80 protein-coding genes are annotated in these 107316 nt (G+C 42.7%); 39 read left to right on the top strand and 41 right to left on the bottom strand.

Annotated elements, in window-relative coordinates; genetic code table 11:
- Positions 1-82 precede the first annotated feature (82 nt).
- The gene (locus WHS63_RS02730) at positions 83-1234 is read left to right on the top strand and encodes a serine hydrolase domain-containing protein (RefSeq protein ID WP_445203787.1); all 1152 of its coding nucleotides are present in this window, start codon (positions 83-85) and stop codon (positions 1232-1234) included.
- A gap of 200 nt (positions 1235-1434) precedes the next feature.
- On the top strand, positions 1435-2541 hold the full coding sequence (locus WHS63_RS02725) for a TlpA family protein disulfide reductase (protein ID WP_445203785.1): 1107 nt from the start codon (positions 1435-1437) through the stop codon (positions 2539-2541).
- Between the two features lie 242 nt (positions 2542-2783).
- On the opposite strand, the gene WHS63_RS02720 is transcribed toward WHS63_RS02725, so the two are convergent.
- From WHS63_RS02720 to nuoE (WHS63_RS02710), 3 genes are read right to left on the bottom strand one after another with little or no spacing between them, the layout of a single operon-like run.
- Entirely contained in the window at positions 2784-4577 is a 1794-nt protein-coding gene (locus tag WHS63_RS02720; protein ID WP_445203786.1) for an NADH-dependent [FeFe] hydrogenase, group A6, read from the bottom strand.
- Between the two features lie 17 nt (positions 4578-4594).
- A complete protein-coding gene (locus WHS63_RS02715; protein ID WP_369490090.1) occupies positions 4595-5758 on the bottom strand; it encodes an NADH-ubiquinone oxidoreductase-F iron-sulfur binding region domain-containing protein in 1164 nt (387 codons plus the stop codon).
- A 17-nt stretch (positions 5759-5775) separates the two neighbouring features.
- On the bottom strand, positions 5776-6240 hold the full coding sequence (gene nuoE, locus WHS63_RS02710) for an NADH-quinone oxidoreductase subunit NuoE (RefSeq protein WP_369490089.1): 465 nt from the start codon (positions 6238-6240) through the stop codon (positions 5776-5778).
- A gap of 475 nt (positions 6241-6715) precedes the next feature.
- Here nuoE (WHS63_RS02710) and WHS63_RS02705 point away from each other — a divergent pair, with 475 nt between their 5' ends.
- Positions 6716-7612 carry an SH3 domain-containing protein gene (locus tag WHS63_RS02705; protein WP_445203784.1) on the top strand — a complete coding sequence of 299 codons (897 nt, stop codon included), beginning with the start codon at positions 6716-6718 and terminating at the stop codon, positions 7610-7612.
- 9 nt (positions 7613-7621) lie between these two features.
- Here WHS63_RS02705 and WHS63_RS02700 read toward each other — a convergent pair whose 3' ends face one another.
- The 5 genes from WHS63_RS02700 to ppnP form a co-directional block, all read right to left on the bottom strand.
- Entirely contained in the window at positions 7622-8683 is a 1062-nt protein-coding gene (locus WHS63_RS02700) for an ABC transporter ATP-binding protein (RefSeq protein ID WP_445203783.1), read from the bottom strand.
- A 4-nt stretch (positions 8684-8687) separates the two neighbouring features.
- Positions 8688-9476 (bottom strand): ABC transporter permease, encoded by a 789-nt coding sequence (locus WHS63_RS02695; protein ID WP_445203782.1) that lies wholly within the window; start codon positions 9474-9476, stop codon positions 8688-8690.
- Positions 9477-9486: 10 nt separating this feature from the next.
- Positions 9487-10431, bottom strand: coding sequence for an extracellular solute-binding protein (locus tag WHS63_RS02690; RefSeq protein WP_445203781.1), 945 nt, complete (start codon positions 10429-10431; stop codon positions 9487-9489).
- A 4-nt stretch (positions 10432-10435) separates the two neighbouring features.
- Positions 10436-10816, bottom strand: coding sequence for a winged helix-turn-helix domain-containing protein (locus WHS63_RS02685; protein ID WP_445203780.1), 381 nt, complete (start codon positions 10814-10816; stop codon positions 10436-10438).
- Between the two features lie 72 nt (positions 10817-10888).
- Positions 10889-11170 carry a pyrimidine/purine nucleoside phosphorylase gene (gene ppnP, locus WHS63_RS02680; RefSeq protein ID WP_369490083.1) on the bottom strand — a complete coding sequence of 94 codons (282 nt, stop codon included), beginning with the start codon at positions 11168-11170 and terminating at the stop codon, positions 10889-10891.
- A 150-nt stretch (positions 11171-11320) separates the two neighbouring features.
- On the opposite strand from ppnP, the gene pruA reads away from it, so the two are divergent.
- Both pruA and WHS63_RS02670 read left to right on the top strand, forming a co-directional pair.
- On the top strand, positions 11321-12964 hold the full coding sequence (gene pruA, locus WHS63_RS02675) for an L-glutamate gamma-semialdehyde dehydrogenase (RefSeq protein ID WP_445203779.1): 1644 nt from the start codon (positions 11321-11323) through the stop codon (positions 12962-12964).
- A 104-nt stretch (positions 12965-13068) separates the two neighbouring features.
- Positions 13069-15213, top strand: a complete 2145-nt coding sequence (locus tag WHS63_RS02670) for a Tex family protein (RefSeq protein ID WP_445203778.1) — start codon at positions 13069-13071, stop codon at positions 15211-15213.
- Positions 15214-15497: 284 nt separating this feature from the next.
- Here WHS63_RS02670 and WHS63_RS02665 read toward each other — a convergent pair whose 3' ends face one another.
- Together WHS63_RS02665 and WHS63_RS02660 are read right to left on the bottom strand one after the other, a co-directional pair.
- Entirely contained in the window at positions 15498-16628 is a 1131-nt protein-coding gene (locus tag WHS63_RS02665; protein WP_445203777.1) for a methyl-accepting chemotaxis protein, read from the bottom strand.
- Between the two features lie 848 nt (positions 16629-17476).
- Entirely contained in the window at positions 17477-17683 is a 207-nt protein-coding gene (locus tag WHS63_RS02660; protein WP_445203776.1) for a hypothetical protein, read from the bottom strand.
- A gap of 435 nt (positions 17684-18118) precedes the next feature.
- On the opposite strand from WHS63_RS02660, the gene WHS63_RS02655 reads away from it, so the two are divergent.
- From WHS63_RS02655 to WHS63_RS02640, 4 genes are read left to right on the top strand one after another with little or no spacing between them, the layout of a single operon-like run.
- The gene (locus WHS63_RS02655; RefSeq protein ID WP_445203775.1) at positions 18119-20596 is read left to right on the top strand and encodes an endonuclease MutS2; all 2478 of its coding nucleotides are present in this window, start codon (positions 18119-18121) and stop codon (positions 20594-20596) included.
- 59 nt (positions 20597-20655) lie between these two features.
- Positions 20656-21975, top strand: a complete 1320-nt coding sequence (locus WHS63_RS02650) for a DUF7033 domain-containing protein (protein ID WP_445203774.1) — start codon at positions 20656-20658, stop codon at positions 21973-21975.
- Positions 21959-22900, top strand: a complete 942-nt coding sequence (locus tag WHS63_RS02645) for a hypothetical protein (RefSeq protein ID WP_445203773.1) — start codon at positions 21959-21961, stop codon at positions 22898-22900. Before WHS63_RS02650 ends, WHS63_RS02645 begins: the two co-directional genes overlap by 17 nt.
- A gap of 4 nt (positions 22901-22904) precedes the next feature.
- Positions 22905-23993 (top strand): GNAT family N-acetyltransferase, encoded by a 1089-nt coding sequence (locus WHS63_RS02640; RefSeq protein ID WP_445203772.1) that lies wholly within the window; start codon positions 22905-22907, stop codon positions 23991-23993.
- A 5-nt stretch (positions 23994-23998) separates the two neighbouring features.
- On the opposite strand, the gene WHS63_RS02635 is transcribed toward WHS63_RS02640, so the two are convergent.
- The 7 genes from WHS63_RS02635 to WHS63_RS02605 form a co-directional block, all read right to left on the bottom strand.
- Entirely contained in the window at positions 23999-24706 is a 708-nt protein-coding gene (locus WHS63_RS02635; protein ID WP_445203771.1) for a cell division ATP-binding protein FtsE, read from the bottom strand.
- A gap of 48 nt (positions 24707-24754) precedes the next feature.
- Positions 24755-25684, bottom strand: a complete 930-nt coding sequence (locus tag WHS63_RS02630) for a TIGR01777 family oxidoreductase (protein WP_445203770.1) — start codon at positions 25682-25684, stop codon at positions 24755-24757.
- Positions 25684-26409 carry a hypothetical protein gene (locus tag WHS63_RS02625; protein WP_445203769.1) on the bottom strand — a complete coding sequence of 242 codons (726 nt, stop codon included), beginning with the start codon at positions 26407-26409 and terminating at the stop codon, positions 25684-25686. The genes WHS63_RS02630 and WHS63_RS02625 overlap by 1 nt, the downstream gene beginning before the upstream one ends.
- Before the next feature lie 12 nt (positions 26410-26421).
- Positions 26422-28827 carry a TonB-dependent receptor gene (locus WHS63_RS02620; protein WP_445203768.1) on the bottom strand — a complete coding sequence of 802 codons (2406 nt, stop codon included), beginning with the start codon at positions 28825-28827 and terminating at the stop codon, positions 26422-26424.
- A 106-nt stretch (positions 28828-28933) separates the two neighbouring features.
- Positions 28934-30976, bottom strand: coding sequence for an LTA synthase family protein (locus tag WHS63_RS02615; protein ID WP_445203767.1), 2043 nt, complete (start codon positions 30974-30976; stop codon positions 28934-28936).
- A gap of 1 nt (position 30977) precedes the next feature.
- Entirely contained in the window at positions 30978-31769 is a 792-nt protein-coding gene (locus WHS63_RS02610) for a TlyA family RNA methyltransferase (RefSeq protein ID WP_445203766.1), read from the bottom strand.
- Complete coding sequence (locus WHS63_RS02605; RefSeq protein WP_445203765.1) at positions 31756-32325, bottom strand: hypothetical protein; 570 nt, start codon at positions 32323-32325, stop codon at positions 31756-31758. Before WHS63_RS02605 ends, WHS63_RS02610 begins: the two co-directional genes overlap by 14 nt.
- Before the next feature lie 32 nt (positions 32326-32357).
- Here WHS63_RS02605 and WHS63_RS02600 point away from each other — a divergent pair, with 32 nt between their 5' ends.
- Positions 32358-33065: a Rossmann-like domain-containing protein gene (locus WHS63_RS02600; RefSeq protein WP_445203764.1), complete on the top strand. Its 708-nt coding sequence runs from the start codon at positions 32358-32360 to the stop codon at positions 33063-33065.
- Between the two features lie 69 nt (positions 33066-33134).
- On the opposite strand, the gene WHS63_RS02595 is transcribed toward WHS63_RS02600, so the two are convergent.
- The 7 genes from WHS63_RS02595 to rbr form a co-directional block, all read right to left on the bottom strand.
- Positions 33135-35294, bottom strand: coding sequence for a S46 family peptidase (locus WHS63_RS02595; protein ID WP_445203763.1), 2160 nt, complete (start codon positions 35292-35294; stop codon positions 33135-33137).
- A gap of 16 nt (positions 35295-35310) precedes the next feature.
- Positions 35311-35919 carry a Maf family nucleotide pyrophosphatase gene (locus WHS63_RS02590; protein ID WP_445203762.1) on the bottom strand — a complete coding sequence of 203 codons (609 nt, stop codon included), beginning with the start codon at positions 35917-35919 and terminating at the stop codon, positions 35311-35313.
- A 13-nt stretch (positions 35920-35932) separates the two neighbouring features.
- Positions 35933-36895, bottom strand: coding sequence for a geranylgeranylglycerol-phosphate geranylgeranyltransferase (locus tag WHS63_RS02585; protein ID WP_445203761.1), 963 nt, complete (start codon positions 36893-36895; stop codon positions 35933-35935).
- Between the two features lie 14 nt (positions 36896-36909).
- On the bottom strand, positions 36910-37440 hold the full coding sequence (locus tag WHS63_RS02580) for a KdsC family phosphatase (protein WP_445203760.1): 531 nt from the start codon (positions 37438-37440) through the stop codon (positions 36910-36912).
- A 15-nt stretch (positions 37441-37455) separates the two neighbouring features.
- Positions 37456-38532 carry a Rossmann-like and DUF2520 domain-containing protein gene (locus tag WHS63_RS02575; RefSeq protein WP_445203759.1) on the bottom strand — a complete coding sequence of 359 codons (1077 nt, stop codon included), beginning with the start codon at positions 38530-38532 and terminating at the stop codon, positions 37456-37458.
- Between the two features lie 56 nt (positions 38533-38588).
- Positions 38589-38966 (bottom strand): response regulator, encoded by a 378-nt coding sequence (locus WHS63_RS02570; protein WP_445203758.1) that lies wholly within the window; start codon positions 38964-38966, stop codon positions 38589-38591.
- A gap of 127 nt (positions 38967-39093) precedes the next feature.
- Positions 39094-39672, bottom strand: a complete 579-nt coding sequence (gene rbr / locus WHS63_RS02565) for a rubrerythrin (RefSeq protein ID WP_445201930.1) — start codon at positions 39670-39672, stop codon at positions 39094-39096.
- 115 nt (positions 39673-39787) lie between these two features.
- Between rbr and WHS63_RS02560 the strand changes: the two genes are divergently transcribed.
- Together WHS63_RS02560 and WHS63_RS02555 are read left to right on the top strand one after the other, a co-directional pair.
- A complete protein-coding gene (locus WHS63_RS02560) occupies positions 39788-40135 on the top strand; it encodes a hypothetical protein (protein ID WP_445203757.1) in 348 nt (115 codons plus the stop codon).
- A 39-nt stretch (positions 40136-40174) separates the two neighbouring features.
- A complete protein-coding gene (locus WHS63_RS02555) occupies positions 40175-42658 on the top strand; it encodes a TonB-dependent receptor (RefSeq protein ID WP_445203756.1) in 2484 nt (827 codons plus the stop codon).
- 34 nt (positions 42659-42692) lie between these two features.
- Here the strand turns inward: WHS63_RS02555 and WHS63_RS02550 are convergent, their stop codons facing one another.
- Together WHS63_RS02550 and WHS63_RS02545 are read right to left on the bottom strand one after the other, a co-directional pair.
- On the bottom strand, positions 42693-44123 hold the full coding sequence (locus tag WHS63_RS02550; RefSeq protein WP_445203755.1) for a S8 family peptidase: 1431 nt from the start codon (positions 44121-44123) through the stop codon (positions 42693-42695).
- 210 nt (positions 44124-44333) lie between these two features.
- Positions 44334-47777, bottom strand: a complete 3444-nt coding sequence (locus WHS63_RS02545) for a PEP/pyruvate-binding domain-containing protein (RefSeq protein ID WP_445203754.1) — start codon at positions 47775-47777, stop codon at positions 44334-44336.
- Positions 47778-48168: 391 nt separating this feature from the next.
- Between WHS63_RS02545 and gdhA the strand changes: the two genes are divergently transcribed.
- The 7 genes from gdhA to WHS63_RS02510 all read left to right on the top strand — a co-directional run bounded on the left by gdhA (position 48169) and on the right by WHS63_RS02510 (position 59622).
- Entirely contained in the window at positions 48169-49524 is a 1356-nt protein-coding gene (gene gdhA / locus WHS63_RS02540) for an NADP-specific glutamate dehydrogenase (RefSeq protein ID WP_445203753.1), read from the top strand.
- Between the two features lie 216 nt (positions 49525-49740).
- On the top strand, positions 49741-50274 hold the full coding sequence (nuoE, locus tag WHS63_RS02535) for an NADH-quinone oxidoreductase subunit NuoE (protein ID WP_445203752.1): 534 nt from the start codon (positions 49741-49743) through the stop codon (positions 50272-50274).
- Positions 50275-50321: 47 nt separating this feature from the next.
- A complete protein-coding gene (locus WHS63_RS02530; RefSeq protein ID WP_445203751.1) occupies positions 50322-52100 on the top strand; it encodes an NADH-ubiquinone oxidoreductase-F iron-sulfur binding region domain-containing protein in 1779 nt (592 codons plus the stop codon).
- 38 nt (positions 52101-52138) lie between these two features.
- Complete coding sequence (locus WHS63_RS02525) at positions 52139-55852, top strand: FAD-dependent oxidoreductase (RefSeq protein WP_445203750.1); 3714 nt, start codon at positions 52139-52141, stop codon at positions 55850-55852.
- Entirely contained in the window at positions 55830-56285 is a 456-nt protein-coding gene (locus tag WHS63_RS02520) for a ferritin family protein (protein WP_445203749.1), read from the top strand. The genes WHS63_RS02525 and WHS63_RS02520 overlap by 23 nt, the downstream gene beginning before the upstream one ends.
- Positions 56286-56831: 546 nt before the next feature.
- The gene (locus WHS63_RS02515) at positions 56832-57245 is read left to right on the top strand and encodes a DUF2200 domain-containing protein (protein WP_445203748.1); all 414 of its coding nucleotides are present in this window, start codon (positions 56832-56834) and stop codon (positions 57243-57245) included.
- Between the two features lie 25 nt (positions 57246-57270).
- Positions 57271-59622, top strand: coding sequence for an ATP-binding protein (locus tag WHS63_RS02510; RefSeq protein ID WP_445203747.1), 2352 nt, complete (start codon positions 57271-57273; stop codon positions 59620-59622).
- 538 nt (positions 59623-60160) lie between these two features.
- Here WHS63_RS02510 and WHS63_RS02505 read toward each other — a convergent pair.
- The 4 genes from WHS63_RS02505 to WHS63_RS02490 all read right to left on the bottom strand — a co-directional run bounded on the left by WHS63_RS02505 (position 60161) and on the right by WHS63_RS02490 (position 61215).
- The gene (locus WHS63_RS02505; protein WP_445203746.1) at positions 60161-60304 is read right to left on the bottom strand and encodes a HepT-like ribonuclease domain-containing protein; all 144 of its coding nucleotides are present in this window, start codon (positions 60302-60304) and stop codon (positions 60161-60163) included.
- A gap of 39 nt (positions 60305-60343) precedes the next feature.
- Positions 60344-60499: a hypothetical protein gene (locus WHS63_RS02500; protein ID WP_445203745.1), complete on the bottom strand. Its 156-nt coding sequence runs from the start codon at positions 60497-60499 to the stop codon at positions 60344-60346.
- Positions 60492-60791: a nucleotidyltransferase family protein gene (locus WHS63_RS02495; protein WP_445203744.1), complete on the bottom strand. Its 300-nt coding sequence runs from the start codon at positions 60789-60791 to the stop codon at positions 60492-60494. Before WHS63_RS02495 ends, WHS63_RS02500 begins: the two co-directional genes overlap by 8 nt.
- Before the next feature lie 67 nt (positions 60792-60858).
- Entirely contained in the window at positions 60859-61215 is a 357-nt protein-coding gene (locus tag WHS63_RS02490) for a hypothetical protein (protein WP_445203743.1), read from the bottom strand.
- A gap of 553 nt (positions 61216-61768) precedes the next feature.
- Here WHS63_RS02490 and WHS63_RS02485 point away from each other — a divergent pair.
- Positions 61769-61951 carry a hypothetical protein gene (locus WHS63_RS02485; protein WP_445203742.1) on the top strand — a complete coding sequence of 61 codons (183 nt, stop codon included), beginning with the start codon at positions 61769-61771 and terminating at the stop codon, positions 61949-61951.
- Positions 61952-63678: 1727 nt separating this feature from the next.
- Here WHS63_RS02485 and WHS63_RS02480 read toward each other — a convergent pair.
- The 5 genes from WHS63_RS02480 to WHS63_RS02460 all read right to left on the bottom strand — a co-directional run bounded on the left by WHS63_RS02480 (position 63679) and on the right by WHS63_RS02460 (position 69509).
- Positions 63679-65457, bottom strand: a complete 1779-nt coding sequence (locus WHS63_RS02480; RefSeq protein ID WP_445203741.1) for an acyl-CoA dehydrogenase family protein — start codon at positions 65455-65457, stop codon at positions 63679-63681.
- A gap of 24 nt (positions 65458-65481) precedes the next feature.
- Positions 65482-66276, bottom strand: coding sequence for a (Fe-S)-binding protein (locus WHS63_RS02475; protein WP_445199215.1), 795 nt, complete (start codon positions 66274-66276; stop codon positions 65482-65484).
- 44 nt (positions 66277-66320) lie between these two features.
- Positions 66321-67640, bottom strand: a complete 1320-nt coding sequence (locus tag WHS63_RS02470) for a 4Fe-4S dicluster domain-containing protein (RefSeq protein ID WP_445203740.1) — start codon at positions 67638-67640, stop codon at positions 66321-66323.
- A gap of 128 nt (positions 67641-67768) precedes the next feature.
- Entirely contained in the window at positions 67769-68734 is a 966-nt protein-coding gene (locus WHS63_RS02465) for an electron transfer flavoprotein subunit alpha/FixB family protein (protein ID WP_445203739.1), read from the bottom strand.
- A 25-nt stretch (positions 68735-68759) separates the two neighbouring features.
- Positions 68760-69509 carry an electron transfer flavoprotein subunit beta/FixA family protein gene (locus tag WHS63_RS02460; protein ID WP_445203738.1) on the bottom strand — a complete coding sequence of 250 codons (750 nt, stop codon included), beginning with the start codon at positions 69507-69509 and terminating at the stop codon, positions 68760-68762.
- Between the two features lie 402 nt (positions 69510-69911).
- On the opposite strand from WHS63_RS02460, the gene WHS63_RS02455 reads away from it, so the two are divergent.
- The 10 genes from WHS63_RS02455 (at position 69912) to WHS63_RS02410 (ending at position 81336) form a co-directional block, all read left to right on the top strand.
- Positions 69912-70391 (top strand): hypothetical protein, encoded by a 480-nt coding sequence (locus WHS63_RS02455; RefSeq protein ID WP_445203737.1) that lies wholly within the window; start codon positions 69912-69914, stop codon positions 70389-70391.
- A 354-nt stretch (positions 70392-70745) separates the two neighbouring features.
- Positions 70746-72656 (top strand): RecQ family ATP-dependent DNA helicase, encoded by a 1911-nt coding sequence (locus WHS63_RS02450; protein WP_445203736.1) that lies wholly within the window; start codon positions 70746-70748, stop codon positions 72654-72656.
- A 328-nt stretch (positions 72657-72984) separates the two neighbouring features.
- A complete protein-coding gene (locus WHS63_RS02445) occupies positions 72985-73815 on the top strand; it encodes a helix-turn-helix domain-containing protein (RefSeq protein ID WP_445203735.1) in 831 nt (276 codons plus the stop codon).
- 82 nt (positions 73816-73897) lie between these two features.
- The gene (locus WHS63_RS02440; protein ID WP_445203734.1) at positions 73898-74671 is read left to right on the top strand and encodes a TSUP family transporter; all 774 of its coding nucleotides are present in this window, start codon (positions 73898-73900) and stop codon (positions 74669-74671) included.
- Between the two features lie 112 nt (positions 74672-74783).
- Complete coding sequence (locus WHS63_RS02435; protein WP_445203733.1) at positions 74784-76091, top strand: 4Fe-4S binding protein; 1308 nt, start codon at positions 74784-74786, stop codon at positions 76089-76091.
- 174 nt (positions 76092-76265) lie between these two features.
- Positions 76266-76499 carry a hypothetical protein gene (locus WHS63_RS02430; protein ID WP_445203732.1) on the top strand — a complete coding sequence of 78 codons (234 nt, stop codon included), beginning with the start codon at positions 76266-76268 and terminating at the stop codon, positions 76497-76499.
- Between the two features lie 80 nt (positions 76500-76579).
- Positions 76580-78688, top strand: coding sequence for an ATP-dependent DNA helicase RecG (gene recG / locus WHS63_RS02425; RefSeq protein WP_445203731.1), 2109 nt, complete (start codon positions 76580-76582; stop codon positions 78686-78688).
- Positions 78689-78848: 160 nt separating this feature from the next.
- Positions 78849-79667, top strand: coding sequence for a DUF3108 domain-containing protein (locus WHS63_RS02420; protein ID WP_445203730.1), 819 nt, complete (start codon positions 78849-78851; stop codon positions 79665-79667).
- A 1072-nt stretch (positions 79668-80739) separates the two neighbouring features.
- Positions 80740-81150, top strand: coding sequence for a hypothetical protein (locus tag WHS63_RS02415; protein ID WP_445203729.1), 411 nt, complete (start codon positions 80740-80742; stop codon positions 81148-81150).
- 54 nt (positions 81151-81204) lie between these two features.
- Positions 81205-81336: a hypothetical protein gene (locus tag WHS63_RS02410; RefSeq protein ID WP_445200079.1), complete on the top strand. Its 132-nt coding sequence runs from the start codon at positions 81205-81207 to the stop codon at positions 81334-81336.
- Positions 81337-81340: 4 nt separating this feature from the next.
- Here WHS63_RS02410 and WHS63_RS02405 read toward each other — a convergent pair whose 3' ends face one another.
- Positions 81341-82216: a ChaN family lipoprotein gene (locus WHS63_RS02405; RefSeq protein ID WP_445203728.1), complete on the bottom strand. Its 876-nt coding sequence runs from the start codon at positions 82214-82216 to the stop codon at positions 81341-81343.
- A gap of 87 nt (positions 82217-82303) precedes the next feature.
- Here WHS63_RS02405 and WHS63_RS02400 point away from each other — a divergent pair, with 87 nt between their 5' ends.
- The gene (locus tag WHS63_RS02400) at positions 82304-84112 is read left to right on the top strand and encodes an AMP-dependent synthetase/ligase (RefSeq protein ID WP_445203727.1); all 1809 of its coding nucleotides are present in this window, start codon (positions 82304-82306) and stop codon (positions 84110-84112) included.
- 66 nt (positions 84113-84178) lie between these two features.
- Here WHS63_RS02400 and WHS63_RS02395 read toward each other — a convergent pair whose 3' ends face one another.
- The 3 genes from WHS63_RS02395 to WHS63_RS02385 form a co-directional block, all read right to left on the bottom strand.
- Positions 84179-84853, bottom strand: a complete 675-nt coding sequence (locus WHS63_RS02395) for a hypothetical protein (protein ID WP_445203726.1) — start codon at positions 84851-84853, stop codon at positions 84179-84181.
- A 41-nt stretch (positions 84854-84894) separates the two neighbouring features.
- Positions 84895-85428 (bottom strand): hypothetical protein, encoded by a 534-nt coding sequence (locus tag WHS63_RS02390; protein WP_445203725.1) that lies wholly within the window; start codon positions 85426-85428, stop codon positions 84895-84897.
- 441 nt (positions 85429-85869) lie between these two features.
- Positions 85870-87333 carry a sodium:solute symporter gene (locus tag WHS63_RS02385; protein WP_445203724.1) on the bottom strand — a complete coding sequence of 488 codons (1464 nt, stop codon included), beginning with the start codon at positions 87331-87333 and terminating at the stop codon, positions 85870-85872.
- A 153-nt stretch (positions 87334-87486) separates the two neighbouring features.
- Between WHS63_RS02385 and recR the strand changes: the two genes are divergently transcribed.
- From recR to WHS63_RS02350, 7 genes are all read left to right on the top strand, one after another.
- Positions 87487-88116, top strand: a complete 630-nt coding sequence (gene recR / locus WHS63_RS02380; protein ID WP_445203723.1) for a recombination mediator RecR — start codon at positions 87487-87489, stop codon at positions 88114-88116.
- Between the two features lie 56 nt (positions 88117-88172).
- Positions 88173-88901 carry a tetratricopeptide repeat protein gene (locus WHS63_RS02375; RefSeq protein WP_445203722.1) on the top strand — a complete coding sequence of 243 codons (729 nt, stop codon included), beginning with the start codon at positions 88173-88175 and terminating at the stop codon, positions 88899-88901.
- A 588-nt stretch (positions 88902-89489) separates the two neighbouring features.
- The gene (locus WHS63_RS02370; RefSeq protein WP_445203721.1) at positions 89490-90701 is read left to right on the top strand and encodes an aminotransferase-like domain-containing protein; all 1212 of its coding nucleotides are present in this window, start codon (positions 89490-89492) and stop codon (positions 90699-90701) included.
- A 240-nt stretch (positions 90702-90941) separates the two neighbouring features.
- Entirely contained in the window at positions 90942-92876 is a 1935-nt protein-coding gene (locus tag WHS63_RS02365) for a glycosyltransferase family 2 protein (RefSeq protein WP_445203720.1), read from the top strand.
- 105 nt (positions 92877-92981) lie between these two features.
- Positions 92982-94295, top strand: a complete 1314-nt coding sequence (locus tag WHS63_RS02360) for a dihydrolipoamide acetyltransferase family protein (protein WP_445203719.1) — start codon at positions 92982-92984, stop codon at positions 94293-94295.
- 299 nt (positions 94296-94594) lie between these two features.
- Positions 94595-95896 carry a hypothetical protein gene (locus WHS63_RS02355; protein WP_445203718.1) on the top strand — a complete coding sequence of 434 codons (1302 nt, stop codon included), beginning with the start codon at positions 94595-94597 and terminating at the stop codon, positions 95894-95896.
- Between the two features lie 3 nt (positions 95897-95899).
- Complete coding sequence (locus tag WHS63_RS02350) at positions 95900-98248, top strand: hypothetical protein (protein ID WP_445203717.1); 2349 nt, start codon at positions 95900-95902, stop codon at positions 98246-98248.
- Here the strand turns inward: WHS63_RS02350 and WHS63_RS02345 are convergent.
- Positions 98245-99231 carry a PorP/SprF family type IX secretion system membrane protein gene (locus tag WHS63_RS02345; RefSeq protein WP_445203716.1) on the bottom strand — a complete coding sequence of 329 codons (987 nt, stop codon included), beginning with the start codon at positions 99229-99231 and terminating at the stop codon, positions 98245-98247. The genes WHS63_RS02350 and WHS63_RS02345 overlap by 4 nt on opposite strands.
- 12 nt (positions 99232-99243) lie before the next feature.
- Entirely contained in the window at positions 99244-106377 is a 7134-nt protein-coding gene (locus tag WHS63_RS02340; RefSeq protein WP_445203715.1) for a PKD domain-containing protein, read from the bottom strand.
- A 235-nt stretch (positions 106378-106612) separates the two neighbouring features.
- Between WHS63_RS02340 and WHS63_RS02335 the strand changes: the two genes are divergently transcribed.
- The coding region (locus WHS63_RS02335) for a hypothetical protein (protein ID WP_445203714.1) at positions 106613-107316 on the top strand (704 nt) is incomplete at its 3' end.

The raw sequence follows: 107316 nt of genomic DNA, 5'->3' as shown, positions 1-107316 counted from the left end.
TCGCAAAAACAAACTTACAACTTGGGGTGAATCCTTCGGGAAATAGCCCCTATTTTTTTTAGTCGTTCAGTAGTGAAAAAAAATATTTAAAATCGCATTTGTAGTTTTTATTTCAAATGCACTTATTTCCTGCCATTTATGGCGGAATATACGCTATGGAGAAGCGGATTTAAATGACTATAAAATATTTCCTAGTAGAGAGCTCATTGCAAAAAATGATACGATATTCAAATTCAGCTATCAAGATAATAACAATTTTAATCTTGAACTGGCGCATTTAATTCAAAAATATAATTGGTTAATTGAAACCAGAGGCATTGGCGAGTACCCATTAGCCGAAACACAGGAATCGTTTGAGTCTTATATAAAATCAAAAGAAACGGTAGCATTCTTAATTATAAGAAGAGATACGATCCTCTACGAGAAGTACTTTGGTAATTATACGCAGGCTTCAGTTATACCTTCCTTCTCAATGGCAAAATCCTTTACTTCAATGCTAATAGGGTGTGCAATACAAGATGGATTAATTAAATCGGTTGAAGAACCAGTTACAAATTATGTCCCAGAATTAAAGAAACAAGGATTCGATAAACTGACCATAAAGAATTTACTACAGATGACTTCGGGAATTGATTTTAAGGAAAATTACTATAATCCGTTTGGGGATGTAGCAAAACTATACTATGGAACAAACCTGAGAAAGCAAGTTTGCAGTTTCGAACTTAAATCAGAACCTGGAAAAAAGTTCAACTACAATAGCGGAGACTCGCAATTACTCGGTTTGGTTTTGGAAAGAGCTTTGAAAAATCAAAATATAACCCATTATATGCAAGAAAAAATATGGACTCCGCTTGGCATGGAGTACAACGGAAGCTGGAGCATCGACAGGAAAAAAAATGGAATGGAGAAAACTTTTTGTTGCTTAAATGCTACTGCAATAGATTTTGCCAAAATTGGGCGTTTATATTTAAATAAAGGCAATTGGAATGGGCATCAAATTATTTCAGAACAATGGGTAAATGAATCCACCAAAATTGAAACCTCTAATGGTAGTTTAGATTACTATCAATACAATTGGTATGTCTCAAAAGAAAGTTTTGAAGCAATAGGGCTTCTTGGGCAAATGCTTTATGTGAACCCTGTCAAAAAGCTAATTATTGTTCGATTGGGAAAGGATAGAGCGAACGTAAGATGGGATTTAATAAGCGAAGCAATTGCACTGTCCTTAGAATAAAAAACTGGTGCTTACAGCGTGTTTATCTTATTTGGGCTGAAATGGGTTTAATTGGTTTGCTACTTTTTTGTAACTTCATATCGGGTGGGTAAGGCAGTAATTTCAATCTCCCAAGCAATATAAACACTCAAACCGTTGGAAGCCATATTAAAGAATTCACAATTCAAATATTATCATAGGACAAACTTAAAATTATAACCATGAAAAAATACATTTTGCTTTCAATCACTTTTTTTATCTTTTTGATAAGTTGTAACAATAGAAATGACAGCTCAAAAATTGTCTTAATAACTACTAACTTTCCTGACAGTACATTAATATACCTTACTAATATTGAAAATGAAACAATGGATTCAGGATATATTGTTAATAATTTGCTTGAATTCACTATAGAAGATATAAATGAGCCAACTCTTTTTTATATTACACCAATTATCAAATCAAGAGCCGATATTGACTATTGCTATTTTTGGAAAGAAAACAGCAAATTAACTATTCAAGCAGAAAAAGGGAAGCTTAAACAGGCTAAAATTGAAGGTTCTAAAATACAAAAACAGGCAGAATTTGTCAGGGATGCTAAAGCAATTTTAGAAAATAAGTTGGACAGTCTAATTGCTATCTATATAGCCCTGCCAGCTGTCAATGTTGATGAAAAGTTGGCCTTAAGGAAAGAATGCGAAGAGATTGAAAATGCTATAATGAATGTAGAAGTTGACTACATTAGGAATAACCCTGATGAATTGTATAGTATTATCACTCTGAGAAACATAACCTATAATTCTATACCGAAAGAGTTAGCAAAAGAACTCTATACTAGTCTTAGTCCTAAGTTACAAATAACTAAATACGGTCTAGTAGTAAAAAAATTTATTGAAGCTAATAAAGAAGTAAAAGTTGGCGATACTGCAATCAATTTCCAATTAAATGATATTTATGGCAACCTTGTAGAACTGAAAAATTTCGAAGGAAAGTATATTCTTTTAGATTTTTGGGCATCAAACTGTGGCCCCTGCCGAATGGAGAACCCTGTTTTGTTAGGAAATTATAAAGCATATCGAAACAAGGGTTTTGAAATTCTCGGAGTATCACTTGATAAAAACAAGAACAATTGGGAAAATGCTGTAAAGTCAGATAGTATGATTTGGACTACTGTTTCCGACTTGAAAGGTTTTGATGGCGATGTTCCAATCATATACAATATTAACATGGTTCCTACATACTTTTTGATTAATCCAGAAGGTATTATCTTAGAAAAAATTGAGGGGAGAGGACAATTAGACGATATACTTAAAAAAATATTTGAATGAGAGAGGCTTACAGCATTGCGTATAAAACATTTGACAATCAATGTTTTATCAAGCGTATTAACTCGTATCAAAAGTAGTTGTAACTTGATAGGAAAGTGCTTCGAAATTGGCAACTAACCATAGAGCCAACGTTGGCAGCAAGCATTAATGAAGACACTAAAACAATAGAACGATCGACTTAAACGAAAAAAAAGGCAGGGAAAATGTTATCCCTGCCTTTCATATTCATGGTTTTAAAAACTCTAGTAGCGTTGACGTGCTTTATAGTGTGTATGAAGCAGCTCGTGCGACTTATGGCTATTGGGTTCATGGAGGAACTCCTTGTAAATTGCAATAACCTCAGGGTTCTCGTGCGATTTACGTATAGGCATTCCGGCGTCCTCGCGATAAATAGCCTCGGCACGTTTCTTACGGATTTCCTCGTTGGTAGGTATTGGCTGACCACCGCCACCAATACAACCACCGGGGCAGGCCATAATCTCAATGAAGTGCCAGCTACCCTTGCCATCGCGAACGGCATCCATCACTTTCTTGGCATTGGTAAGACCGTGAGCAACAACGGTTTTTAGCTCAGCGCCTTCCAGGAACTTCCACTCGGGTTTTGTGCCCTCAATCTTAATGGCTGCCTCACGAACACCATCCATACCACGAACCGGGGTGATGTTTAACCCGTTAAATGGAACCTCGCGACCGGTAACTACCTCGTATGCGGTACGCAATGCAGCTTCCATTACGCCACCGGTGGCGCCAAAAATTACAGCCGCACCGGTTGAAGCACCCATTACGCTATCGTAGTGTGATTCGGGAAGCGTGCTAAACTCAATACCTGCCTGCTTAATCATAATGGCAAGCTCGCGGGTGGTGAGTACATAGTCAACATCCTTGAAGCCGCTTGAGCGCATCTCAGGCCTATCGGCCTCAAATTTCTTGGCCGTACAAGGCATTATTGAAACTGATACAATCTTAGCCGGGTCAATATTCCTTTTTTGAGCGTAGTAGGTCTTAGCCAAAGCGCCAAACATCTGCTGTGGCGACTTGCAGGTTGAAAGATTATCGAGATACTCGGGGTAAGTATGCTCAATGAACTTTATCCAACCGGGCGAGCAGCTGGTAGCCATTGGGAGCTTAACTGAGGGATCTTTGTCAACCAAAGCCTTCTTCAGCCTACCAAGCAATTCAAAGCCCTCCTCCATGATGGTTAGGTCAGCAGTGAAATCGGTGTCGAGAACTGAATCGAAACCAAGGCGTTTGAGGGCCGTAACCATTTTGCCGGTAACTATCTCGCCAGGCTCTAAACCCAGAGCTTCGCCAAGGGCAACCCTAACTGCAGGAGCAGTTTGAACAACCACATGCTTATCGGGGTCAAAAATGGCTTGCCATACCTCATCAACGTAGTTACGTTCAATAAGCGCACCGGTTGGGCAACGGTTAACGCACTGTCCGCAGTTGGTACAAACCACCTCGAACATTGGATTCTCATAGAAGGTTGAAATCTTCATCTTGTCGCCCTTGTAAGCTACACCTAAGGCGCTAACGTGCTGCAACTCCTCGCATGTACGAACGCAGCGCTGGCAGCGGATACACTTGCTGTCGTCCTTAATAATTGAAGGAGAGTAAGCATCCATCTGGTAGTTCTTGTGGGGAACAAGATCGATAAACATTGGCTCGGAAATCTTGTACTCTGCTGCTAGTTCCTGCAGCTCACAGTTCCCGTTTTTATAACAGGTGGTACATTTAGCATTATGCTCTGATAGCAGTAAATCAATAATATGCTTACGAGCAGTACGAACTTTAATAGTGTTGGTGTTGATCTCCATACCCTCAGCAACAGGCATTGCACATGAAGCAGGAAGGGTACGCGATCCTTTCATTTCAACAACGCACACACGGCAGTTACCAGCAACGCAAAGGTCGTCGTGGTAGCAGAGTGTTGGGATATGGATATTCAACTTTTTGGCAGCCTGCAGTATAGTTGTTCCCTCATCCACGGTAACGGGCATGCCATCAATTATAAGGTTTATCTGTTTTGCCATAATTGGTTCAATTTTGATCATTAGTAAATCATTTCTTCCCTAAAGTTCTCAACAATTGAGAAGAAGGAGTTAGCCACGCTTTGGCCTAAACCGCACTTTGCGGTTATTTTCATGGTTTGAGCAAGTTTCTGAAGCTGTTCCAGGTAGTTAGCATGCTTTTCGCCCTTCTTAACCGCCTCGATACCCAGTTTAAGCTGCTGGCAACCCACGCGGCAGGGTGTACACTGCCCACATGATTCCTCCTCAAAGAACTCGAGGTAGTTATGTAGTACGTTGTACATGGAACGTGAGCTATTGAAAAGCATCATTGAACCGCCAGTGGGAACTCCTTCGAAACCAATAATGGTATCCTTGAACTTTTTGCGGGGAACGCAAAAACCTGAAGCTCCCCCAACCTGAACTGCCTTGGTGTCGCCATCGCCAAACTCCTGAACAAACTGGTCAACTGTCATACCAAGTTCCAGCTCATAAATACCGGGTTTTGGGGTATCGCCTGAAACGGAGAACACCTTTGAACCGCGAGAATCGGCAGTACCAAGTTCTTTAAACTTGCGAGCACCGTAGCGGAATATCATGAAGGAGTAAACCAACGTTTCAACGTTGTTGATAACGGTAGGTTTCTTGCGGAAACCGGAAACGGTTGGGTAGGGAGGCTTATTGCGGGGTTCGCCGCGGTCGCCTTCCATTGACTCGAACAAAGCGCTTTCCTCGCCACAGATGTAAGCGCCGCTTCCCATAACAATTTTAATGCGGAAGGGGATTTTAAGATCATTGAGTATGGAGTGGAAAATCTCAAGCTGATTCTCAAGTTCCTTTAGCAAGAAACGGTACTCACCACGGAGGTAGATAAAACCTTCCTTGGCGCCAATTACCTTGGCGCAAATGGCCATACCGCCAAAAACCTTAAGGGGAACCTGGAATAGTATTTCGCGATCCTTAAAGGTACCGGGTTCGCCTTCGTCGGCATTACAAACCACATATTTTTCAGGGTCGGGTTGTTCACTGGTGAATTTCCACTTCAGGGCTGTAGGGAAACCAGCACCACCCCTACCCTTGAGTCCTGACTCAAGGAGTTCGTTGATTATTTCATCGTTGTTGCGCTTATAGGCCGACTGTAACACCTGTTTGAAGTCGCAATCCTTATCGAAAATCAGGTCGACACGACGTAAGAAGTTATTTGACATAATCGAATCTCCTATTATTACTTTTTCATGTATTCATTAATAATCTCACGAACCTTCTCTGGGGTAAGTTCAGTGTATGCCTCGTCGTTAATGAGCATAGCGGGTCCCTTATGGCACCAACCCAAGCAGTTTGTTTCGAGTAACGAGAACTTACGGTTCGAAGTTGTTTCCCCCACCTTAATCTTGAGCATATCCTCGAGCTCCTGGATGATAAGGTTTTTGCCTTTCATGGCGCACGAAATGGTTCTGCATACCCTAATTACAAACTTTCCCCGGGGCTGAGTATCGAGGAAGGAGTAGAAAGTTGCCGTTCCATATACTTTGGCGGCTGACATGTCGAGTTCACGGGCAATTTCAGTCATTGCCTCACTTGAAATGTAGCGCTCCTCCTGAACCACACCCTGAAGAATGGGTATCAAGCTCTCCCTTGACCGACCGTACTTGTCGGCAAGATTTTTCACTAATTCCTTGGTATCCGTCATAACCTTAAAATTTAAAAAATTGCTTTTTGTTATTCTGTTAACACTGTTAATTTAATAACATCAATATTATTTCTAAAACATTGATTTACTTGCCTAAATATATATAGTTAAATGAATCACAAACCTGATTTTTGTCATTTTTTTCACTGAAACGACTGAAAAAGTTAAAATTTAGAACCATTCAAAGTAAGAAAGTTACGGATTGAAACTTTGGGTTGTATGACACTGGGTTACTGAAGGATAAAGGATAAAGGATGAAGGATAAAGGATAAAGGATAAAGGATAAAGGATAAAAGATAAAGGTTAAAGGTTAAAGGTTAAAGGATTGCAGAAAGGCTGAAAACCAATTTTGCCATAAATGGTGAAAATTTGGATATCTGAAACAAAAAAGCAGTTTAAGCCCTTTACCAAAAAGGGTTTGACGAGAGAAAAAAAACAATTCTTACCTTTTTATTATTAAAAAGTGCTATATACAATGGCCTATTTGTTGCAAAGTGATACATTTGCATTGGAAATGGTTTGGGACATAATGAGCTACAAGTCAACTTGGTATTTTTTACTCCTATTTTGCCTATTCGCCTTAACGGCATGTGTTAAACCAGGAAATTATGGCATGCGCGACAGGTATGTAGTAACTACCCGTTCGCTTTACGTACGCACTGCACCATCAACCGTATCGGAGATAATTGGCACCCTTAGGCAGGGCGATACCGTAGTTGCAGTGGTATCGGATAAATACTGGATTATGGTGCGGAATGGGTATGCAACAGGTTACGTTTCAACCGATTACCTAAGTAAAATTGAGTATCCCAGCACACCTAAATTTTTAAAGCTGATTGAGCGTTTAGCGAACTGGCAAAATTGGTACTTCTGGGTTATAGCCATTGCACTACTGTTTATCTGGGTTATAGCCGAAGAACTTGTAATAGAAGCAAAACAGTTTTTAAAGAAACGACACGATTTTAATATCAAGGAGGTTATAGTATCGTACGTAACTTTTTTTGTGGTTGGCTTACTATCGGGCATCATATACATTTACTGGAAGGATTATTTCATTGAGAGTATAACAAAAGGCATTTCGGCTAACAGCTTTGGAACTGACATCGTTACCATCTCCATATGGATTCAATTATCGCTTTTGGCTATCAGCATACTTTATGATTACCTAGGATCCATTTTCAAAACCGGCTTAAGGTTTGGAACGTTACTATCATTTATGGACTTTCTATTTGGGTTATTCATTTTTTCAACCACATTTTTCCTTGTTATAGCCTTAAGCTACTACGCAATTGTGTTTATGATAGTATTTTTTACTTCGCGATACATACATGTGGTTTACCAGAATGGTATTAAACACAGGTTACGGAAATAGCATTTGGAACTAAATTTCAGGGATGAACCTCACTGCATTAGCCTTTACTGCTGCATAAAGCTTAATACCAGGAGATATTTTTAGCTTTTCCAGTGATTCTTTAGTTATTAGTGCAAATACCTTAAAACCGCAGTCAATCACTACCTCGTAGCCAAAACGCTGGGCAAAAATATCGATAACCCTTCCGCTAAAAACATTTATTGCACTTTGATTCTCGGCCTGTGTTGATAGCACTACGCTTTCCTCAGGAAAACAGATAAAGCCATTAGAGTAAACTGGGTTAGCATAAAATGCAATGATTTCGCCTAAAGGTAACTCGGCATAAATAAGACCATCGGGAGTAGCACGAACTCCCTTTACCCTATAGAAGTTTTTAGCCCCTGTAAAGTTAGCCACAAACTCGGAACGAGGGTTTTGGAATACCTCAACGGGTTCGCCAACCTGAACCAACTGTCCGTTGTGCAAGACTCCCACCTTGCTTGCAAGCGAAATGGCCTCCTGGTAGTTATGGGTAACGTGAATAATGGTTGTTCCTGCACGGTTGATTGACCTTAACAGAACACCTAAATCCAGATGGAGCTGAGAATCTATGGCAGATAGAGGCTCATCGAGTAAAAGTATTGGCGGATTAAATGCGAGTGTTCGGGCAAGAGCAACCCTCTGCTTTTCACCACCTGAGAGACTTGTTACACCCTGGTTAAGGATATGGGAAATAGAAAACTGTTCCGCAAGTTCAACTACCCTTTGCTTAACTGCAAAAGAACTATGTTTTCGGAGCTTTAAAGGGTAAGCAATGTTATCGAAAACACTTAGATGAGGGAAAAGGGCTAAATCCTGAAAGAGAATCCCTACATTACGTTTACCTGCAGGACTCTTGGTTATATCGATACCATTAAAAAGGATTCTACCGCTATCGGGCTTCACAAGGCCAGCAATTATTTGCAGTAAAAGCGACTTCCCAGAACCAGACGGGCCTAATAACATAAAGTAATCGCCTTGCGACACCTTAAAGGTTATCTCCCTAAGTGAAAATAATTTAAAATGCTTTGATATTTGATCTACAACCAGCATAACCCTACCGTTTACGGGATATAAAACGCAGGAAAATGAAAACTTCAAGGCTTACCACAAGAAAAATTATAGCGGCAGGCTGTGCATATTTGAGTCCAAAAGCTGTAAACCTATCGTAAATCATAACCGAGGCAACCATAGGATGATATGCAATAATAATTACGGCACCAAACTCACTCATGCCACGGGCAAACATCATTACCAGCCCGCTTAGGATGTTACGCCAAGCAAGCGGCAATGAGATGGTAAAAAATACCTGAAAGGGGGTTGCGCCCAGGGATAATGCTGCCTGCTCCAACCTCACAGGAACCTGTATGAAACCATCGCGAGCTGAATTAATAAGAAATGGCAAGCTGACAAAGGCCATTGCCAATGCAATGGCAAATGGAGTTCCAATCAACCTTACCCCAAAGGCATCAAGAGACTTACCAACCAAGCCATCGCCTGCAATTAATCCGAGCAGAGCAATACCAGCTACGGAGTGTGGAATAACGATTGGCAAATCAATTATTCCGTTTATTACACTTTTAAACGGGAAATCGTAACGGGCAAGTATATACGCTAAAGGAATAGCGGGAAATGCAAATAGAATGGAGGTTAACATGGCTACCCAAATGGATAACCATATGGAACTTAGCACCTGACTGTCGGTAGTGGTTTCGGCAACATCCTTAAATGGAGTGTTGATTATCATCCCCAGCAAGGGGGCAACTATGAAAAGTAACACAAAGGCGCCCAAAAGGGTTAGAACAAGACGAAATGTTGAATAGCTATTTACTCCGCTTTTACTCATCAACAATAATTTAGCGAATAAATTCTTTAAAATCGTCGGGGACCGTACCACAACTGGTGCAGCTAAACGGAATAAGCGACTGCTGCCCCATTTTGGTTATTAGCGTCATTCCTCCGGTATCGGACAAAAAGTAGGTTGCAAACTTGCGTGCCAACTGGGGATTAGGTGCGTTTTTGGGAATAGTAAACGCATATACTATAGGTTCGCCTGCAATGGTTATTGAATCGTTGGGGGAATTCCCCCTTATCTTCACCTGAACAGAGCCATAGTGCTGTGCTAGTGAAAAGCTTCCAAGATTTATACTGTCAGGCAAAGGAATGTAATTTAACTTATGCTGCTTAACCACCGACTCATATATAAAAAGGTAATCAATGGCAGATGTTTCGAGCAAAGCCAACAGGTCCATCTCTTTAGGGCGAATGAATTGCATATCCTTCCCCTCGAGTGATTCAGCTAAACTATCCAAACGGTAGTGTTTTTCAGCAAGCTGAAAAAGAATTAAGGTTCTATAACCGCAAGGATCGGAATTGGGATCGCTGCGGCCATAAGCCACATCGGTACGTAAAAGAATGGTAGGCCAATTTAACGAATCGATTATATCGGCATACTTTGATTTAGATGAATAGGCTATAACCATGCGATTGGTTGCAAAGGGAATAAAAAAATCGGCATGCTCAGTAACCAGTAAGCTGTTAATCACCTTATAGTCGGCCGAGAAAAACAGGTCGCAGGGTCGGTTAAGATCAGTGATTTTACGGGCACACTCTACGCTTCCAGCCGCCTCGAGGTTGATGGTTGCCTCAGGGTTAAACTTCATAAAGCTATCCACCGCAGCTTTCAGGGGCATGGAGAGACTGCCGGCATGGAATACTGTGAGCGTTTTTCTGCTATTGTGTGAATTGGAACAACCAGTCAATAAATAGATTACAGCAAATAGGGCTATCCAACTTCGCATTATATCACTTGTTTATGGTTTGGAAGAATTTTTTAACCACGCGCTTAACGGATTCGTCAAACTCGTTGCGGAGCTGGCGGTATGCATCAACCAGTTGTTTGCCATCGGGAGTAAGCTCCGATTTTCCGCCATCGCTGCCACCCCGCGACTTGCTCACAAGGGGAAAACCAAGTTCCTCCTCGGCTCTACGAACCAACTCCCATGCCTTACGGTAGCTGATATCCATTTTCTTTGCAGATGCTGCAATTGATTCCAGCTCATCGATGTTCAACAGTAAACAAAGCTGCTCCTGGGTAAGAATCGATTGGTTAGTGTTACGTTCGCGCAACACTATTGAATAGTCCAGAAAAACATCGTAGTATTTTGAGCCCTTAGGTCCTGCCATAACCCCAACTGATATGCAATTGTTTTCCTATCGGCAAATATACAAAAGGGGGATTATTCCCCCTAATTTTTTTTACTTGTAAAGGCAACGGTAAGCGGTATCGCCATTTACGCGAACCTTGAACTTAACATCCTTGGGAACAATGTAGGTTTCAAACTCCTTATAGGTTTTCCAGGTTGACTCACCGGGAAGCATAACGTCCATTTGACCTGAAATAACGGTCATATACTCCACGGTTGATGTACCAAATTCGTATTCACCCTGAGCCATAACCCCTACAGTTGCCCTGCCTTCGGCAGTTTCAAAGGCTATAGACTTAACCTTGCCATCAAAGTATTCATTAGTCTTGAACATAGCAATTGATTTTTTTCAAAAATAAGGGAAAATCTTCATTTATGAATATGATTTTAATCAGAAAAACAGTTTTTCGATAAAAGTTTAGCTAAAACATTTCCATTAGTGTACTGTTATCTATTTAAAATCATTTTAAATAACGTAAAAAATATGAATAACGCAATTTTCAAGTACGATTTACCAAAAAACGAACCGGTGCTCAGCTACCTGCCTTGCTCACCAGAGCGCGAAGCACTGGAAAAAGAAATAAAACGGCTATCATCCAGTGTAATGGATATACCGCTTATTATAGGTGGCAAGGAGGTTCGAACAGGGAAGTTAGGCAAAGTGGTTATGCCTCACAATCACAGCCACGTACTAGCCCAGTACCATATTGCAGGCGAGGAAGAAACCCAAATGGCCATTGAGGCTGCGCTCAAGGCGCATGAGTACTGGTCGCAGGTATCGTGGGTTGAGCGCTTGAGCATCACATTAAAGGTGGCCGAACTGATATCAAAAAAATATCGAGCCACGTTAAATGCAGCAACCATGCTTGGACAGGGCAAAAACGTTTACCAGGCTGAGATTGATGCCGCATGCGAAACAATCGATTTTTTGAGATTCAATGCTCACTATATCTCCGAAATTTACAACCAGCAGCCCATTTCAGAAACCGGAACAATAAACAGGTTGGAATACAGGCCGCTGGAGGGATTTATTTTTACAGTAAGCCCATTCAACTTTACGGCTATAGCATCGAACCTGAATATGGCACCTGTGCTGATGGGCAACACAGTGGTTTGGAAACCAGCTTCAACCGCATTACTTTCGAACTACATACTAATGCAAATTTACAAGGAGGCCGGAGTTCCCGATGGTGTAATCAACTTTATACCGGGGAAAGGCTCTGCCATTGGCAATGCGGTGTTCAATCATCCAATGCTTGCAGGAATCCACTTTACCGGTTCAACAGCAACCTTCAACACATTTTGGAAAGCGGTTAGCAACAACATAGCCAAATACCGTTCGTACCCCAAACTTGTTGGAGAAACGGGCGGTAAGGATTTCATTTTTATACATCCAAGCGCCAATATCAACCAGGCAGTAATTGCTGCCGTTCGGGGTGCTTTTGAGTACCAGGGACAAAAATGCTCAGCAGCATCGAGGGCGTACATTCCAGAGTCACTTTGGCCGGAATTTAAGAGAAACATTCTAGGTATTATGCATGAGATTAACATGGGTGACCCTACCGACTACGAAACATTTGTAAACGCAGTTATTGACGAGGCATCGTTCGATAATATTATGAGCTACATTGAAAAAGCAAAGCAATCCGATGCCGCTGAAATAATTGCCGGAGGCAAGGGCGATAAAAGCAAGGGTTACTTTGTGGAACCAACAATCATAGTAACAACCGACCCACACTTTGTAACCATGGAAGAGGAAATATTTGGCCCGGTGCTGACCATATACGTTTACCCCGATGAGAAGTTTGATGAAACGCTTGAGCTTTGCGATAAAACTTCGCCGTATGCGCTTACAGGTGCAATATTCTCGTCCGATAGGCAGGCATTGAATAAGGCATGTAGGGTACTGCGTTACTCGGCTGGTAATTTCTACTTTAACGATAAACCCACAGGGGCTGTGGTAGGACAACAACCTTTTGGTGGCGCTCGTGCAAGTGGAACCAACGATAAGGCCGGTGGCCCTTTCAACCTGATTCGCTGGACAAGCCCCCGAACCATCAAGGAAAACCTAAACCCACCAACCGATTACAAATACCCCTACATGACTAATGCCCGCTGTGGAGAATAGCATAAATTCATAAAATTAAGAACGGCTACTTTAATTTAGGTGGCCGTTTTTTTGTTTGCAAGCCAAAATATAATTTCGTTTTTTTGCGATGAAAATTGAAATTTATGGAGATAGCAAGTAAAACCAAGCACGTAGAACTGATAGCAGCTGAACTTAACATTAACAGCCGAGGAGTTGCGAACACCATTAAGCTACTTGATGAGGGTGCTACAATCCCTTTCATAAGCCGCTACCGTAAGGAAATGACCGGTAACCTTGATGAAACACAAATTACTGCTATCCGCGACCTATCCGTTAAGTATGTAGAACTTGACAAACGCAAGGAAACTATACTTTCCACCATTGAAGAGCAAGGAAAACTAACCGATGAACTTAGAGCAAGAATTATTGCCTGCTATAATCCTACCGAACTGGAAGATATCTACCTGCCATTCAAACCCAAGCGAAGAACTAAGGCAACCATTGCCAAGGAGAAAGGATTAGAACCCTTAGCCTTACTGATTTTTAAACAGCAGGAAAGGAACATACTTGCCAAGGCAGAAGCCTTTATAAACGATAAAGTTACCGATGCTGACGAAGCGCTTGCCGGAGCACGCGATATTATTGCGGAATGGATTAGCGAAGATGAGAAAGCGCGAAACGTGGCCCGAAAGCATTTCCGAAAATCGGCCATCATAAAGTCGAAGGTGGTAAAAGGCAAGGAAACGGAGGGCATTAAGTACTCCGACTACTTTAGCTGGGAGGAGGAGGTGAAGCGATGTGCATCGCACAGGTTCTTGGCCATGCAACGCGGGCAGGACGAAGGATACCTGCGGGTTAGCATAACTCCGCCAACTGAGCCTGTTATTGAAGATCTGGAGCGTGTATTTATCCGTTCAAACGGCGAAGCCGCCGAACAGCTCAAGCTAGCAATAGCCGACAGCTATAAACGACTTATTGAACCATCGATTGAAAACGAATTTACCGCCGCACTAAAGGAAAAAGCTGACGATGAAGCCATAAGGGTTTTTGCCGAAAACCTGAGGCAACTCTTGCTCTCGCCACCCCTGGGGCAAAAAAGCGTGCTTGCCATTGACCCAGGCTACCGAACGGGATGCAAGGTGGTTTGCCTTGACCCACAGGGAAACCTACTGCATAACGAAACCGTTTTTCCACACCCACCCCAAAGCGAGCAAGGGAAGGCCATGAGTAAGATATCGGCATTGGTTGATACCTATAAGATTGAAGCTATTGCAATTGGTAACGGAACAGCGAGTCGTGAGACCGAGGCATTGATTAAACGCATTAGGTTTAACCGCGATGTAAAGGTTTTTGTTGTTAGCGAGGATGGAGCATCGGTATACTCGGCTTCGCCGGTGGCTCGCGAGGAATTCCCGGAATACGATGTAACCGTTCGGGGAGCGGTTTCAATTGGCCGTCGCCTAATGGACCCGTTGGCTGAGCTGGTTAAGATAGACCCCAAGTCGATTGGCGTAGGCCAATACCAGCACGATGTTGACCAAGCCAAGCTGAAAGGTAGCCTTGACCAGGTTGTGGAAAGCTGTGTAAACCACGTTGGGGTTCACCTGAACACCGCCAGCAAGCACCTACTAACGTACGTTTCCGGACTTGGACCCCAGCTGGCAAAAAACATTGTTGAATACCGAGCCCAAAATGGCGCATTTAGAAGCAGAGATGAGCTAAAAAGGGTTCCACGCCTGGGTGAAAAGGCGTTTGAACAATGTGCGGGATTCCTTAGAATTGCCGAGGCTGAAAACCCACTCGACAACACAGCTGTTCATCCGGAAAGCTACCATATTGTTGAAAAAATGGCAGCCGATTTGGGCTGCTCAGTAGTGGACCTAATCAGGAATGAGGAGCTAAGGGCAAAAATCAAGCTTGAAAAATATGTAACCGACAAAGTAGGCCTGCCCACGCTAAACGACATAATGCAGGAACTCTCAAAGCCCGGTCGTGACCCACGTAAAGCTATCAAGGTATTTGAATTTGCCGAAGGTATTTTTAGCATTGATGACCTTAAGCCCGGGATGGTACTGCCCGGAATAGTTACCAATATCACCAATTTTGGAGTATTTGTTGATATAGGTGTTAAGCAGGATGGGCTGGTACATATATCGCAAATGGCCAACCGATTTGTATCAAACCCGCTTGATGTTGTTAATTTACATCAACACGTAAAGGTGAAAGTGCTTGAGGTTGATATTCCCAGAAAAAGGATTCAACTCTCAATGAAGGATGTAGAGCAGTAAAAATTACATTTATCCCAAGTGCCATGAATTTTAAGGAATGAGTCGGAATGAATCGGAATGAGTCGGAATGAGTCGGAATAGATAGAATGTGAGGGAGTTAGAGGAAGCTAGAGGAAGTTTGAGTCAGTTAAACGTGAACCGTTAAACGTGAGCCGTGAAAAGCTAAAGTTAAAAGTGAAATGAAGAATTGAGAATAGGAGGAAGTTAGAGGAATTGTAAAAAGTTAACAGTTAAACCAAAATTCTTTAATTGAAAAATACTGCTGATGAATCAACTAACAAAATCTATTTCTTCCGAATCTTAAAATACGATACCAAGTCCACAAATTGGTTTGCAAACTCTGAGAGTTTATTACTGGTTGTAACAACCTCCTCGCTGATAGCAACATTTTGCTGTGCAACAACATTTTGCTGTTGAATGGCATTATTAACCTGCTCAACACCTACGTGCTGCTCAATACTTGCAGATGTAATCTCCTCAACCAGGTCGGTGGTTCGTGTAATATCAGGAATAAGCTCGTTAAGCATGACCTGAGTATGCAGGGCAACATTCACACTCTTACCTGCTAGCTGAACTATTTCATCGGCGGCCAGTTTGCTTGTTTCAGCAAGTTTACGCACCTCAGCAGCAACCACGGCAAAGCCCTTGCCATGTGCACCTGCACGGGCTGCCTCAACGGCTGCATTAAGTGCAAGTATGTTGGTTTGAAAGGCTATATCGGTTATAACATTGATTTTTTGAGCAATGTGGTTGATGGCCTCCAAATTCTCCTCAGCCGATTTGTTCAGATTTTTAACGCCATCAAGAACCTTGCGCGAGTAAACCTCGGTTTGCTTAGAGTTATCGGCATTCCTTTCAATATGGGCAGCAATTTGCTCCATGGACGATGATATCTCCTCAATTGACGATGATTCCTCAGCAGCCCCTTCGGCCAACTGGCTTGAAATAGAGTTTAACTCATCGCTTATGTCGCGTAATTTGCTCACGTTATTTTGGATTTGCAAAACTACCCGGCCAAAGTTATCCTTTATCATACTGGTAGCCTGAATAAGTTGACCTAAATCGGTTTTTGGGTTTACATTTGTATCGTCATCGGGAACGTTAAAATCGCCCTCGGCTAGCTTGTAAAGCTTATCAATTGCCCTTGATAGCGGACGAACCACTTTTATGGTTGCGTAATAAAAGCAAAGCACGCTGAAAAGCACGTTAACGGCAAGCATCACGTAACGAACCAATGTGTTGCCATCGTAAAATTTCACCCTGATGCTCACCGTTGTCATGATGAACAGCAGGTTTATTAGCCAAACAATGCCAACTTTTACAAATATGCTATTCTTATAAACCCTGCTTAGGAGAATTGCAGCGGCCACTCCCGAAACTAGAGTGCTGATAAGTAAACTAATTATGAAGTCCATAGATAGTTTTTTAAAAATGTTGGCTACTGATTTGAACTAATTGATGTGTAAGATATAAAAAAAATCAACATCAAATTACAGCATTGACATAATGGTGTCCGAAACATGAATAACATAGAATTACAATCGCAATTGCATTCTAAACCTAATGATTCAGGTTTTGACAACCGAAACCTATAGCCTTTCAATACATTAACCTTAAATAGAATGCAATATTGTATAGTTAAGGTTATTTGTCATGTTGCGCAAAAGCGAAATATTACGCTGTCGTGCTGAGTCCCGATTTATAGGGATAGACTTCGCTGAAGCATCTCATTGCTCATTTTCTTCAATCCTTTGAATAGATCCCTCGACTTTGCTAGGGATGACAAAAACCCTATCTTCCTTTCTGCTCCCTTGTCATGCTGAGCCTAGTCGAAGCATCTCTTTACCTTAAACCCTTTAATACTTGTTGATTTTTTTGGAAACTGCATTTTGCAGTGCTTTTCTGTTGCGATGCAACGTTTCACCCTTGCTCTTTGGAAAAAGTATTGCGTGCATCGCTATACATGTAGTAGTAATCATGGTGTTACAAATATTACGCCCCTACGAGGCTGGAAGCGTTTTTCGTGAAACTATTGTCATGTTGAGCGCAAGCGAAACATCTCATGGGGTCGATTAGAGATCCTTCGCTATGCTCAGGATGACAAATGAAGTCATTCGTGTAAGTTACTCGTTGTTCGTTGTTCGTTGTTCGTGAAAAACGACCTCACCCCCTCCACTCTCCTGACAGGAGAGGGGTGAAGCAATTAGGAGACCAAATTGCAGGGCTAAAGTCTCCCCTCTCAGGGGAGATTTTGAGGGGTCATCTAGGTTGAATATGTGATACGACCTCTCCCCAGCCCTTTTCCTTGAGAGGGGATGGATCGGAAGAAGCAAGCAGAGGCATAAAAGCCTGACCCGGCAATGGGTCGGGGGTGGAACATGGCGGTGGGCTTTGTAAGCGATACTATATGAGCCACGCTGCAGGCGTGGCGAATAGTATCGCGTGGCAGTTCCACCCGCGGGGTACCCATCGGGTTGGGCTTTTCAGCCTTGATTTTCTTTGGTTCTTTCTTGTATCAAGACAAGAAAGAACATGTAAGCTGCCATTTACCATACTTTTCTGATGCTATACAAAGCTTCACCTTTGCTCTTTGCAAAAAGTATTGCGTGCATCGCTATTCATGTAGGAATAATCATGGTGTTACAAATATTTCGCCCCTACGGGGCGGGAAGCGTTGTTAGTTGCTCGTTGTTCGTGAAACTATTGTCATGTTGAGCGCAAGCGAAACGTCTCATGGGGTCGATTAGAGATCATTCGCTGCGTGCAAAATGACAGACATGTATATTTTTGTTAACTAAACAACATTGAAATAGAATGAGTTATTTTCTATACTACAAGCAACAAATTTTCATCCACATCGGCATCAAATCGCTAACTTTGCACAAACTAACATTTTGCATTTACAATGATTTACCCCGATACCTTTGAGCAAAAGGTTGGATTTGATAAGGTTCGCGAGTTAACGCTTGCTCGCTGCCTATGCGAACTTGGCGAACAGCGAGTAAGGGATGCCGGATTCAACACCAATCCTGACATTGTTTTTGAATGGATTGAGCAAACCCATGAAATGAAGACTATCTGCCAGATGGAGGATGGCTTCCCCACCGATGGCTATATTGATGTTACTCCAGCCCTACGTAAACTTAATGTGGAAGGGCAATGGCTCGATGAGAATGAGCTACAACAGCTAAGGCGCTCGCTGGATACCATAAAGCAACTTCTTGCATTTGTGAAAAGGGTATCGGATAAATACCCAGCAATTGCGAAGCTTGCAACAGGAATAAACTACTACCCTTATGTTATTGAACGTATTGACAGTATTCTGGACAGATACGGTCGAATAAAGGATAATGCATCGGCAAAGCTGGCCGAAATTAGAGCAAGCATAAGAGCAAAGGAAGCATCGGTAAACAAGCTAGTGCAAGGAATAATGCGCAGCGCTCGCGAACAAGGAGTTGTTGAAGCCGACACACAGCCAACAGTCCGCGAAGGACGGGTGGTTATTCCCGTTGCGGCTGCAAACAAAAGGAAACTAAAGGGGATTGTTCATGACGAGTCAGCTACCGGCAAAACCGTTTTCATTGAGCCCGTTGAAGTGGTTGAACTTAACAATGAAATTCGGGAACTTGAGTACGAGGAGAGGCGCGAAATAGTTAGAATACTGATTGAACTAGCCGATAGTATAAGACCGTACCTGCCGGAGCTGCTTACTGCCTACGATTTCATGGGCGATATTGATTTCATCAGGGCAAAAGCGCTACTAGCCATTGAGTTTGATGGGGTTAAGCCCATGCTAAACAAAAACTCAACGGTAATATACCTTCGTCAAGCCCGACATCCAATTCTACAGCTGAGCCTTAAAAGAGAGGGGAAAAGGATTGTTCCGCTCGATATTGAGCTGAACCTAAACGATAGGATTCTACTGATATCGGGCCCTAATGCCGGGGGCAAATCGGTTTGTTTAAAAACGGTTGGGTTACTGCAGTACATGCTACAATGCGGTTTCCTTCCGTGTGTTTTGGAAAATTCCGAAATGGGAATATTTTCAAAAATTTTCATCGACATTGGCGATGAGCAGTCGTTGGAGAATGACCTAAGCACCTACAGCTCGCACCTAATCAACATGAAACAAATGCTTAGGCATGCCGATGGCCAAAGCCTTGTGCTAATTGATGAGTTTGGGGCTGGAACTGAACCTACCGCTGGAGGAGCAATAGCCGAGGCAATCCTTCAAGAGCTATGCAACAAAGGAACTTTTGGGGTTATTACAACTCACTACTCCAACCTTAAACATTTTGCCGCCAATACACCCAGCATTGTAAACGGAGCCATGCTTTTTGACAACGAACGTATTGAGCCCCTGTTTAAGCTTGAAATTGGCAAGCCCGGCAGCAGCTTTGCATTTGAAATTGCGAGAAAGATTGGACTTCCGGAAAAGGTTTTAGATGTGGCATCACAAAAGGTGGGCTCCGATTATATCACCTTTGAAAAGCATCTGCGTGAGATATCGCGCGACAAACGATACTGGGAAAAGAAACGCGAAAGCATAAGGCTTGCCAATAAACGAGCCGAAGAGGCTGAGGAAAAACTCCAAAAGGAACTGGAAGAGCTTGAGAAAAAACGTAAGGAGATTATTGCTACTGCAAAAAAGGAAGCGCAGGAATTACTGGCCAACGTGAATAAACAAATTGAAAACACCATAAGAACCATTAAGGAAACCAACGCCGATAAGGAACGAACGCGCGAGGCCAGAAAAGAATTAGAAAATTTAAAAATCGAAATAGAAAATCCAGAAACCGCTAACGCTCTAATTGAGCGTAAAATGGAACTTATTAAGCAACGGCAGGAAAGAAAAGCACGAAAGAATCAGCAAAAAGAGATCATAACAAGCAAACCTGTAAAGGAGGATGAAGTAAAAGCAATAGAACCTGGCGATAAGGTGAAAGTGGAAGGAAGCGATATGGTTGGCGAGGTGATTAGCATTAGCGATAAAAGCGCATCGGTTGCCATAGGTGGAATGATTACCGTAGTTAAGGCAAGTAAACTCAAGAGAATATCGACGGGCGAATACCGTGAAGCGGCAAAGCAAAAACCAACTTTAAACACTGGATTCGACGTTTATAAGCGGAGGTTAAACTTCAAGTCCGATATTGATGTGCGTGGATACAGGGCCGAAGAGGCCCTTGAAGCAGTTCAGGATTTAATAGATGATGCCCTGATGCTCGGGTTCAACCGGGTGCGAATTCTGCATGGGAAAGGAAATGGAATTCTCAAACAGGTAATTCGTGACTTTTTAAAGGCTACGCCGGGCGTAAAAAACTTTAGCGACGAACACGTGGAGTTTGGCGGGGCAGGAATTACGGTGGTTGACCTTGACGTTTAGCGCCTTAGCCTATGAAAATTGAAAGGCATTTTGTATATTGCCAATCAAAATAATAGGTTGTGGAATTACTTATTTACAGCCGTCAAACAAGTACGAGGCTAGAATATATTTGCCGATTTATTTTCAAGGACATACTCCGTATGCCCTACCGATTATCGAGTTCCTACACCGAAGCATCGGAATACAAAGGGCCAATACTAAGCTACGATAAACAGCCGATACCCGGCTCAATAAGCATTATACCAACAACACTACTGTTTGAAACAGGAATCAACCAAATTCCAATGGAAATAGGTGAATGGTATGGCACGCCTGCATTCCCCATGACCTGGAACCATAAAGCCGATATTCCTTTTGACCTGCTTGCAGGCGCATTCTACCTGGTTACCCGCTACGAAGAGTACTTACCCCACAAGCCCGATAAACACGGACGTTTCAGGTTTACTAATAGCATTGCATACAAAAATGGTTTTCTGGAAATACCTGTTGTTGATGTTTGGGCACACAAGCTAGGAGCAGCTATAAAGGAAAGGTTTGGCAACTCACACTCAAAACACCGTAGCTTTACCAGCCAAATAACTTTTGACCTGGACAGCGCATTTGCTTTCAAGGGCAAAGGAATAATCAGGAGCGCTCTGGGCTTTACCAAATCAGCCATTACATTCGATTTTAAAAGGGCTAAAACTCGATTCAGGGTGCTTGCAAACAAAGAACAAGACCCCTTTGATATTTACGACCATTTATTTGCTAAACTACCAGCAGGCGAAGCCACCAAATGGTTTATACATGTTGGCAGCTGGAGCAAATACGATAAGCAGATAAAAACCAGTAACCCTTCGTTCTTAAATCTGGTCAACAAACTGTCGACACGCTATCCAATTGGTATACACCCATCATATAGAACCTTTCTGAGCGATACAATTTTCCGACAGGAACTGTCGAAACTAGTAGATATTCTAGGACAAGCTGTATCGGCATCGAGGTTTCATTACCTACGACAAAGCATACCTTACTCATACTACCCGCTAATGCGAGCAGGAATCACCCAGGAGTACTCAATGGGGTATGCCGATAAGCCAGGATTTAGGGCAGGAACCTGTACCCCCTACCCCTTTTTCGACCTATTTGATAACACAACCAAGAACCTAAAAATCTTCCCCTTTGCCATAATGGATAAATCGCTGCTTAACATTGTCCGCTACGACCCGAATCAAGCCTTTGAGCTAGTTAAGCGCCTGGTACAGGTTGTTAAAAATGTAAACGGGAACTTTGTCAGCGTATGGCACATCGATCACTTAGCTCAAAATAACCCAGGTATTTCGCTCATGGATATTCTGGAAAAAACCATTGAAATGTGCAGGAATGAAGAAAAATCTTGAAATAGGGTTTTTACATCGCGAGGAGATTGACTGTAAGCGTTGGAATGCAACAATTGACAATGCCTTTAATGGAAGTATTTATGCATACTCATGGTATCTGGATGTGGTTTCTCCAAACTGGGGGGCGCTGGCAACAAATGATTACAGCTACCTTTTTCCGCTTCCAATAAAACGAAAATATGGCATAAACTACATAGTTCAACCCTTACACTGCCAGCAGCTGGGACTATTCTCAACAAACCACATTTCGGCAGATATTGTAGATTTGTTCATTGACCAAATACCCGCAAAGTTCAAGTATGTTGATTTAAATCTTAACATCCATAATAAAACCAACAAGCACACAGGTCATATCAACAGACGAAAAACATACATGCTCGATTTATTAAACTATAACGAGCAAGTATTCAGAAACTACAACCAAAACACCAAAAGGAATATTTTTAAAGCCATTGCCAACGAGTTTACACTTACCACCACATTATATCCGGGAGATTTTATGAAATTTTACAGGCAATACGGCTTTATGGTTAATCGGAAAAAGGATGTCATTGTTATTGAGAAACTCATTGAGAGCCTTTTAACCCATAACAAAGCAACCATTGCCGGAGTAACTGATAGGAATAACAAACTTTGTGCAGTGGCATTGTTTGCTGAAAGTCACAACACCTTACACTACCTGCTTGGCTCAGCCGAACCCGAGAATAAGAAAAAAGGCGCAATGTTTTACTTAATGGATGGAGTAATAAGGAACCACTGCAGAATGGATAAAGTACTTGACTTTGAAGGCTCAATGATTTTATCAATTGCACGATTTTTTAGTGGTTTTGGGGCAAAACCGTGTACTTATTTTAATTACCATCGTAACTCCTTACCGGCAGGTGAGGCATTGGTTAGCATTAAGCAAAAACTTAAACTCATATAGGGATATGCTGTCGATATCAAAAATCTCGTTAAGGGAGCTGAAACTATTCAATGATGATACGGGTTTAAGCGAGAAAGATTTTTTGCCCATTAGCAAGGTTAGAGCAATGTCGTTAATGGCAAATCCCCGCGCCAATTCAAACGACAATGTGCTTTACCAAGCCCACTGGAACGAAAAACTGATTGCATACCTAACGGTATTGCCCGACATTGCTTATGTCAACAACCAATCGATACCATTTGCATGGATTAGTGGGGCATGGGTTCATCCCAATTTCCGAAGGCAAGGAATAGCCACAAAACTAATTGATGCAGTGGTATTGGACTGGAAGGGTATGTTAATGGCCACAAACTTCTCTAAAATTACCGAATCTGTATTTGAAAAGACCAAAACATTTAAAACTGTCAAAAAGATTGAAGGGCAAAGGTTTTTCCTGCGCAAAACCCTTCTAAGTTCCTACAACTGCTGCAACCATAGCAATCCTTTTTCCTATACAGCCGAAAAGTTCATAAACTTGTTGAACTACTCAAACCTTACGCGCAAACTCCTTAAAATTCCAAAAAATATCGAGATTGAATACTTTACAAGACCCGACGACGAAATACTAAACAAGCTTACCCTGGCAACAGCCAACACGCTTACAAAACGAAGCACTGAAGAGATAAATTGGATTATCCGATATCCGTGGTTGATTAACGGCCTGCTGCCCGACAGAGCAGCTCAAAAGTTCTTTTTTGCCTCTGTAATACCTGCCTTTGCATATTACATGGTAAAAGTATTTAAAGACGATGAACTTATTGGAGTTTTACTCATGCAGCATAGCAATACCCGTTTTACAGTTCCTTACTACTGGTTTGAAAACGGCACCGAAGAAGTTATGGCCAAGGTGATACTGCTGCATGCTTCAAAGGCCAAAGCATCATTTATCAACATTTACAATCAAAAAATTGTGAACTCCATGCTTAATCTACGACCATACTACTTTTACAGCAAAAAACGAACCCGTAAATATTTAGTGGCCGACAGTATGGCTGATTTAATAGGAGACAGTTTTGAGCTAATGGATGGCGATGGTGACTGTGCATTTATCTAGTAGCGCTAATCCATCAAACTTTCGAAATCAATTTCGGTCATTTGCTCGGTCTCAACAACCCTACCCTTTTCACACTTAATGGTGCGGGCTGGAAATTTCTTTATGATTTGATTGTTGTGTGTTGCCATTATTATGGAGATTCCTGAAGCTGAGAGGTTATGGAGTATTTGCATGATTCCCTCCGAGGTCTCCATATCTAGGTTACCGGTTGGCTCATCAGCAAGTATAAGTTCAGGATTATTCAATAGTGCCCTTGCAATCACAACACGCTGTTGCTCACCACCCGATAGCTGATGGGGCATCTTATAATCCTTAAACTTTAGCTCTACCATATCCAGAACCTCAGCTATACGCTGCTTTATTGCTGACTTGTCTTTCCAACCAGTTGCTTTTAAAACAAAAAGCAGGTTATCGTATACACTTCTGTCAGTAAGCAGCTGAAAATCCTGAAATACTACACCAATTTTTCGGCGTAACTTAGGAACATGCTTGCGTTTAAGCTTCTTCAAGTTGAAACCACACACAAACCCATCGCCCTCTTTGAGAGGTATTTCGGCAGTAATGGTTTTAATTAGGCTTGTTTTTCCGCTACCAACCCTACCCACCAGGTAAACAAACTCACCCTTACCTAGCGAAAAGTTAACATCGGACAGAACAAGATTATCCTCCTGAAATATGTTGGCTGAGCGAATATCAACTGTAAAATTATCCATATAATGCCGAAATGTTTCAAAACGCTAAGGTAAGAAAAAAAATAGAATCTACTTTGCCAACAAATCGGCAATGGCATTTTCAAGGACAGGGAAGTTCCAGCTAAAGCCTAATTGGGTTAAACGTTCTGGGTAAACAGGCTGGTTTGCCAAAAGCACCTCGTTAGCCATATTTCCCGGCAAAAGGTGTAGGATAATAGATGGTATGCGGAATAAGATTGGACGGCGGTAGTAATGGGCAACCTGGAAAGCTATATCGGCATTGGAATTGGTAGTGGGTGCGGTAAGATTGAATGCTCCCGAGGCAGCTGAATTATCGATAAGAAACTTTATTGCCCTAACATGGTCGGCAATATGAATCCACGGGACAATATTTTTACCATCGCCCAGTATTGCGCCTGCAAAGTAACGGATTGGTTTTGCAATTTTAGGTAAATAACCACCATCGCTAGCCAGCACTATACCCGTGCGGAGTAAAATCACCCGGGTAACATTAGCGCAAGCCAAAGCCTCATTTTCCCAATCGCTTACAAGGGCAGGTAAAAAACCATTACCTACTGCCGATTTTTCAGTTAAAACTGAACTACTATTACATGGATATACACCAACAGCTGAAGCTTGGATAAACACTTTGGGTGGTTTACGGCATGATATCATAGCCTGCGCCAGAGCCCTTGTTGGAAGTATTCGGCTATCAACAATCCTCTTTCTATTTCGTTTTGTCCAAAGCGTTGCAATATTGTAGCCCGAAAGGTTAATAACAACATCAACATCCTCAAGCAAGGCAGTTAATTCGCTATCGGGTTTACCGCTCCATTCTAAAATATCAACATTGATACCAGATTTTTGAACCTTTTTGGGGTTACGGGTAAGCAATTTTACCCGATACCCTTCATTTAGGAGCATGGAAACCAGACTCCTTCCTATAAGACCAGTTCCCCCTGCAATTACTGCAATTTTGTTGTCAATACCTTTCTCCATTATTTGTACAGTTCAATCCAGGCTCTTTCTACTATTTTTAACGCAGATGTAAAGGTAGCTATATCGGGAATAATTTCGCCATTAGCCCCCGATGGGTTGCTATGGCCAATGGGTTTGAAATAGAATAAGCTATCGCCCGTTTTTCTGGAAACCAAAGCCTCATAAATGATTGCTGGCTGCCCCGATGTGGCATACTCCTCATCGCCCGGGAACCGATTGTTGTGCCAGTAGTTGTTAAAGTCCCACGGTTTATTGACCTCCATATACACCTTAAACTCATCAATACCAGCAGGCAGCGTGGTCTTTATAGTAAATGAGCCTGAAGGGGTTGCACCACTAAACGCATCGACCCCCTGATTAACGCGAGGAGCGTTTGACGCGGTTAAATTTTTCCAGCGCGGCAATGCTGCCGGCCTATTTCGCTCACCCGGCAACCATTTCCCTTTATCGTAAACGCCATAGCGGAAAATTCCTGTTGAAATGGATTGCGATGCATAAACTGTGCCTAAAAAGTTTCCACTTAAATCTTCAACCCAAATGGCAATAATGGGATACTTGTATTCCTGTCCGCCAATTACTACAACCTGGGCTGGCACGCCATTGCTGAATGGCGAAGTTGTAAGCTCTTGAGTAATTGTTTCGGACTGTGACTGCTGAGTTGGTTTGCACCCCTGCAAAACCAACAAACCCAAAATCACGGATACCAGGATAGTATATATTTTCATCGTTATCATTTTTTAGAATTCAACAATTACGCCAATGGTAGGCAATACAGTTCCCCCACCAGTTCCCTCAATCTTCTTTAGCAGGTATCGCGTAGCGTCGTTTGGGTCAACCACAGGATTACCATTGGTATCGGAAACTGTAGTGTAAAGCGGGGGCCTATCGCCCTGGAAGTTGTAAACATTCTGAATATCAACGTAGAAGTTCAGCATCCACGACTGAAAGTAGTAAGACTTATCGACACGGATGTCGAGCTGGTGGAACGACTGCAGTCGAAGACTGTTGAAACGGGAGTAATCGAGCGATGGCTGGCGCTGAACATTCCATACATCTATCAACGATGAGGTTGCTAAATCGTAAGGGGTGTACGGCGGGCCACCTACAAATCGCCACTTGAAGCCAAAATCCCATCCTTTTTTAAAGGAACGAGTGGCTGTAAGTGTAACCAAATGGCGATTATCCCATGATGTTGGAATCCATTTACCAGAGGGTTTTAGGTTACTATTCATTAAGCTAGTTTCGCTTCTAACCAAGGTGTATGAGAAGAGAGTATTGAAACCCATAAGCTTTTTATTTCGGTAAAGTAACTCAACCCCAAAGGTTCGCCCTTTCCCTGTGGACACTAAAGGCTCATCGCCAAAGGTTCCATAGTCGGCACTTTTGCTTGATATTGACACCGAGTCGTTTATGGAAACCGGGTACTTATCGTAGAATTTCAGGAAACCTTCAACAGTAATCTGACTTTGCTCATTGGGTTGCCATTCAAAACCAGCCATCAGATGGTCCGATTGGATATATGACAAACCATTTGTTTTATTCACTAAAGAGCCAGTGGCGTTGGCGAACCCCAAGGCTGTGTATGGAGGCAGTTGGTAGTATCTTCCAACATTTGCATTCAAAAATAAATTGGGTTTAAGCATATACGACGCTGAAAACCTAGGGCTAAGCTGCTTAAAGAGGTTATTCATCTCGGCTGAATAGTTACTTGCATCGGCCCGAACCCCTAACGAAACCGTTAACTTTGTGAAAAAGGTTCTGTTCACCTGGCCAAAAATATTCCACTTAAACAAATCCATGTTGGTTTCATAAGTATCGGGAGTAAAGGTTTCACCAACAAACTTTGCTCTATAAGTGGAGTTAAAATATCGGGCATACTCCAAACCCGCTCCAAAATTTATACTAAAATTTTTCAACCCTAAATCGCGCTCATAGCGTAGCTTATTTTCGGCCTCCCACGATGTATAGTCGAGAATTTTGGGGAGGTTATCATCGTTATTCGTAAACTTGTACTGCCTGTTGTTTAGCATATTTCGGCTAACCACAAGGGTATGGTAGCCATTGCTAGCATAGTGCTTGTAAACTGTTCCCAGGGTATAATTCCATTGTGTATTTACAGGTAAGTAACCGAGGATGTAACTTTGATACTCATCGGGGTTTTTTAAGCCCAGGTTCAGCTCAAACTCATCAATGGCACCGAGTCCAATTACGGTAATCTCATTTTTTGCATCGATACGGGTTTTAGTCTTGAACTGAAAGTCGTTATAGTTGGGCAAAAACGGAAGCCCCAAAGCGTTGAAAAGGAATTGCAGGTAAGAGCGGCGAGCCGAGAAAATCATGGTAGTATTATTGCTTAATGGCCCATCGAGGGTCAGCGCTAAATCCGATGCTCCTAGTGCTCCCTTAACCTTTAACCGCTCACCGTTTCCATCAACCTGACGGAAATCGAGTACTGAACTAAGCGCGTTGCCCTTTGAGGCGGGGAAAGCGCCAGAATAGAAGTTTACCTCACGCACAAAATCAACATTAATGATTCCTACTGGGCCTCCGGAAGCCCCCTGTGTGGCAAAGTGATTCAGGTTTGGGATTTCAACACCATCGAGATAGAACCTGTTCTCATTTGGCCCTCCACCCCTAACAATAACGTCGTTACGGTAAGCAAGCGAGGGAGCAACGCCCGGCAACGACTGAATAACGCGGCTAATGTCGCGGTTTCCTCCCGGATTACGCTCAATCTCATCGATACCGATACGGCGTAAAGAAAGGGGGGCTTCCTCGCTTCGCCTAAAAGGCGATGCTTTTACCACCACACTCTCAATCTCATAGGGCATTTCCTCCAGTGGAATATCGATAAAAATATTTTTTGAGCGGGTTACCATTACTGCTTCGGAAATGTAGGGTTTAAAACCTATGGCAGTAACCTGTAGCTCAACCCACCCCGGTTCCAGACCGGCAATAATAAAATTGCCATCAAAGTCAGAGGTGGTGCCAATAATTTTTCCAAAAACAATTACTGTAGCAAATGGAATTGGTTCGTTGGTTTTACTATCAAAAACTCTCCCCTTTATCATACCCTTATCCTGGGCACTGAGTGGGTTTAATAGTATAATCGATATAAAAAGCAATAATGTTTTACGTAACATAGCATAAAGAATTTTGCATAAGAAACGTATCGCAGCATGTTTTGTTTAACATTTGCGATATTGCCCTATATAAAAATAGCTAAATTTTCAATTCCCCTAAACAAACCTACCTGTTTTTCTCAATGTTTTTAATAAGCAGGTAGTTCATACATGCGGTAAGCGCCTTAGCTCTCAACATAAGCGAGTCGAGATGTTTATCGGGTGAATAGTTGCTTGGCTCAAGCTTACGATGTTCCCTATCGCTCCACCGGTAAAACAAAGGGGTTGAGCTAAAATCGACCAGACCGAGGCTATCGGCAGCAATGCTGTAGCAGTAAAGTCCAAAATCGTTTGCACAATAGGTGTTACACAGGTTGTTTCCAAAGTTTGGATATCGCGCACCTGAAAGCGAAAGGTTGTAAAGGGTAGGAAAAATGTCCTTGTGCGATGCAAAACGCCTGGTATTGATTGGATTTTTAGGACGATATTTAGGTGGGATATAGATGAGTAATGGAACAGAGTACTGCATAAACAAATCGGCCTGCGGATACTCAAAGTTCTGTCGGATATTGTGGTCGCCGGTGGCTACAATTATAGTTTTTTCGCCAAGGGGGGAAGCAATAATACGTTTGATAAAATCGCCCAAACAGCTATTGGCGTACTGGTATGCCCTAAGCCCTTTCAACACTATTGCCTCGTCGAACTTCATGCGTTTGCGCGCCCATTCTGGAATTGAAATGGGATAACCCTGGTAGCTGGCAGGAATGTCGTATGGAGTATGGTGTGAGATGGTCATACCGAATATCAGGCAAGGTTTGCCATTAGAATTTGCAAGCACATCGAAAGCCCTTTGGAAAAGCACCTCATCGTGCATGCCCCACTCCCCTTCCTTGCCATCGGGGTATAGCTTCCTGAGGGTTGGTTCAGCTTCAATGGCATTAAAATACTGGCGTGGTATAAACTTATCCATGTTCCTCCAACCCATTTTACCTCCGGTTAAAAATATATTTGTAAAACCCTTTTCATAAAAAGGCTTTGCTGCCGAAGCATCAAATGAAAAGCTCTGATAAGGCGACTGAGATAGCGGACTTTTAGGAGTGTTTACAAGTATACTTTCTAAGGAGTAGATTGTTCCTGAGTACGATGGTAAAAAGTTACGGAATAGGTAGCAGCTATCCAAAACATCGGCAAGGGAACCCAACATGTTGCAGCTATCGGAATGCATATCGATATAAAAGTTGCTCATGCTTTCCATTAGGATAAAAACCACATGTGGCGGATTATTTTCAAGAAAATGGTTTTGAGGAGTGGTGGTGTAAAAGGTTTCAGCTGTTACACTATCGACCTTTAAACCATAAAAAGCACTTGCAGCATCCTCTATTGATTTGAATTTTAAGGACTTGAGCATCTTAGGGATATTGATGTCAATCCGGCTCCTTTGCCTATCAGTCCACGCAATTTTTGTGCTGAAAAGACCATTAACAGGCAAAGTGTTTACAAAAATATTTTTCGATATGATTGTATGCTGCCCATCAATCGAAGTAACGCCTATGTGTCCACGCATCCCCAGAAAGTATAAGCCCGAAATTGCAATCACAATTAATACTCGCAGCCAAATAGGCCTTAACTTTTTACTGAAGCTGTAACTTATGGGCTTATAAAGATGCACGAACAGCTTATTAAAAGCCCAAATCAACACTATAAACAACGCCAGGATTGGAATAACGGGATATTCTTTCCAAATGGAAACCAGAACAGCCCAGGTATCATCCTCAAAAAAACCAAAAATTATTACGCTAATCTTTGTGTAGTAGAACTTATAAAAGTAAAAGTTGATTACCTCAAACATCACCACTAAAATCAAAAGTGCAGTAGAGTAATACCTGAAAAACTTTGAAAAGTTCCCCACCCTATCGCTAAAAATCAATCTAACAAAAGCCAGTAACAAACATGGTAGCAGGGCAATAGTAAGCACTTTTAGATCGTACATTAAGCCCACGGTGAAAGCCCTAACAATATCGCCCGACAATCCACTAAGGTCGTTCCAATTAGCAAACGAAAACAGAAATATTAACCTCGAAATAAAAAGAATTAGTGCTCCAACCGCTAAGTTTTTTACTATCCAAAGAATAGCCTCAATAAAGCTATCGAAACCCGTTTTATTTGCCATACTAATCAAGCCTGTTATTTTCAAAAGCGGTATCAACTATAGCCTTAACGTTGGGCATGTCTTTAACGGAATTGCTAAAAAGGGCAAGGTATTCAATATTATAGCCCTTACCCCTGAGCGGTGCAAAGGTAATACTATTCAGGTAGATGTTATGCTGAGCAAAGCACTTTACCACGTTCTCAATTACAATCTCGTGAACCTTTTTATCCTTTACCACCCCATTTTTACCAATATTTTCCTTTCCCGCTTCAAACTGTGGCTTGATGAGCAAAACCATAAACCCATCGGGTTTAAGAAATTTCACTAACGATTGGGCTACCTGCGTAAGCGAAATGAACGAAAGGTCGGCGGTAATTACATCAACCCTAGTACCCAATGCCGATATATCCAAGGTTCGAATGTCAGTTTTTTCCAAAGAGCAGACCCGTGAATTGCTAATCAATTCTGGGTCTAACTGGTTGGTTCCAACATCAACAGCCCAAACAAACCTTGCACCATGCTTTAGGGCGCAATAGGTAAAGCCACCGGTTGAAGCCCCCACATCGAGCACCAGTTTATCTTGGAAGTTGAGCCCAAAATCGTCAATAGCCTTTTGAAGTTTAAGTTCCCCGCGGCTAAAAAAATCGTTGGGGTTAATGGAAAGCTGAATAGAGTCGGTTTCGGCTACCGCAAACGATGGTTTAGTAACCTTTTTCCCGTTCACCAGAACCTCGCCTGCGGTAATATGCGCTTTTGCGCGCTCGCGCGAGCGGCATAATCCTTTCTCCACCAAATATATGTCAAGCCTTACCATTCCCTGCCCTTGTCTTTTTTATTCGCCGAACCATAGCTTTAACCCCCGGAGTTGAATCGATTTGAATAAGCCTAAGGGTATTAGGCATCTCCTCGGCAATCCAAGCATAGTGATTTGATAGAATCCACAGAATTTCAAGGCAATGAACCCTAACTGCTACGGGAACATCGGTACTAAGCAACCAGCTATAGCAAGCCTCAATCAATCCCTCAACCTCGCTATTGCGCGCTTCAATCCATTCAGTAAGTTTATTTTGATTACCCTCCAACCATGTTTTGAACAGCTTGCAGAAATGGCGACGAACCGAGTTGTTTTGCAAACTGGGAATAACAGCCAGTAACCTATCGGCATGGGCATCTAAAAGCGAGGTATTATCCAATAAGCAGTTCTCCAGAACCCACGCTGCGTGGAAAGCCAACTGGCTATTTTTGGACATGCTTAGCTCAAGGAGTGTATCAGTTCCATTGGGTATGGCAGAAAAAAAAGATGCCAGCTGTTGCACTTCGCTTTTACGAAGTGCGTATTTTAGCCGTTCAGTTAGGTTATCGATTTCCATCAGCAAAAATTGCGAAACCACAAATTTAGTGTATGGCCAACAATTACGATATACTTGAACAGCTTTTTGATAAGGCAAAGAGCATAAACCCCTTTAGCGATGCGCATTTTACCTTTGGTGAAAAGTACGTGGCAGTTCAGAACGGACTGGGACAAATAGGTGTATGCGCCACATTAGGTAAAAAGGTAGACCACACAAACCTTGAAAATTTTGACATTGATAAAGCAGAATGCCGGGTTGCTGCTAACGCATTTGCCAACGCAACTCTAAACTACCTTGTAGAACCCGACGGGGTTAGTGATATTTTTGACACGGTTGATTTTAGCAAGCACACAAACCTGGTGATGATAGGCTACTTTGGCTCACTGGTTCAGAAGCTGCAAACAAAGGGTATCAAACCCCTGGTTTTCGACATCGACCAGCACGAAGCGCCAGTTCTCCCAATGGATAAACAGCACGAATACCTCACGGTTGCCGACTGTGTTATTCTCACCTCAACCAGCCTAAGCAATGGAACATTCAATGGGATAGTAAAAACCGTAAACCCCCAATGCTCCATATACATGCTTGGCCCCTCCACCCCGCTGGACGACCTGATGTTTACCATTCCACAGGTGAAGGGACTATTTGGCTCAATTTTCCCGCTCCATAGCACCGAAACCCTCAACCTCATAGCCCAGGGTTACGGTACCAGGGGCTTTATGCACACCATGCGGAAGGTTTACAGGGCAAGAAAATAACTATTACGAAAAAAACGCTTAGCTTTATATAGAAGCTAAGCGTTTAAGTTTATACTTGATATTTACCTATTACTGCAAAATCACCATCTCGTTAATCAAATTTTTAGCACCGGCATACTTATCGATAACAAAAAGCGCGTAGCGGATATCGAGCGAGATGTTACGGCAGTAGTTGGGGTCGAACATTACGTCGCTCATGGTGCTTTCCCAGCAGCGGTCAAAGTTTACACCGATAAGATTGCCTTCGGCATCGAGCACGGGACTACCGGAATTACCGCCAGTTGTATGGTTTGAGGCGATAAATGCAACCGGAACAGTTCCATTAACGGCATAGGGGCCAAAATCCTTTGCCTGGTAAAGCTCCATCAACCGTTTTGGCGGAACGTAATCGGGAACATCGCGCTGCTGCGATTTTTCGTAAATACCATCGATAGTGGTATAGTAGTCGTAAACCACACCATCGCGCGGGGCAAAACCGCCCACCTTGCCGTATGCAATACGGAGGGTAGAGTTGGCATCGGGGAAGAATCGCTTATCGGGTTGCATACGCATTAACCCTTCCACGTAGGTTCTATAGAGGATATCCAGGCTATCGGTAATTTCAAAGTAGCGTTTTTGCACATTCTTACGGTAAAGGTCTTCGAACTCAAAGTAGATGCTAAAGATTGGGTCGTTCAGGAACTCACGGGCATTGGTGCTATCAATGTCATTCAAAAGGGTTAAAACCCTTACGCTATCGGCAAAAGCTGTTTGGGAATAGATTTGCCTGGCCAACTCCCGCCAATTACCCGACTGCAGGATGAACTTACCCAAAAATTCAGGTTGAAGCTGTTGGGGAATACGCTCGTAGTAGGCCTGCATCATAGCAGCAAAAACCTCCCTGTCAACACTGAGCTCAAAGTCCTTGAAGAAATCGCGAACATAGTCCACTAGCTTATTACGCTGTTCAGCCAATTTCCCCTTATCAACACCGGGGTCAAGAGCCATGCTCAACAATCGTTCAAAACGCGATGCAAAGCTGAGCATTTCAACCCCATAAACCGCCTCGTTGCGGTAATCCACAACCAGTGACAGAGGAGCTAACTCAGCGTAAAGCCTATCAAAGGTTGGAAGTAACCAACCGTAACGCTCCTTAAGTTCAGGGTTTGTAGCCGCCCAAGCAGCAAACATACTCTCCTGCTCCTGCTTTTTGGAAACAGCATCTAACCTGCGCAACCCCATTGTTTCACCAATCCACTTTTTCCAGGCATTGGCCACTCGGGCATGCTTAGCCGCATACTTAATGGCAATAGTATCGTTTGACTCGGTAAACTTATTGAAAATTGAAAGGCGGATATCGCGCAGATTAATTTTATGGGGGTTGCTTTGGTCAATAAGCAACCTAACAGCATGGGAGGTAATAAACTGCTGAGTGCGGCCAGGAAAGCCGTAAACAAGGGTAAAATCGCCTTCGTTAACGCCTTTCATCGATATTTTGAAGAATTTTTTGGGTTTGTAGGGAACATTGCTTGGTGAGTATGGTGCTGGATTATTGTTCTTATCGGCGTAGATACGAAATAGCGAGAAATCGCCAGTATGGCGAGGCCAAACCCAGTTGTCGGTATCGCCACCAAACTTACCTATTGACTCAGGGGGTGTACCCACCAGGCGCACATCTTCAAACACCTGGTAAACAAACATGTAATACTGATTGCCATAGTAAAAAGGACGAATGCTAGCTTCGTAACCAATGCCTTCCTTTTCAGCTTTTGCAATTAGGCTATCGGCCACCTGCTGAATGCTCTTTGCCCTTTCCTGCTCGGTCATAGATGGGGCTATGTTTTTCAGGACTAAATTGGTTACATCGTCCATTCGCACAAGGAACCTCACCTTGAGACCCGGATTTGGCAATTCTTCGGCTTTACTCCTAGCCCAAAAGCCGTTGGCTAAAAGGTTGTTCTCAACCGTTGAGTGCGATTGTATTTCAGGGTATCCACAATGATGATTTGTAATCAGAAGTCCCTCAGCCGAGATAAGTTCACCGGTGCAGCCCCCGCCAAACTGAACTATGGCATCCTTAAGGCTTGCCTTATTTACGCTATAAAGGTCCTCAGCAGTAAGCTTAAAGCCCATTCGTTGCATCTCGGCAATATTTTTACCAATAAGCATTGGTATCCACATGCCCTCATCGGCCATTCCCCTGAAAGTAAGGGACAAAGCAAGCAGTATTAACAAAAATGATTTTCTCATAGCTATTCGGATTTTTCTACTTTGACAGTGAATTGATAAAAGAGATTAATTGCGAGTGCAGCGTATGAATGGGTAACCCCATTACGTTAAAGTATGAACCATCGATGCGTTCAACCCCCACGTATCCAATCCACTCCTGCACCCCATAAGCTCCAGCCTTATCGTATGGTTTATACCTATTGATGTAATAATCTATCTCCTCCATACTTAAGCGTTTGAAATGAACCTCGGTAGCAGCATCAAAAACCCTCTCAGAATTTTTAGATTTAAGGCACACGCCGGTAATAACCGTATGCGACTTATTGGACAAAGCGCTTAGTATTCGACGGGCATCGGATTCATCCTTTGGCTTGCCAAGGATTTGGTTGCAGCAAATAACAATTGTATCGCAGGTGATAAGGATTGTGCTATCATCGAGCCTATCGGCTAAGTGGGCAGCTTTTTGCTTTGCGAGGTAAACCGGCACATCGGCCAAAGGCAGGTTGGCAGGGAATGGCTCCTCATCGTCGTGATTTGTATCCCAAATCTCAAATTCCACATCAAGCCCTTTAAGCAGTTCACGCCTCCTAGGCGATTTAGATGCCAGAACTAGTCGTTTCCCCTGGAGCAATTCATGTAGCAACATCAATAAAAAAGCTTTACAGGTTTACTATAAAACGGAAAATGAGTGTGTAAATCAGCCCTAATAGCATAATAATCTTGCATAGCGAACTTGCCCTATGGTAATCCTTTTTGGACGATGCAAGCAATACGCTAAAAATCAAAATAAAAATGGGGATTACTATGAATATCACCAGGTAAACTAACGAAACATAATCGAAAGGCTTAACTGAAAGTTTAAAAAGATATGCCGAAAAGGCAACTAACAGGGCAATCAGGGTTAACGACAACACTGTAGCAATAATCAATTTTGAAGTTTTGACCCCAAAGTGAACGGGTATTGTGTTTCGCCCAAGCGATGTATCGCCTTCAAAATCTTCAATATCCTTAATAATTTCACGAGCAAGAGTAAGCATAAAGGCAAAAAAGGCATACCCCCCAACCCAGTAAACAATCACCTTCATGTTAAGCTGGTAAATGAAAATGATATCGCTGAAGGTTCCAAGCAAGGGGAACTCAAAAATCAGGGGGATGAGCGGAACCATTGCGGTTAAAAACGCAACCACCAGGTTGCCCACAAACAGCTGACGCTTATAGGTAGTTGAGTAAAACCAAAGTACACCGGCAGTAAGGAAGAATAGTAACGAAAACACTGGTCTTCCCACACGAAACGAAACTACCGTGCCCAGAAAAATCCCGAGAATGGTAAGCACTAAATGGAAAGCAATTGCTCCCCGGCGGGTTACCTGTTTTCCAACAACCACCGTTTCGGGGCGATTAATCAGATCGGCTTTAGTATCAAAGTAATCGTTTATAACGTATCCACCGGCTGTAACCAGCATGGTTGCCAGGACTAAGGCTACAAAATACCAAATTGGCATCTGTAATTCTAATCCGTAACCTGAAAGTATGGTTTGTATAATCATATATCTAACCAGCACCATGGTTGCTGCAATAATCAGCAAGTTCTTGAACCGGACTAATCGAAAGTATTTAAGCATATCACAAATGTTTTTTACTGTAACCCGCTTGCGGATGGGCCCCATTTTCCATTGACCCTTAACACCTGCTCAATTACATCGCGCACACAGCCCTTGCCTCCTGCAAAACTCGAAATGTAGGCTGAAATTTGCTGTATTTCAGGTGCTGCATCCCTTGGGCAGGTTGGTATTCCTACTCGTTTCAGAGCCTCAAAATCGGGTAAATCGTCGCCCATGTAAAGTATATCGGAGAGTTCAAGCCCATACTTAAACCGAAAATCCTCAAGGGCTTCAATTTTATCGGTAGTACCAAGGTAGATATCGGTTACACCTAATCCCTGAAAGCGTTGGCGAACCGCCTCGGACTTGCCTCCGGAAATGATAGCCACCGGAAAACCACGTTCTATAGCAACATGAACAGCATAGCCATCGCGTGTGTTGGATGTTCTAAGTAGTTCACCCGATGGGTGAATGATAATTGTACCATCGGTAAACACCCCATCAACATCAAAGGCAAATGCCTTGACATGACTAAGTAATTCCTTAAAATTCTTTTTACCCACCATAAAGAAAGATTAAGCCTATGTACGGTTTTTTAACCCTTTGTCACTTTCTGACAATTTTTGAATGCTCAAAGATAGCTCATTGTACAAATCGGCCAAGCCAAATGCTTTCAACATCTGAGCATGGCGCTCCATGGTTTGAATATCGTTACGTACAGCGGGTCCGGTTTGGTAAAGTGCCGGATTCCCCTCAAAAGCCTTGCGAATGGTTTCCTCCACAAGAGGTTTAACAACCTCAAAACTAATCTGATGCTCCGTGGTTAATTGGTATGCCAAAGCCAACATGTGGTTGGTAAAATTACATGCAAAAACACCTGAAAGGTGTAGCCACCTTCGCTGCTCTGAACTCATGGGAACAATAGTTCCCGATAGTTTTGAGGCAAACTGCTCCAGGGTAGCGTAGCATTCATCGTTACTTGCCTCAAGGCAAATAGGAATATTACTGAAGGGAACTATCCTACTCCGCGAAAAGGTTTGAAAAGGGTAAAAAACGCCAACCCCCTTAGCCCTCAACCCCTCAAAAACCGACATGGGAGTACTACCGCTAGTATGAACAACACAACCCTTTAGCTCTGGCAAAACAGATACAATACTGGCAGTAACATCATCGGGAAGAGCAACAATATAGATACTCGCACTGGTTTTCAAACGCTCAAGTTTGCAAATTGGCTCAGTCCCAACAAGGTTTGCTAATTTACTTGCACTCTCCATGGTTCTGGAGTAAACCTGAAGGATAGGAAACCCTGCATTGTTTACCGCAACAGCCAGCGAGGTTGCCAAATTGCCCGCACCAAGCAGTACCACATCGTGTATCATGGCGTAGATGTAATTTGAGGCATAAAGGTAAGAAAGAAAAATGAAAAGAAGTCCGCGAAACGTGAAAAGAAGAATTGAGAATATGATGGAGTTAGAGGAAGTTAGAGGAAAAGTGAAAAGTGAAAAGTGAAAAGTGAAAAGTGAATAGTAAACCCAACGAGGATGGGGTGGAATGAGTCGGAATGAGTCGGAATGCTCTGAATCCTCGGAATGCTCGGAATGCTCGGAATGCTCGGAATGATTGGGAATGATTGGGAATGGATACTCTTTAACTATCAACCATCAACTATCAACTACCAACTATCAACCAACAACTATCAACTACCAACTAAACCTTAAACTCCCAGCATGCTCTTTACCATAGTCACCAACCTTTCGCCATTTATTGGCTTAGTGATGTAGGCATCACAGCCTACCTCTACGGCCTTTTTCTCATCGTCAACCATGGCAAAGGCTGTTTCGGCAATAATTTTTGTGTGTGGATTTTTAGATTTTATCTGCTTTGTGACCTCAAACCCGTTCAGCTTGGGCATTTTAATATCCATAAGGATAAGGTCAACATCGGTGTTTTGCTCAAAAAGGGTAAGGGCTTCCTCACCATCGCGGGCAATAATGAAATCCGCTTCAATGTTTTTTAGGTAATTAGTAAGCAGTATTACCGAAATATTATCGTCGTCAGCTATCAGTATCTTAAACCTTCTGGAGTTTTCCATCCCCCTAATTTTACTCAGACGTTCATTCTAAAGCGCAAAGTTAAAACGCTTTAAATTAATACACAACTAATTGTTCTTAAACATAAAAAAACCGCAGCAAGGCTGCGGCTAAATAATCAATGGCATACTAGTAATTATCGGCTTTTTCCTCAAAGTATGCCTGAGGATGATTACAAACAGGGCAATTCTTTAGAGCCTTTTTCCCTTTATGAACATAACCGCATTTACGACAAACCCATTCAATTTCCTCCTCGCGCTCAAAAACAGTTCCGCTCTCAACCCGTTCAAGCAGTTTGCGGTAACGCTCCTCATGTTCTTTTTCAACCTTTGCAATCAATTTAAAAGCCGTAGCGATCTTTGGGAAACCCTCTTCCTCGGCTATCTTGGCAAATTCAGGGTATAGGCTTGACCACTCCTCGTTTTCACCCATGGCTGCAGCTTTTAAGTTCTCGGCAGTAGTGCCAATAACACCTGCAGGGTAACTAGCAGTTATTTCAACCATGCCACCCTCAAGGAATTTGAAAAACTGTTTGGCATGTTGCTCTTCCTGCATGGCGGTTATCATGAACAACTCGGCTATTTGTTCATAGCCTTCCTCCTTGGCAACCTTTGAGAAAAAGGTGTACCGGTTCTTTGCTTGCGATTCACCGGCAAAAGCCTTTAGTAGGTTCTGTTCGGTTTTTGTTCCCTTTATGCTCTTTTCCATTGCTATTACTGGTTTAAGTTTATAGTTTTGCTAAAATACGCAAAAAACACCAATAAACCATTGTTTAGAATAATTCTAAAGTTACCTTTGTAGTGTTATTCCGTTAACAATTGTGATGGTGAAAATTACTAGAAGACTGCTTGTATCGATATTCCTGGCGATTATAGCCCTGGGGAATATTCTTATTTACAGCAGCTACAGCCACGTTCACCGAATTAACGGGCAATTGGTAGTCCACTCACACCCATACGATACACAATCCGATAAGCAGCCCGTTAAAAACCATAAGCATACCTTATCGGAAATTGTATTGCTTGCCCAGGCAAAACAATTCGAGGAAAGCTCACAAAGCCTGGTTTCTAATCCCGAAATTGCTGTTACCCGAATACACCTAAAAACAGCAGTACACCACCTTCAAGTAGCATTACAGTTTAAGCCTAATAGGGCACCCCCGTTTGTATAAATAACCACAATGTAAAACCATCAGTAAACCTGAAACCATATGGGTTTCTATGCTGATGCTAGCAATGCATCGGCTTGCATGGTTATAGAGATCAAATCAGCATTAACTTCGTTAATTTTTTTCAGCATGAAAAAGTATTTACCAATACTATTGGTATTCATATACATCAATCATATCGCACTAAGGGCAAATGAACTATCGGAAGTTTGCAAGTTAAACGGAACAGTTATAAGCAATGGTAAAGCCCTACCCTTTGCAAATGTCATTGTTAAAGGCACTACAATAGGGACTGTAACCGACGAAGCGGGTAGCTTCGCACTTTGCGACCTGAAAAAGGGAACTTATACCATTACTGTTAGCGCAGTGGGGTTTAAAACCGCCGAAATCAAGATTGATATTGATGAAACCGACAGGAAAACCGTGGAAATTGAATTGCAGGAGGACCTCTTACACCTTGATGAGGTTGTAGTTTCGGCCGACAGAGGTATGCTTAAGCGTACCCAAGCCCCAGTAATGGTAAACACCATTGCACCTGCACTTTTCGCTTCAACACAATCGGTTGTGGTTGGTGAGGCCCTAAACTTTATGCCAGGCCTAAGGCTTGAGAACGATTGCCAGAACTGCGGGTTCAACCAGGTGCGCATGAATGGCATGGAGGGCCCCTACAGCCAAATACTCATCAATAGTCGGCCAATTTTTAGCGGGCTGGCAGGCGTTTACGGGCTGGAACTGCTCCCTGCAAACATGATTGATCGTGTTGAGGTTGTGCGTGGGGGTGGATCGGTGCTTTACGGAAGCAATGCTATAGCCGGAACAATAAACATCATTTTAAAAGATGCCAGCATAAACTCCTATGAGGTTGGGGCATCGGGTTCGCTGATTGGAACTGGGATGGCACGTTCAAACGGGCCTATAAGCGACTATACCGTTAACTTTAACAACACATTTGTTGCTACAAACAACCGTACAGGCATAACCATTTACGGGTTTACTCGCGACAGGAACATGTTCGATGCCAATGGCGATGGTTACTCGGAACTTGCTCCCATGAGCAACGTAAGCCTTGGCACCCGATTCTGGCAACGCATTGGCGAGAGAGGTAAAATTAGCGCCGACATTTTCACTATTCGGGAGAAACGCGATGGTGGAAACAAGCAGGATTACCCGTTGCACGAACGCGATGTAGCCGAAGCTGTTAAGCACGACATGCGTGCAGGTTCGCTAATCTTTGAGCGTTACTTCAGGCAATTCGACTTACTCTCGATCTTTGCCTCGGCACAGTACCTGAACCGCGACTCATACTATGGGGCAAACCAGTCGCTGAGCAGCTACGGTAACTCATTCGATTTTACCTATAACACCGGGGCACAGTACAAGGCCATTATTGGGCTATCGACCCTGACCGCTGGAGTTGAACTTACCGGCAGCAACCTTAACGACACCAAGCTGGCTTACCGCGATTTAAACAGCCCCATCTTTGATATTGACCCAATAACGGGCGATACGTTAGGAGTAAGTTTCCCGCAGGTTAAAAACACAACCGTTTCGGACCAATCACTTTTGACATCGGGAATTTTTGCCCAGCACGACATGGGGATTGGGAAATGGAAAACTTCGGTTGGTTTGAGGGCTGAACAGTACCGCATTGAAGATTTTGCCCATCCGGAAAATGGAATAAAAAAAGGATTGGTGCTTGTGCCACGGCTGAGCATTATGTACAATGCGCTTCCGTGGATACAGACCAGAGTATCCTACTCACAGGGCTACCGTGCTCCACAGATCTTTGATGAAGACTTGCATGTGGAAACCTCCGGTGCCCGTCAGGTAATCAACAGGAACGACCCAAACCTACGGCAGGAAACCAGCCACAGCTTTATGTTCTCAGCTGATGCAAACCGGGAAATGGGGAACTTTTTTATCGGTTTTTTGGCTGAGATATTTTATACACGACTACAAAATCCATTCTATAACGAGATAGGCGCACCCGACGAAAACGGAACGGTAATTTACACCCGTCGCAATGCCACCGATGGTGCAGCGGTTAAGGGGATAAACCTTGAAACCAAAATCAAATCGTTTAAGGACTTTTCACTTACCGCGGGTTTTACCCTACAGGAATCGCTTTACGATACCCCCCAGGAGTTTAACACGCGTGAGTTCTTTCGTACTCCCAGGCAATATGGCTACCTAATGCTCGACTGGGACTTTGTAAGGGATTTATGCCTATCGGTATCGGGCACATATACAGGCCCAATGCTTGCTCCCTACTTTGGGCCAAACACCAATCCCGATGTAGGGGAACTCCGCTCAACTCCTGACTTTTATGATGTAGGGGTAAAGCTAACCTATAACATCAAGCTCGAGGGTAAAACGCTTCAGCTATTCGGTGGGGTAAAGAATATTTTCAACTCCTACCAAAAGGATTTTGATGTGGGTATTGATAGGGATCCATCGTACATTTACGGCCCCACATCGCCACGAACAGTTTACTTTGGAATAAAGTTTGGAAACATTATACGGTAAAGCAAAAACCCCTGCATTTGCAGGGGTTTGGTTTTTACTGAACAGCCACAAGCGCGTTAATTGAACCCCAACCAAAGTCGGGATGTCGATTAGGGTAAAACGAAGCTGACTGCTTCATTTTATTTAATACTTGATCACGCGACCAGGTAGGATTCCTTGCCCATATAAGGGCTGCAATTCCAGCAGTAGTAGCAGTTGAAACAGAAGAACCACCAACATATGACCGAGTACCTTCATAATAACCTAAGCAAACCGAGGTTCTATTACTATCATTGGAACGCTGCATAATTACAGTAAAATCAATCTTACTACCTTTATGGCAAACCTCGCATTCAGTGTAACCAACACCATCGGTAATACCTGTAACAGCGACAGTTTCATCCATATTCGCTGGAAAAATCACACCTGCCCAATTAGTGAATGAGGTTGATGTACCACCGGCTGCAATAATTAGTTTCCCTTTAGAATACGCATATTTTACCGCATCACTTACATTGCCAATAGTGAAAATATGACCTATAGACATCGAAATTATCTTAACATCAGATCGATTAGCCAATTCCGTAAGAGCTTGAGATACACCACGTTTTTCGTGATAACCATCAATTATTACATCTCCTGTACCTCTGTAGGATACCAAGTTGCAATTATAAGCCACACCAACTGGCATCCCTATGTTATTTCGTGGAGCAGCAATTGTAGCAGCCATAGATGTACCGTGGCTACATTTATCGTCGGGGCCATCGGTTTTGGTTTCCCAAGGCCAGATAGAGTTTACGAAAGTACCATACTTCTGTATAAAACGCCCTGATGAGTACCCTTGGTTAAAACTACTTCCCAGTAAAGGCTGGTCAGGCGAAACGCCTGTATCAATTAGCCCAACCGTAATTCCCTTGCCAGTGCTATAACTCCATGCCTGAGGGATATTATGCTTATAGAATGTCCAAGAAACCTGAGTGTTTGGTTCTACGACTAGGTAATCGGCACTGTTAATTGTCGATGGTGTCTTATCGCATCCCGAAGAACTCTTTGCCCCCTCGTTATCGTAAAAATAACGATAGCCCGAAGGCTCAAGGTAGCGTACATTTGGATTGTACTTTAAAGCCAATACGGTTTCCATTTTATTAACCCTTAGGTCGATATAATTTAATATTTTGGGGTCATGAATCACAAACGTGTCGGCATCCGACTTGGCATTAAGCATGCCATCGCTTTCAATGCTTTCTGCAATATTAATAATCTCGTTTTTAGCTTCAATTACCTTAGCATCCTTTGTTTCGGAATAAGGCGTATCAGCATACCCTACAGTCAAAATACCTTGCCCATGCTGTAGAGCACTCCAAAGTACAAAAGCATCAACCTGACTCCAATTAAAAGAACCTTTTTCCATCAATTCCTTGTCAATTATGGCATTGATTTGTTGCTGTGAAAGTGGTTCAAGAGCAATGTTGTCGTCTTGTACCATGTTTTCATTTTCTTTGGTGCATGCAAATTGTGTAAACACCAACAATAGAATCAGATAAAATTTTGTTTTTCTCATGGTTTTGTTTATGTTTAGGTTGTTTAGTTGCTTGAATTTATGCAATTTAACAAAATAACTATTAAGTCAATATCGTCGATTCATTTATGACGACATACAACCAATTTAAACCGAAAAACAGCAGGAAAGTAACGACTAACTCCCTGTTGTCACTACTATTAACCGTTGAGTTCCATCCATCTTCACATCTAACGGCTTGGAGAATCGCACATGGCGGAAAAATGTTGTTTCATTAACCGCAGGTAGGCTATCGAGCAGTTCCCAATCGATACGGGAGAACGAGTCGCCATTGGGGACAGAGCAGTAGCCCACATTCATTGAGATAACGTTGTGAAAGAAGTGTGAGCCGTACGAGGCATCGAGAGGGAAATCCTCAAAGCTGGTCTCCACAATGACCTTGGCATTGCAAATTTGCGACCAGGCAACCGGAATACCTATCCACCTGTCGCGAGTTCCCCATCGACCTGGCCCTATAAGGATATACTTACGCCCTTCGTCCTCAAGTGTATTGTTGAGCCATTCCACCTCACTAGCCATTTCCAAAGTCATTGCCTTATTGAATGCCTCGCGGCGGATATATACAATATCCTCAATATTTGTCAGGTGTCCATTCCCCATTGCATTATTGGAGAGCAAAATGGCTTCAGCGCGATCAATAGTGTTAATATCGAGCCTATATTCCTGAGCGCTTGCCATTAGCGGCTTAATCTGAAGCAGGAAGAACGATGACCTAAAGTTAGCGTCGCGGTTAAGGTCAACAGCAAACTCAATCTCGCAGGGAGCCCCAAGAGCTTCCTCAACAATATCGAGTATAACATCTATAGTTTGGGAAAGGGGTACGTAGTTATACTTTAGGATATTGGCAAAGTTTACCACCCTTGGCCCCGATTGCCCTATACCCGGAATGAGCGAAGAGTTTTCGGAGCTGTAAACCGAAGCGCAATGCTTAAGCGTACCATGCCGCTCGGCATCGTATAGGTCGAGGCGGGCAAGTCCTGCTTCATCGCCGGTTAGCAAGTCGTAATCGCACTTACTGAGGTCAACTGCCAGAAAATCGACCTGTGAATTTTTTATCAGGTCCTCCATGGTATAGTTGACCAACGTTGGGTATTTTGGGCAAAACCGGTATGAGCGGCCTCCCTCCACCACGTGTTTCCCCAAACCTATGGCAATGTTGGCAAATCCATCGTCGGGGTTGATATGCCCAAACGGGTAGTAGTTATGCGATTGGGCTACCCCACTGATGTGTGGATAGTAGTAGTTCTCAAACTTATTGCCCACAACCTCCTGAATGATAACGGCCATTTTCTCATCCTCTACCCTAAGGTTCATGGCTTTAATATAAGCCCTTGCCGTTGGGGAAAATACCGATGCGTAAACCAGCTTAATGGCATTCATCAGGCGCTGTAGCCTGACGCTCCTGTCAGGATGAGCATTTGGGATAAGGTAGGTTTCAAATACCCCGGCAAAGGGCTGCATGATTGAATCCTCAAGCATACCCGATGAACGCACAGCCAGCGGCCTGTAGTAAATCTGCAAGAGCCTGTCGAGCCTAAGCTTTAGCTGATCCGATAGCTCGGCCTTTATAAAATGCCTTTGCAGCTCCTCAAAGCTTTTGCATGCAAACACCTTATCGTATAGCCCATTGCGTGCCATGAAGCACTCAAACTCGTTGGTGCCAATTATTGAAGTTCGGGGTGTAAGCAGGTTGATATTGGGCGTATACTGCGAAATATCGAAGGTGTAGAGCAGGGTATTGATAAAAGCAAGCCCTCGACCTTTGCCCCCAACCGAACCATCGGCAAGGCTAACAATATTGCTGGAATCAACCTCCCAGTTGGTATCAAAACCTACAATCTTTCCCCGTCGCTTCTCCTGGCGGTATTTTTTCAGGGTGCTAAGCAGGTACTCCCGGATCTCGGCTGGGCCGGAAAAATCGTCAATCTTTGACGGGTGGATGATACGGGCCACCTGTATCTCGCCTCGTGCCGAGAGCCACATGGAGAAGTGGTTTTTTTGGGCATGGTAAAGTAAGCTATCATCGGGTATGATACGCAGCGCGCGTTCAAACTCCTCCATGGTTGTTGCAATGGCAATGGGATTCCCAGCCTCGTCCTTAAAAACAAAATCGCCAAAACCAAGATAGTTGCTCAAAAAACTTTTAATATCGTTGAGCAAACTCTCCGAGTTTTTGTCCAGAAAAGCAACTTTTAGCTTATGGGCAATGGCCTCGTTCGATTTTTCGAACGATTGAAGGATTATTGGCAAATCGGGGAGCATCTTACGGGCATGCTCAACCAACCGGACACCGGCATTTTCGTCGAGTCTTCCATCGCGGAAAAACTTTACATCGGAAATCATGCAAAGCATGTAATCCTTGTAACGGGTGAAAAGGTCAATGGCCTCCTCGTATGTGCCAGCCAAAAGAATTTTTGGACGAATTCGGATACGCAGCACCTTGTAAAGATCATCGGTGCTTACGTCCTCAATAACCCGCTTGGTTTGGTCTAACACCGAGCCATACAGTAGTGGCAGGTATCGCGAGTAGTATTTTGGGGAATCCTCAACCAGCAAAATAACGCGCGTTAAGGCTATTCGGGTATCGTTTTCAATATTGGCGCGGTCCTCAAGCAGCTTTATCATTGAGAAAAATATCTTGGGCTCGCCATTCCATACAAAAATTCTATCGACCCCCTCAATGGTGTTGGGGTTTTTCTCAATCTCATTAACAATAATGCTGTTGTTAACAAGCAGGTATAGGGGAATGTGCTTGTACTCGCCCTTAATACGTGAAGCCATACGTAAGGGGGTAACCGTATCGGCCCCCATCATGATAATGATAAGGTTAAAGTATCGCTCCTCGAGCTTCTCCAGGGCTTCGTCGAGTGTTGATACCCCTGTAATACGAGGCACGCTTGAGAGGCTCAACTTGGAATACTCGCCAAGTATGTTATCGGTTAGCCTATCCTCACGCTCAATGCTGTATGCATCGTAAAGGGTGGAGATAAGCAATATTTCGTGAACCTTAAAGGGCATCAGGTCGTGGTAAATATCCCTATCGGCATTATGCTGGTTTATAAACCGTTGCAGCAGCCTTTTGCTTTGGGGTTCAGCAAACTCGGGCTTACGTTTGGCCTGTGTTTTTTCCTTTAAAACATCGCGACCCTTTATACTGTTGATGTAACCTTCAATAATGTTGGCAATATTATTAAGCAGGTCGCGTTCTTCCTTCAGGAAAGGCCCTTCAAACTCATCGGGGAACTGTTTGGTATAAAAAATCTCAATTGCCCCAAAAACACCGTCGATGCTTTCAAAACCCTGACGTTGGCACCATGGGGTTTCCTTAAATCCAAAGGTTTGGAACTCATATTGCCCGTATTTTATTCGGGCAACAGTGTGTTCCGGATACTGCCAGGCATCGGGTAAAACAAAACAAACCCTGTGGAGGGTCTCAGGAATTGGCCTGTTTTCCTTGGTAATATTGATAACGCTATTGATGGCATTCAACTCCTTTAACCGTTCCTTGCTTTGAGCAAGAAGGCGGTAAAACTCCTCGGGATTTGGCTTGCTGTTATTCATCGTATCCAACTTTTATTTTTATCCTTTACCCTTTACACTTTATCCTTTATTCTTTATCCTTTATCCTTGAACTTTTAACCTCGAACCTCGAACCTTTATCCTTCGTAAAAACAGGTGGTATTGCATATCGTTCTATCCCGTTTAACGGTTCACGGTTCACGATTCACGTTTTAGCCTTTATCCTTCAAATTCAACCTGTAATTTAGGTATACCAGGCAATAAAGTCAAATTATTTAGGCAAAATAAGAAATACTCGTAATCGGCCTCCGTGTTTCACGTAGAAGACACTTCCGTAATTCGCTGTTTTTTAATCACATCTATTTACATCGCTTAAAAAAGGTCTTAATTTTCCGTTCAGATTTTCATGTTTAACCAACCAAACTAATACAATATGAAAAACGTTGCTTTACAGGAAAAAGTGAACAACTTTATGGCAGGCTTAATTGCCCGCAACCCTAATGAGCCCGAGTTCCATCAGGCTGCCCGCGAGGTAATTGAGAGCATAATGCCCTACATTGATGAGAATCCAATTTACCAGGATGAAAAAATCCTTGAGCGCATCACCGAACCAGAGCGAATAGTAATTTTTAGGGTTCCCTGGATTGACGACAAGGGCAACATTCAGGTTAACCGGGGTTACCGTATTGAGATGAACAGCGCCATTGGCCCCTACAAGGGCGGATTGCGTTTCCACCCCACGGTAAATTTGAGTATTCTGAAGTTTTTAGCATTTGAGCAGGTTTTCAAGAATAGCCTAACATCGTTACCAATGGGTGGCGGCAAGGGTGGCTCCGATTTCGACCCCAAGGGGAAGAGCGACAAGGAAGTAATGCGTTTCTGCCAAAGCTTTATGACCGAGCTATACCGCCACATTGGCCCCGACACCGACGTACCTGCAGGTGATATCGGCGTAGGTGGACGTGAGATTGGCTACCTGTTTGGCCAGTACAAGCGCATAGTGAATGAGTTTACCGGTGTGCTCACAGGCAAGGGTTTAAAGTGGGGCGGTTCACTCATTCGCCCTGAGGCTACCGGTTACGGCAACGTTTACTTTGCACAGGAAATGCTTAAAACCCGCGGCGAAAGCTTTAAGGATAAAATTGTTGCTGTTTCGGGTTCAGGCAATGTTGCCCAGTATACCGTTGAAAAGGTTAACGAACTTGGAGGCAAGGTTGTTACCCTTTCCGATTCCGATGGATTTATCTACGATCCTAAGGGAATTGACAATGAGAAACTAAAATTTGTGATGTGGCTGAAGAACGAGAAACGCGGCCGTATTAAGGAGTATGCCGAAAAGTATGGCTGCGACTACTTCCCAGCAGAACGCCCATGGGGTATTAAATGCGATATTGCATTGCCATCGGCCACTCAGAACGAAATTAACGGCGAGGAGGCAAGAACGCTTGTTCGTAACGGTTGCTTCTGTGTATCGGAAGGAGCCAACATGCCTTCAACCCCCGAGGCTGTGGATGTTTTCCTAAACGCCAAAATTCTTTACGGCCCGGGTAAAGCCGCCAATGCTGGTGGTGTAGCCACCTCGGGGCTTGAGATGTCGCAAAACTCGCTTCGCATGTCATGGACACGCGAGGAGGTTGATCAACGCCTGCACCAAATCATGATAAACATCCATGAAACATGCCGTAAATACGGAACCAAGGAGGATGGATTTATCAACTACGTTGATGGCGCTAACATCGGTGGTTTTGTTAAAGTTGCCGATGCCATGATTGCTCAGGGTGTAGTTTAATTGATTTGAGATGAAAACTATTTGCGCTAACTTATAGTTTTGTAACAAACGGAGCATGAGGCCCATTGCCTTGTGCTCCGTTTTTCGCTTTGAAAAACATCCCCTTTTATTGCCCATGAATATAACAATCAAACCAAAAAAGTCTTTTTTTTGTATTGAGTAATCAATATGTTTTCATATCAACCTAAAACATTGAATTTCTAATCATTCTTAACCATGCGAGTTCAACGTATACTCACAAAACCAGCAAGTAGCATTCCTGCCGATGAAGTCGATTTAGCGCTGATTGAGCCACTTATCAAAAAGTATAAGGGGAAAAAAGGAAATTTAATCCCATTGCTACAAGGGGTGCAGTCCATTTACGGCTATATTCCCCGCTCTGCCTTTGAACTAATTGCCCATGAAACCGGCTTAACCCTGAGCGATATGTATGGTGTGGCTACATTCTACGCACAATTTCGCCTATCGCCGGTTGGTAAGCATATCATTAAGGTTTGCCATGGCACTGCATGCCACGTTCAGGGCGCCGATGCCATTTCAACAGCCCTGAAAGAGGCCCTTAAGGTAAACGACGGTGAAACCACACCCGATAAGCTATTTACGCTCGAAACAGTAGCCTGCTTAGGATGCTGTTCGCTTGCACCGGTAATGATGATTGATGAAGAAACCTACGGAAAGCTTACCGGTAGCTCAGCTGTGAAAATAGTTAAGGACATTAAGATAAAGGAAACTCAAGATAAAGGTGAGTAACCTACAAGTTACATCAACCTTTAAAAACAATATAACGCATAATAAAAATGGCTGAAACAAAAGTTATTGTTGGCTTAGGTAGTTGCGGAATTGCAGCCGGAGCCAACAAGGTTTACAATAGGTTAAAAGCTCTAAAGGAAGCCGATAATTTGGACTTTGAGCTGGCAAAAACCAGCTGTATTGGCATGTGTTTTCGCGAACCACTTGTTGAGGTGGTAGATGAGAATGGATCAATGATTTATGGAGATGTTGATGAGGACAAGGCCATTGAAATTATACAGCAACACGTTTTGGGACACAATCCCATTAAGGAGTATGTGGTAAAAACCGATTTATTCCCCACTCCTGATCAATCGTATTTTGACGGCCAGGTCAAGATTGCGCTGAGGAATTGTGGTTATATTGACCCCGAGAATATCCACGAATACGAGGCACGAGGTGGTTATCAGGCATTAAGAAAGATTGCAAACGAAGCCCTTTCGCCTGAGCAAATCATTCAAACCATTATTGACTCAGGCCTACGTGGCCGTGGTGGTGGAGGTTTTCCAACCGGCATGAAATGGCGCTTTGCCCGCGCCAATCAATCGGAAGAGAAGTACATCATTTGCAACGCCGATGAGGGCGACCCAGGCGCATTCATGGATCGTTCACTGCTCGAAGGCGACCCCCATGCAGTGCTTGAAGGGATGATAATTGGCGCATACGCTATAGGCGCCACCGAGGGGGTAATTTACTGCCGTGCAGAGTATCCATTGGCCATTAAAAGGCTAAATATTGCTTTGGCTCAGGCTCGTGAGCATGGCTACCTGGGTAAAAACATCATGGGAATCAAAGGTTTCAATTTCGATATCTACATTAAGGAGGGTGCCGGAGCTTTTGTTTGCGGCGAGGAAACAGCCCTTATGGCTTCCATTGAAGGGAAAAGGGGTATGCCATCAAAACGTCCTCCTTTCCCTGCTGAGAAAGGTCTTTGGCAAAAACCATCGAATATAAACAACGTGGAGACCTACGCCAATGTACCTTACATTGTTGCAAACGGAGCCGAGTCGTATAATAAGTATGGCACCGAAAAGAGCAAGGGAACTAAGGTATTTGCCCTAACAGGCAAAATAAAACACGGCGGACTTGTTGAAGTACCCATGGGAACGCCGCTGCGCGATATTATCTACAAGCTTGGCGGTGGCATACAAAACGATAAAAAGTTCAAGGCTGTTCAGCTTGGAGGCCCTTCGGGCGGTTGTATTCCCGAGCATCTTATCGACATTCAGGTCGATTATGAACAGGTTACCGCAACCGGAGCCATCATGGGTTCTGGCGGCATGGTAGTGATGGACGAAACCACCTGCATGGTTGATGTGGCAAGGTTTTTCCTTGATTTCACCCAAAAGGAGTCGTGCGGCAAGTGTACCTTCTGCCGCATTGGCACCAAACGAATGCTGGAGATTCTCACCCGCATCACCGAGGGCGAAGGCCAGGAAGGCGATATTGAAAAACTTGAGGAATTAGCCCTGCAGGTAAGGGAGAGTTCTCTGTGCGGCTTGGGTCAAACAGCACCTAACCCTGTACTTACCACAATCAAGTATTTCCGGCACGAGTATGAGGCTCACATCCGCGATAAGAAATGCCCAGCCCACAGCTGCAAGAAACTACTTACCTATGAGATTGACCCCAACAAGTGTACCGGATGTACCGTTTGTGCCGTAAAATGCCCGGTTAAAGCCATTGATGGCGAACGGAAAAAAGTTCACCACATTAATCAGGATATTTGCATTAAATGCGGCGATTGCTACAACAGCTGCCGTTTCGATGCTATTACCAAAAGTTAACCAAACGTTGATGATTAAACGCATTAAATTGATTTGAAATGAGCGAATTGGTCAATATAGTTCTAAACGGTAAAAATATAACCGCAAGCAAAGGCGAGTATATTCTTGATGTTGCCCGCCGTCATGGCATCGAAATTCCTACCCTTTGCAACGACCCAAGGCTTGAGCCCTACTCTTCGTGCTATGTTTGCGTGGTTGAAATTGAGGGTCAACGGAATCTCCAGCCCTCATGCTCCACCAGGGTTGCCGAAGGCATGAAAATAAACACTGACAACGAGAGGGTTTATAAGGCGCGAAAGACAGCGCTCGACCTAATAATGAGCAACCACTACGCCGACTGTGTTGCGCCCTGTCGCGAACGCTGCCCGGCTGGTGTTGATGTTCAGGGCTATATCTCGCTGATTGAGAAAGGACTTTACAGTGAGGCCATTGGTTTAATCAAACAGGTTAACCCCCTACCTGCAATCTGCGGTAGAGTATGCGTTCGGCCTTGTGAGGCTGCATGTCGTAGGAATTACATGGATGAGGGCAACGGGGTTGGTATCGATTACCTAAAACGCTTTGCGGCCGACCGCGATATGGAATCGGAGCACCACTACAAACCAACCATTGCCCCCTCCACAGGAAAAAAGGTGGCAATTATTGGGGCTGGTCCCGGTGGGCTGTCGGCAGCATACTTCCTTCAGCAGAAAGGTCATCAGTGCGACATATATGAAGCCCAACCCCACGCAGGGGGATGGCTCCGGTATGGAATACCGGAGTATCGTTTACCCAACGATATACTGGACAAAGAGGTGTCAACCATTACCGAGCTTGGTGTAAAAATCTTTTACAACCAGCGCCTTGGCAAGAATTTAAGCTACAAAACAATAGCCAAGAACTATGATGCAACCATACTAACCATTGGCTCCCAAAGGGGCCAACTACTTGGCGCTGAAGGCGATGATGCCGATGGAGTTTTTTCCGGTATCGATTTCCTACGCAACATGGAGGTTACCGGTCAGCGTTACGACTTCAAAGGTAAACGCATTGCCGTTGTTGGCGGTGGTAACACAGCAATGGACTGTTGCAGAACCTCAATCCGATGCGGTAGCACCGATGTAACCGTTATCTATCGCCGAACTGAGGCCGAAATGCCTGCCAACCCAATAGAAATACACGAGTCAAAACTCGAGGGTGTAAAGTACATGTTCCTAACCGCACCGGTTAGGGTAAACAAAACCGCCGATGGCAAGGTAAAATCGATGACTCTTATCCGCATGGAGCTTGGCGAACCCGATGCATCAGGGCGTCGACGCCCTGTTCCGGTTGAGGGCTCAGAGTTTGAAATGGAGTTCGACTATATCCTGGCGGCCATTGGCCAAAAAACCGAGGTTGATTTCCTCGATGATATCAACAAACACTCCCGGCATGGTGAACTGAAGGTTACCAAATGGGGCGATATTGAGGCTGATAGGCAAACCCTCCAAACAGGCATACCATCGGTTTTTGCTGCAGGCGATGGCGTAACCGGCCCTGCAACCATTATCGAGGCAATAGCGCAGGCTAAACTTGCCTCGCATAGCTGCCACTTGTACCTTACTGGACAGCCCGTTGTTCCACCCCGCAAGGAATTCCTTAGCAAGAAGGATAATTTCCGCAAGCTGTCCAGCAACGATTTTGTAACCCGTTACCAAAAACAGTTACGCGAGGAAATGCCCGTAATGGAAGCAAACCAGCGTGTCAACTTCAAGGAAGTTGAGCTTGGCTATACCCATGAACAAGCCATGCACGAAACTACTCGCTGCTTAGAATGTGGATGCGTTGAATACTTTGAGTGCGACCTAAAACGCCACGCCGATACCTATCAGGCCGACCAACTCCGATTCATGGGCGACCATAAGGAGTTTGATGTTAACTTCACCCACCCTTTCATCGAAATTGATAATAACAAGTGTATACTTTGCTCAAGGTGCGTCCGCGTTTGCAAGGAAATTGTTGGAGCCAACGCCCTTACGCTTGTTAAGCGTGGATTCGACACATTTGTAGCACCCGCCTTTGGCGATAACCTGGCCGACACCACTTGCGAATCGTGCGGGTTGTGTATTTCTGCTTGCCCTACAGGAGCTATCACTGAGAATGTACCTTTTAAGCCCGGACCCGTTAAAACCGATAAGTTCGAAACCATTTGTGGATACTGCTCTGTGGGCTGTACGCTTACCTTCCACCATAAGAGCGGATACCTAATGCGTGTAACAGGTGCTAATGGGCAAGTGAACACCGATGCAAACCTATGTATGTACGGTAAGTTTGGATACAGGGAGTTCAATAGCATCAACCGTTTAACCAAGCCACTAAAAAAAGAGGGTGACAAATTTGTTGAAATCAGCTACCAAGAGGCATTCGATATTATCACCCAGAAGATTAAATCCGTAGCCCCCGATGCGAACGCCTTTTTTGCTGGTGCAATTTTAACCAACGAGGAGCAATACCTAGTCCAGAAACTTGCTCGGGCTGGCGCAAAAACCAATAATGTTGGTAGTTTCCATTACCTTGGCACAGGTAACGGATTTACTTATGACAGTACCCAGAATTCAATGTTTGGCGATATAAGCAAAGCCAACCATATCTACCTATTTGCAACTCGAATAAACCGATACAACGCCGTGGCTGGTTACATGGTAAACGCATCGAAAAAACCGGTGACCGTAATTGCCAAGGAAGAATCGAACCTGTCCAATAGGTCAAAAGAGTTCATAAAGGTAGACTCATACTACCATTTCATTAAAGCGGTTAACCATTACCTACTAAGTGGTAACAAGCAAAATATGGTGTTTATTGGCGACCACTGTGAAGGTTTTGGCGCTTACAGCGCAAATTTACTACTGGAAGATTACGCAAACCTTTGCGAACAGGCTGGTTGCGAACGGAGTGTTATTGAGCGTTTTGCCAATGAATTCAATAACGATTATGGCGCACTTTTGATTTTTGCCGAAGCCGAGGTTTCCGATAATACCGCTGCTGAAATTATGAACTTAATGCTGATTACAGGCAAATTGGGCAAAACAGCTGGCGGCTTGATAGCTTTGAAACCCAAGAATAATTCACATGGGCTATCGGACATGGGTTTAAACCCCAATTGGGGATTAGGCTTACAGGATATTACTAACCAGGAATTTGCCGACAAACTCAAGAGAAAATGGGGAGTTGAAAGTCTACCGAGCAAAAAATACAACCTGGTTGAACTTTTGGAAAAAGGAAGTTTATCAAATATTCTCATTGTTGGCGAAGACCCAATTGGAACTGCCAAGCATAAAGCAGCCGTGAAGGATTACTTACAAAAAGTAAGATTTAAGGTGGTAATCGATGCGTTTTTAACTGAAACAGCCCAAATTGCCGATATAGTCCTTCCTGCTTCGCTTTGGTTTGAGAGTGGAGGTTCGTTCACCAACACCAACCATACCATCCAACAGTTTGAGGTAGGTGTAAAACCTAAGGTTGAGTTAACAACTGCCGATTTACTTACCAAGCTGCTGAATGGGTTTGGGGTGAATAGCCCAACCGATATTTACGATATCCAAACCGAAATACTATCGCTTCTGCCGCAGACTGAATCCGGCAAACATCTACAGTTTACACAAACCTCCAGCGAGGGGCAACACCTTCAATTCCATGCAGGTTGCAGCTATTTGATGCACAACTTTGATGTTGAATTTGAAAACAAATTGATTAACGCAAAAACCCATAGCCATGAAAGAGTTTTCCAACATTAATGATATTTTGGACTTTGCCATAGCCCGTGAACAGGATGCGGTTGATTTTTACAACCGGTTGGCCGAAAAAGCACGGAACAACGATATGCGGCATACATTTGAACAGTTTGCCCGCGAGGAAATGATGCATAAGGCACGACTTGCCAAGATAAAGGAAGAGGGAGTTATTACCCTCCCATCCGAGAAAGTGGTTGACCTAAAGATTGCCGATTACGTTGTGCTCGACTCCGAGCGCGACGACATGACCTACGAGCAGGCACTTGTTCTGGCCATGAAACGCGAAAAGGCGGCCTTTAAGCTATACCTTGCCCTTTCTGAAAAAGTTGATAAAACTGAGTACAAGGAACTATTCAAGCAGCTGGCACAGGAAGAATCGCGCCATAAGCTACGTTTTGAGCTGGAATACGATGAATACGTTCTAAAGGATAACTAAAACCCATCCCTAAAAGCCCCCTGATGGGGCTTTTTAACCAAGAATAGTCGATAATAAGCACTCTCACCAGCTTATTAAATCCCTTCATTCCGAAATTTTGGAATGAAGGGACTTTTGTAAGTCGATTCACCAACATTATTTTTCACTGAAAGAATTTTGGTTTAACTGTTCACTTTTTACTATTCCTTTAACTTCTTCTAACTCCATTGTATTCCGACTATACCGAATCATTCCGAATCATTCCGAATCATTCCTTTAAATTCGTGACACTTGGGTTTAATAGATATTCGTCAATAAATTTCGAAAATTTATCAAATTCATTAATACTAATGAATTCCCAAATGGCATAACTAACAATTAAGCAAACCAATTTGAAATTCAGAATACATCTGCTATGTAAACAAAAAGCTACAAATTCACTATCACTATTACTACTAAATACCGACAAATAAACATCAACATAAAGTATTCATACCTCTCATTATCAACACATAACACAACCAATCACTCCAAAGGATAAAAAAACAAAAAAGTTCAAATTTTATTTTGAAAAGCATTACTATCACCATATATTTAGCAAGTTATACAAATACCATTGTAAAGGAAATGGATTCCGACAGCAAAATTGCAAGCATGTCATTTGCAAGGGTTTACCCCCTTTACCTTGCCAAGATTGAAAGGAAAGGGCGAACTCGCGAGGAGCTAAACCTTATCATTAAATGGCTTACAGGTTTTGACACTGCTACGCTGGAAAGTCTCATTGAGCAAAATGTAACCTTTGAGGAGTTTTTCCGGCTTGCAACAATCAACCCCAATGCGGGATTAATAACTGGAAAGGTCTGCGGAATAAAGGTAGAGGAAATCAAGAATCCACTAACCCAAAAAATACGCTACCTGGACAAGCTGGTTGATGAATTGGCAAAAGGGAAAAGTATAGAAAAGATAATCCCTAAACCCTAAACAATACTTATTTTCACAATCTATCATGAAAAGGAACTATTACCGGTCCAACTTCATTCTATCTGTTTCGGCGGCGGTTCTAACTGCCATAATCTTTATTTTCCTTTACTATACCATTGGTGTTCGCCAACGTAGATTTATTTACAACGACTCCAAGTGGATTGCCATTCAGCAATCCAAAAATGCTGCAAGTCAGGTTGAATCGTATTTCATCAATGCCATACACTCCGCCCGTTCGCTGGTAAAGCAAACAAAGGTTTTGTACGAAAAAAAAGCCGACAGGTCGGAGATTGTGAGTCTTATACATAGTTACACAAAGGATAACCCCGATTTTTTAGCGGTTTGGACTATGTGGGAGCCAAACGTATTCGATGGAAAGGATAAGCAATACCGAAACACCCCACCCTACGACAGGGATGGACATCTATCGGTTACTTTTTTCCGCATGGCCGATAGCATTGTGTTTGAGTACACTGAACCCGAAGATTACAATGAGTTTTACTATACTGTTCCCAAAGAGAGGAATAGCGAGATGGTTTTAGAGCCATACCTATATCAGTATCAGGGACACCCAATTGAATTCTACGAAACATCAATTGTAGTACCAATAATAATCAACAACAGGTTCTGTGGAGTTTATGGTATTGACCTCGACCTTAACTATTTGCAAAGAAAATTATCGGAGATTAAACTACAAACCAAAGGTCACCTGTCGTTAATTTCATCCGATGGCGAAATTGTTACTCATCCGGACACCGCATTCATTGGCAAAAATATTTTCTCGCTTGCTGGGACTAACGATACCCTTGCCAGGTACATCGTGAAATCGGGGCTGGAGCAGAACTATGAAACCGTTTGTAGCTTTACTAAAAGTGAGGTTTTTAGAACATTCTACCCCATTCGTATTGGTAAGAGCGACACCCAGTGGTCAATAATGGTTCAATTGGATAAGCGTGAGGCCACTCTACGTTCAATTTCCCTCCATAACATTGCCCTTGGCCTTTTAATTGCTGGCTTGATACTTATTTCCTATTTGATTTACAACATTTTCGACAGGCTAAGGTACGAGCATCGGCTCATATTAGCTAAGGAAATTGCTGAACAGAAAGAGCGTGAACTCCAAAAAATGTACTATGAGCTGCAAACATCCGAAGAGGAGCTACGGGCAACCAACGAGGAGCTTTTCGCAACATCCGAAGCGTTACGTGAGAGCAACCTGATGCTTACCAGAGCTAAGGAGAAAGCCGAGGAGGCCAGCAGACTCAAAACAGCATTTCTTCATAACCTTAGTCACGAAGTGCGAACACCCTTAAACGCAATTTATGGTTTCTCGCAAATGCTCAATAACATTGATATCTCAACCGACGAATCAAAAAAGTTCATTCAAATCATACAGGATTCAAGCAAGCAATTAGTTTCAATCATCAACGATATCATAACAATTTCATCCATTGAAACCGGACAGGAACGAATAACCAACACTAACATACACCTGAATACCCTGCTCGATGAGCTTTACCAAACTTTTTCTGCAAAACTTACCAATAAACCTGTTGAATTGAGGGTTTACAAGGCGTTTTCCGATAAAGAGGATGAAATTTTTGTCGATGACCTAAAGCTTAGGCAAGTGCTACACCACTTGCTTTTAAATGCAGTGAAGTTTACCCATAATGGCACTATTGAATTTGGTTATAGGCTTAAAAGCAGCAACCTGGAATTCTATGTCAAGGATACTGGCATAGGAATTGAAGGTAAAAAGCAAGATGTGATTTTTGAACGCTTTACCCAGGCCGATGAAAATATCCATGCTGAGTATGGGGGAACCGGATTGGGTTTATCAATTTGTAAGGGCTTTTTAAACTTAATGGGCGGTGCTATATGGGTTGAATCAGAGCTAGGGCAAGGGGCAATCTTTTACTTTACACTACCATATCACCCAATAACCAGTAAAGAGAGTAAAGGTATTAGTATCCAATCACAAACGAACATCTCCGAAATGAAAACAATTCTTGTGGCCGAGGACGATATAAATAGTTTCAAGCTGCTAAAAGCGGTGCTAAAAGATTTTGACTTTCAGCTCCTACACGCCGATAATGGCCGCAAAGCTGTAGAGCTTTGCCAAAACGAAGATTCAATCTGCCTGGTACTCATGGATATTAAAATGCCGGAACTCAACGGAGTATCGGCCACTAAGCTCATTAAAGAGCTAAAACCTACTCTACCCGTAATAGCCCAAACTGCTTATGCTACCCTTGACGATATTGAAAAGATCAGGGAGGTGTTCGATGCCTATATCACAAAACCCTTAGATATTGAACAGCTAAAAAAATTAATTTTTGAGTTTTGCGATAGATACGGGAAAAGTGAAAAGTATTAATCCTAAGTTCCTTGTATTAACTAATTCTACCGGGCTAACTTTAGGGGAATGAGTCGGAATGAGTCGGAATAATCAGAATATGATGAAGTTAGAGGAAGTTAAAGGAGAAAAGTGAAAAGTTAAAAGAAGAATTGAGAATATGAAGGAGTTAGAGGAAGTTAGAGGAAAATTGAGCAGATAAATATATACTTCAGGAGTGCGGCTAAAGTTTTTAAGAACTTGTAAAAAACTTGTACTTGGTATTTTCAATTACCGCGTAGCGGTTAAACCTTTGTAATGGTATAGAAAATAGAATGCTTAAAATCCCTAGCCTTAGGTTCAGGCTCTGCCTATGCCTAAACTATTCTTGCTGGATCTGCAAGCTTACCTTAAATTAAAAAAAACAGGCGAAGCCTGCCACCGATATTTTAATGGCGGCAGAACTTGTTTCGCCGTACTCTGCGGGAGCCGCATCCGTACGTTTTCTGTAAATTGCCTTTTACAGCCCTAGCCGAACTGGAAATTACGCACGGATTACATATCAGCGTGCATAAGAGTTTTATTTCTCAAGTTTTGATTTAATTTCTTCTTTCAGCTTTGGCAAGTGATAAATTACGATACTCCAAATTAAATCGTCAGATATTTTATCGTAGCCATGTGCAATTCTGTTTCGTGTTCCAATGATTTTTTGGATATTCTCCAAATGGAAATTTCTATCACGTTTAACTATTCTATTAGCGGCTTATCCAATAATTTCAATATTTCTTTCAATAGCTCGTTTTGTTCTAATGTCGTTAATATATTCATCGAATTTCTTTGGTCTGTCTTCAAAGTAACTTTCAATCTCTTTAATGGATTGTAGAATATCGTAGAGCCAAGTTTTAATTTCACTATCCATAAATTAGTTGCTTTGATGAATCAATGGTTTGCTTTAAATACGGATTTTTTATGGCTTTTTCCTCTAGCAAATCCACATTGCGATTAAGTAGTTTTTCTAACGATTCTTTTAAGTCAAAGTAATTGTCAGCGTATTCATAAAGATCTACGTCTTGAAAATCTACTACCAGGTCAATATCGCTATTCTTTTTAAATCTATTAGTCAATACGGAACCAAATACAAATAACCTTTTGACTTTGCGTTTTAAACACAAGTCTCTAATTATATCAATATTTCTCTCTATCGGATTCATAGAGCAAAGTTAACTAAATTAAGAGAAGTTGTCAAATGGCTTATACGGTTATCTGTTTATGCGAGGGCTAACCCTTATTCACTGGAAAATCTTCAAGGTCTAATACCATGGAGCATATTTCTATATCAAACCATTCTGCAAACATTTTATATGTCCTATTTTTAGGCCATCCTTCTTCGTCAGTATACCAATCGTTAAGCTCATTTATAAAAATTTTATCATAGTTTCTCTTAACCCATTTTAGTACTGTTTCATTATCATCCATTTCCCTTATTAGGTAGACATTGTTGTCGTCCTTAGTTGTAATTGGTTCATCTTCTGGTAACACGGAGTTCAACCAATCAAAAAAGGTTTTTTTGGGTTTTACTATTATAGCAATCCTATCTATAGGGTCGTAAAAATACGGTATTGGCTCAAAATACATAATGGATAAGTTTAAGATGAATGTTTAGTGTTTTTGACCTTTGCCGATCTCCTTTACCTAAAACTGCTTTGCTGCTTTTAATTACATTAAACGCTGTAAAAGAGTAAAATTAGTACAAATGTAAAAACAATTCAGAAATTCTTCAGCAATAACAACGCGAAACTCTTTTTTTCTGAGCGATTTGATGGATCTCAATTCAATGTCGATTAGTTAACAAAAATATACATGCCTGTCATCCTGAGCGGCCTGCCCCGCCCTAGCGGGGAGCGAAGGATCTCTATTCAATCCCATGAGATGTTTCGCTTAGCTCAACATGACAATAGCTTCAGGAACAACGGGCAATGAAGACCGCATCCAGCCCCGTAGGGGCGGAACATTTGTAACCCAATAGGTAATCCTAAAACAAAAGCGATGCACGCTAGGACTTTCCAAAGAGCAAAACCGAATCGTTGCATCGCAATATAAAAGTATTGCGAAGAGCGATTTTCACGTTCTTTCTTGTCTTGATACAAGAAAGAACCAAAGAAGATCAAGGCTGAAAAGCCCCGACCCGATGGGTGCCCCGTGGGTGGAACTGCCACGCGATACTATTCGCCACGCCTGTGGCGTGACTCATGTGGTATCGCTTACTATACCCACCGCCACGTTCCACCCCCGACCCATTGCCGGGTCATGCATTTATGCAACTTCCTGCTTTTTCTGCTCCATTCCCTCTCAGGGAAAAGGGCTGGGGTGAGGTTGTTTTCCATATTCAACCAAGATGACCCCTCTAAATCTCCCCTGAAAGGGGAGACTTTAACAGCGCTCCCCTCTCCTATCAGGAGAGGGGCGGGGGTGAGATCAATTCCACGAACAACGAACGCCGTTCCCAGCCCCGTAGGGGCGAAACATTTGTAACTCCATGGCTACTCCTGCTCTAAAGCGATGCACGCAACAACTTTTCCAAAGAGCAAGGTGGAAAAATTGCATCGCACCTGAAGAGCATAGCAAAGAGCGGTTTCCAAAAAAACAAAAAGGATTAAGGGTAAAGAGATGCTTCGACTAGCTCAGCATGACAAAGGGCGTAAGGATGCTAGGGGTATTGTCATTCCGAGCTAGTCGAGGAATCTCTTTCAGCTATCCCGTGAACAGCCCCATCGGGGCGAAACATTTGTAACTCCATGGCTACTCCTGCTCTAAAGCGATGCACGCAACAACTTTTCCAAAGAGCAAGGTGGAAAAATTGCATCGCACCTGAAGAGCATAGCAAAGAGCGGTTTCCAAAAAAACAAAAAGGATTAAGGGTAAAGAGATGCTTCGACTAGCTCAGCATGACAAAGGGCGTAAGGATGCTAGGGGTATTGTCATTCCGAGCTAGTCGAGGAATCTCTTTCAGCTATCCCGTGAACAGCCCCATCGGGGCTAAACATTTGTAACCCCATTACTATTCCCACTTGTATAGCGATGCACGCAATGCATATGCCAAAGAGCAGGGAGGAAGCATTACATCGCAACTGAAGAGCATAGCAAAGAGCGGTTTATAAAAAAACAACAAGGATTAAGGGTAAAGAGATGCTTCGACAATCTCAGCATGACAAAGGGCGTAAGGATGCTAGGGGTATTGTCATTCCGAGCTAGTCGAGGAATCTCTTTCAGCTATCCCGTGAACAGCCCCATCGGGGCTAAACATTTGTAACCCCATTACTATTCCCACTTGTATAGCGATGCACGCAATACATTATCCAAGGAGTAAGGGGAAAGCGTTACATCGCAACTGAAGAGCATAGCAAAGATCGGTTTCCAAAAAAACAACAAGGATTAAAGATATAGCGATGCTCGGCTAGCTCAGCATGACAAAGGGCGTAAGGATGCTAGGGGTATTGTCATTCCGAGCTAGTCGAGGAATCTCTTTCAGCTATCCCGTGAACAGCCCCATCGGGGCTAAACATTTGTAACCCCATTACTATTCCCACTTGTATAGCGATGCACGCAATGCATATGCCAAAGAGCAGGGAGGAAGCGTTGCATCGCAACAGAAAAGCATAGCAAAGAGCGGTTTATAAAAGAACAACAAGGATTAAGGGTAAAGAGATGCTATGGCTAGTTCAGCATGACAAGGGAGCAGAAAGGAAGATAGGGTTTCTGTCATCCCGAGCAAGATCGAGGGATCTCTTCAAAGGATTGAGGAGAAAAGATCAATGAGATGCTTTGGCGAAGTCTATCCCAATAAATCGAGAATCAGCACGTCATAGTAATATTTCGCTTGCGCGCAACATGACAAATAACCTTAACTAAACAACAATAAATCGAAAGTATTGATATTAAATTGAAATGTGGCTATGGAAAAAATTTTGAGGGGATTAGCCAATAGAAGCACATAAAATACTTGTCACTTCTGACTTTTCGAGGCATTCCCGATTAAACGATAAGGTTTAAAAAAAGAAGCTACCCTTTGGGTAGCTTCTTAACTTTTGCTAAGTTTTACTAGAACTTATACTCGTTGTCTTCAATAAGCTTATCGGCAATGCGGCGGCGGGCATCCTTTACATTTACCGATGGAGCCTTACAAAGCCTGTCAATTGCAGCAGTTAACTTGCTAAGTTCTGGCTCAGCAGCAAAGGAGTTTGCTGCATCCATGGCGTTCTTACGAATGCGGCCAGCAGCATCGTAAACAAACACATCAACAATATCCTTATAGATATTGATATTTTGATGACCCTTGCTTTCCAGCTTCTTAACCCTTAGAGCAAGCGACTCGGCCACATACAGATCCATGATGATATTGCTCAGGTTGTTCTGAACCTCCTGCTCAGTTGCAAACTGCTTACCAAAAGCCTTGTTTGCTCCATAAATACCCAGCATGGCAACCTTTTTGAAGTTCCTTATGGTCTGCATTTTTTGGTCATAGTATTCGCTCGAACCCGCTTCAGCCACAATGCTGTCGAGGCTATTGTATAGCTGCTCAGCAGGCCCCATTAAATCGTAATCGCCCTTGAGGGAGCGCTTAATGGCGGTATCAATTACCAGCAAGCGGTTGATCTCGTTGGTACCCTCAAAGATTCGGTTAATACGCGAATCGCGGTAGCCGCGCTCAACGTTCATCTCAGCTGAGTAGCCCATTCCGCCGTGAATCTGAACACCCTCATCAACCACAAAGTCGAGCATCTCGGAACCGTTCACCTTCAGAATGGCATCCTCAACGGCGTAGTGGCTAATGGCATCAATGGCAGCACGGCCATACTCACAACCCTCAGCCTTATACTTTTCAATCAGGTCATCAATATCTTGGCTTACACGGTAAATGGCCGATTCGTGAGCATAGGCTCTAATTACCATTTCAGCTAACTTATGCTTGATAGCCCCAAAGTTTGCTATTTTGGTATTGAACTGCTTACGTTCATTGGCGTACTGAACCGACTGGGTTATGGTTTCTTTAGCAGCACCAATCACATTGGCGCCCAACTTCATACGTCCCATGTGCAAAATGCTAAGGGCAATACGGAAACCTTCGCCGCGGTTACCTAGCATATTTTCAACAGGCACCTTTACATCGTTGTAGTAGATTTGAGCGGTTGATGAGCCCTTGATACCCATTTTATGCTCATCGGGGCCAATTACAACGCCTGGCCACTTGCTTTCAACTATAAATGCGCTCAGCACTCGGTCGTTATCCACCTTGGCAAAAACAACCTGTGTATCGGCAAAGCCGGCGTTGGTAATCCACATTTTTTGACCATTCAGAATGTAGTACTTACCATCTTCCGATAGCTTTGCTGTGGTTTTTCCGGAGTTGGCATCGCTACCTGCACCGGGCTCCGTTAGGCAGTATGATCCTATTAGTTCACCAGTTGCAAGACGCGATACATATTTTTGGCGCTGCTCCTCGTTGCCGTAGTAAAGAATGGGCATTGTACCAATTCCGCAATGGCACATGTAGGCTACGGAGAATGAATATCCAGCCCCTGTAGTTTCGGCAACAAGCATTTGGGTTACAAAGTTTTGCCCAAAACCATTATACTGCTCAGGCACTGCAATGCCCAGCATACCAAGTTCGCCCGATTTTTGCAAAATGCTCCTCATCAGCTCACGGTCGCCCTTGTCGATATCGTTCAGGCGAGGGAAAACTTCAGCCTCCATGAAATCGCGACAGGTTTGGGCTATCATCCGCTGTTCCTCATTGAATTCCTCGGGAATAAAAATATCGTTAGCGTCAATCTCACTTACAAGAAATTCGCCACTTTTTAGCAATTTTCTTTCGCTCATAGCTGTTTTTGGTTTATTGATTAGTTATAGATTTAGCGATTCTGCAATAAGTTCAGCAATATCGAGGTTTCGCATCTTCTCTTCCTGATTCTTATACTTGATACCATCGGTCATCATGGTCATGCAGAAGGGGCAAGCTGTTGCAATGATGTTGGGGTCAACCTTTAAAACATCATCCATACGCTCCAGGAAAACCTCCTTGTTACCGTGTTCGGCCTCCTTAAACATTTGAGCGCCACCAGCACCACAGCACAGGGCAAAACTCCTGTTGCGCTCCATCTCTACTAGTTCGCCACCCAACTTTTTAAGTATGGCACGTGGCTGCTCATAAATACCATTAGCACGTCCTAAATAACAAGGATCGTGGTATGTGATTTTGGCACTCTTGAATTTATCGGTATCGATACTCAATTTACCCTCGTCAATATACTTATTCAGGATATCGATATAGCTGATAACCTCAAAGTCGGCACCCAAATCGGGATACTCATTCTTAAAGGTATTATAGCAGTGGGGGCAAATAGTTATCACCTTCTTTACTTCGTATGCCTTAAAAAGTTCAATATTCTGTAAGGCCTGCATCTGAAATAGCATCTCGTTTCCAGCCCTACGGGCAGGATCGCCCGTGCAGGTCTCCTCCTTGCCCAATACGGCAAAGCTAACGTTTAGGTGAACCAGTATTTTGGCAAAAGCACGAGCCACTTTCTTATAGCGGTCATCGTAAGCGCCGGCACAGCCAACCCAAAAAAGGTATTCGGGCTTTTCGCCTCGGGCAAAGAGGTCGGCCATAACCGGGATTTCTATTTTGCGAGTTTCCATTTTCCAATTAGTTTAAGTTGATACTGATAGCAGGGAACGCAATGCTACTGTACGTTAATCTCAAGATCTTTTGCCCAAACCAAGCGATCCTCAGGCGAATACTGCCAGGGGGCACCATTGTTCTCAATATTGTTGAACATGGCCTTGAGCTCACCGGGTGCCGACCCTTCCTCCATCACCAGGTACCTGCGCATATCAACAATGAGCTTGGGATGATCGATATTAATGGGGCACTCCTGTGCGCATGCATTGCATGTGGTACATGCCCATAGTTCCTCCTCGCTAATGTAATCGCGTACAAGCGATTTCCCATCAGTGTAATCGCGCCCATTTTTAAGCATCATAGGACCTTTCTCCTTCATTCGGGCACGCAAGTCCATCATCACCTTGCGGGGCGAGAGTTTTTTTCCTGTAATGTTAGCAGGGCATACCGATGTACAGCGCCCACACTCGGTGCACGATAAGGCATCAAAATAGCTTTTCCATACTACATCCTCTGCATCTTTCACACCAAATCGCTCAATTGGAGCATCGGTTGCAGGTGCTGCAAATGCTGCATTGGGATCCATCATCAGTTTTACCTCACGGGTTACATTATCCATGTTTGGCAATTTGCCAAGCGGCTCAAGCCGCGAGAGGAATACGTTGGGTACCGACATGAACACATGGAAATGCTTGGAGTAAGGCAATAGGTTTGCAAACAGGAAGATTAACAGAATATGTGTCCACCAGTAAATCTGGTAATGGGTAAATACAGTATCAACTGACATCCCATTGAATAACCAGGTGAGATGTTGGCTAACGGGGTAAACCCCATGCACTTCATGCCCAGCCAGCTCAACCCACTTAAGGTATGCAGCATTCATTCCCATTAGCGAGAGCATGAGAACCAGAATAATTGAAAGAGCCACATTCGCATCAATATGCGAAATCTTCTTCATTTCAATGCCCTCAAAACGCTTGATATGAAGAAATACCCTTCGGATTAGGAATACCACTATTGAAATGACAACCAGAAGGGCAAAAATATCGCCGGTGGCCATCATGAAATTGTAGAATGCGCCAAGAACGCTTAGCGACTTTTCAACGCCAAATAACCCGTCGATTACCATTTCGATACTGCCAAAGAGGATCACACAAAAGCCCCAGAACACAAGGGCATGCATTAATCCAATAACTGGCCTGCGAAAAATTTTGGTTTGCCCAAAAGCTACCTCAAGGGTAACCCATAGCCTTTTACCCAGCTTATTTACCGCAAATCCCTTACGTGTAAGCATGAAAAACCTTACAATTCGGGATATGGTGTAAGCAAAAACACCGATGGTAACCAGCAGGGCTATGGCAAATACTATTTGTTTGGTCATGTTTTTGGTTTTTGGTTTACAATGGTTTGTTGGTAAAAACAAACATCTGGAGTAAGTGCCTTTATTTTGCCTAAGAACCTGCTGCAAACGCAGCAGGTTCATGTCTTATGATTTGCAAGAATGGTGAACTACTTTCCTTTTATCTCTTTAACAGCCTCAACCAGCTTTGGTAAAACCTTTTGGGCATCGCCTACAATACCGTACTGGGCTACCTCAAAAATTGGTGCTGATTTATCGCTGTTAATGGCAACTATGTACTTGGAACCGCTAACACCTGCAATATGCTGTGTTGCTCCTGAAATACCAACTGCAATGTAAAGGTTAGGAGCAATAATTTTACCGGTTTGTCCGGTGTGCTCATCATGTGGGCGCCATCCTTCATCGGAAACTGGGCGCGAACATGCTGTGGCTCCGCCAAGCAATTCGGCAAGTTCAACTATTGGCCCCCAGTTATCGGGCGATTTCATTCCGCGGCCACCCGATACAACAATTTCGGCATCGGTTAAAAGCAGCTTACCGGTTTGCTTCTGAACATCCTTAACCACAGTTTTTGGTGCGTCAACCTGAAGATCAACCCTTTCAATCTTTACATCTTTGCTGTTCTCAACAATATCGAAAGAGTTTTGTGTAAGAGCAATAATTTTGATATCGGTTTTAAGCACTACCTGCGCAAAAGCACCGCCTGAAAAAGCGCGTTTGTAAACGGTAAATGGCGATAGGCTTAGCGGAAGTTGCGATACTCCCGAACCCAATGCAGCTTTAAGCCTTACCGATAAACGGGGTGCAATGGCCTTACCGCTGTTATTGTTAGCAATTACAATCACCTTGCTGCCTTCAGACTGAGCAACCTGAGCAATAGCGCTAGTGTATAGCTGGCTATCGAGGTTTTTCAGGTTATCGCTCTTTAGGCAAATAACCTTATCGGCACCATACTTGCCAAGTAGTTTAAGTTCATCGTCGGTAGCCTCGCCAATGGTAACTGCAGTGGTGGTAGTCCCCATCATTTCGGCTAACTTGCCGGCGTACGAAACAAGTTCGAACGATAATTTCTTGAATTTACCGTCCCAATTCTCGGTATATACTAGTACTGACATGTTTTACAAATTTTTTGGTTAAACCTTAAATGAGTTTGGTCTCGTTTTGGAGTAACGTAATAAGTTCTTTGGGATTTTCGGGATCCACAAACTTACAAGCTGCCCTGGGTTTGGGCATTTCAAACTTAACATACTCTGTTAGCGCATCAACTGCAACAGGTTCATACAGTTTGATGGGCTTTGTACGAGCCATCATTATACCGCGCATGGCAGCAATACGGGGCTCCTTGGCAATACCCTTCTGCACTATTGCAACAAAAGGAGTTGGCACGGTAAGAATTTCCTTACCACCATCTATTTCGCGGGTTATAATTGCTTGACCACTCTCGACCTTTATATTCGATACAGCTGAAACCGATGGAATACCAAGGAATTCAGCAAGCATGCTACCAACCGCAGAGTTGTTGTAGTCGCTCGATTCAATCCCGCACATAACAATATCGAATTGTTCCTTTTTAACCACCTCAGCCAGTTGGGCTGCAGCATAGTATGCATCGGTAGGTTCAGCATTTACACGGATGGCATCGTCGGCACCAATTGCCAAAGCCTTACGAATGGTAGGCTCAGTAGTGGCATTGCCAACATGTGCAACGGTAACGCTTTTTACGCCAGTACTGGCATCATCCTTTAACTCCAAAGCCCGGGTTAACGATAGTTCGTCCCAGGGGTTAATTACCCACTGTATCCCATTAGTGTCGAGCTTAGTATCGCCATCTACAAACTTCACCTTGGTTGTGGTATCGGGTACGTGGCTAATACAAACAAGAATTTTCATTGGTACTGATTATTTATAAGTTAAACATCTATTTAGCAATCCTTTTAATTATTTAAACCCACAAATTTAAACTAATCTTGGCATAAACAAGCCTCTTATTTTTAAAAACAGCCATATATAATTGTCCTAATGCCAGTTACAAAATATTTTATTTTTTTAACAGCTACTCATTCAAACGAGCGTACAAATCTATATCAATTCCGTTTACAACCAATAAGGTTTTTGCTTTTAACAATCGATTGTTACACCCTTTGTGCTTATTATTTTGATTATCAACATTTTGTAAATTGATAAATTTTAACGGTTGTTTAGTCATTTTTTAACTAAAGTTGACCAAAATCACCCTAACAAAATTGACTTTTAAACGTTTATGAAATAAATTTACATTAAACGGATTGGTTAATGAGCAACGAGGTAATACATAGTTTGATTCGAAATCTTGACGAGAAGCTTTCATACTCACTGGTGCAGCTTGAGAAGGTTTCGCAGGAGGTTACTGTGCACCTGCAAAACAACCCCGAGTATTCATCGGACGAGCTTGTTCCGGCGCTAATTCGCCATTTTGACATTAGGCGCCAAAGCATTTCGTACCTCAAGCTAATGCTCAAGTTGCGTTCGTTCCTAAATAACGATAGTAAGTACATCTTAAACTTTGAGAAAAGTTCTGGCATAAGAATTGATTGTATATCGGAGCAAATGATAATTAACGAGAAGATGCCTAATTACCTTAGCAATAATTTGAACGTGGATGCCTTAAACATGGAGGTTTACACATCAAAGGCTTACCAGAGGTATTTTGAGGAAACCTACAACGAGCTCATGCGTGCCGATAGGTTTGAGACATGCTCCATACTTGAAACAATGAAATTTTCATATAATTAGGTTTTGGTTTAGGTTTACAATAGGTTAGGTGGTTGACATCCGGGGCGCTTAAAACGTTCCGGATGTCTTCTTTTTTAACCTAAGTGACTTGAAAAGTTAAAAGTGAAAAGTGAAAAGAAGAATTGATAATACGAGGGGGTTAGAGAGAGTTTATGTTCGTTAAACGTGAGCCGTGAACCGTGAGCCGTGAAACGTGAAACGTGAAACGTGAAACGGAAGAATTTCTGAGGAAGTTAGAGGAACATGAAACATTGAGTTCCACCAAACACTATCCACTAAACACTATCCACTAAACACTATCCACTATCCACTAAACACTAAACACTAAACACTATTTTTCGTATCTTTGTTTCTATGGGAAAGTTCGAGGATATACTCAAGCAGTACTGGGGCTACACATCGTTTCGTTCCATTCAGCTCGATATCATTGAATCGGTTTACAATGGGAACGACACCTTGGCCCTGATGCCAACCGGCGGCGGCAAATCCATCACCTTTCAGGTGCCCGCCCTTGCCATGGAAGGCATATGTCTGGTTATTTCACCCCTCATAGCCTTGATGAAAGATCAGGTTGAAAACCTGAAAAAACGGGGCATAAGCGCTGTAGCAATTTATTCAGGCATGACCCAGCACGAAATTGACATTACCCTCGACAATTGCATTTATGGCGAAGTGAAATTCCTATACGTTTCGCCCGAGCGATTATCCACTGCCATATTCCGCGAACGAATCCGCAAAATGCGGGTTTGCATGGTAGCCATCGATGAGGCGCACTGCATTTCCCAGTGGGGCTACGATTTCCGTCCATCGTACCTGAAAATTGCTGAACTTCGTTCCATTTTAACCGATGCCCCATTTTTGGCAGTTACAGCCACTGCCACACCTGAGGTGGTTGACGATATTCAGGAGAAGCTACATTTCCGTAACGGTAAGGTTTTCCGCATGAGCTTTGCTCGCGATAATCTGGTTTACCTGGTGCGCAATGTGGAGGATAAAGAAAAGTACCTGTTCAAAATAGTTGATAACATACCCGGAAGCGGTATAGTTTACGTACGGAACAGAAACAAAACCAAGGAAATTGCTTTAATGCTACAGCGCGCCGGGCATGCTGCCGATTTTTACCACGCAGGCCTTACCATGGAGATGCGTAACGCCAAGCAGAACGACTGGCAAACCGGGAAAACCCGCATAATTGTAGCAACAAATGCTTTTGGAATGGGAATTGACAAGCCCGATGTGCGCTTTGTGGTTCACATTGACCTACCCGACTCCCCCGAAGCCTACTTTCAGGAAGCCGGACGTGCCGGGAGAGACCAAAAACTTTCGTACGCCGTTTTGCTTTACAACGAGTCCGATTCGCTAAGGATTGAGCAACGGCTCGAGGCAAACTTTCCCCCACCCGATGAAATTAAAAGGATTTACCAAGCCCTGGGCTCGTACCTAAACATAGCCTACGGCGCCGGAAAAGGCGAGGTTTACGATTTTAACCTTATCGATTTCTGCTCAACCTACAAGCTTAACATGGTGGTTGCATACAACTCCCTAAAAATACTTGAGCAGGAAGGATATATAGAGCTCACCGATGAGCTCGACAACCCAAGCCGCATCATGTTCCTGGTGAACAAACAGGAGCTATACAGGTATCAGGTTGCCCATGCCGAAATGGATAAGTTTATCAAGGTGCTGCTAAGGCTGCTGCCAGGCGTTTTTTCACAGTACGTAAGGATTGATGAGCAATTCCTTTCCAAAACTACCGGAATACCAGCCGATAAGGTATATGAGCACCTGAAAACCTTATCGCGCCAAAAAATCCTTAACTACATCCCCAAAAAACGCACACCCTTGGTAATATTTATTGAGGAGAGGCTCGACGATAAAAACCTGCGAATTGAACCCGAACGCTACCAAACGCTGAGGGAGCGATACCGTGCCCGAATAAACACCATGCTTCAGTATGCCCAAAGCCAGGCCAAGTGCAGGAGCCAATTCCTAAGCGAGTACTTTGGCCAAACCGACAGTTACCGATGCGGTAAATGCGACGTTTGCACCGCCCGGAATGAGCTTGACATGAGCAAGTACGAGTTCGATAGCATACTGGAAAAAATTAAAGCTACGCTAACCAAAACACCACTACCCCTTGAGAATCTGATTGACTCAACCGGCTCAAACCCCGACAGGGTTGCAAGGGTAATCCGGTTCCTTCAGGATACAGGTAAAATTGCTGTAAACAGCCAGGGACTATTGGAATGGGTTATACGCAAGTAAGGGCTTTTTCTTCCCAAAAAACCTCACTCGCTCGGATTTGTAACCTATTCGCAATTCCCAATAAACCAGCAAAGTGATTGTTAAATCCATTGCATTCACTATCAACCAACAACCATCAACTATCAACTTTCTGGTTGCACACGCGGATTTGTAACCAAACAAAGGGAACTCGGCGAAGCCAAATTTAATTTGTTTTTCTTTCCACCCGCAAAAAGGAAACCACGCCCATATACCCTACGTTGTAAAAGCCACACAATCGCTCAAATCAAAGCAATGTCAAAGAGTGCAGTTTTTCAATCACACACTTAAAATTTGATAACTTTGCGCTATGAATGAAAGAAAGATAGACATAAAAAATAAGCTTGATGGTGGGTTGACATTCAAAATCTCACGGTTCAAGGAACAGATTAAGAAAACCAAGCCCCACAAACACGAAGATTATTACGAGTTAATATTTCTGTCGCAAGGTGAAGGTTTTCACTGCATCGAGTCGGAGAAATTTATGGTTTCTTCGCCAGATTTCTATTTTCTTAAACCTGGACAACTTCACTATTGGCAATTTACCTCAATCCCGAAAGGATTTGTGATTCTTTTCAAGGACACTGAATTTAATGCCGTAAAAGAGAATGTATTGATTGATTTAATCATCAAATTAAAAGATACTACAAGGCTTACTTTTCAGGCCGACAAATATCCATCTTATTTATTAGAGGAGATTTTTAAAGAGTTTCAAATCAATTCACAGTACTCCAAAGAAATCATTCACGGATTATTGAAAGCATTGTTTGGGAAATTATTGCAAATAAAAGCTGAAAACCCGAACAGTCCCAACCAACCCCAACCCATTTATGAGCGGTTCGTACAGTTATTGGTCAAAGAATGTCCACGACTTCATAAAGTCAACGAGTTTGCTAATTTGCTTAACGTTACACCCCAGAACCTGAATATTATTTGCCGTAAACAGACAGGCAAAAGTGCAAGCGAAATCATTACAAACCAACTCTTATTAGAAGCAAAAAGATACATTCTCCACACCGACAATACGATTAACGAAATAGCCGAAATCTTATCGTTTTCCGATGCTTCTAACTTTGTAAAATTCTTCAAAAAACACGAAGGCATTACACCCATACAATTCAGGGATAAATATTTTCAATAATACCATTTTAACATTCAAACTTACCAATCCAGAGTCAATCATACATCCTATTTTTGCACTATACATTTAGAAAAAAGTTTGTATGGAAATAGTAATAATTTGTTTGGCGGCATTTTTCACAGCCGTTTTAACTTTCTTTTCGGGTTTCGGGCTAGGAACTATCTTAGCTCCCGTTTTTGCAATATTCTTCCCTATTGATATTGCTATTGCCCTCACTGGTGTAGTACATTTTTCAAATAACCTTTTCAAAATAGCCCTGATCGGTAAAAATACAGACAAAACTGTTTTGCTTCGTTTTGGAATACCTGCTATTCTAGCTTCGTTTGCTGGAGCTTGGTTGTTAATGATAATTACAGTTCTACCCAAACTCTTACAATACGAACTTTGGGGCAGGACTTTTGAGGTTACACCAGTTAAACTCATAATTGCTATATTGTTAATTGTATTTTCGTTACTTGAAATTTCACCTTCTTTTCAAAAGGTTCAATTTGGTAAGGACAAATTAATATGGGGCGGACTCCTTAGCGGTTTCTTTGGCGGATTATCGGGCATTCAGGGTGCAATACGCAGTGCGTTTCTCATAAAAAGCGGACTATCAAAAGAAGCTTATATTGCTACAGGTGTTGTTATAGCATGCCTGGTGGATTTTACAAGGCTTTCGGTTTATGCTTCACGCTTTATTTCATCAACCCTGCACGAAAACCTTACACTTTTAATTTCAGCAACCCTTGCAGCAATTGCAGGGGCATATTTCGGTAAAAGGTTACTGAAAAAGGTAACCTTTCGAAGCATTCAACTTGTTGTTGCAGTAATGCTCATTTTAATATCAATTGCCCTTGGTGCTGGATTAATTTAAAAACTAACGAGAAATGAAAATAATTAATAATTTATTACAAAGATGGTATTTACCAATTTCGTTGAAATTTCTATCACTCATTGCATATATAATATTAATCGTAACAGGGTTAATGGCGTATTCAACCGATTCCGCTTTTCTCAAGCAATTACGGAATACAAATTTTGGTAATTTAATTGTTTGGTCGTACTGGTGGCCAGCCATTGTTATTAGTGCTATATTTTTGGGGCGTATATGGTGCATGGTTTGCCCCGTAGAATTAATTACAACTTTCTTCGCTAAAATAGGGCTTAAACGGAAACGCCCTGCATGGTTGCTTTCGGGTTGGGCGATTACAGTTTTTTATATCATCATTCTGTTTATTGGCATACAAGGTTTTGCAATCCACCGCAACCCGTTTTTTATGGCTGTCTATCTTTTGGCAATTGTTGGGGTTTCGGTAATTATTGGAAGTATTTATGAGAAAAACACATTTTGTCGGTACGTTTGCCCAGTTGGTTATTTGTTGGGATTATATTCAAGGCTTTCATTTTTCGGTTGGCGTGTTAAGGATAAGAATATTTGCAATAGCTGTAAAGATAAATCGTGCATCCACAAGAAATACCAGTACAATTTAAACTATAAAAGTTGCGGGGTCGATTTGTACCCTGCCAACATCACTGATAATTCCGATTGTATTTTATGTGCGGGTTGCCTTAAATCGTGCAGCAAATATCAATCGGAACCCAACGCTGAGCGTCCAAACCCACAATTCACATACATCGGGTTTGCCAACGGCCTTTTTCAAATGAAACCTTTGAAAATGGCAGAATTGGTTTTTGTATTGGTTGTTTCGGGGTTTGTTATTTCCGAAATATGGTCGGAATGGGAAATAACCGATGCGTACCTTTCCTTTCTACCCGATTTGGCTGTAAAGTCTTTGGTAATTGAAAACAAATTCGTGTCGGGATTTTTAAAAGGTACAATACTATTTGCGTTCGTGCCTTTCATCCTATGGTTACTTCCATTTCTTTTTGCCCGGTTGGCTGGTGTTGCAATCAAATTCAAAGCGTATTTGGTCAATTACGGCATTGCTTTTATTCCCATTATTGCAGCCGCCCACTTGGCAAAAGCGGTTTTAAAATCTACATCACGAATTCCTTATTTTGAATACCTCTTTGATGATTTTACAGGCGTTTCGACAGCGCAAAAGATAATTGAAGGCAATATTACCTTACAACAAACCCCACCTTGGTTAAATACACTGGTCTCGTTGCTTTTAATCGGTTTTATGCTTATTGGAGTTTGCTTAAGTATTAAGGTTGTAAAGAATTTAAATGTGAAGAATGGTAAAGAAAAGTCATCAAAATCTTACTATCTGATACCAATACTTTACGGAGGTGTTTTTCTGATAATGTTATTGGTTTGGCGATGGTTTTAATTGATTGTTTTAAATTTTAGGTCACACGGATTTGTAACCAACAAAAGGGAGTCTGGTAAAACCATTCCATATCAATCGTACATTACTATTCCACAGTTATTTACAAAATAAAGAGTAATCCAGAAACTTTTTGGCCCAACTTTTGTTAGTAGGTTGAGTGTAAACAAAAATTTTATGGAAACGCTCAATAGTTCTGAACTACGCCAACGCCTGTACGACTACTCAAACCAGGTTGGTTTCGATACCCAAAAGGATTCGTTCCGTGAGGTAATCTCATTCCTTATCGATATTGACCAAAACTTTTTATACACACTACTAAACTCCGAGGAGGTTAGGTACTTGGCCACCCACCGCGATGTTGAGGAGAGGCTAAAACGGCAGTTGGAGCAAGTGGTAGAATCGCTGTAGTACTCATCGTCAAAATAGTATTAAGGGGAAAGTTTTCCCCTTTTTTATTTTTTGCTTACTTTGTGGTAAGCATTTCAGGTATGGGAAACATTCTCGACTCCGAAATAATGTACTTGCCGGGTGTTGGCCCCAAGCGTGCCGAGCTGCTCCAAAAGGAGCTGAATATATACACCTTTGGCGATTTAATCACCTTTTACCCGTTCCGTTACATTGACCGAACAAAAATCAACAAAATATCGGAGATTACCGATGAGTTACCCTATGTACAGGTTGTTGGGCGTGTTTTCAGCATTTCAGAGGCTGGCGCAGGTCGGCACCGTAGGCTAACAGCCATTGTAACCGACGGCACGGGCCGAATGGAACTTGTTTGGTTCCAGGGCATAACGTGGGTTCTTAAACGGTTAAGACCTAACGTTGACTATCTGATATTTGGCAAGGCAACAAGGTTTGGCGCCCACTTTAGCATTGCCCATCCCGAGATGGAAATTTATAATCCTCAGCAGGATGTTATTACCGGGTCGCTACAGCCGGTTTACTCCACAACGGAAAAGCTTAAAAACAACCACATCACATCCAAAACCATAATGGGATTTGTTCAAACCCTAATCCCAATGGCGATTGGAAAAATCACCGAAACCCTGCCACCCTTCATCATTGAGCAAAACAAGCTAATGACCCTACCTGAAGCCTTACGCAACATTCATTTCCCGGCAAACACCACCCTGCTCCACAAGGCGCAGCACCGGCTTAAGTTTGAGGAGCATTTTTACATTCAGCTTAGTATCCTAAGCCGCCAAAAGGTTCGTCAAACCAAGGTTAACGGTCATGTTTTCAACCATGTGGGAGAGATGTTTAACCGGTTCTACCATGAACGGCTACCGTTTCCGCTAACCGAAGCCCAGAAACGGGTAATAAAGGAGATTCGCCGCGATATGCTTAGCGGTAAGCAGATGAATAGGTTGCTACAGGGCGATGTTGGTAGCGGTAAAACCGTGGTTGCGCTGATGTGTATGCTGCTTGCTGTTGATAACGGATACCAAGCCTGCATTATGGCCCCCACTGAGATACTTGCCAATCAGCACTATGAATCAATCACTGCATTACTGGGCGATTTACCGGTAAAGGTGGGTTTGCTAACCGGCAGCACCAGACGTTCAGAACGCAACAACCTGCATCAGTCGCTTGAGGCGGGTGAACTCAATATCCTTATTGGCACACATGCGCTACTGGAGGATGTGGTTAAATTCAAGAACCTTGGTTTTGTGGTAATTGATGAGCAGCAACGCTTTGGCGTTATGCAGCGCGCTAAGCTCTGGGAAAAGAACAACGACCCACCCCATGTGCTGGTAATGACAGCCACCCCAATCCCCCGCACGCTTGCCATGACCCTTTACGGCGATTTGGAGGTGAGCGTAATTGATGAGTTACCTCCGGGCCGTAAACCCGTTAAAACGCTACACTACACCGATGCCAAACGTAACCTTGTTTTTGCGCTTATGAAGGAGCAGATTAAAAGGGGCCGACAGGTTTACGTGGTTTATCCGTTAATTAAGGAATCGGAGAAACTTGAGAATTTGAAAGACCTTGAGGATGGGTACGAGAGCATTGTTCGGGCATTTCCACCTCCAGAGTATGTAACCGTGGTAGTTCACGGACAAATGAAGCCCGAAGACAAGGACTACTCCATGAACCTCTTTGCACAGGGCAAAGCCCACATAATGGTGGCAACCACCGTGATTGAGGTGGGAGTTAATGTTCCTAATGCCACGGTAATGGTAATTGAGAGCGCTGAGCGATTTGGGCTGTCGCAGCTACACCAGCTCCGTGGACGGGTTGGCCGGGGAGCCGATGAAAGCTACTGCATACTTGTTTCGCAGGTTAAGCTAACCAAGGAATCGCGCAAAAGACTGGAAACCATGGTTACCACAAACGATGGGTTTAAGATTGCCGAAGTTGACCTTCACCTTCGTGGCCCCGGCGATATTGCCGGAACTATGCAAAGCGGAATGCCTTTCGACCTCAAAATGGCCAACCTTGCCACGGACGGACAACTCATTCAACACGCCCGACAGGTAGCCAGCGAGATTCTTGACCACGACCCCTTGCTGGAGAACCCGCGCAACTCCATTATGAAGGAACAGCTTAGCAGGCTAGAGTTTCATCGGAACGATTACAGCGGAATATCATGAAACAACCATGTAAAGTAGCTTGCACAAACACAGATGAACAACCGAGCGTTTTTTGCGAGCTCGACGAAGTCAAACTATGGTTGTTCCATCCGCTCGATAAAGTATATTAAAAGCAAGACTGTAACGTGTTATTAATTATCAATATAAATATTTCGTACGGATGAAACTTTACAGGTTAATCCTTCTTTTAACACCAATTATTACCTTTAAAGTCATTGCGCAGCAACCGGATGGCTGTAGAGTAACCAACACGGCCTTTGTGGCTGGCGAAAGGGTTTGTTACGAGGTAAGCTACACCTGGTTTTTTATTTGGACCGATGTTGGCGAGGCCTGTTTTACTGTGGATTCCGACAACCGATTTGGTAAAACATTGCTACACCTTAAAGCAACAGGTAAAAGTTACCCATTCTACGATTGGTTCTTTAAGGTTCGAGACCTTTACGAATCGTGGGTTGACCCTGTGAGTTTATCTCCACTCTACTACAACCGCAATATCTACGAGGGCGGTTTTACTAAGGAAAACGAGTACTGGTTCAACCAACCCGGCGATAGCGTAAAAATTCGGGTACGCCGCAAGGGCGGGCCTAACAAATTTGTTTCTGTTAAATCGCCCGGCTGCCTTTTTGATGTGGTTACCGCTATTTACTACTCCCGATGTTTAAATTTTTCCGGCATTAGGCAGGGTGCTGTTTTCCCGGTAAACGTATTGATGGACGAGGAGATTTTTAACGTCAAGTACAGGTACTTAGGCAAAGATGTGAGGAAAGTAACAGGGATAGGGAAAATGGCCTGCCTGAAATTTCAGGTCGATTTGGTGGCAGGCGATATCTTCTCAACAAATCAAAAATTACTGGTTTGGGTCACCGACGATGCAAATAAGCTACCAGTTTACATTGAGTCGCCCATACGTGTTGGGAGCATACAGGCACGACTAAAATCGTTCCAGGGGCTACGACACAAACTGGAAAGTAAGAATTAGCTGAAACCTTGCATTAAAGCATCGTTTTAATTGATATTCCATTTCACTACTGTATGATTAAAATCTTAATCCTACCGCGACAGCCCCGTAGGGGCTAAACATTTGTAACTCAAAGAAACTCCCGCATGTAAAGCGATGCACGCTATGGCATTCCAAAGAGCAACACTGAAACGTTGCATCGCAACAGGAGAACATTCCAAAGAGCAAAAAGCGAATAAGGCAATGAAGACACAAAGAGATGCTTCGACTGGGCTCAGCATGACAATCGTCTAATAAGCCTAATAAAAACAAGCATCACAGAGTTACACTGTGTAACACGAAGTTACACAGTGTATGTGGCGTGGCATTCACGAACAACGAGCATCGATTCACGAACAACGAACAACATTTCCAGCCCCGTAGGGGCTAAACATTTGTAACACCATGACTAATCCCACAAGTGTTGCGATGCACGCTATGGCATTCCAAAGAGCAACACTGAATAGTTGCATCGCAAAAAAAAAGCATTCCGAAGAACGGTTTACATGTTCTTTCTTGTCTTGATACAAAAAAGAACCAAAGAAAATCAAGGCATAAAAGCCCAACCCATTGTCGGGTCAGGCTTTTATGCCACTGCCTATGTCATTCCGTGTTGGCTGAGAAATCTCATTAATATAAAGGAATGAAAGTACAAAGAGATGCTTCGGCTAACTCAGCATGACAAAGTGAGTGAGGAAGCCAATGGTGTTGTCATTCCGAGCTAGTCGAGGAATCTCCTTCATGTATCCCTTGAACAGCCCCGTAGGGGCTAAACATTTGTAACACAATGACTAACCCCACAGGTGTTGCGATGCACGCAATACATAATCCAAAGAGCAAGGAGCAAACGTTGCATCGCAACAGAAGAACATTCCAAAGAGCAAAAAGTGAATAAAAGAATGAAAACGCAATGTGATGCTTCGGTTAGTTCAGCATGACAAATTTTTGAGTAGTATTTTCATACCTCACCAACTCCATACAGCAAATTAGAGGTTAAAAAAGCCAAACGTTACAATTTTTGTATAAATTTGCAGAAATACTAATGAAAAACTCAATGAAAGCAAAATTTTTCCTCATTTCAGCGTTAGGATTGTCAACCCTTTTTGGATGTATTGAGGGCGATAACTATGTAAGGTTTAACGATTATGTAACCATGGAAGCAGGATTACTGCCCGATACAATGATATTAAACGAACCATACAACCTTCAAATAAGGGCATCGGCGCCAAATGGCTGCTGGTATAATGTTAAGGTTTACCTGAACGTTAAATCCGATTCTGCATACTTTTTCAGTGCAGCTGCCACATACGAGAATCATGGAGAACCATGTACCCAACAACTGGTTACGCACGACACAACAATAACCATAACACCCAAAGTGGCAAAAACTCACCTAATGTACTTTTACAATCCCACTGGAGACCCTCAAATTAGGATTGATACAATTTACATTAAAGCTGAATAGCCGGTTAGGGTAAAACCCCTCATGGTTGTAGTATAAGTAAAAGAGACTATAGCCATGAGAACTAATCTGGATCGATACTCTGAATACGAGAACAACCTGCTGAACAGAGTAACAACCCTGCTGATAATTGTAGTTATTACAGCTATTTTAGGGTTAGTTTGTGTTGAAAACTTCCTGCTCAGGTAAGGGATTAGTATGTTCGGGTCATTCGTTCGGGTACAACTATGATAAAATCGGCAATGCCCATATTTTCCTTTGCCAAAGCATTGACATCATCCTGGGTTACAGTTGCAATTGTCACAATTTTCAGGTTCGGCATTTTTCGCTTTACATACCAGTATATTCCCTCGTAGTTGTTAGAGTGGTAGGAACCATGAAAATGTAGAAAAACCTTACCGCTACTTGTGTTTCGGGTTATATTATATGCCATAGTTGCATCCTTAATGGCCTGTGCCATTGGGAAATATTCGGGGTTCGATTTCCCTTTACCGGGCATTCCCATCATACTGAGCATTCCCTTATAGCATCCCAGGTTTGGGTCATACTCTACTGGCAAAGGGGCAATGAATGATTTTGCCATTACTGATAGAGATTGTAGCGTATCAAAACCACCTGCCGAAACCATAGCAGCATAGCGGCGAGGAATATTTGTGGCAATAAATTTTAAACCTTTGCTTTTAGCAAATTCAACCAGTGGCTTATAATCGGTTTTATAGTTGGGCCACAAACGAGCTTCGGCTTCGAACCGTTGCTGGCTAATTAAGCCACCAAGATACTCATCCAGAATAAGTTGATTATCGGCTTCAAACATCTCAGCACCCAGTATTATATTCCCTTTTGTGGCATCAAAAACATCAACTGTTAATTCCAGTTCAAGCCAATGCGCTATGGGGTTGTCGTGCAGCTCTCCAAATAACAATAAGTCGGAATTTTTTATCGCACTTACAACACTCTGGTAAACAACCTTTTCCCCTTTCCCATTGAAGAGGGTGTAGGCGTGCTTGTCCTGTCCGAAAACGTTTACGGAAATTAAACAAACGATTAAACAAAAGAATGCTTGTTTCATAGAAATTAGTTTATATTTGTCGCCGGGACTAAATTAACCTTTTTCTGAGCAAATAGTTCAAATAAGTAAAACTTTATCTGATAAAGCATGGAAATTAAAAGAACTTTTGACATTCTTGAAGCAGGCAAGGACACCTATGAGAACAGAACAGTAATTGCTGTAAAGAAAAATGGGGTTTGGGATGAGTACACCATAGAGCGATACTCACAAATGGCTCACAACCTCAGCTATGGCTTGCTGTCCATGGGGCTTAGGCCTGGCGATAAGGTTGCTAACATCAGCGGCAATCGGCCTGAATGGAATATTGTTGACATGGGTATTACCCAAGCCGGAATGGTTCATGTGCCCATTTACCCAACAATCAGCACCGATGAATACAAATACATTCTAAAGCATGCAGAGGTAAGAGCCATTTTTGTAGGCGATAAGGCCTTGTACCAAAAGCTTCAACCCCTTACCGCCGACCTCGAGAATTTTATTGGGATTTTCTCAACAGTAGAAAATGGCGATATCCGCAGCTGGAACGAAGTACTGGAGCGCGGCAAGCAGACTGCACATGAATGGGTTGAGGAGCTTTTCAAGATAAAAGCATCGGTTCAACCCGATGATATTGCTACAATTATTTACACTTCGGGCACAACAGGCGTTTCAAAAGGGGTAATGCTTTCACACTCCAACTTCCTTAGTAATGTTGAAGCCTGTAAAGGACTATTCCCCCTTGAGAACGGCGACATTGCCGTAAGCTTTCTTCCATTAAGCCATGTATTTGAACGCATGGTGAACTATTACTACCAAAGCATAGGGGTAACAATTTACTATGCCGATAACCTTGCCACCATTGGCGATGTAATTAAAGAGGTTAAGCCCCATATCTTCATGACAGTTCCCCGCATGCTCGAAAAGACATACGATAAGATAATTGCGGTTGGAAAGGATTTAACAGGGCTAAAGAAACAGATTTTCTTTTGGGCTGTTAACCTTGGCTACAAGTATAACGAGGTACGCAATAGCTGGTATTACCGGATTAGACTTAACCTTGCCCGAAAGTTAATCTTTTCAAAGTGGCAAAAGGCGCTTGGTGGAAGGCTCAAGCTTATCATTAGTGGAGGAGCTGCTCTTCAACCCCGGCTCATGAGGGTGTTCTGGGCTGCTGGCATTCCTGTTTTTGAGGGATACGGACTTACTGAAACCTCGCCTGTAATTGCAGTTAACCACCCTGCTTCACCCGGCAACATTAGGATAGGCTCAGTAGGCCCTGTAGTGCCTAATGTAAAGGTAAAAATAGCCGACGACGGCGAAATATTAATGCAGGGCCCCAGCCTGATGAAAGGCTACTATAAGGCCCCTGATTTAACCCAAATGGCCATTGACGAGGAGGGCTGGTTCCACACCGGCGATATAGGCCATTTGGACGATGGCAAGTTCCTAACAATTACCGATAGAAAAAAGGAAATCTTTAAGCTCTCCAACGGGAAGTACGTTGCACCCCAACTCATCGAGAATAAACTGAAAGAATCGTTCTTCATTGAGCAATGTATGATAGTAGGGGAAAACGAAAAGTTTGTAAGCGCATTAATTTCGCCAAACTTCAGCTTCCTGCACGACTGGTGCAGCCGACATAAAATACATTTTGAAAACAACGAGGAACTGATTACCATTCCTGAGGTTATTGCAAGGTACCAAAAGGAAATTACTACCGTTAACAAGCAGCTCAGCGATTATGAACAAATTAAACGTTACCGCCTAGTTGCAGAGCAATGGACACCACAAACCGGCGAGCTATCTCCAACCCTTAAACTAAAACGTAAGGTTCTGTACGAACGTTACGAAAAAATACTTGAAGAAATTTATGGCCACGCCAAACAAACCGAGGTAAGAGGTGTGGACAAGGAATAATAATGATGTGTATTATATGAAGCAAAAGAGGCTGTTTTTAGCAGCCTCTTTTATTTTTAATTAATACTACAAATAAACCGAAATCCCTACTTGCCACTGTGAGTTCAAATCCTCATTAAACTTATATGGCCATTCGACAGGAATTGACTTGTCAATTGCATCTATAGGACTCTGATTGTGCAAAGCTCCCCATATTGACATTGCTCTACTTTTACTGTTTTTTTCCCAGGCTACTCTTAATCCAATTTTAAGTGCAAAAAAACCTTTAAAATGAACCCAGTTAGAGTTGGCAACTGGATTAGGTTCGTAAAATTTAATATTTACACCATGGCTTGCATACCCTAACTCTAATTCAGCAAATATCCTGTCCACATTACTATCATACTGTTCAAATATTAGCATCGGAGACACCGCTGCAAAAAAACTGTTTCCAGTATAAGTATAAAGTAATTCATGGTTAGTATTAGGCAAACCAGTTTCATTGATATTATATGCATGGCTTGCAGTTATGGCATAACCCCCACGCATGGCAAGACCCAATAATCCAGATTCAGTGAACTGAATTTCGTATCCAACTGATATTCTTGCTTGAACAGGGTTTGTTTCTCCTTTTTTTAACATTGGAGATCCTGCGCCTACATCAATCAGCCATGATTTTTGATAAAGTTCTTGCCCTTTGGCACTTACACTAACAAAAATTAGCCCTATAATGAATGAAAGTGTTTTTATGAATTCATCCATATTAAAATGTTAGTTTATTATATGAACTAATACTGGAAACATTAAAACATATAACCTAATCTCAAGTTTAACATTAAATTTGTTTTGCTATCGCCTTCTAAGTTGAAAAAATAACTAATCCCCGCCCCTGCCTCTAGCATAAAGTGTTTCCAATAAACTCTTCTTACTCCCCACTGTGGGGTAACTGCAAAAAAATCGGCACCTGAAGATTTATGTTCTATTACCGGATTAGAAACGTACCATGTGCTAAGCGATATAAAATTAGCAGAGTTTCCTTTAATATTCTTACCACTACTTTCCCTCTTTAAAATATTGTAGTAGAAACGTGTCTCAAAACTAATAGCGGGGCTTATTGCATAGTATGAACCCAATGAGCTGCTGTAACCCGCACCTCCTTGCATCCCCAATCGACCAATCAAAGTAACCCTTTTAGCAATAGGGCTCTCGTAATTATAGGTTAAACCAAGCACCTCCATGCTAACGGAATGATTCTTTTTTAACAACAATGAATCTTGAGCTTTCAGGTTTAGGGCAGCGATAAAAAATAATCCAAAATAAAAACATTTAAACTTCATAATAAAAAAGATTTAGTAAATTGATTATTAAACAATTATTAAAACACGATTTAATTATTTTGAAAGTTATTTATTTATACAATTCCAAAATATTTTAAAACAATCAGAATTACTCGAATTAAAAACTCACAAAATTATATCGTTTGTTAATATATGCAATTACTTCATTTGTCATCCTGAGCGTATCGAAGGATCTCTCAACAACCCTATGAGATGTTTCGCTTACGCTCAACATGACAATAGTTTCACGAAAAATTCCACTTGTCATCCCGGGGACCAAGAGGAATCTCATCAAAGGGGATAATAGAAAGAGGACAAAGAGATGCTTCGGCGAGCACAGAGTACAGATAGATATGACGCAGGATTCAATCCTGATATTTCGGGACTCAACATGACAAGCATCCTTAACTAAGCGAAATTAAAACACCTTATTTTTAAACTCTAAACCTTTTGTACAAGAACTCCTCGTTTACGGGTAATGAGCAATAGGAGAAAAACAATTGCCCCATTCACAATTAAAAGTTCAAACCCAAATTTGTAGCCATTAAACAGAAGGATAGAGTATTTATTCAGGAGATAGCAAGCCAATGGAGAGAAAACAGCAATAAATGGTACAAGCTTATCGTTCACCTGAAAAGGAGTAAACAGACCAAACGCGTACAGACCAAGTAGAGGGCCGTAGGTATATCCGGCTATAGTAAAAATAGCATCAATCACTGAGCGGTCGTTGAATGCATTAAAAACAATAATAACAAGTATCATCAGTATTGATATAAAAACATGCACCCACTGCCTAACCCTTCGTAATCTATCCTCGTCCATACCTTTGGTATTTAGTACATCAATGGTAAACGATGTGGTTAAAGCGGTTAAGGCTGAGTCGGCGCTGGAGTATGCGGCAGCAATTAAACCCAGGAAGAACAAAACACCAACTATTTGTGGCAGGTATCCCTGGGTGGCCAGGGTAGGGAACAAATCGTCGGACAATGCAGGAAGAGGTATGCCTTTCTGTACAGCGAAAGCGTGCAAAAGCACACCAAGCGATAGAAAAAGTAGGTTTACCGGTAGAAATGCAAAACCATACCAGTACATGTTTTTGCGGGCATCCTTGTAGTTCCGGCAGCTAAGGTTTTTCTGCATCATGTCCTGGTCAAGCCCTGTCATTACTATGGTTATAAATGCGCCACCAAGAAACTGTTTCCAGAAGTAGAATCGCTGGTTTGGATCGTCGAAAAACCAGACCCTGGAAAGCGGACTGCTGCTTACCGCCTTTACAATGCCTGAGAGGCTGAGATTTAAATCGCTTGAAATATAGTAAACACAAAGCGAAACGGCTGTTAACATTGCAATGGCTTGAAACGAATCGGTCCATAGCACAGTGCGCACACCGCCTTTGCGCGTGTAGAGCCAAATCAATAAAACAGTAATGGACACTGTAACCCAGAAAGGAACGCCCAAAGCATTAAAGATTGAGAGCTGCAATACATTCGAAACAATGAATAACCTGAATGCAGACCCAATAACCCTTGAAACCAAGAAGAGGAATGCCCCGGTTTTATATGAGTAAAAACCAAAGCGTGCATCCAGGTAGGTGTATATCGATTTTAGGTTTAACCGGTAGTAAAGGGGTAAGAGCACGTTTGCCACAACAAAATACCCCAGCAGGTAGCCCAATACCATTTGCATGTATGAAAATTGGCTGGTTAAAACCCATCCCGGAACCGAAATGAAGGTAACGCCCGATATGGAGGTTCCAATCATGGCAATGGACACCAAATACCAAGGCGATTTACGGTTACCAATAAAAAAAGTATCGTTATTGGAATTGCGCGAAGTGAAATAGGAAATCACAAAGAGAGCAATGAAATATCCAATGATTACAGCAATAATCAGGCTTGTTGACATACGGCAATAAATTTGAGCCAACAAGTGTATGAAAAAATCTACACATTACAAAAACTAAGCAAGGCTGCAAACCTATTTGAGCGAAAATCGTTTAATGTATCATCGCAATATTCTACTCTTATTAACTAGATTTGCCAAACAAACGACATAAACATGCAAACCCATACATACCCATCAAAACTGCTGGAGAGAGCTGTTGAGGAATTGGCTAAACTCCCCGGGATAGGAAATAGAACTGCACTAAGGTTAGCCCTTCATTTACTCAGGCAGCCCCAAGCCGAAGTTGAGCAATTCCTTACTGCTATTGGCGAAATGAAAACAAATATACACTTCTGCTCCGTTTGTCACAATATTTCCGATACCGATATCTGCTCAATATGTTCATCGCCATCGCGCGATAGAACAACTATTTGTGTGGTTGAAACCATAAAGGATGTGATGAGCATTGAAAATACCATGCAGTACAAAGGTGTTTACCACGTGCTGGGTGGAGTAATAAACCCCATGGAGGGAATTGGCCCTAACGATTTAACCATTAACAGCTTGGTTGAAAGGCTGTCGACCAGCGAGGTAAATGAGGTGATAATGGCTTTAAGCGCCACAACCGAAGGCGATACCACCAACTTCTTCATCTACAAAAAGATTAAAAATTTCCCGGTAATGGTTACCACCCTTGCCCGAGGTGTGGCTTTTGGCAATGAGCTGGAGTATACCGACGAGGTCACCCTTGGCCGTGCCCTGCTTAACCGGGTGAGGTTTGACAATTCTTTCTCCGTGGAATAATTTTTGAACTTTAACAAAAAGATTGTATTTTTAAAACATCATTATTCTATACAAACATGTTCAAGTATTGCTTAACCCTTATAATAGCTGCAACAATTTCGCTTTTTGCTGTTGCCCAATCGAACATTAGCGATTTTATTGCCAACGGCAATCAAAAAATTAAGGAAAAGGATTTCAAGGGAGCCCTTGCTGAATTTAAGAATGCGCTCAACGTATCGCCTAACGACTCCCTAGCTTTAAATGGAATTATCAGGGCAAATACACTGCTAGAGGATTACAAGGAGGCTCAACGATGGATTGCCATTGCACTTGAGGCATACCCCAACAATCCCGATTTCCTGTTTCGTAGGGGTATTATTCACAACTTAAACGGTTACCACGATAAGGCTATTGAGGACTTTGTAAGCGCCCTCGGCCAAAACCCAAATACTCAGCTCAAGGTACAAATATTACTGAATAAGGCTTCGGCCCATTTTAAGATTGAACAGTTTGCAGAATCGCTTGCCGACTATAACAAAGTTGTGGAACTGGATCCCCGCAATTTTAATGCCTACAACTTCCGGGGGCTTGTTAACTTCAGGCTTGGCTACTATATCGATGCCGTTACCGATTACACAACCGCTATCGACCTCGATCCAACATCTCCTCTACCCTACTACAACAGGGGCATGAGCCTGCTTAAGCTGAATGAAACCCAAAAAGCCTGTGCCGATTTTCGTAAGGCTTGCCAAATGGGTTACATGACCTCCTGCAAGATGGTGGTGGCGGAATGCGGAGCCCGGTAGAAAAGTTAATAAATATTGCTCAATAAAAAATTAGTCCCTATTGGGGACTTTTTTATTTAACTCAAACATCATGAACTAAACAGGGCTAATTTTAGAGGAATGAGCCGGAATGAACCGGAATGAGTCGGAATAAACGGAATATGATGGAGTTAGAATTAGAAGAAGTTAGAGGAAGTTAAAGGAAGTTAGAGGAATAGTAAAAATTGAAAAGTGAATTGCGAAACCCAATGAAAATGAGTCGGAATGAACCGGAATGAGTCGGAATAAACGGAATATGATGGAGTTAGAATTAAAGGAAGTTAGCGGAAGTTAGAGGAAGTTAGTGGAATAGTGAATAGTGAAAAGCAAAGTATCATGAATTAATAAATTTAACTAAGTTAATATAATGGACGCAGTAACATTTTTAGGGTCGGTATTACATCGATAAGCCAATAGAAACAAGTTATTTAATTTTTTTGTATGTAAACTGAACAATCTCGGTCTAAAAATTTTGAAATATCTAATTACATTTTTTAACTTAGCAGCAATATTTAGTAATAGATATTTTGTAATAGCCTTGGTTTAATAACATATTATAAGAAAAACGCCATGATTAACGACCTAGATCAAATTCTATCGGCAAGCGCTAAAAGGATGAAGCGTTCGGTGATAAGGGAATTGCTAAAAATGACTCAACGTCCTGAACTTATCTCTTTTGCCGGAGGTCTTCCTTCGCCTGAGAGCTTTCCGGTTGAGCAGCTAAAACAGGTAGTAGTAGAGGTATTAGATACCGATAGCGCTCGCGCCCTTCAGTATAGCGAAACCGAAGGCGATAAAAGGCTCCGGGAGATTCTGGTTGAAAAGTATAGGAAAGAAGGGCTGAACATCAATATAAACAACCTGATAATCTCCACCGCATCGCAACAGGCGCTTGACCTTATTCCAAAAATATTTGTTAACCCTGGCGACAAGGTTATTTGTGGGTTACCCAGCTATCTAGGGGGAATTTCCGCATTCGCCACATACGGAGCCGATCTTGTAGGTATTGAGCTCGACGACCATGGAATGCGCTCCGATTTGCTTGAACAGAAAATGCAGGAATTGCAACGGAAAGGTCAAAAACCCAAATTTATTTACGTTATACCTGACTTCCAGAACCCAACCGGCATCTGCATGCCTGAAAGGCGAAGACTAGAAATAATTGAGATTGCAAGAAAGTACAACGTTTTAATAGTTGAGGACAGCCCATACCGTGAGGTACGGTTCAGCGGAACTCCACAGCGCACAATGTATGAGTTGGATGGCACTGGCCAGGTTATATTACTTGGCACAATGTCGAAAATATTTGTACCCGGATTCCGCCTGGGCTGGATAGTTGCTCATGAAGAAGTTATTGACAAGTTGGTTGTAGCAAAACAAAACACCGACCTTTGCACCTCATCGTTTGTTCAAAAAATAGCCGCTAAATACTTCGACAAGGGATACTTTGATCCCAATTTGGCTAAAACCAATGCCATGTACAAGGAAAAGCGCGATGCCATGGTGGAGGCCTTTCATAAGTTTATGCCCAAAGGTGTGAAATGGACTGAACCCGAGGGAGGACTCTTCCTATTTGTTACCCTGCCTGAATATATTGATGCCGAAGACCTATTCAAAATTGCAATTGAGGAAAATGTAGCCTTTGTTCCAGGCACGGTATTTTACTGCAATGGTGAGGGCAAGAATACTCTTCGTATCAACTTCTCATTCATGTCGAAAGAGCTAAACATTGAAGGAAGCCGAAGGCTTGCCAATGCAATAAAACGAATGATAAAAGAGTAACACCTATCATCCACAAATCTTTTAGTATTGCCACTGGGTTTAAATTTGTAAAAGATTGCTCAGTGGCTTTTTTTTTGATTTTATACTGGAGCTAAACCTCATTTACCTTGCTCTGTTGGTACGCATTTTTTATTCGAAATACTTCTCTTCAGCAAGCTTTAAGTATTACTGCTAGGAATACCTGCATTTTTGCAACATTTTTGTATATTTCCACAAAATTAATCGGCGTTTTTCTGATTCATGGAACTCTCGGTTGTAGTTGTAAACTATAATGTTCGGTATTTTTTAGAGCAATGCCTGGTAAGCGTATTTGCAGCACTTAAAGGGATTGAAGCCGAAGTATGGGTAGTTGACAATGCTTCAACCGATGGTTCGGTTGAAATGGTAAAGCTTAAATTTCCCCAGGTAAAACTAATATCAAACCAAACCAACCTAGGCTTTTCCAAAGCCAACAACCAGGCCATAAAACTTGCAAAAGGGAGATATACCCTTTTACTAAACCCCGATACGGTTGTTCAGGAGGACACCTTCAGGGAGTGCATAAATTTTATGGATACCCATCCTGACGCCGGGGGGTTAACAGTTAAGATGATTGATGGGAAGGGGCGTTACCTACCCGAATCCAAGCGAGGGTTCCCATCGCCTTGGGCATCGTTCTGCAAAATTTTTGGGCTAACCTCACTTTTCCCTAAATCAAAACTTTTTGCACACTACTACCTTGGCCATTTGGATAAAAACGCAACCCATGCAATAGAAATAATGCCTGGCGCCTTCATGTTCCTCCGTTCGGAGGTTCTAAAACAGGTTGGACTGCTCGATGAGCAGTTCTTTATGTATGGAGAGGATATCGACCTTTCATACCGTATCCTACAACACGGATATAAAAACTATTACTACCCAAAATGTCAAATAATACATTACAAGGGCGAAAGCACAAAAAAAGGTAGTTTGAATTACGTTATAGTATTCTACAAAGCCATGATACTGTTTGCGCAGAAGCATTTCAGCAAACAGAAGCAAAATCACTTTGTGACTATGATAAAGCTAGCCGTTGCAATACGGGCAACGGTCTCAATAATAAAAAGGTTAATAATTAAAGTTTGGTTACCAGTTACCGATTTTGCCTTAATGTTTTTGGGAGCCTACCTACTCATACCTTGGTGGGAGCAACTTAGGCATGGTGCAACCAATATATACCCCCGCGATATTCTTTATGCGCTAATCGGTTTCTACCTTTTAACCTGGATTATGTCCCTTTGGCTATATGGCGCATACGACAAACCTCAAAACTTAAAATCCGGGGCGAAAGGTATACTATATGGCACAATTGCCATACTGGTTGTTTACTCCATTCTGCCTCAAAACTTCCGGTTTTCACGTGCCATCATTCTAATCCTATCGGCATGGTCATTACTATCAATCACCCTAAACAGAATATTAGCATCGACATTCATTGAGAGTTTACTTAAATTGAATGCCCGGAAAAAAAGTGTTTGCTTTATTGGTACAGCTAGTGAGTTCAAGGGTTCAGAAGAACTTTTAATACAGGCTGGTTTTCACCGTAATAATATCACCCACCTGCTCCCTGAGGAGGTTTTAGATGAGCATCAAAGAGCAAAAAAAGAGATTATTGCCGATGCAATTAAATATCAAAATATCTCCGAGATAATTTTTGGAACAGAGGGTATCCCTATGACAAGTATTATTCACGCCATGATGTACCTTTCAGAATTTGATATCGATTTTAAGATTGCGCTACATGGTGGCAACTCAATTGTTGGCAGCAGTTCCGTGGAATCCCAGGGTGAACTTTACACTCTTGAAGTAATACCACTAGCAAAACCAGTAGCAAGGCGCCAGAAAAGGATTTTCGACATTTTATCGTCGGCTCTGATAATCGTGCTCTTCCCTATTCTATGGATATTCCTTGTAAAACCCTTAATGGTTTTAAAAAGTGCACTGCAGGTTTTTAAAGGGGAAAAAACATGGATTGGCTATAACCATCCTAACATTTCCAAACAAAATTCGGTTTTAAAACCATCGGTTTATTTGTATAGTAAATGGGGCAAAGGTTTAACTAGTACTGTAGGCCTCGATTTCTACTACGCCCAACATTTCAGTATCACCCTGGAAGTATCGGAGCTAATCAGGAATATTTTTAAAACCCAAGATTAGCATTAAAAACCATTTTGTCTGGATTTTCTTCAATTTTGGTCTGATGACTTTCAACCTTTTACACAATTAGGTGTTAATAGAGGTGAAAAAGAAAATTCAAATAACATGGCAGAAGTAAAGATAGTACTCCCAGCAATGGGCGAAGGTGTTACCGAAGCAAAAATTACAAAATGGCTTGTTAAACCCGGCGATTTGGTTGAAGTTGACCAACCTCTAGTAGAAATAGCAACTGACAAGGTTGATTCCGAAGTTCCATCGACCAGCAAGGGTAAGGTAAAACAACTACTTTTTAACGAAGGTGACTCGCCTCAGGTTGGGCAGGCTATTTGCATACTTGAAGTGGAAGGGGTTATTGCAGAAGGAAGCAAAACACATGTTTCTCCGGCTGAGCCAAAATCGGCACAAAAGGAAAAACCTGTTGCTAAACCTATTGAGATTAAAGAAAAAGCAGAAGTTAAACAAGAAATAAAAACGTTGCGTTACCTTTCACCGTTGGTGCGTAGCATGGCTAAACAGGAAAATATTGCCCTTGAGGAATTGGAAAAAATAGAAGGCACCGGGTTAGATGGCCGAATAACCAAGGACGATCTACTGAAGTACATAGAAAACCGTAGTAATCGAATTTCACAAATTGAGGCCGAGGCCAAAGAGCGGATCCAGACCGAAACACCCATTCAGTACACTTCGCCTACCGATACCAACAGCAGCGTTCTTGCGCATGAGGTAGTACCAATGGATCGTATGCGCAAGCTAATTGCTGATCACATGGTTCGATCCAAGCAAACCTCGGCACATGTGGCCTCGTTCATTGAGGTTGATGTTACCAATATGGTTAACTGGCGCGAAACCAATAAGGATAAGTTCCAAAAAACATATGGTGATAAGCTTACACTAACCCACTTGTTTGCACAGGCAACCATTGCTGAAGTAAAACGTTACCCACTGCTTAACTCATCGGTTGAGGGAGATAATATCATTCTAAAGCGCGACGTTAACCTTGGCATTGCTACTGCTCTACCCAATGGCAATCTGATAGTTCCGGTAGTAAAACGAGCAGAGACTCTCAACCTGATTGGTATTGCAAAAAGCATTAACGATCTTGCCCAGCGAGCACGCGACAACAAACTTAAACCCGATGAGATTGTAGGAGGGACTTTTACCATTACCAACCTTGGCTCGTTCGACACCCTAACAGGAACCCCAATTATTAACCAACCCCAGGTTGCCATCCTGGCAATTGGTGCTGTAAAGAAACGTCCCGTTGTTATTGAAACCCCATCGGGCGATATGATTGCCATACGTCACATTTGCATCCTTTCACTATCATACGATCATCGGGTGATTGATGGTGCCCTCGCAGGGCAATTCCTTAAATCGTTACGCGATAGGCTTGAAAACTTTACCCCATCCGAAATATAGACTTTTATAAATGTTTAAAATAAAAAAGGATGAGTTCCGGCTAAACTCATCCTTTTTATTGAGGCGCGGTAGACTTTTTTATCAATCTATAACAACATTTTATCAAAATTAAAGAGAACCAACCCTATTGCCATGGAAACAAAAAACATTAATAAACGTAACAAAACAAAGACGTTTAATCATTACAGTAACAAAAAAATACTGTAATATTGTTACATATTTAACTTAATGGTTATATATTTGAAGAATAAAGTTTTATATTGAATTGATTAAAGCAGTAAAAACATTTTAGCTTACTAGTGATTGACAGAATGAGGCAGGGAGTATTCTTGATTCTTTTACTGCTAATTTCGTTTAGTAGTTCGAGCGCTCAACGGAGCTCTTACTACCGTCGTATATTTGTTGATGCGGAGTACTACATGCTTTACGAGGAGTACCGCGATGCCCTACCGCTATACCAGGAACTTTACAAGGCCTACCCCAACAACTACAACCTAGCGTACCGCATTGGCCTGTGTTACCTGAATATTCCGAACGAAAAAGCCAAATCGTTACCTTACTTTGAAAAGGCAATAACTTCGATTTCAGATAACTACAAAGAGGGGTACTTTACTGAAACCAATGCGCCAAAAGATGCTTACCTCCACTATGGCCGTGCTCTGAGAATATTGGGCCAGTTCGACAAGGCGCAAAAAGCCTTTGAAACCTATAAGAACCTACTGAAACCAAACGAAATAACCGAACTTAGAATTGTAAGAAAAGAACTTGAGGCTCTTGATAACGCCCGTTTCTTTACCTCAAATCCACTAAAGCATAGAATGACCCCCGTGGGTAGAAATATTACCACCCGTTTCCCTGAGGTCAACCCGGTTTCCGATAGTAGCGGCAACACGCTTGTATACACCTCGGTACAGCGGTTTTACAATGCTATTCTTATAAGCAACAGGGGCAACGAGTTTTGGAACAATCCGCTAAACCTCAACCCTCAACTCTACGCCGATGGTGAAATTAGAACCGTTGGTATTACATCGAACGGAAATGTTCTTTTGCTATCGCGTAACGATAACGACATATACAATCTGTACTACAGTACATACAACAAGGAAACCAACTCATGGGCTCCAATCACAAAATTCCCCAAGGAGATTAATACTTCCAAAAGCTGGCAGACCTTTGGGTCACTTTCCAGAAATGGCGATACCCTTTACTTCAGCAGTAACCGCGAAGGTGGCTTTGGCGGATTTGATATCTGGATGTCCATCAAAACATCGAATGGTTGGTCTTCGCCCATAAATCTTGGCAAAAATGTTAACACCCCATTCGATGAGATTGCTCCATTCCTAACCGAGGATGGGAAACGTCTATTTTTCAGTTCCAATGGGCTTAAAACAATGGGTGGTTTTGACATCTTCTACTCCGATTACGAAAACAAAGCCTGGGGCATACCAATAAACGTTGGCTATCCGCTCAACACCACCGACGACGACACCTTCTTCTTCCCAATTAAAAATGGTAAAGAAGGCTACTACTCAAAGAATTCGGAAAGTAAGGGAGATGAAGACATTTACCATGTTGCCCTGGATATTAAATCGCCCCGCTAGCCAATGAAAGCATTTAGAATTTCAGTATCCCTTCTGCTGTTAGCTTGGCTACCGTTCTACTCCTCAGGCCAAACTAGAACCGAAATTGACGAAACCTATCGGGATGCAAACTCATACTTCTACTTTGAGGATTACGAGGAAGCGCTGGCACTCTACCAAAAAATTTACAAGTTCCAGCCCGACAACTACAACCTCAACTATAGAATAGGCTTTTGTTACCTTAACATCCCTGGCAGTAAACATAAATCTATTCAGTTCCTCGAAAAAGCTGTTCAAAACACTACTACAAGGTACAACGAGGAATCCATCACCGAGCAACGTGCTCCAATTGATGCAATATTTTACCTGGGTAACGCCTACCTAACAGTCAATAGGATTGATGACGCTTTAAAAGCATACGAAAAATTTTATAGCTTAACAAAGGGCAAATCCGACTGGGACTTTGATTACTTAAACCATCAGATCTATGTTGCCAAAAACTCACTCAAAATTCAACGTAATCCGGTGGATTTTATAATGGCAAACCTGGGTGATAAAATCAACGACAGATTTCCAAACTTCAACGCTGTTGTATCGGGTAATGGGAAAGTTCTTGCATTCACAACCAAGCTAAAGTTTTACAATGCCATTAATATTTCCCGTAAAAACGAAAAGAACCAGTGGGAAAAGCCGGTTAATATCACTTTAGATTTACAAACTGACATAAGCTGCTCAACCTTATGCCTCTCGTACGATGGGAACGAGCTATACTTGTTCAGAGATGATAATCATGATGGAAACATCTATGTCACCCGGTTTAATGGGAAGAAATGGTTACCAATTAAAAAGTTAAACCCCAATATCAATACCGAGGCATATGAAACCCACGCCTCGTTAAGTCCCGATGGTAAACAGCTATTTTTTACCAGCAATAGGAAAGGGGGATTTGGGGAACTTGACCTTTGGGTTAGCACAAGAACATCAGGCGATGACTGGGGGCCAGCTCGCAATCTGGGCGCAACAATTAACTCTCCTTTTAACGAAAACACACCGTTTATCAGCACCGATGGCACTACGCTCTATTTTAGCTCCGAGGGTCATGATAACATGGGAGGATACGACATTTTTGTTTCGCAGCTTTCAGGGAAAGGCGATTGGACAACCCCTATAAATCTGGGATACCCCCTAAACACTACTGACGATGACCTGTTCTATCACCCCATCGAAGATGGAGCAACAGCCCTTATAGCTCGCTTTGATGATAATTCATTTGGTGAAACCGATATTTTTGAGATAGAACTTTTTATTCCACGATTCAGAAAAAGCATAGTACCAAAAACAGTTGCGCAAGAACGTACCACCGATAAAACTTTTGCCCGGCTAATAGTTGACACCCTTTCAACAAAAGGTTTGGCATCCATTGATGCCAATGAAACCGTTACAAAGATTGATATTAGCGGCAACAACACAATAAAACTATTCCTTAACGGGAAAGCATACGGGGTAATCCCATCAAGAATAGAGGAGTTGGCTGAAGTTAAAAGAGTATCAGAAACTGAGATTGCAGCTAAGACTTACACCGAAGAAACAAACAATCAGACACCTAGCACCATATCAAGTAATTCAACTACGGATGCTACCTTTAAGAATAATTTTGGCGATACTACCCCACGTTCCCAGTGGCCAACCGACACCCCTACCGTAAAACAAAAAGCATTTGAGCTAAACAATGCAAGCATTAACGACGACAGCTATTTCTCTGAGATATTGCTTTTACTAACACCTAATGAGAAACAACAAGATATTCTTCCTGTTCTGAAAAGGAACTGGAAATTTAGCACCGAAAACCTAAACGAGACCATTATACATTTTGCATCATCGTTTAAAACCGACAAAGAGCTTAACACCATAATTTATAGTTTAACCGAACTTTACGATAAAATCGGAAATCTAAGCAATACCCAATCAGGCAAAAAGGAACAAAAATTTACCAAGAACAATCGAACTTTAATCATAAAGGCATATAACGAACTTATTAACAAAGCCTCAAAACAGCTTGGCAATGACCTAGCATTGGTTATGCTTAAAAACAAAGAGATTGGAAATCTGACACAGCTCATTGAATTATACAGCAAGCAAAACCCGGAAGGCTTCAATGCAAATAGAGAGGAACTTACACTCCTGTTGGCTCGAATGGCAATTAGTGAATATGTTTCATTGCCCAATGAGCAAAAAATATCGCTCTACAATAGCAGTACAGGAAAGACCAGTGTTGAACCCTCGTATATCTGGCTATGGGTATTGCTTACATTGATAGCAATGGGGGTGATTATTTATCTCGGAATAGAATATTATAAAAAGAAAACAAGCTAAAACGTTGGACAAGGAATGGCCTTCCAGCGCTTTTTAGGCGTTAACCTAAATTCATATATCATAGATATTTCATGTGAACCACCTGAGGCCAAACCAAGTCGGGATATTGTAAAATCGTAGCTATACCCCATACTTACTTGCTCCCACTTGTAACCAACCATAAAAGCTAAGGCATCAACCCTTCGGCCAACGGAGTTTTTGGGTAACCCCCTCCACCAAACACCAAAGCTAATGGGTTGTGAATAGAAGTATAATCCCAAATCGAGCTGGCGATAAATATCCTGAACCCGATAATTAAAGGCAACAGTAAAGGATTCCTCGATTCTACTGAGCAAAAAACCTTTTGTAATGTACCTATACCCCCCATGCACGGTTATCTTATGCGGCAGCCTAGAATTATCGTCGTAGAAAGTGGCCACGGGTTTAAGCATATGATCCCAGGTAACACCAAGCCACATATTATCGGAGTATGCCAGGATTGAAGACGAAACATCAATATCCCATACAGCATCCTTACCAGGCTGAGTAACCGAGGTTGGTGGCATTGGTGTAGATGTAAGCTGATCGCTAAAAATCAGTTTGCTGAAATCTATGGAAATCTGCTGGAGGAAGAAAGCCAGACCGGGTCGTAGATGCCAATCGGGGAAAGGCTCAATATCGTATGAATAAAGCACACCCATCCTAGTATTTGCCAAGTTACCGTCACCGGCCTGATCGCGCATAGCCATAACGCCAAAGCCGCTTCGGAAAGCGGGAGAGTTGTGATCCCATGAAACGCTGAAGGTGTTGAATGTTCCCGGGACAAACGTCCACTGGTTGCGATAGTTTGCAGCAACCCTATACCCAACTATACCTCCGGTAAATGAAGGGGATAAGTACAAAGGATTTGCATAAAACTGGGTAAACTGCATATCCTGGGAGAAAACCGAAAATGCAGAAAAAAGCAGTAAAACAGAATACCAGTATTTTTTAAAACTGTTCATAATTCAACTCTATTACCTCAAAAGGGTAACATTCCCTTTCATGTCAAAAGGCTTTCCATTGGTAAACTTACCTATTGCTCGCCACATGTAAACTCCCTGTTGTGCAAGTTTACCTTTAATATAGCCGTCCCATCCAATATTCACATCGGTTGATGTAAATATCTGCTCTCCCCAGCGTGAGAAAATCATTAGCTTATACTCAACCACACCATAGTGATACGGGTGGAATACTTCATTCTTGTAATCGATAGCATCGTACAAACCGCCATTAGGCCCTGCAGGATTAGGCTTAAATGCGTTAGGGAATTTCAGGTACCCAACCCCTTCGACCCAAACAGCGGGGAACTTGGAAATTGAATCGACACAAACATCGTTGCCATAGTCCATGTAAGCCCAGAGGGAAATTCTGAATTCACCTAAACGGTCGTAAGTGTGAACGGGGTCGCGCTCTGTGGTTTGATACCCATCACCAAAATCCCACTGACAGCGAGTAAACTGCGTGGAAAGGTTATAGGCATGAATGGTGGCATCGGGCAACATCACGCGTTGGGGGAAAATGGCAAAATCGGCTTCAGGGCTTTCGTAAACTCGGAAGATCTTATAGAAGAACCTTGGCCCTGCATCGTTGGTAACAGTTAACTTAACAGTGTAGTAACCTGGCTCAGTGTATGTATGGCGTGGATTACGTTCGGTCGATGTAGTTCCATCGCCAAACTCCCACAGGTAATTGTCGGCAAACTGTGAGGCATCAACAAGTTGCACCTCCATGGGAGCACAAGCCGAGTCAACACTACTCGTAAAGTAAGCTACCGGCTCGGTGGGTAACAGGTAAATCAATACCGTATCGGCATCCCAGCATCCATGAGGTGCATCAACCCGCATGGTAATGCGGTACCTAAAGTTTTGATCCTTGGGTCCCCACCTAGTGTATGTTTTGGTGAGCGGGTCTTTAACGGTACTAAAAGTATTGTCGCCGAAGGTCCAACTGTAACTCCAACTACTTGCAGCAGGGCTACTCTGGTTATAAATTTTAAAGGTAGCATTGGGGAACACCTGCAGGGGTGGCTCAGCGGCAATATTGGCAATTGGAGTTGCGTAAACGGTTATCTGCTGTGTATCGCGGTCGAAACAGCCAAATTCCGAGGATGCATATAATACCACATTGAAAACTGAATCGGTCTCACCAAAGTTGAGGAAAGAATGCCTTGGGGTTGGGAACGACGAGGTAATACCATCGGCAAAATCCCACTCATAGAACCTTGCGTTAATAGTATTATTGGTAAAGTTCACCTCAAATGGACTACAAGCGGCATAGCCAGGGTTTGCCACATACGAAGCAACTACCTCAGGAAAAACATAAATGGTTTGGAAAACGCTATCGTCGCAACCAAATTCTGTAACAGTCCTTAACTTTATTTGGTATGGTTGAACTGCATTGCTCAGGTTATGGAAAATATGCCGCATATTAGCCTGACTTGTAGTGGTGGAATCGGCGCCATCACCAAAATCATACTCAAAGGTTAGGTTAGTACCCAACGAGTTATTATCAATTTCAACATCGAATGGAGGACACGATATATACTCACCTGTTAGCTCCATGGCTGCGTAAGGTCTGGGATGCGCTACCACTTGATGGAAAACACTATCGGTACAGCCATGCTCACTCACCGCAACCATCTTCACAGTAAATGTGCTATCAGCAAACTTATCGGTATTGTAATAGGTTAAAGTGGGGTTCTCCAGCAATGAGTTTACACCACTACCCAAATCCCAGTAGTAGCTATTGTTTGTGCTGTAAGCAACTGTTTGATTTGTGAAGTTCACCGTATGCGGATGACAGCCCGCCAGATTACCTGAAAATTCAGGATAAATATGGGGGAATACTCTAACCGGTAACTTAAGGCTATCGATACACAAAGTGTCGCCCGAGTAACTTGTACGAAGCGTAATTGTAGGTGAAAGAATTACTGGTGGCGAATTTGTGGGGTTAGTATAGGTAACTGCTCCGGGCTGATCGTTGTAAAAGTAAGGTCTTCCATCGCCAAAATCCCAGCGATACTTATACAATGGCGATGTTGATGAATTATTAAGGTTAATTGTCAATGGTGTACAACCCTCAAATAAATTCCACTGGAAGTCGGCTTTAACCAGAGGGTAAACAGTGATTACAGTATCCTTAAAACTCTTACAGCCAAAGGCATTGGTTGAGGTCAACTTAGCGGTGAATTGTACCGACTGATCCTTATAGGTATGGCTATAGGTATGAGGGTTGGGAGTAGCATTTCCATATGTTGAGCCATCGCCAAACTCCCAAAGGTAAGTTGCTAACCCTGATGAGTTATTAGTAAAGTTAACCGTTAAAGGATTACATCCTACCAGCTTATCCACATCGAATCGGGATACAACCCTTGGATAAATTGTTAGAGTCCTATATGTGCTATCGATACAACCCGTTACAGCATCGCGAGTTACCAACTTAATTGTATCGGTAAGTATATCGTTAAGCGTGGAATTATCGAACAGGTACTGGAAAGTGTTTTTATTATTTGTGATGGTATCGCCATTGTAAACCGTGTACCAGTGGAATGTATTTCCGTTGAGTGAGGTATTGGTTAAATCGATATAAAAAGGAGTACATGGCGATTGCTGGGCAAACACAAACTGTGCCTCAACCTTGGGGTGCACCGTGATATCTCTGGTGATACTATCCCTACATCCAAGTGGGTTAATGGTTTTAAGCTTAACGGTGTAAACGCTATCGATACTACCACGGTTTGTAAAGGTGTGGCTTACATTTGGCGTACTTGCGCTTTGCCCATTACCCAAATCCCAAAGGTAAACCAAGCTACCACCGGTAGATGTGGAGGTTAGGGTTACATCCAGATCAGAGCATCCGGCAAGGGTTGATGCATTGAATTGAGCATCCACAACAGGATAAACCTCAATGCTGTGCGAATCAAAGGCAGGACAGCCCTCGTTATTCCTAGCCTCAAGTGTTACGGTATAGGTTGCAATATTGTTAGGATCAATGTTCGTAAAGGTACGGGTGAATGGGTTTCCATTGGCAAAGGTTTCTGAGGCTGGTAAGCCAGGAGCGCCACCGTAAGTCCAAACATAGGTCGATGCCCCAGTGGCTGCAGGATTAAATGTTACATCAAAGGGGGTACAATTTTCAGCATACTCTAAAGTGAAATGCGACTCTACCCTATTGTACACCTCAATACTATGGAAAGCAGAATCGGTACAACCATACTCGCTTACAATCCTTAAACGGGTATTGTAAATGGCATTGTTATTGGGATCATTATTTATATAGATGTGGCTAGGGCTCTTGGTAGTTGACGAACCGCCATCGCCATAAGTCCAGTAGTAATTTGTATTAACCAGAGGTGTTCCCACGCCTGTAAAAATGCTATTATTATTCAGCGTAACATTTAATGGGTTACATCCCCTATCAACCGTTGGGACAAATATTGCCGATACCTCAGGGTAAATCGAGATTGTGCTTGAGGTCGATTTGCTGCAACCGTGACTATTCACTACTGTTAAGCGCGTTGTAGGGTTTTGAACAACTCCTGTTTGGTTTACAAACTGATGGGTAATTGTATTGGGAGCCGCAGGGAGTGTGGTTTGGTCAACCGTGCCATTTCCATCCCAATCCCAACGGTACTCAGTAATACCGGGGTGCTTAGTATAAACATACCTGACATCAAGCGGAGAGCAACCAAAGCTGGTGTCGATTGCAAACTGCGCATCGATAAACGGGTAAACAGTGATGTTAGTTGAAGCTTGTGCTGTACAACCGTAATCGGTAAAAACGGTAAGCGTTACAGGGTAAGTTACATCAGCCCCGGTGAGGTTTACAAAGGTATGGCTAGGTGATTTTAGCGCCGAAGAACTACCGTCGCCAAAGTTCCAGTTATAGATAGTAGCATTGGCCTTGGAGTTATCGGTAAAGTTAACGGTAAGCTCATTGCAGCCTGCTGTTACACTTGGAGTAAAACCTGCCGTTACCGAGGGATATATTACCACATCGTGCGATTCAGTATCGGTACAACCACCTTCATTGGTTACCGTTAACGTTATAGTGCGGGTTACGGGAGTTAACCCATTATTTGTGTAGGGATGTGTGTGATCCAGGTTAGTACCACTTGGCGGTGTACCATCGCCATAGTCCCAGTTGTAGGTTACTATTCCTCCACGCGAGTTATTATCGATACTAGCCGTTACAGGCGAACACTGAGCAGCAGGCGTAACCGCAAAATCGGCGTAAATCTGACTAAATATCCTGATGGTTGTTGTTGCCACATCCTGGCATCCAAATTGGTTGCGGGCTGTAAGGGTAACAACGTAATCCTTAAAGTTGTTTGTTTGGTTGTCGTAAACGTGGGTTGGATTAACCAGCGCCGAAGCTGCACCATCGCCAAAATCCCAGAGGTAAGTATTAACCACATTCCCGGGATTAGTAGAACCCGGCGATGTGCTATTGTTAAATATTACATTGCTTAAATTACAATACTGCGCTTGCGGGGTGGTAAATGCAGCATTCACCTCGGGGTAAACCCTTACGGTACGTGAAACTGTTTGGCTGCATCGGTTCCCGGTATTAAACACCTGCAGCTGTATTACATAATCAATATAGGTATTGGTAGTATTGGTGAGAACAAGGGTGGTATCGCGTCCGGTTTTTTTTGTCATGGGTACACCGTTAAGCGTCCAAACGTAGCGGGCTGTATCGCCAACCGATAGGTTATCGATATTCACGGTTACTGGGGAACAACCTGAACTGACATTGGTGGTAAAATCGGCTGTAAAGTATGAGTAAATGGTAATGCTGGCAGTAGCCGTATCGCGGCACATGAAAGGTGATGTAGCAATCATTCGCATGCTATACGTAGTATCGCGGGGTACGGTGTTTGTGAAAGTATGAACAACCGTGCCGGTTGGGTTATTGGTGACCTGGTTCATTCCATCGCCAAACTCCCAAAGGTAGGTATCGGCGGTATTGCTGGAGGAGTTATTGGTAAAAGTTAACGTTTGTGGATTACAACCCTGAACCGTATTAGGTGTAAAATTAGCATTTATGCTTGGGTACACCGTGATGTACTTCTCGTAAACCTCGGAGCAATAGTCGGCATTCTTGGCCAGGAGTACAACCTTATAAGTAATAGCGGAGTCGGTATTGTTCTGAAACGTATGGGAGAAAGTGAACGGACTTGGTGGGTCAGGGTCAGCTGTTCCAGGGTCGGTATCGTACTTGAGGTAAGCTGATCCATCGCCAAAATCGTATCGCCAGTATGTAATACCTGTGGATTTGTCCTCAAAGTTCACAGTAAGGGGAGCACAACCCTCCACCTTATCGGTAATAAACGATGCGCTAAGCGGAGTTGAAACGAGCACGTCAATAAACGCGCTGTCGGTCATATCGCATGCACCGGAGACAACAACCTTATACTTTGTATTAACCAGAGGTGTTGCCCAGGGTAGCTGTGAAGTGGGATTACTAAGGGTGCTATCAGGAGTCCAGACGTAATCGGTACCGCCGTAAGCGTATAGCTGTACAGGGTTTCCATAGCAGGTTTTAAGTACCTCGGAGTTAGTACCAGCTACCACAGCCTGGACATCTAATTCGTTGTAATCGGAAAAATACCCGTAGAAGCAACCCGAATTACTCCCACCATTAACTATACCCAGGTGGAATATATCCATGGTATTCTCGATGAAGTGGCTGCCTACCAAAATTTCAGTTGAATCATCATCAAAGGGCCCAAAACGTGCAACGCTCCAGTCGGAACCAGGAATTGGAACAAAACTGGCAGGAGGGAACAGGTCATTACGCAACGAATCGTCAAATAAAAATCCGGTTTCTGCTCCCTGACGAACCATCATTATTATGTAAAAACTCTCAGTTGAGGTACGTGCAAAGGCCACCTGGGTACTGCCGGTACAGATATCGATTGGGGGTAGTATTGCACCTCCCTGTTCACAACCAAAGCCACCTATGTGCCAAACGTAAACCGGTTTATCGGTTACTATTCTATAATACGTTTCAGTTGTAGGTATCTGATAGTAAATCTGCTGTTGGGCATTTACTGTTGTGGAAGCAACAACACCTCCTGCGGTATTATAAACTGTAACATTTGTTCCGTTTTGGGTTCCCAAAATGTAAATATGATCATGGTTATTAAGGAACGTTCTAATTATAGCATACTCCTTGCCTGCAATCGAGGTGGGAACCATTTGGTCGCCAGCCAAATCGAAGCAACCACCTGAAGTATGATAAAATGAATCGTCCTTAATGGTAACAGCAATGGGTTTTGTTGATGTAATTCGCGTACCCCTTAATCTAGCTGCAGTTGATCTGTCTTTATTAAACGGAAAAAGGGAAAAGGTTTCGCCCCTATTCAATGTTTTAACTACAGTTCCTCCTGCAGGAACACCAGTCATTGGGTTACCATAGGATGCCTGAATGCCCGCTGGTAACTGGAATGTAACCACGGTATTATCTTCAGTGGCTACAACATCAATTGCACTAGGAGTATCAACTGTTACCCCATTATTTACACCATGAGTTTGAAAAGGTGCGTAAAAATCTGTACCTAAGGCATTTCGCCCTTTAAGTGCCCAAATGTCCTTATTTTTTTGCCTTGAAACCTCCCAGTAGGCAGTTATTGGATTTGTTGAGGTAATTAAAATTCCAAATTTATTTATCCCTGAAGCATTTAACGGCTTATTCTCCAAACGATTTACGTCAACATATGAACCTAAAGCGTATGAAGTATTAATTGGTATAGCATTACAATCCGGCACACCTAGATTGACCCTCCTTACTACCCAACACGACAAATCCTCCTGGTGAAAACTACCTGCCGGCATGTTGATTACGATATCCTGAAACCCGGTTGGATTCGTTATAGGATCGTACTGGTTGGCAGGCATGCTTATTGTTATTGTAGCCGGAAGAAGACCTGTAGAGAATTTGAAATACGCATTAGCACCACCTGGGTGGAAATGGTTAATGGTTACCTCAGGCACAACAAACCAGAACTCGGTATCGGTCTGGGCATTAAGCCTATTGGCGGTACCACTAAGTATTGCAACTAAAAATGCAAGAAATAAACTATATACAGCAAAACGGTTTCGCATTTTTAGGATAGATTGTCATTAATCGACAAATATATTATTTTTGTTTACATTTTACGACTGTTTGTCATTAAATGTTCTAACTTCGTCAAAATAAGCTGATGTTAACAAGTAAACCTATTTGTCCGCTAATTTGTTAATAGGATTAGCAAACCATTTAGTAAATATAACGTAAAAATTATTTAATGGTTTACAATCTTTGACTATCTTACATAACCATACCACAAAAAGCTGCAATATGAAGGTTAAAGGCTACATTATAGGTATTACGCTATTTGTAATGCAAATAGCCAATACCAGTGCGCAGGTGTACCTAAGCGAAGGTTTTGAAAACGGAACAAAACCCACTGGCTGGACCGAGGAGTACGTGTCGGGTACCGAGCCCTGGCGATACCGTAACGGAGGTCATAGCCCTAACGATAACAACTGGACAATACCTGCATGGCAAACCGATATAACCCGAAACCCTCCAAGCGCCCATAGCGGTACCTATAATGCCATTTTCTTCAAGCAAAGTACCAATCAGGAGCGAACCAAGCTAATTACAAAACCAATAAATCTGGAAGGCACAATTCAGCCCGAACTAAGCTTCTGGCTTTGTCAGGTTCCCTGGACATTCTCAGGCAACACAAATTGGGATTACCTAAGGGTTTACTATAAAAGAAGTATCACTGACAATTGGACGCTGCTGCAAGAATTTCTAGACCCTATAAACGATTGGACCCAGTTCAGGGTAAACCTACCCAACCCAAGCAGCACATACTACATAGCCTTTGAGGGGCAAACCAACTGGGGTTTTGGAACCTGCATTGACGATGTGATAGTTGAAGAGAAAGGACTTCAACCCCGTTATGTCAGCGAATTAACTATTGTTCATCCCGATTTCACCTTTATTCCCAGCGGAAGCAGAAATGAACCAATACTCCGTCTTGGGTTTAAGGT

This window comes from Tenuifilum sp., from assembly GCF_037481895.1.
GTDB classification, from domain to species: Bacteria; Bacteroidota; Bacteroidia; order Bacteroidales; family Tenuifilaceae; genus Tenuifilum; species Tenuifilum osseticum.
Note: the sequence above shows the minus strand (reverse complement) of the source record. Positions and strands in the feature narration are given on the sequence as shown.

Bases quoted from the DNA above. Each gene is read 5' to 3' on its own strand.
- WHS63_RS02725 (WP_445203785.1), top strand. From the start codon at position 1,435: ATGAAAAAATACATTTTGCTTTCAATCACTTTTTTTATCTTTTTGATA.
- WHS63_RS02715 (WP_369490090.1), bottom strand. From the start codon at position 5,758: ATGTCAAATAACTTCTTACGTCGTGTCGACCTGATTTTCGATAAGGAT.
- nuoE (WP_369490089.1), bottom strand. From the start codon at position 6,240: ATGACGGATACCAAGGAATTAGTGAAAAATCTTGCCGACAAGTACGGT.
- WHS63_RS02705 (WP_445203784.1), top strand. From the start codon at position 6,716: ATGGCCTATTTGTTGCAAAGTGATACATTTGCATTGGAAATGGTTTGG.
- WHS63_RS02700 (WP_445203783.1), bottom strand. From the start codon at position 8,683: ATGCTGGTTGTAGATCAAATATCAAAGCATTTTAAATTATTTTCACTT.
- WHS63_RS02695 (WP_445203782.1), bottom strand. From the start codon at position 9,476: ATGAGTAAAAGCGGAGTAAATAGCTATTCAACATTTCGTCTTGTTCTA.
- WHS63_RS02690 (WP_445203781.1), bottom strand. From the start codon at position 10,431: ATGCGAAGTTGGATAGCCCTATTTGCTGTAATCTATTTATTGACTGGT.
- WHS63_RS02685 (WP_445203780.1), bottom strand. From the start codon at position 10,816: ATGGCAGGACCTAAGGGCTCAAAATACTACGATGTTTTTCTGGACTAT.
- ppnP (WP_369490083.1), bottom strand. From the start codon at position 11,170: ATGTTCAAGACTAATGAATACTTTGATGGCAAGGTTAAGTCTATAGCC.
- pruA (WP_445203779.1), top strand. From the start codon at position 11,321: ATGAATAACGCAATTTTCAAGTACGATTTACCAAAAAACGAACCGGTG.
- WHS63_RS02670 (WP_445203778.1), top strand. From the start codon at position 13,069: ATGGAGATAGCAAGTAAAACCAAGCACGTAGAACTGATAGCAGCTGAA.
- WHS63_RS02665 (WP_445203777.1), bottom strand. From the start codon at position 16,628: ATGGACTTCATAATTAGTTTACTTATCAGCACTCTAGTTTCGGGAGTG.
- WHS63_RS02660 (WP_445203776.1), bottom strand. From the start codon at position 17,683: ATGGGTACCCCGCGGGTGGAACTGCCACGCGATACTATTCGCCACGCC.
- WHS63_RS02655 (WP_445203775.1), top strand. From the start codon at position 18,119: ATGATTTACCCCGATACCTTTGAGCAAAAGGTTGGATTTGATAAGGTT.
- WHS63_RS02645 (WP_445203773.1), top strand. From the start codon at position 21,959: ATGAAGAAAAATCTTGAAATAGGGTTTTTACATCGCGAGGAGATTGAC.
- WHS63_RS02640 (WP_445203772.1), top strand. From the start codon at position 22,905: ATGCTGTCGATATCAAAAATCTCGTTAAGGGAGCTGAAACTATTCAAT.
- WHS63_RS02635 (WP_445203771.1), bottom strand. From the start codon at position 24,706: ATGGATAATTTTACAGTTGATATTCGCTCAGCCAACATATTTCAGGAG.
- WHS63_RS02630 (WP_445203770.1), bottom strand. From the start codon at position 25,684: ATGGAGAAAGGTATTGACAACAAAATTGCAGTAATTGCAGGGGGAACT.
- WHS63_RS02625 (WP_445203769.1), bottom strand. From the start codon at position 26,409: ATGAAAATATATACTATCCTGGTATCCGTGATTTTGGGTTTGTTGGTT.
- WHS63_RS02620 (WP_445203768.1), bottom strand. From the start codon at position 28,827: ATGTTACGTAAAACATTATTGCTTTTTATATCGATTATACTATTAAAC.
- WHS63_RS02615 (WP_445203767.1), bottom strand. From the start codon at position 30,976: ATGGCAAATAAAACGGGTTTCGATAGCTTTATTGAGGCTATTCTTTGG.
- WHS63_RS02610 (WP_445203766.1), bottom strand. From the start codon at position 31,769: ATGGTAAGGCTTGACATATATTTGGTGGAGAAAGGATTATGCCGCTCG.
- WHS63_RS02605 (WP_445203765.1), bottom strand. From the start codon at position 32,325: ATGGAAATCGATAACCTAACTGAACGGCTAAAATACGCACTTCGTAAA.
- WHS63_RS02600 (WP_445203764.1), top strand. From the start codon at position 32,358: ATGGCCAACAATTACGATATACTTGAACAGCTTTTTGATAAGGCAAAG.
- WHS63_RS02595 (WP_445203763.1), bottom strand. From the start codon at position 35,294: ATGAGAAAATCATTTTTGTTAATACTGCTTGCTTTGTCCCTTACTTTC.
- WHS63_RS02590 (WP_445203762.1), bottom strand. From the start codon at position 35,919: ATGTTGCTACATGAATTGCTCCAGGGGAAACGACTAGTTCTGGCATCT.
- WHS63_RS02585 (WP_445203761.1), bottom strand. From the start codon at position 36,895: ATGCTTAAATACTTTCGATTAGTCCGGTTCAAGAACTTGCTGATTATT.
- WHS63_RS02580 (WP_445203760.1), bottom strand. From the start codon at position 37,440: ATGGTGGGTAAAAAGAATTTTAAGGAATTACTTAGTCATGTCAAGGCA.
- WHS63_RS02570 (WP_445203758.1), bottom strand. From the start codon at position 38,966: ATGGAAAACTCCAGAAGGTTTAAGATACTGATAGCTGACGACGATAAT.
- rbr (WP_445201930.1), bottom strand. From the start codon at position 39,672: ATGGAAAAGAGCATAAAGGGAACAAAAACCGAACAGAACCTACTAAAG.
- WHS63_RS02560 (WP_445203757.1), top strand. From the start codon at position 39,788: ATGGTGAAAATTACTAGAAGACTGCTTGTATCGATATTCCTGGCGATT.
- WHS63_RS02555 (WP_445203756.1), top strand. From the start codon at position 40,175: ATGGGTTTCTATGCTGATGCTAGCAATGCATCGGCTTGCATGGTTATA.
- WHS63_RS02550 (WP_445203755.1), bottom strand. From the start codon at position 44,123: ATGGTACAAGACGACAACATTGCTCTTGAACCACTTTCACAGCAACAA.
- WHS63_RS02545 (WP_445203754.1), bottom strand. From the start codon at position 47,777: ATGAATAACAGCAAGCCAAATCCCGAGGAGTTTTACCGCCTTCTTGCT.
- gdhA (WP_445203753.1), top strand. From the start codon at position 48,169: ATGAAAAACGTTGCTTTACAGGAAAAAGTGAACAACTTTATGGCAGGC.
- nuoE (WP_445203752.1), top strand. From the start codon at position 49,741: ATGCGAGTTCAACGTATACTCACAAAACCAGCAAGTAGCATTCCTGCC.
- WHS63_RS02530 (WP_445203751.1), top strand. From the start codon at position 50,322: ATGGCTGAAACAAAAGTTATTGTTGGCTTAGGTAGTTGCGGAATTGCA.
- WHS63_RS02525 (WP_445203750.1), top strand. From the start codon at position 52,139: ATGAGCGAATTGGTCAATATAGTTCTAAACGGTAAAAATATAACCGCA.
- WHS63_RS02520 (WP_445203749.1), top strand. From the start codon at position 55,830: ATGAAAGAGTTTTCCAACATTAATGATATTTTGGACTTTGCCATAGCC.
- WHS63_RS02510 (WP_445203747.1), top strand. From the start codon at position 57,271: ATGAAAAGGAACTATTACCGGTCCAACTTCATTCTATCTGTTTCGGCG.
- WHS63_RS02500 (WP_445203745.1), bottom strand. From the start codon at position 60,499: ATGGATAGTGAAATTAAAACTTGGCTCTACGATATTCTACAATCCATT.
- WHS63_RS02495 (WP_445203744.1), bottom strand. From the start codon at position 60,791: ATGAATCCGATAGAGAGAAATATTGATATAATTAGAGACTTGTGTTTA.
- WHS63_RS02490 (WP_445203743.1), bottom strand. From the start codon at position 61,215: ATGTATTTTGAGCCAATACCGTATTTTTACGACCCTATAGATAGGATT.
- WHS63_RS02485 (WP_445203742.1), top strand. From the start codon at position 61,769: ATGGGTGCCCCGTGGGTGGAACTGCCACGCGATACTATTCGCCACGCC.
- WHS63_RS02480 (WP_445203741.1), bottom strand. From the start codon at position 65,457: ATGAGCGAAAGAAAATTGCTAAAAAGTGGCGAATTTCTTGTAAGTGAG.
- WHS63_RS02475 (WP_445199215.1), bottom strand. From the start codon at position 66,276: ATGGAAACTCGCAAAATAGAAATCCCGGTTATGGCCGACCTCTTTGCC.
- WHS63_RS02470 (WP_445203740.1), bottom strand. From the start codon at position 67,640: ATGACCAAACAAATAGTATTTGCCATAGCCCTGCTGGTTACCATCGGT.
- WHS63_RS02465 (WP_445203739.1), bottom strand. From the start codon at position 68,734: ATGTCAGTACTAGTATATACCGAGAATTGGGACGGTAAATTCAAGAAA.
- WHS63_RS02460 (WP_445203738.1), bottom strand. From the start codon at position 69,509: ATGAAAATTCTTGTTTGTATTAGCCACGTACCCGATACCACAACCAAG.
- WHS63_RS02455 (WP_445203737.1), top strand. From the start codon at position 69,912: ATGAGCAACGAGGTAATACATAGTTTGATTCGAAATCTTGACGAGAAG.
- WHS63_RS02450 (WP_445203736.1), top strand. From the start codon at position 70,746: ATGGGAAAGTTCGAGGATATACTCAAGCAGTACTGGGGCTACACATCG.
- WHS63_RS02445 (WP_445203735.1), top strand. From the start codon at position 72,985: ATGAATGAAAGAAAGATAGACATAAAAAATAAGCTTGATGGTGGGTTG.
- WHS63_RS02440 (WP_445203734.1), top strand. From the start codon at position 73,898: ATGGAAATAGTAATAATTTGTTTGGCGGCATTTTTCACAGCCGTTTTA.
- WHS63_RS02435 (WP_445203733.1), top strand. From the start codon at position 74,784: ATGGCGTATTCAACCGATTCCGCTTTTCTCAAGCAATTACGGAATACA.
- WHS63_RS02430 (WP_445203732.1), top strand. From the start codon at position 76,266: ATGGAAACGCTCAATAGTTCTGAACTACGCCAACGCCTGTACGACTAC.
- recG (WP_445203731.1), top strand. From the start codon at position 76,580: ATGGGAAACATTCTCGACTCCGAAATAATGTACTTGCCGGGTGTTGGC.
- WHS63_RS02420 (WP_445203730.1), top strand. From the start codon at position 78,849: ATGAAACTTTACAGGTTAATCCTTCTTTTAACACCAATTATTACCTTT.
- WHS63_RS02415 (WP_445203729.1), top strand. From the start codon at position 80,740: ATGAAAGCAAAATTTTTCCTCATTTCAGCGTTAGGATTGTCAACCCTT.
- WHS63_RS02410 (WP_445200079.1), top strand. From the start codon at position 81,205: ATGAGAACTAATCTGGATCGATACTCTGAATACGAGAACAACCTGCTG.
- WHS63_RS02405 (WP_445203728.1), bottom strand. From the start codon at position 82,216: ATGAAACAAGCATTCTTTTGTTTAATCGTTTGTTTAATTTCCGTAAAC.
- WHS63_RS02400 (WP_445203727.1), top strand. From the start codon at position 82,304: ATGGAAATTAAAAGAACTTTTGACATTCTTGAAGCAGGCAAGGACACC.
- WHS63_RS02395 (WP_445203726.1), bottom strand. From the start codon at position 84,853: ATGGATGAATTCATAAAAACACTTTCATTCATTATAGGGCTAATTTTT.
- WHS63_RS02390 (WP_445203725.1), bottom strand. From the start codon at position 85,428: ATGAAGTTTAAATGTTTTTATTTTGGATTATTTTTTATCGCTGCCCTA.
- WHS63_RS02385 (WP_445203724.1), bottom strand. From the start codon at position 87,333: ATGTCAACAAGCCTGATTATTGCTGTAATCATTGGATATTTCATTGCT.
- recR (WP_445203723.1), top strand. From the start codon at position 87,487: ATGCAAACCCATACATACCCATCAAAACTGCTGGAGAGAGCTGTTGAG.
- WHS63_RS02375 (WP_445203722.1), top strand. From the start codon at position 88,173: ATGTTCAAGTATTGCTTAACCCTTATAATAGCTGCAACAATTTCGCTT.
- WHS63_RS02370 (WP_445203721.1), top strand. From the start codon at position 89,490: ATGATTAACGACCTAGATCAAATTCTATCGGCAAGCGCTAAAAGGATG.
- WHS63_RS02365 (WP_445203720.1), top strand. From the start codon at position 90,942: ATGGAACTCTCGGTTGTAGTTGTAAACTATAATGTTCGGTATTTTTTA.
- WHS63_RS02360 (WP_445203719.1), top strand. From the start codon at position 92,982: ATGGCAGAAGTAAAGATAGTACTCCCAGCAATGGGCGAAGGTGTTACC.
- WHS63_RS02350 (WP_445203717.1), top strand. From the start codon at position 95,900: ATGAAAGCATTTAGAATTTCAGTATCCCTTCTGCTGTTAGCTTGGCTA.
- WHS63_RS02345 (WP_445203716.1), bottom strand. From the start codon at position 99,231: ATGAACAGTTTTAAAAAATACTGGTATTCTGTTTTACTGCTTTTTTCT.
- WHS63_RS02340 (WP_445203715.1), bottom strand. From the start codon at position 106,377: ATGCGAAACCGTTTTGCTGTATATAGTTTATTTCTTGCATTTTTAGTT.